This window comes from Pseudomonas sp. GW821-FHT07G10, from assembly GCF_059418545.1.
The window spans coordinates 1-111,361 of record NZ_JBWKQB010000004.1 but is presented as its reverse complement, the minus strand read 5'-3'; the positions used below and the strand labels follow the sequence as shown (position 1 = coordinate 111,361).

Below are 111,361 nucleotides of genomic sequence, written 5' to 3'. Positions count from 1 at the left end.
CCTTGGCGTTCTGGCCGAAGACCGCGTCTACGGCGTGAAAACCTCACCCTATATCGTGCGCAGCGAAGGCGCACTGGTGACGGCCTGGACGCTGCTGATGTCGATGGACAATGGTCAACCGCTGCTGCTCTGCGACGCAGGCGAACTGACGGTCGCCCGCACCGCCGCCGCGACCGCTGTGGCCATCGACGCCCTGGCTGAGCCGCACGCCAGGCATCTTGCGATTATTGGCAGCGGCCCGGTGGCCCTGGCTCACCTGCGCTATGTGAAGACGCTGCGCGACTGGCAGAGCATCAGCCTCTACTCGCCAGCCCTGGCCGGCAAAAGCCCTGAAGAGCTGGCGCCAATCAGCACCCTTGACCCGCGCTTGCAAATCGTTGCCAGCCGCGAGCAGGCGCTTCAGGACGCCGACGTGATCATGCTCTGCACCTCCTCCGCAGGCCCGGTGATCGACCCGCGTACCCTCAGTAAACCGGCACTGATCACCTCGATCAGCACCAACGCGCCACGGGCTCACGAAGTGCCGCCGCAAACCCTGAATGAAATGCAGGTCTATTGCGACTATCGTCAGACCACCCCAGGCTCGGCCGGAGAAATGCTGATCGCCAGCGAGCAGCATGGCTGGGACAGGAGCGCCATTCTAGGCGACCTGCCAGAGCTGCTTGCCGATAAGGCGCCGCCCCCGGCCTACGACCGCCACGTATTCTTCCGCTCCATTGGCCTGGGCCTGGAAGACATCGCGCTGGCCAATGCTATCTATCATTTGCAGCACAACGCATAAGCCCCTGCAGGAGCGAGCTTGCTCGCGATAATCCCGAAGGCGCCGCGCTAGCCGGGCCTGATCGGCCCTATCGCGAGCAAGCTCGCTCCTACAGATCCTCATCGAAATCCACATTTTCGGAGGCTTGAATGAGCCAGGCAGATTTCATCATCATCGGCGGCGGTATCGCCGGTGCGTCCACCGGTTACTGGCTATCGCGTCAGGCTCGGGTGATTGTGCTGGAGCGTGAATCGCATCCGGCCTATCACTCGACCGGGCGTTCCGCCGCCTTATACACCGCCGCTTATGGCACCGCCCAGGTCCGTGCATTGACCCTCGCCAGCCGGGAATTCTTCGACGCGCCGCCGGCCGGTTTCTGCGAGCACCCGTTGCTGACCCCGCGTGGTGAAATGACTGTGGACTTCACCGGCGACCCGACAGAGTTGAACAGCCAATACCTGAGCGCCAAGGCCAGCGTGCCGGAGATGCAATTGCTCAGCGCCGAGCAAGCCTGCGAACGCCTGCCGATCCTGCGCCGGGAGAAAGTTCACGGAGCGATTTATGACCCGAGCGCCAGCGATATCGACACCGACGCCCTGCACCAAGGCTACCTGCGCGGTATCCGGCGCAATCAGGGTGAAGTGCATACCGACAGTGAAGTCCAGAGCCTGACCCGTGATGCCCAAGGTAATTGGCAGGTCAAGACCGCCAAACAGACCTTCAGCGCTGCGGTGGTGATCAACGCGGCAGGCGCCTGGGCCGATAAAATCGGTGAGATGGCCGGGGCCAGGCCGCTCGGTCTGCAGCCCAAGCGTCGTGCGGCATTTATCTTCGCCGGCCCTGAAGGGGTGGATATCCATGACTGGCCGATGCTGGTCAGCCTCGACGAGTCGTTCTACATGAAACCGGATGCCGGGATGTTCCTCGGCTCACCGGCCAACGCCGACCCGGTCGAACCTCACGACGTACAACCTGAAGAGCTGGACATCGCCATGGGCATTTACCAGATTGAAGAAGCCACCACGCTGACCATCCGCCGCCCGACCCGAACCTGGGCCGGGCTGCGCAGTTTTGTCAGCGACGGTGACCTTTTATGCGGCTTTGACCAGCAGGTGCCGGGGCTGTTCTGGGTCGCGGCCCAAGGCGGTTATGGCATCCAGACCTCGCCCGCCATGGGTCAGGCCGGTGCGGCACTGGTACGCGGCGAAGCCTTGCCTGAACAGCTGACGCGCTTTGGTCTGAGCGCCGCAATGCTCTCCCCCGCTCGCCTCGGTTAACACGCCCTCAGGTGACGACCCGCCTCGATTGCGGCACACTTCCAGCGCCCTTTTCGATAGGGCGCTGACGCTGCCTGGAGCAACTCCCTATGACACCACCTCGACAAGATCCCGCCCTGGAAAACTTCCGGGCGATTGCCGACGCCATTGCCACGCTGTTTTATCCCCACGCCGAGGTGGTGCTGCACGATTTGCGCACGCAAAAGATCGACTACATCGCCAACAACCTGTCCAAACGCGAAATTGGCGACGATGCCGCGCTGGAAGACATGCTCAGCGAAGAGGTCAGCGAACGAAACATTGGCCCTTACGAGAAGCTCAACTGGGACGGTCAAAAAATCCGCAGCCTCAGCAGTGTGCTGCGCGACAGCGATGGCCAGCCTCTGGCTGTGCTGTGTATCAACCTGAATATTTCGCTGTTCGAAAACGCCAAGGCAGCGCTGGATTTGTTCCTGTCGCCGAGCAAGCTGATTGCGCAACCGGACTCACTGTTTCGTGATGACTGGCAGGAGCGAATCAACACCTTCCTCCACGCGTGGATGCAAGAACGTCAGCTGAGCCTCAACCTGCTGACCCGCGAGCATAAACGCGAGCTGGTGCTGGCCCTGCACGCTGAAGGCGCCTTCAAGGGCAAAAGCGCGTCCAATTACGTGGCAAACGTACTGAACATGGGCCGGGCGACGGTGTACAAACATTTGAAAGAATTGAAGGGCTGAAGGTCCGCGTTTGACCCGAATCAGATTTATGGTTCTTACCATCGCTTCGCGGGCAAGCCTCGCTCCTACGGATAATGGGGTCTGTAGGAGCGAGGCTTGCCCGCGATTGCAATGTATCAGGCGCTACAAATCCCCTGATCAATCCCCATAAATATCCGACTTGAAGTATTTGGCCTCGATCTTCTGGTATTCGCCGCTGGCGCGAATGCCGTCGATGGCCTTGTTCAGATCGGCCAGCAACTCGGTGTTGCCTTTACGCACGGCAATCCCGGCGCCTTCACCGACGTATTTCGGATCTTTCAACTCAGGGCCGACAAAGGCATAACCGGCACCGCGCGGCATCGACAGGAAGTCATCCAGCGGAATGGTGTCGGCGAAGATGGCGTCCAGGCGCCCGGACGCCAGGTCCATGTAGATCTCTTCGTTGTTGCTGTAGCGCACCACCTTGATGCCCTTGGGCTCGAACACTTCGGTGGCATAGCGATCGGTGGTGGTCGAGCGTTGCACGCCGATGGTCTTGCCCTTGAGGCTGGCGTACTGGTCATCCACCACGGCACCTTTCTTCATCACCAGACGCGACGAGGTGAAGTAGTACTTGTGGGTGAAATCGACGGACTTCTTGCGCTCCTCGGTGATGGTCATCGAGGACAGGGCCGCATCGATTTTCTTCACTTTCAGCGACGGGATCAGCCCATCGAACTCACCCTCGATCCATTCGCACTTGATCTTCATCTGCGCACACAACGCGTTGCCGATGTCGTAATCGAAACCGCTGATCTTGCCGTCGGAAGTCTTGGAGGCGAAGGGTGGATAAGCGGCTTCAATGCCAATACGTACGGTTTTCTCGGCAGCGAACAGGCTGCTACACGCCAACAGGCTAAGGGCCAGGCCACTGATGAGGGGGAGTTTCTTCATGTTCGTTCTCTCGCGGGTTGTTGTTGGTTTTGCAAGACAGAAGGAAAAGTTAAAACTGAAGCGTTTTTTGTACTTATAATTCCATACTGGACTTTTATGTATTGCCCGTCAATCGGCCGTCCACACTTCGCCCTTCCTTTGGTCGCGAGGATGAATTGAGGTAACGAAAGGAGATCCATTGATTGTTCCCACGCTCTGCGTGGGAATGCATCCTGTGACGCTCCGCGTCACGATTAAAAGCGGACGCAGAGCGTCCGGGGCGGCATTCCCACGCGGGAGCGTGGGAACGGATCAGGGGATTACTTTTCCCAGCGCTCTACCGCCGCATGGTCGCTGTCCTTCCCTTCCACCCAGCGAGGCCCGTCGCTGGTGTTTTCTTTTTTCCAGAACGGCGCGCGGGTTTTCAGGTAGTCCATGACAAAAGCGCAGGCGTCGAACGCTGCCTGGCGGTGGGCACTGGCGGCACCGACGAAGACAATCGGCTCACCCGGCTCCAGGGCGCCGATCCGGTGTAGCACTTCAAGCTTGAGCAGCGGCCAACGCTGCCCGGCTTCGTCGGCGATCTTGCCGAGAGCCTTTTCGGTCATGCCCGGATAGTGCTCGAGAAACATCCCGGCAACTTCACGGCCATCATTGAAGTCGCGCACGTAGCCGACAAAACTCACCACCGCGCCGACGCCGACATTCGCCGCGTGCATCGCGTTGACTTCAGCGCCAGGGTCGAACGCCGCGGATTGCACGCGAATGGCCATACTCAGCCTCCGGTCACGGTAGGGAAAAACGCCACTTCATCGCCGTCGGTCAGCGGCTCATCGAGCTGACACAGGTCTTCATTGCGGGCGCACATCAGGTTCTGTTCACTCAGTACCTCGGCACCGTCGCGCTGTGCCAAAAGCAAACGCACATCATCGACCGAGGCGAAATCGCCTTCGACGTTCAGCGAGTCCACTCCAAGCGCCTCGCGGTAGCGGGCAAAAAACTTCACCGTCACTTTCATTATTCGGACACCTGCATTATTCAGACACCTGATAGTGGCCGCTCTTGCCACCCAGCTTCTCCAGCAAGCGTACGCTCTCGATGGTCATACCACGATCCACGGCCTTGCACATGTCATAGATGGTCAGCGCGGCGATGCTGGCGGCGGTCAGCGCCTCCATCTCGACACCGGTCTGGCCGGCGAGTTTGCAGCGGGCGACGATGCGCACCGCGTCCTCGCCCTCGGCGCTGAGCTCGACCTTGACGCTGGTGAGCATCAGCGGATGGCACAACGGAATCAAATCGGAGGTTTTCTTCGCCGCCTGAATCCCGGCGATCCGCGCCACGGCAAACACATCACCCTTGGGATGACCGCCGCTGACGATCATTTGCAGGGTTTCGGGAAGCATGCGCACAAGCGCTTCGGCCGTGGCTTCACGGGACGTCACGGCTTTTTCGGTGACGTCGACCATATTGGCGCGACCTTGGGAATCGAGATGAGTCAGCACAGGGTTACTCCTGATCAGGAGCGCCGATTGTAAACCTGCAGGTCAATTTTTCGCACGTTTGATTATTGAAACCCGCGATGTAGGAGCGAGGCTTGCCCGCGATCGGCTGCGAAGCGGCCGCAATCCAGACGACTCAATTGTCCTGTGGGAATGCGCAGACCTGTTCTGCGACCGCTTCGCGCTCGATCGCGGGCAAGCCTCGCTCCTACAAGGGGGTGTTGTATCGCAACAAAAAGCCGGGCGGCTTTGGGCCGCCCGGTTCTTGAGGGTTACAGATGGGATTCGGCGTATTCGGCCAGAATCGAGCGTGGCACCCCTTGCAGGGTGATGTGCACACCATTGGGGAAGTCTTTGAAGCGTTCGGTCAGGTAGGTCAGCCCGGAACTGGTCGCGGACAGGTAAGGGGTGTCGATCTGCGCCAGGTTACCCAGGCACACCACTTTGGAACCGGCACCGGCACGGGTGATGATGGTTTTCATCTGGTGCGGGGTGAGGTTCTGGCATTCATCGATCAGGATCAGGCTCTGCTGGAAGCTGCGGCCCCGGATGTAATTGAGGGATTTGAACTGCAACGGCACTTTGCTGAGGATGTAATCCACACTGCCATGGGTATTTTCGTCATCCATGTGCAAGGCTTCGAGGTTGTCGGTAATGGCGCCTAGCCAAGGCTCCATTTTTTCCGCTTCGGTACCCGGCAGGAAGCCGATCTCCTGGTCCAGCCCCTGCACGCTACGGGTAGCGATGATGCGCCGGTAGCGTTTGCTGACCATGGTTTGCTCGATAGCGGCGGCCAGTGCCAGGATGGTTTTCCCGGAGCCGGCGGCACCGGACAGGTTGACCAGATGGATGTCCGGATCGAGCAAGGCGAACAGCGCCAGGCTTTGATAGACGTCACGCGGCTTCAGCCCCCAGGCTTCCTGGTGCATCAGCGGTTCTTGATGCAGGTCGAGGATCAGCAGGACGTCGACCCTGATCTCTTTGATCCAGCCGACAAAACCCTGCTCGTCGATGATGAACTCGTTGACATGCACGGCAGGCAGGTTGTCGATGAGTTGCACCTGATGCCAGGTGCGACCGTGGTCCTGACGGGTCTCGACCTTGCTGACGCGATCCCAGAACGAACCCGTCATGTTGTGATAACCACGCGACAGCAGCGACACGTCGTCAACCAGTTGGTCGGTGCTGTAGTCCTCGGCGGCGATCCCACAAGCTCGCGCCTTGAGGCGCATGTTGATGTCTTTGGTCACCAGCACCAGGCGCAGATCCTTGTCGCGCACGTGCAGGTCGATCAATTGGTTGATGATGATGTTGTCGTTCAGATTCTCGGGCAAAAGATTGTTGGGCTCTTTGCGCTTGTTCATCAGAATCGACAGCAAACCTTTTGGCCCGCTCTTGCCACGCTGGATCGGCACCCCCAGCTCAACGTCTTCCGGGGTTGCATCACCCAGAGTCTTGTCGATCAGACGGATCGCCTGCCGGCATTCGGACGCGACGCTGTGATGGCCACTTTTGAGCTTGTCGAGCTCTTCAAGGACGATCATCGGGATGGCAACGTGGTGTTCTTCGAAGTTCAAAAGTGCGTTTGGATCGTGAATCAATACGTTGGTATCGAGTACATAGAGGATTGGCTGGTTGGAAGAAGAGCTACGTCCGTGATCATCCATACTCGGTCACCTTTGTGGGAGCCAGTCGACGCAATACCATTACAGTGCTGCGCCTCGAAGTGGCCACCGAATTCACCCTGCAGTACTCAAAAACAGCAGGACTCAAGTGAACTGCACACGCTGGGTCTTGAAAGACGCCACCTGTGTTGCAGGTTTCGGCGGTCTGTCTTCGTAATACTCCAAAACCTGTGACAGGAAAAAGCACTTTGACGTTTTTTTGAAGTTTATTTTTCAGAGTGACCAATAGCACTTGGCGGACTGCCATCACCCCCGTTAAAGTCAAAAGTCTGCCTGTATCGAAATCTCGCTAAAAACCTTCCTTTCTTACCCTTCCCCCAATGATTGCTGGCCTTTTGCCTTTTCAACGAAAAACGTCCTGACAATCCTCCCAGCCGATACCGCTTTGCGCGGTTTGCGTGACCAGCCAGGGCATCGCCGTTTTTACCGCGTCCTGTTTGACATTGAAGTTGATCACCCCACGCCGCCATAGCAGCATCAGCGTCAACACCCGCTGGCCGCTCTCTTGAGCCTTGAGCTTGCCGCCGGCGTCCTGAGGGTCGATGTCCCACAAGGCGACCTGCAAACCCTGCGCCTTGAAAAACCCTTCGCCGTCGGCGCGTCGCTGACCATAGGGTGGGCGAAACAGCGGTTTGTAATTTTCCGGCAATTTGCTTTTCACCAGTTCCACGCTGCGCTCGATCGAGTATTGCCAGTCCTGCCAATGGCTATGGGAGCGGTATTCCCAACCCTGCACACCGACGCACTGCTTTGAGTACAACGCCTGTAAATCAGCCACCGAGCGTTGGGCCAAACGATTCTGAATATCGCTGCCCAGCACAAAAAAGGTCGCGCTCATGTTCGACTTGCGCAAGTAGTCGCTGAGCCAGGCGGTGTTATCCGGCGAGGTTGCGGCGGCGCTGTCGAAGGTCAGTAAAAACAGCCGATCGTTGAGCTCGTCACCGTTGCGCTCGTAATCGCCGAATCGATCGACTTCGCTGCTGGTTTGCGCAAACAACGCTGCCTTGCGCAGTTGTTCGTCCAGATAGTGCTCATGAAAGATCCGGCTCGGTTCGGCCCAGCGCATGTAGTAGGAATCCGCAGCAACCTGAAACTTACCGGCCTGCTCGCGCAGGGAGTCCATGTCTTCGACCAGATAACAGAAGGAGGCGTCCTGATCGCAGCTTTGCTGGGCGAAATTGTAGTTGGCGAGCAAACGCTGCCACATCCGCTGACGCAAGCTATTGATCGACTCCAGATTGATCGTCCGCAACCCCAGGCGCTGCTTTAAAGCAGTTTCGTCCAGCGCCTCGCTGGCGAGCAAGGCGCGAGCAAAGGTGAGGATTTCCGCTCGCGACGCGACGTCGAACAGAGTCGGACTGGTCAGCTGCTCTGGCCAGGTACTGCGATCCAGCGTGGCGACGTCATTGGGCACAGCCATGGCGCTGAGACTGAACAGCCAGGCCAAGAAGAGAAAAGCGATACGCAAAGGGATGTCTCCATAACAAAAGCCGCGCGGCACTATAGCTGATGCATTGCGGCTGACGCGCTCCATGTAGCAGCCTTCGCCAGCTACTACGACCCCCCCTATGACCTTGATAGCTGGAGTCAACGCCTGCAACCCCCTAGAATCCCCCGACGATTTCAGGAGACGACTTCATGCTGATGGTGATTTCCCCAGCCAAGACCCTCGATTACCAGACTCCGCCGGTGACCCAGCGCTTCACCCAGCCGCAATACCTCGATCATTCCCAGGAGCTGATCCTGCAGTTACGCGAGCTGAGCCCGGCGCAGATCAGCGAGTTGATGCACGTTTCCGACACAATCGGTGGCCTGAACGCCGCACGTTTCGGCAGCTGGACCCCGGCCTTCACCCAAGCCAACGCAAAACAGGCGCTGCTGGCGTTCAAAGGTGACGTTTATACCGGCCTGAACGCCGAAACGTTCAGTGAGGCGGATTTCGATTACACCCAGCAACACTTGCGCATGCTTTCCGGTCTGTACGGCCTGCTGCGCCCGCTGGACCTGATGCAGCCGTATCGGCTGGAGATGGGCACCAAACTGGCCAACGCCCGTGGCAAGGACCTGTACGCTTTTTGGGGCACCCGAATCAGTGAGTGGTTGAACCAGGCGTTGGCCGAACAAGGCGACGATGTGTTGCTCAACCTGGCCTCCAACGAGTACTTCTCGGCGGTCAAACGCCAGGCCCTGAACGCACGGATCATCAACACCGAGTTCAAGGACCTGAAAAACGGCCAGTACAAAATCATCAGCTTCTACGCGAAAAAGGCTCGCGGCATGATGAGCCGGTTCGTCATTCAGGAGCGCATCAACGACCCGGCCGCACTCAAGCAATTTGATGCGCAGGGTTACCGCTTCAGCGCTGAGCAGTCCAAGCCCGACACTCTGGTTTTTCTGCGCGACCACGCCCCCGAATAGAGCTCTCTTTCGGCGCACATCATGAATCGGGCACGTGCGCCGAACAGCGTTTCCCGGGATAGTGTGAAGAACCTTTTTTATTCCCGCTTTCCATGTTGTCCAATTGTGCTGGATGACAGGCCGCCATCACGAGCAAGCGAAGCGATTGGCCCCCTGAGCATTCACCACTGGTTTTCGGCCATGGTCAATCGCGCCTACGCTTGGGTAGGATGGTCCCTTCAATTCCCGAGGTCCGCGTCATGTTCATCGGCGTCTTGCTGGTCATCACCTGGATGACCCTGCTGCTGCGTTATCCGGCCAAAGCCTTGCCGGTATCGCTGGCGGCAGCGATGGGTCTGGGTCTGGTAGCGACGTGGGTGGTCTGGCTGGACAACCGCGAACTCAAGCAACTGGCGCGGCTGGAGTTGCGCATCAGCTATGCGCCCGAGCATTGCCCGGCGGATCGCCCGCTGAAACTTACAATGAACAACGGCAATGACGTGCCACTGACCGAACTGCGTTGGCGGATCGCCGCGTATGCGCCCGGCGACACGGTAAACCTTGCGGACAATCTCTACGCCGCCCCGCGCTACCGTGGCCCCGGTGAGCTACAGGCCGGCGCCTCGTGGGAAGACTGCTTGCCGCTACCACCACTGCGCCCCGGTTACCGCCCGCAAACCCTGGAGTTTCGCGCCGAGCATTTGCAGGGTAGTTTCTCTGACTGAGCCTTCACTTCTCCCCTTTTGCACAAGGACCGCTCCATGCCCCTCGCGTTAATCACCGGTTGTTCCAGCGGCATCGGCCGTGCGTTGGCCGATGCGTTCAAAACGGCCGGTTACGAGGTCTGGGCGACTGCGCGCAAGGCTGATGATGTTGCGGTATTGGCCGCCGCCGGGTTCACCGCGGTGCAACTGGACGTCAATGACGGGCCTGCGCTGGAAGCGTTGAGCGAGCGCATCAATCAGCAACACGGCGGTTTGGAAGTGCTGATCAACAATGCCGGCTATGGCGCCATGGGGCCGCTGCTCGACGGTGGTGTGGAGGCGATGCAGCGCCAGTTCGAAACCAACGTGTTCGCGGTAGTCGGGGTAACCCGTGCAATGTTCCCGGTACTGCGCCGCTGCAAAGGCCTGGTGGTGAATATCGGCAGTGTGTCTGGCATATTGGTGACACCATTTGCTGGCGCCTACTGCGCCTCGAAAGCCGCCGTACATGCCTTGAGCGATGCCCTGCGCATGGAGTTGGCACCGTTCGGTGTCCACGTCATGGAAGTCCAGCCCGGCGCCATCGCCTCCAGTTTTGCCAAGAATGCAGGGCATGAGGCCGAACAGTTGATCACCGAACAATCTCCCTGGTGGCCACTGCGCGAAGGCATCCGCGCCCGGGCCAAAGCCTCCCAGAACAACCCGACACCTGCCAGTGAGTTTGCGGCTGATTTGCTCAAGGCTGTACAGCGGAGCAAACCACCGCGCTTGCTGCGTTTGGGCAATGGCAGCCGGGCGATGCCGTTGTTGGCGGCATTGCTGCCCAAGGGCGTGTTGGAGACGGGGTTGATGAAGCGGTTCGGGTTGGCTGGGCGATTGTAAGAGGATCGCAGCTATCCGAAAGACTGCGATGGCGTCAGTACGATCAACGCAGATCCCGGTCCTTCATGAAATCAATAAACGCGCGCACCTTCATCGGCAGGTGCCGCGTGTCGGGGTACAGCGCGTAAACACCTTGGCGGGTGAAGGGGTGGTCGGGCAGCAAACGTTGCAGCGCTCCTGAATCGAGGTCTTCCTGAATCAGCCATTGCGGCAGGATCGCCACGCCGTGTCCGCAGACTGCGAGTGCGCGCAAGGTCGCCGAGTTGTCGGCGACGATAGTGATTTTCCCCGGTATCGGCAGGTACAGATGCTCTGCCCCGCCGGCATCGGTGACCGTCAGCTCCGGCACCCTCGCGTGGCCAAGTTTTGGTAACGCCGCCAGCGCTTCCAGCGTGCTGACCGGCCCATGACGAGCGACCAGCGAAGGCGCCGCTACGGCGAAAATTTCGAAGCTCGACAACTGCACCGCGCGCAGATTGGAGTCGAGTAAACGGCCCAGGCGAATCGCCAGATCGAAGCGCTCGGAAATCAGGTCAGCGTGGGTCGATGACGTCGACAGATGAATATTCAGCAACGGGTGCTGCTGACGAAACGCTTCCAGCGCCGGCACCACGCTGGCGACTGCGTATTCCACGGTAGTGGTGATGCGCAAGGTGCCGCGCAGCTTGGTATGTTCCGAACGCGCCTCTTCGATGGCCAGCCGCGCTTCGTCCAGCGTGCGCAGGCAGCGCTGGTAAAAGCGCTCGCCGGCATCGGTCAGCGCCAGTTGACGGGTGTTGCGGGTCAGCAAGGTGACGCCGAGTTCCGCCTCCAGGCGCTTGAGGTTGAAGCTCACCACCGCTCGAGTCTGACCGAGCAGATCGGCGGCGGCCGTCAGCGATCCGGCCTCGACCACGGCTTTGAAGGTGTCGAATCGATCAAGACTGACCATGAATGCGCTGACCTTTTGTCAAAATATTTTTGACAAACTAGCAGCCAAACCAGCGTTTCTCCAGCACTCAAAACGCCCTACCCTGCGCCTCTGTCTATCCGGAGGCTGCCATGACCTATCGCTCAAAAGTCATCCTTGTGTACCTGCTGGGATTTGCCCTCGACCTGTTGAACATGTTTGTCGCGAACATCGCCTACCCGCAGATTGCGCTGGAACTGCAGGCCTCGGTCACTCAGTTGGCGTGGATCAGCAATGCCTACATGCTCGGGCTGACGCTGATCATTCCATTAAGCGTATGGCTGGCCGAGCAACTGGGTGAGCGGCGTTTGATCATCGGCTCGCTCGGGCTATTCTCCGTTTTCTCCTTGCTGGTCGCGCAGGCGGGCTCTATCGATACATTGATCGGCTGGCGCTTGCTGCAAGGACTCAGCGGTGGACTGTTGATCCCGATTGGTCAGGCGTTGGCCTATCGTCATTGCCCGCCGACGGAGCGTAGTCGCTTGACCACGTGGGTAATGCTGGTGGCGTTGCTGGTGCCGGCATTGGCGCCCGCGGCGGGTGGCCTGATCGTGCAGGCATTGTCCTGGCGCTGGGTGTTTTACGCCAACCTGCCGCTGACAATGCTGGCGCTATTGCTCGCGGTACTGTGGCTGAAAGCCGAGGCAACGGCGCAGGGTCGTCCGACAGGTAAAGACCGCGCAATGCTGCTCGACCTGCAACTGCTGAAAAGCCCCTCGCTGCGATTGGCAATGCTGGTGTATCTGCTGGTTCCCGGCGTGTTCATCGGCACCAGCCTGATCGCGGTGTTGTTCCTGCATCAACTGGGCTTCGGTGCGGCGCAAACCGGTGCATTGATGTTGCCCTGGGCGGTGGGTTCGGGTATCGCCATTGCCATCGGAAAACGCGGTTTCAACCGGTTCGGGCCCAAACCATTGCTGATCATCGGCATGCTCTTACAAAGCCTTGGTCTGGTATTGCTGATGTTCATCGATAAGCCGCAAGGGCTGCTGCCGATGAGCGCTTACGCCTTGATGGGGCTGGGCGGCAGCCTGTGCAGCAGCTGCGCGCAAACCCTGGCATTCGTCGACGTACATACTGATCGCATGAGCCACGCCAGCGCCCTGTGGAACATCAATCGGCAATTGAGTTTTTGCCTCGGCGCGGCGTTTTTAAGTGCGCTGCTGGCGGCGCTGGGCGCGCAATCGCCATTGGCCTTCGAACGCTGCTTTATGGTCGCCGCACTCCTGACACTGCTACCGATACTGATCGTGCTGCGTTTTGATGCACGCAAGGTATTGGCACTTGTTACCTCGCCTTTACCGCTAAAGGAAACCGCATGACTGACTACAGCGACTATTTTGAAGAAGTGATCCAGGCGCATGTCGCCATCGAACAGTGGTTTGCCGGGACCGTATCGGATGGTGCGCTGGAGCTGCTGCTGGCGCGCTTTTCACCGAAGTTTTCGATGGTGACACCAAGCGGCAAACAGTTGGATTTCGATGCATTGAGTGCGTTGTTTCGACAGGCTGGCGGACTGCGCCCGGGCTTCAAGATAAGCCTGAGTGAATTGCGTGGGATCGACCGACACGCTCGGGGGGCAACTGTCAGCTATCGCGAACAGCAGATCGACGGGACGGGTGTGCGAACCGAGCGATTGTCTACGGTGATCTTTGAAAAGCAGGCGTCCGGCCACATGCTGTGGCGGCATTTGCATGAGACGTTTTGCGAGGTGTGACGAGATCGCTCCCACGCTCTGCGTGGTAGCGCGCCGCCCTGGACGCTCTGCGTCCGCTGCTGTGACGCGGAGCGTCACGGGATGCATTCCCACGCAGAGCGTGGGAACGATCAGATGGTCTGAGGACTATTGCTCGCCTTCCTGCTTCACCACCACCGTACAGGTAATCCCCGCCGCCAGCAGTACGCCGTCCGGCACTTCATCGATATGAATGCGCACCGGTACCCGTTGCGCCAGGCGCACCCAGTTGAAGGTCGGATTGACGTCGGCGATCAGTTCACGGCTCTCGGGATTGTCGCGGTCGTAGATGCCACGAGAAACGCTTTCCACATGTCCCTTGAGCACTTCGCCGCTCATCAGTTGCATATCGGCTTTATCGCCGACCCTTACGTGGGGCAGTTTGGTTTCTTCGAAGAAGCCGTAGACCCAGAACGAGTTCATGTCGACCACGGCCATTTTCGCTTCACCGATGCGCGCGTAGTCGCCGCGATGAACGTTGAGGTTGGTGACATAACCGTCCACCGCCGCCAGCACTTGGGTACGTTTGAGGTTCAACTGCGCCGCTTCAAGCTGTGCTTGCGCTTGTTGGTAATCTGCCAGGGCCGAGTCAGCGATATTGCTGGCGTCGTCGCGGTTTTCTTTGGAGATGACCAGGCTGTCCATGTCGGCGCGCCGATGGGCGTTGACCTTGCGCATTTCCCAGGTTGCCTTGCGTGAGGCCACCAGCGACTGCGCCTGTTTCACCGCGATCTGGTAATGCTCAGGGTCGATCTGCATCAGCAGGTCGCCCTTTTTTACCAACTGATTATCACGCACCGGGACGTCGACCACCTCACCCGTGACGTCGGCGGCAACGTTGATGATATCGGCACGCACCCGGCCGTCACGGGTCCAGGGCGTGTTCATGTAATGCACCCAAAGGGTCCGGCCGATCCATAGGGCGAGGGCCAGCACGAGCAAGGTGGCGAGCAGGCTGAAGAGTTTTTTCATCAGATCGTTCTCAACGGTAAACAGTGAGCGCCAAGGCGCCGAAAATGCAGGTGAACAGGCTCAGGCGCAGCAGCGCCGGGTGCCAGAAAAAGCGGTACAGGTCGTAACCGGAGACAAAACGATCCAGGGCCCAGGCAAGCAGAGCCGCGATGAAAAACATCAGGGTCATGGTCGGCATGTACACGCCGTGGAAGGCGATTTCACGAGGCATGTTCTAGTCCTTGCGGCTCGGCGGGGGCAGCGAACGCGGCCAGCGGTGATTGCGGGTCGAGCAATGAGGTGCGGATGAAGTGCAGGTAACTCTTGACGCGACGCAGCGCCGAGGTATCGAAGTGCGGCGCGAAGGGTTCGTCGGTGGCCTGCACCCGGCTGATAGCGTGGTCGACCGCGGTCAACGCGCGCTCGAGGTTACTTTGGCTCGGCTGGATAAACAGCCGCACCAATGAGCGCCCCATCACCCGAATCGCCTGGCGCCATGGTTGGATTTCGGCGTAAGCCGGATGCACCGGGAGGATCGCCTGTTCCTTGCGCAACTCGATGATCGCGTGGCCGACTTCCAGCACCACGAACATCCAGCGCAGCAGATCACGCTGCACCTGCGGTTGCCTCACCGCCAGGCCATAGGCCTGATGCAGCAAATCTCGAGTGCGGCTTTCGAAGCTCGAACCGAGCCCCTTAAGCTTGCCGCTGATGGCGTACACCACTTGCCCGCGCAAATCCTGCTCAAGCCGACGCCACAACCAGCGGCTGTTGGGCGGCAGAATGATCGCCCCGGCGGCGGCGCACACTAACATGCCCATGACCATGGCGATGTAGTCGTTGATGAAGGCATAGGGGTTGTAGACAGTCAGGTTGTCCGGTACGGAACCGGTGCTGAAAAAGATCAGCAAACCCAGGCCGACCCCGGCGTATTGCGGCCGTGAAGTGAGGAAAGAGCCAAGCACGATCACCGGTGCGAGCATCATGCAGAGCAATGGAAAACCGTCGATCCAGGGGAAGATGAAAAACATCTCGACGAAACCGATGAGCGCACCGAGCAAGGTCCCGCACGCCATCTGAAACGCCATGCGCTTGGGGTTGGGTGTGGCGGCTGACAGGCCGACGGTCGCCGCGGCAATCAGGGTCATGGTGGCGCCGCTGGGCCAGGCCGTTGCCACCCAATAACTGCCGAGCACCACCAGAATGAACGCCGCACGAATCCCCGAGGCCGCCGAAGCCAGCCAGTTGGTTTGCGGTGTGTAGGGTTCGTCCCAGCGCTCGCGTTCGTGACTGTGTTCGGCGAGCGAAGCGTGGGTCTGTGCATAACCGTGCAGGTCGTCGACGAAGCGATAGAGCAGCTCATACGCGGTGTGAAAATCCAGCTGCTCGGCGTCGCTCGGGTTGCTCTCCTCAAAGGTCGCTCGCAGGCTGCGCACTCGTGCCGGCAAACCTTCTTTATAGGTCGCCAGTTGTGCGGCCAGCCGTTGCGCATCGGCACTGGTCAGCGCCCGAGCGGAGAAACCGTCGAGTAATTCGGCCAGATCCTGTAAACCGGGCTTGATCGCCGCCACCACATGCTCCGTGCCGCTGCTGTGCAAACGCTCGAGCAATTGGTGCAAGGCGTTGAAGCGCGTGGTGATGCCCATGAATTCGCTGTTCAGACGGCTGAGGCGACCGTTGCGCCGACGCATGTGCGGGTCTTCGAATACAGTGACGCTGCGCAGGCCTTCAAGGCCGACCGCTTCAGCGATGAAGCGCACGTTACTGCTTTCGAACGCATCGCGCTGGCTGCGGCTGCGCAGGCCATCGGTGACGAACAGCGCAAACACTCCAAAGCGCTGGTACAGCGCGTTGCGCATGGCGGCGCTGGCGGTTTGCGGGAGGATCGCGGCACTGACCAGCGTAGAGCAGAGAATGCCCAGAGAGATTTCCAGCACCCGCCACACGGCAGCCATAAACGCACCATCGGGATGGGCCAGCGCTGGCAAACCGACCATCGCCGCGGTGTAACCGGCCAGCACAAAACCGTAGGCGCGAAAGTTGCGACAGCGCGCCGCGCCAGCCGAACAGATGCCGACCCAGATCGCCAGCGAGCCGAGGAACAGTTCAGTGTTCTGCGCGAACAGGGCGATCAACCCAACCATCACCGCAGACCCGGTCAGGGTACCGAGCAAGCGATAGAAGCTTTTGGCGAACACCTGGCCGCTCTGCGGTTGCATCACGATAAACACCGTGATCATTGCCGTACGCGGTTGCGGCAACTCCAGGCGCATGGCCAGCCACAGGGTCAGAAAAGCAGCGATCAACACCTTGAAGATGTAGACCCAGGTCACGCCATCGCTGCGTGCCCAATCGAAAAAACCGCGGCGCCATTCAAGGGAATACAGCCAGCGCAGCGGTGCAGGCAAGGGAGTCATTGCATCGTTCTCTATAGCCGAGCGTCAGTGATCGAAGGCGGCCAGCGCTGCCGGGGTCTTGCCTGGCACGGTTTTGCTGTCGTCAGGCACGTCCAGGCCTGCGCCGAGCCCGCCCCCCAATGCGGTGACCAGTTCAGCATGGGCGCTCAGGCGTGCGGCCTGGACCTGTTGCTGGATCTGCTGCTGATGGAACAACAGGCTCTGGGCATTGAGCACGTTGAGGTAGTCGGTGAGCCCACGCTGAAAAGCGATCATCGCGATGTCGTAAGTCTTCTGCGCCGAAGCCACCGACTCGGCGGCGAAGCCTTGCTGCTTGTCCATCGACTCGCGACGGATCAACTGGTCGGAGATGCTTTTCAACGCATTGACCAGGGTCTGGTTGTACTTGGCGACGGCGATGTCATAACCGGCCGAGGCTTCTCCCAGCTCCGCGCGCAGACGCCCGCCATCGAAGATCGGCAACGAAATCGCCGGTCCGACGTTGTAGTTGAGCTTTTTGCCGGTCAAAAACTCCAGCGCGCCACCGCCGGTGGCCATAAAGCCAAGGCTGCCGACCAGATCGACGTTGGGGTAAAAACCTGCGTGGGCGACATCAATGCCGCGCGCCTGAGCCGCCACTTGCCAGCGACTGGCGACCACGTCCGGACGTTGGCCGAGCAGTTCGGCGGGCAACGCCGATGGCAGTTTCAGCGCCGCAGCCAACGACAGCGTTGGCCGTTGCAGCTGCGCGCCCTCCCCCGGGCCTTTGCCTGCCAGTGCGGCGAGCTGGTTGCGACTCAGAGCGATTTCTTCGTCCAGCGCATCCAGTTGCCGATGGGTTTCCGGCAACGGGGTCTGGGCCTGACTGACTTCGAAATGTGTGCCGATGCCACCATTCAGACGCTTTTGCGCCAGGTCGAGGATTTGCTGTTGCTGCTTCAGGGTCGCCTCGACGATGTCCCGCTGAGCGTAATGCAGGGACAACTGAATATAGACACGAACCACATTGTTCTGCAGTTCCAGCTGGGCCATGCGTGCTTCGGCGACGCTCATATGGGCGATGTCCACAGCGCGTTCCGTGGCGTTGCTTTCGCGGCCCCAGAGGTCAAGGGCATAGCTGAAGCCCAACGCGGCATTGTTGTCCCAGGTGGTGGTATTGGCCAGTTCACCGGGGCCATAGAATTGGTCGGTGGGCCAGTTATGACGCTTGAGGGTCGATTCGCCTTTGATCTGTAACGACTCGGCGGATTCGGCAATCCCGGCCATCGCCCGAGCCTGACGTACTCGGGCAGCGGCCATGGCCATGCTCGGGCTACCCTGCACGGCGAGGTTTACCCAGCGGTTCAATTGCGGGTCGCCATAGGCCTGCCACCACTGGGCGATCGGCCAGTGAGCATCCTGCGCAGCGCTCTGGATCGCCTCGTCGGTGGCCAATGTGTTGGCGGTGAGTGTCTTGCCTTGCGGGGCAATTCCTCCGGTTCCGATGCAGCCGCTGATTGCTAACGATAAAGCCCAAACACTGAGAGTCCTCAGTTCTCTGCTGATGCGACGCGGCACTGCTGCAATTTCCTGACGTGGGGGATCTTCCGGGTGGTGGCGCAATTCTAGGGGGCGACAGGGATGGCGATAAGCCGGGATTCCTGTGAATCTTTGTTACCGTTAACGCGATAATCCGTTGGTCAGGTTCACAGGAGTGCCTGTAAAAATAGAAACTTCGTGTCACAATTTGCAATCTCCAAAGAGAGCACCCCATGGACACTTTGCAAAATATGCGCGCCTTCAGTTGTGTCGCCGAAGCCGGCAGCTTCACCGCCGCGGCCGTGCAACTGGACACCACCACTGCCAACATCTCGCGCGCGGTCTCCACCCTTGAGGCCCACCTGCAAACCCGTTTGCTCAACCGCACCACCCGACGTATCGCCCTGACCGAGGCCGGTAAACGCTACTTGCTGCGCTGCGAACAGATCCTGGCCTATGTCGAGGAAGCCGAAGCCGAGGCCAGTGACGCCCACGCGCGGCCGGCCGGACAGCTTAAAGTGCACACCATGACCGGGGTCGGCCAGCACTTTGTGATCGACGCCATTGCGCGTTATCGCAAAACCCACCCGGACGTGACCTTCGACCTGACCATGGCCAACCGCGTACCGGATCTGCTGGACGAGGGTTACGACGTGTCCATCGTGCTCGCCAGCGAGTTGCCGGACTCGGGTTTCGTCTCGCAACGACTGGGCATCACCTACAGCATCGTTTGCGCCTCGCCGGCGTACGTCAAAGCCAATGGCTGTGCACAGAAACCCAGCGATCTGCTCAACCACGCGTGCCTGCGCCTGGTGAGCCCGGTGATTCCACTGGAGAAGTGGCTGTTTGATGGTCCCGAAGGCCAGGAAATGGTCACCATCAACAGTTCTCCGTTTCTGGTGAATTCGGCCGACGCGATGAAGACTGCCATTACCAGTGGCATGGGGGTTGGCGTGCTGCCCGTCTACGCAGCCATCGAGGGTCTGCGCAACGGCACCCTGGTGCGGGTGATGCCCAAGTATCGCTCCCAGGAACTGAACCTGTACGCCATCTACCCGTCGCGACAGTACCTGGATGCCAAGATCAAAACCTGGGTCGAGTACCTGCGCGGTTCACTGCCGGAAATTCTCGCGGCGCATCAGGCAGAGCTGGCAGCGTATGACCTGAGCGGGAGCATGAATGGGGCAAGGCTGGCTAACTGATCTCAAGGATCCATGCGATGAGAGATCGTTCCCACGCTCCGCGTGGTAACGCCTCCATGGACGCTCTGCGCCTGCTTCTGTGACGCAGAGCGTCACGGGCTGCATTCCTTTGCTGCGCGTGGGAACGATCAAACGTGCAGGTCTCGCGCACCCCCCGCCAAAAATGATAGCTTGCTTGGCATTCTCCTCCGCCCGATGAGCTTTCCTGCGATGAAAAAGACCGTACTTGCCTTCAGCCGTGTCACGCCTGAAATGGTCGAGCGCCTGCAGCTGGACTTCAACGTGATCGTTCCGAACCCGAAACAGGGCGACATCAATGCCCAATTCAACGAAGCCCTGCCCCACGCTCACGGTTTGATTGGCGTTGGCCGCAAGCTTGGTCGCGCTCAGTTGGAAAACGCCGCAAAACTGGAAGTGGTCTCCAGCGTTTCGGTCGGCTATGACAACTACGACCTGGCCTACTTCAACGAACGCGGGATCATGCTCACCAACACCCCGGATGTGCTCACCGAAAGCACCGCCGACCTGGCGTTCGCGCTGTTGATGAGCAGCGCCCGGCGCGTCGCCGAACTGGACGCCTGGACCAAGGCCGGGCAATGGCAGGCCACCGTCGGTGCGCCGTTGTTTGGCTGCGATGTGCATGGCAAAACCCTGGGCATCGTCGGCATGGGCAACATCGGCGCGGCCATCGCCCGTCGTGGGCGTTTGGGTTTCAACATGCCGGTGATCTACAGCGGTAACAGCCGCAAGACCGAGCTGGAGCAGGAGCTAGGTGCACAATTTCGCAGCCTCGATCAGTTGCTGGCCGAAGCCGATTTCGTCTGCCTGGTAGTGCCCCTCAGCGAAAAAACCAAACACCTGATCAGCCATCGCGAACTGGCGCTGATGAAGCCGAGCGCGATTCTGGTAAATATTTCCCGGGGTCCGGTGGTCGACGAGCCGGCGCTGATCGAAGCCCTGCAAAACGGCAAGATTCGTGGTGCCGGACTGGACGTCTACGAGAAGGAGCCGTTGGCCGAGTCACCGCTGTTCCAGCTGAAAAATGCGGTGACCTTGCCGCACATCGGCTCGGCCACCTTTGAGACCCGCGAAGCCATGGCCAACCGCGCCCTGGACAACCTGCGCAGTGCATTGCTGGGTAAGCGGCCGCAGGACCTGGTCAATCCGCAGGTGTGGAAGGGTTGAGATAATCGGTGGTCTTCTGTAGGAGCGAAGCTTGCTCGCGATGCGGTCAACGCGGTTTACCTGTCACACCGTGTCATCGTTCATCGCGAGCAAGCTTCGCTCCTACAAAAACGGGTCAGGCCAGTTTGCCGGGGGCCGTCGCCGCCAGCGGCCTGGGCTTGCGAAACACCAGTACGTTGCCCAACATCACCAGCACCAACCCGGCCAGCGCCGGCGCGGTCCACTGGTAGCCCTCAGCGAACGCCGAAACGTTCAGCGCCACCACCGGGAACAACACGGTGCAATAGGCTGCCCGCTCCGGGCCCATACGCCCGACCAGCGTCAGGTAGGCGGTGAAGCCGATCACCGAGCCCGGAATCACCAGATACAGCAACGAACCGATGTAGCGCGTGCTCCATTCCACGTCGAAGGGAATGCCTTTGACCAGACAGTAAAGCGACAGCATCGCAGCCCCGTAGGTCATGCCCCAGGCGTTGGTGGTCAATGGTTTGAGACCGGCCTTTTGTTGCAGGCTCGAAAGCATGTTGCCGGCCGAGAAGCACATTGTCCCCAGCAGCGCCAGACCCAGACCGAGCAAGGTTTGCGGACTGGCCGTGTGGCCGACCAGTTCTGGCCAGAACAAAAAGCCCAAACCCAGCAGGCCCAGAGCGCCGCCCATCAACACGTTACGCGCGACTTTCTGGCCGAAGAACACCCGGGCATTCAGGGCATTCCACAACGTCGCAGTGGAAAACACCACGGCGACCAGGCCGCTGGGAATCCATTGGCTGGCGTACAGAAAGCACATGAAGTTCACACAGAACAGGCACAAGCCCTGCGCCAGGCAGATCAGGTGCCCGCGCCGATTCATGACTTGCAGGCGACGGCTGAGCAGCAGCATGACGAACAGCACCAGCGCCGCCAGACCAAAGCGATAGACGATCGATACCGGAATCGCCACTACGCCCAATTGCAGCTTCAGAGCAATCCAGGTGGTGCCCCAGATCAGGACAGTGAGCAGGTACAAGGTGATGTTCATGGCGAGGACTCCTGAGTATGGCTACCAGTCTCAAGCCGCAAGCCTGGACGCGCTTGCATAAACTTGCGCTTTTGTCAGATCGCGGGCTCACAGCGCGCAGGCTACGGAGTAGGATGCAAAGCGTTGGAGAAAACGATCATGCCCACACTGGAAAACCTGCAAGTCTTTCAAGCCTTGAACCGCTCGCCCAATGCTCGTCTGGAGCACAGCGCCGAGCTCGGTGACGGCATGGCTGCAGCCCTGTGGAACAACCATCACGACGCCCAGGACTACCAGGCGCCGAGCCACCACACCTTGTCCTGCTACATCGCCGGTGGCACCGGGACCTTTCGCCGCGAACATCCCGGCACCAAGGGTGGTCCGGACAAACTCTGCATCTTGCCCGCCGAACACCAGTCCGCCTGGGTGATCAACGGCGAAATCCGCCTGGCTCACCTGTACTTCAGCCCGGAGCAATTCGCGCTCGGTTGCGTCACGCTGCTGGACCGCGAACCCCGCGAGCTGCAATTGCAGGAAAGCACCTTCCTCGACGACCCGGCGCAGGCCCGGCGATTTCACCAGTTGATCCAGCTGAACTGGAACGAACCCGGCGAACGCCTGCTGACCAGCAGCCTGGCCCACGAGCTGCTCAGCCATACCCTGCTCAGCCAGGTCGGCATGCGTCAAGGCTTGCGCCTCAAAGGTGGGTTGGCCGCGCACCAACGACGGCAACTGGTGGAGTACGTCGACAACCAATTGGCCGAGCCGATCAGCCTTGGTCAACTGGCAGGTTTGTGTGCGCTGTCGGAATACCACTTCGCCCGCATGTTCCGTGAAAGCTTTGGCTTGCCGCCTCATCAATACGTGTTGGCGCGGCGTCTGACTCATGCGCGGCAATTGCTACGCACCACTTCGCAGCCGCTGGGCGAGATAGCTCTGGCCTGTGGTTTTGCCAGCGCCAGCCATTTCACCAACCGCTTTCGGCAAGCGGTGGGTGGAACGCCGGGGGAATATCGGCAGGCGTTTTTGCGCTAGCTTTTTGCGAACAACGAAGGACGTTCCCGCACAATAATTCCAGTGCAAAAAACTCAAGGCGCCAGCGTCATCACTGAAAAAGTATCGGCATGAAACAGCGGATCGGGCTTGGGCTCACTCTTGCCCGGCGCGGGTTGAGTAAAGTTCATCGCCGGCAGGTAGACCTTTTTGCTCAACGGATCGAAGGCCATGTTGTACGCCATCGGTTGCGTGCTGACGCTGCCTCGAAGGGCGTAATGGTCAGCGTCGAGTTGATCGACAACGCTCAGGTTGGCATCGACACCACTGGGAATCAGTAACCGGCGATTATCCGCGTCATAGGCCAAGGCATTCACATCACGGGTAATCGGCAAACTGGCCTTGATGGCGCCGCTCACCCGATCAGCAACAATCAGCTGCGGCGTGTCGCCGCGACAAGCCACAAACAAACGCTGGCGCTCAGTGTCCTGCGCCAAGGCGCTCGGGCGTGGGCAACCAGCGAATTGCCAGGTATCGAGGATCTCGAAGGTGCTGGTCGAAAACCGCGCCACTTTGCCTTCATCGCGCATGGGCAAAAAGAAACTGCCATCGCCCTTGAGCAACAGCGGATCGATCTTCTTGACGTCCAGCTCATGGGCAGCGGTGATACGTTCCTGTTTGGGATCGAACACGAACAACGTCGAGCGATTGGCACGCCGACCGCTGACGATAATCACCTGCCCGCTTTGGGGGTCGTACACCGCACTGTTGAGGTTGCTTTGCGCGACGGGAATCCTTTTCAGCAGCCGCAGTGTGGATAACTCGATCACCCCCAGACTGCCGTCGGTGTTGAGCACGAACAAGCGGTTCAATGGCGCAACGAACACCACACCGTTGGCTCCCTCGGAGCCTTCTACGGTTTTCAATAGACGCTGTTTATCCACATCGAACACGCTCAGGCCGTTCTCCCGACGCGCGAGAAACAGATACGGTCGCGCGGGATCGAGCGCGGCGAACCCCCAGCTGTCCCCCGAGCCCGGCAACATCACCTGCTGCTCGCGGTGATACAGCCGGGCATCCTGCGGCGCGGCGGCCAGTGCCGCATTGCTCAAAGCAAACACCAGCAACAACAGGCTCATGCGCTTCATCAAAACTCCAGGGTGCTGGACAACGACACCTGCCGCGAATCGCCCATCGACACAAAGAGCCGGCTGACAGCCGAGGTGTAGTAAGTGCGGTCGAAGAGGTTCTTCACGTTGAGCTGGAACTTGACCTTCTGACCTTCGACCCGGGTGTCGTAGGTGGCAAAGGCATCGGCCACGGTGTAGCCCGGCAGGTCGAAATCATTCGCCGCGTTACCGGCCCGCTCGCCGACATAACGCGCGCCTGCACCCACCCGCAACTGGTCACCGCCAACGATCGTGCCGAAGTCATAGACCGCTGACAGCGAGCCGCTGTTTTTCGCCACGTTTTGCAGACGTTTACCCTTGTAGTCCGGGTCTTCGGTGACTTCGGCATCGGTGTAGGCATAGCTGCCGATCATGCTCCAGCGATCACTCAACTGACCGCTCATGTCCAGTTCCAGACCTCGGGAGCGCACTTCCCCGGCGGTGCTGTAAATCGTCGTCAAACCTTCGGAGTTGGCCACCAGCACGTTGCGCTTCTTGATGTCGAACAGCGCGATGTTGCCGGTCACACGGCCCGCTATGTCGAGCTTGGCACCCAGCTCCCAGGACTTGGCCTCTTCTGGCGCGATGCTGCCATCGAGCACCACCGCGCTGCCGCTCAACGGTGCGATGGTCGAGTTGGGCTTGAACGACTCGGTGTAGCTGCCGTAGAACGACAACTCATCGGTGTAGCGGTACACCAGGCCTGCACGCGGCACCCATTTCTGCCCGTTGCCGTCGGTGTTGGCCTTGAATGGTCGACCTTTGCCGGCGAACTGGTCGTACTCCTGCAAGCGCGCACCGCCCACCAGAATCCACTGGTCGGTGAGGTGAATCGAGTCCTGCATGAACAACGAATCGCTGCGCAGCAAATCGGTCTGGGCACTGTCGGCCGGGCTGACGGTGCTGCCTTCGACTTCACGACCATAGACCGGGTTGACGTAGCTGAAGGTTGTCTGACTCTTCTGGCGAATCAGGTCGGAACGATAAATTTTGCGGTATTCATCGTCCAGGCCAAACACCAGGTCATGCCGCATGCCGGCCACATCGACCTTGCCATCGAGGCTGGCGGTGGCGAAGCGATCGGTACTGATGGCGCCCTGGGTGCCATCCATGCTGCGGGTCAGCGTGCCTTTTTTAGTGTCGATGGCGGTGATCCGGACCTGACTGGCGTCGTAGGTTTCACGGTTCCAGCTGTAGCCGAAGTGGGCTTTCCAGTTGTCGTTCAGGTCGTGGTCGGCTTCGAAGTGATACAGGTCCGAGCGCCCTTCCATATTGTTGAACGGTTCGTCCAGACGCCGGCCACGGGGAATGTCCAGCGGGTGATTGGTGTTGGGATCGATGGCGGTGCCACGGTCGAACGGCGAGAGGAATTCGCGGTGTTCATAGGCGAACAACAGTTTGGTGCTTTCACCGAACCAGGCCAGGGACGGCGCGATCAGGGACTCGCGGTGGGTGCCGAAATTGCGCCAGTAATCTTCGTCTTCATGGTCCAGGACCATCCGGTAAGCCAGCCCCGAATCTCCCAGCGCGCCCGTGCTGTCGAGGCTGCCACCGCTACCGTTCTTACCGGAGCCATAGGTCGAGCCGCGTAGGGTCAATGCGTTGTATTGCTCAAGCTCGGGCTTCTTGCTGACCATGTTCACCACACCGCCCGGGTCCTGAATACCATAGAGCAGCGAAGCCGGCCCTTTGAGCACTTCGACGCGATCCACCGATGCGTTCAAGCCTCGGCCCTGCACGACTGGCATACCGTCACGCATGATCGAACCGTTGCGGTTGTCGCCAAAACCGCGGGTCATCACCGAGTCTTGAGTACTGCCCAGCGTGTTGCCCTGAGTGATGCCGCTGACGTTCGCCAGCGCGTCATCCAGATTGCGTGGCGCCTGATCGCGAATGACCTGGGCCGGGATCACGTTGACGGTCTGTGGAATTTCTTGCAGCAACGCCTGGGAGCGCATCACCGAACTGGTGGGCGGCGGCTGATAGCTCATCGGTTGCTGTTCGGACGAGGTGATGGTGGTCGCGCCCAGATTCAACGTGCCTTCAGTAGGCAGCGGTTCGAGAGCCAGGGTGTGGGCGTCGGTTTGGCGGAAGGTGAACCCGGAATGGCTCAACAAGCGCTGCATGGCCTGCACGGCACTCAGCTGACCGCTGACGGCCGGCGCCTGGAGGCCATAGGGCGCTTCATCGGTGTAGACCACACTGATGCCCGTGACCCGGCTGAAGTCGCTCAGCGCCTGGGGCAGCGGTTTGGCCGCGATCGCGAAGTTGAACAGCGCGCTGTGTTGCGCACCGACGGTATCCGCGGCCAACGCCACACTCAGCGGCAACAGGGCCAAACCCGAAACAGCCAGTGCAGATGCACCGAGCCATTGTTTTACCGAACCGCTTGCCGCCGACCTTGCCCTGGACTTCATGCTCATGACCTGTGTGTAGAACGCTACGGATGCGAATGAATCGCACTTTCAAGCACTACACGGATGTCGCCCGGGTTTACCTCACGAGAAATGTGAAAATATTTTCAGATCCGAGATTGGAGATTGTGGAGATCATTCCCACGCACCGCGTGGGAACGATTTTCTGCCAGGAGGCTTCAACGCAAAATAATCAGACGCCCCAACACACTGTGCTGCTCAAAGCCCAAAACGCCTTGCAGGGAATTCAACACCAGCTGCGCATCCTTGCTGGGAAAGCTGCCACTGACCCGGCGGGCAGCCAGTTCATCATTGAGCAGAACAATCCGCCCCGGGTAATAGCGCCTCAGGTCTTTGACCACGTCGGCCAGCGGTGCCTTGTAGTAATTCAGCCAGCCCTGGCGCCAGGCAAGCTGCGCTTCGCTGTCGACCGAATGCAAACTGCTGGCAGCGCCCGAGGCATAGACCACTTGCTGACCGGCGCCGAGCACCTGTTGTGCGGCGTCTTTGCTCGCGCTGACGCCCACCCGCCCGGACAGTACCGTCACCTGCGCGCCCGTCGATTGCAGCCGCACTTCGAACTGGGTGCCGAGCACTCGCGCCTCACCACCGCTGGCTTCAACGACGAACGGTTCGCCAGTATGGGTCACGCTGAAAAAACCGGCGCCGCGACGCAGCTGGATATGCCGCTCTCCCCGGCTGAAATCAACGGCGATGGCGCTGTCGGCATCCAGGGTGACTTGCGATTGATCGGCAAGGGTGACGGTACGCACTTCGCCAGGCGCCGAGACATAATCCGCGCCCAAATCATCGATCCAGCGCGAGGGCTGCCAACCGGCGCCCAGGGAAATCATCAACAACAAACAGGCGGCCATCGCCAACGCGCCAGACCAGCGTCGCAGCGAAGTGCGCCCGGAACGGTTCATGGCGTTGAGATAACCCTGCAAGGCAAAGGCCTCTTCCTGTGCCAGCTTGCTCGCTGGCGCTTCACTCAACTCCCAGACCACCTGAGCCTGGGCATAAGCCTCGACATGGGCTGGATCGGCCTGCAACCAGCGCCTGAACGTAGCCTGATTGCCACTGCTCGGCTGGTCATGCAACAGGCTCAGCCAGGCCAGCGCGGCCTGTTCCTGGGTGGGCGTCGGGGTGACGCTTGCGGTGTTCATCACGGTGCTTTCCCTGGCGTACGTGGTGTCGAGGGCTCCCGCAGGCTTGCCTTGCAAGCATCGAGGGCGCGCATCATATGTTTTTCGACGGCGCTTTGAGACAGCCCCATGGCCTTGGCAATCTCAGCGTACTTGCGGCCGTGAATGCGGTTGAGCAGAAAGATCTGCCGCGTGCGCTCCGGCAAACTGCGTAACGCCGCTTCGACGTGGCGCAGGTCATTGCTGGCTTCCAGCGCCGCTTGCGGTTCGGTGCCTTGATTGTCCTGTTGCTCCGGCAGCCAACCTTCGTTGACCCGCCCCCGCGCACCTTCGCTGCGTAAATGATCGATGGCGATGTTGCCGGCACAGCGCAATAAATAGGTACTGAGCTCTTCAACCTGCACCAGGGGCCGACGCCAGAAACGCAGGAACAAGTCCTGCACCAGATCCGCCGCGGTCGCCCGGCAACCTACCCGGCGACTGACCAGCGCTTCCATCTGCGGGCGCTGCGATAGAAACACCTGCAGGAAATGCGCGCGGCCGCCCAACGCTTCAGCGCTGTCGGCGTCATGGGATTCGGGGGGCGTAGTGATCATTGATAGCTGGCTCAACTAGTGCTGCGCAATGGTCTCAAGCAGCCGCACTAGTTCGTGGTTCAACAAAACGCCAATATTAATGATAAATATTCTCATACGCAAAAGACATCGACGAGGCAGCCACAAATGCGCAAGCGCAGACCTGTCCGTCAGTAGAACAACCGCGGCTCCGGCGCTGCCAACAGACTGGCCAGCTTGGTCAGGGCAAAGCCCAATTCGTCGCGAGTGGGAGTCATCAGGGCAATCCGCACACCACGGGTCGACGCCGTGCGTTGCGCCAGGAACTGGCTGCCACTGACCACAGTCACGCCATTGGCCCGCGCCAGATTGGCGAACTCGTCGCTGGTCCAGGGCTCCGGCAACTCAAGCCAGATATGGAAACTGTTGGTCTGACTGCGAATGTCATAAGCGCCCAGAATTTCCAGCGCCATTTTCTGCCGCACCGCAGCTTCATCCTGCTGCACTTTCACCAGACCTGCGCCCATGCCGCTGTTGATCAGGTTGCTCGCCAGTTGCGCCATCAACGGCGACGGCATCCAGACACTGCTGCGCACCATCGAAGACAACCGCGACAAGGTCTCCGCAGGCGCATAGAGGTAACCGATACGCAGCGCCGGCAAGATGCTTTTGGACAAGCTGGTCAGGTAGATGGAGCGCTCGGGGGCGTAAGCCGATAGCGGCTTGTGGACGTTACGGGTTTCGAGAAAACCATAGATGTCGTCGTCGACGATGAACACGTCGAACTCACGGGCGATCTGCGCAATCTGCGCCCGTCGCTCATCGGGCATGATCGAGTTGGTCGGGTTCTGGTGGGTCGTTACGCAGATCAACAAGGCCGGCCGGTGCTCGGCACACAGGGCGCGAAACGACTCCGGCACCAGTCCGAATTCGTCAACCCGAACGCCTTTCAAACGACGGCCAAGGCTATGGGCCAGGGAGATGATGCCGGGATAGCAATACTCTTCGCAGAGAATGACGTCATCACTGGTCGACAGGCTGCTGATGGCGACCAACAAACCATGTTGCGCGCCAGCGGTCAGCACGATCTGCTGCCAGTTGGCGTCCGGCAAGCTGCGTTGCACCCAGGCGGCACCGGCCTCTTTGTGAACGGCATGACCACCATCAGTGGTGTAATCGAGGATGCGCCCCAGGTCCGGCGACTGCGCCAGTTCGACGATCGAGCCGCGTAACCAGTCGGTCATTCCGGCATCGTTGGGTTTGATGATCGAAAGATCGATCTGCCCGGTCACGGCCTTGCTCCCGGGACTCTTCAGCACGCGCGGCTCTGCACTCGAGACTTTCTTGTGCAGCACGAACGTGCCGCGCCCCACCTCGCCAATCACCAACCCGCGCTTGCCCGCTTCATCGTAGGCGCGGCCGATGGTGCCCGGCGTGACTTTCAGGATTTCAGCCAGTTCTTTGAGGGTTGGGAGCCGATCGCCTGGCTCGAGTCTGGAGGCGACGATGTCGCGCTCGATGGCGTCGGCGATCATCAGATAGACCGGTTGTGCTTGGCCGCTGTATTGAGGAACCCACATAGGGACAACACCAGAAATTGCATGAACGCGAAAGCCTAACATGAAAAATTCAATAATAGTAATCGCACCACAATCGAATCAATATTCACCTATTAATACGATTACACCCCTAGAAAAACATCTGTTGAAAAATGCCTGAAAGCGCGCGCGCCCATGAGTGGACTCACTGCTACTGATCCCGCATCACGGCCTGATATTCAGGCGCAAGTCGTTTAGCAACGCCCAATAAAATCTTCGCCTGACCGCTCAGAGCGCTGGAATTCAAAAATAAAATTCTGTTGGAAAAATCCCTTTTTAATCATCACGTTAAACATCATTTTGCGATGCTGTGGTAGATCGCCCCAAAGAAATAAATTGAATCGATTTAATTTTTGTAATTACAATTATTACATCGACTCAATCAAGAGGCGCATTCCATGCACCCCGTGAGTCGATACGAACACCCGGCCGCGCTCCGACAGACGCCACCGGCAAAATCATAATGTCGTGCACGCCTGCCAGCGTCGCACGAAATCTAACGGCACCAAGCATCGGAACATGGGGTTTCACTGGAAATGGAAAGCGCAAAATTAAAGCTCGCCGCCGAGGCTGTCACCAAGCTGGAAATCAGATTGCCATGGGTCATTTCCAGCGCATGGCAGGCCGTACTGAACCACACGCCGCTCGACTTCGAAGCCAACAAGGACATCTACTTTCAGCTCAAGGAACAGGCCCAGGATGTTCTCGGCTCATCACTGACCCAGCAAATCCGCTCATTCGTCGAAGACCAACAGCTGACCTCGCTGATCATCAGGAACTGCCCTCGAGACCGCGATATTCCGCCGACGCCTTACTCAGGCGTGCTCAGCCCGAAAAGCACACCAGTGGCTTGCCTGGTGAGCCTGTCCATGCACAGTCTGCTGGGCATCAACCCGGTGGTGTACGAAGGCGAGAACGATGGACGACTGTTCCGTCACGTAATTCCGGCACGCGCCTCGGGCACCCAGAAAAGCTCCCATGGTTCGAAGCTGCGCTTCTCTTATCACGTGGACAATCCTGACCTTCCACTCTCTTCGGAAAACGTCGACGCGGTGTCTTGCTGCCCGGAATACCTGTCGTTCTTCGGCATGCGTTGCGACCCGCGGATCAACACCACACTGGTCAACGTCGACGATGTCGTTGCAGCCCTGCCGACGCAAACCGTCCACGCACTGACGTTGCCGCAGTTCGAGATCAGACGTCCCGATTCCTTCGCCAGCAATCGCCGCACCACGGCCAACTTGCCGGTGCTGGTGCGTGGCTCGTCCGGTGAATGGCTGTGCCGCTTCGACTGCGAAAACACCTATGCCATGAACACCCAGGCGCAATGCGCGCTCAATGCCCTGAAAACCCTGGTGGAATCGCGGCAATTCGACGAGCCGCATCTGCTGCTGCCGGGCGACTTCATGATCTTTAAAAATCAGCGCGTGCTGCATGCCCGCGATGGTTTCGAACCGCAGAACGACGGCGCCGATCGCTGGTTGATGCGCCTGTTCGCCGTCAACGATTTGAACCGGGTGCGCTTCACCCGCGCCGATCATCTGTACGAAGTCCTTTCTTGATTTTTCAACTCACACTCGTCAGGTATCACCATGGAATTGCTGGGATCTTTTTGGGCTGAACACTGGATATTCGCGATCCTGATGCTGGGATCGATCGCCTTTGTCGCAGGCTTTGTCGACAGCATCGCCGGCGGTGGCGGGTTGTTTCTGGTGCCGGGTTTCCTGTTGGTCGGGTTGCCGCCTCAGGTCGCGCTCGGTCAGGAAAAACTGGTCAGCACCCTGGGCACGATCGCCGCTATCAGAAACTTTCTGGCCAATAGCAAAATGGTCTGGAAAGTGGCACTGGTCGGGGTACCGTTTTCCCTGTTGGGTGCCTACCTCGGGGCGCACCTGATCATTTCAATCTCTCAGGAAACCGTGGGAAAAATCATCCTCGCGCTGATTCCGATCGGCATCCTGATTTTCCTGACCCCCAAAGATCGCCCCGTTGCAGAACACACCCTGAGCAATCGGGTGCTCTACACCGTGGTCCCGCTGACCTGCCTGGTGATCGGTTTCTACGACGGCTTCTTTGGGCCAGGCACCGGCAGCATGTTCATCATCGCCTTTCATTACCTGTTGAAGATGGATCTGGTATCGAGCTCCGCCAATTCCAAAACCTTCAACTTCGCCTCGAACATTGGTGCATTGGTGGCCTTCGTCATGGCCGGCAAAGTCGTCTATCTGCTGGCACTGCCACTGGTGCTGTGCAACATCCTGGGTAATCACGTGGGCAGCGCCCTGGCGATCCGCAAGGGTAACGAGGTGGTGCGCCAAGTGCTGGTGCTGTCGATGCTCTGTCTGTTCGCCAGTCTTGGCGTGAAGTACCTGGCCTGATTTTTTTCAACGGGAGAACACCATGAAAACCGCATTTGTAACCGGCGCATCCGCCGGGTTCGGCAAAGCCATCTGCCGTAAACTGATTGCTGACGGTTATTGCGTCATTGGTGGCGCACGCCGCACTGACAAGCTGGCGGAACTTGAGCAGGAATTGGGAGAGAACTTCATTCCCCTGACCCTGGATGTCACGGATCCGGCATCGCTGGATGCAGCTATCGAAACCATTCGCGATTCGTCTTTGCAGATTGATGTATTGGTGAACAATGCCGGTCTGGCTCTGGGCATCGAACGGGCACAAAACGCCGACGCACAGAACTGGGAGCGGATGATCGCAACCAACATCACCGGGTTGACGATGGTCACGCACAAGATTCTACCCGCCATGGTCGAAGCCAATACCGGCCTGATCATCAACATCGGCTCAATTGCCGGTACTTACCCCTACCCCGGCGGCAACGTATATGGCGCCAGCAAAGCCTTCGTCAAGCAGTTCAGCCTGAACCTGCGGGCAGACCTTGCGGGGACAAAAGTGCGCGTGACCAATATCGAACCGGGGCTTTGCTCGGGGACGGATTTCTCCGTGGTGCGCCTGGATGGCAACCTGGAAGCGGTCGCGGCACTGTACAAGGACGTCGACGCCATCCTGCCGCAGGATTTGGCCAATACCGTGGCATGGATTGCCCAGCAACCGGAACACATGAACATCAACTCCATCGAAATCATGCCCGTCGCCCAGACCTATTCGGCCTTGAGCATCGCACGCAATCTTTGAGGTTTTTGCATCGGCGTTGATCGTCCCCACGCTCTGCGTGGGAATGCCTCACTGGACGCTCTGCGTCCACTTTGGCTGTGACGCGGAGCGTCACGGGCTGCATTCCCACGCAGAGCGTGGGAACGATCAATGTGAGGCACCAATTGCCAAAAACAAAACGGGCCTGCGATTGCAGGCCCGTTTTCATTGGGGTGGTAAAGGTATGTCAGGCGTCAGCTATTGAGCGCGGCCTGTTCATTTTCCAGAAACTCTTCTTCAAGCAGCGCATCTGCATGAGCGCCAGTCTGGATTGGCGTCACGGTGGCGCGTTTACCGCGCAGTTTGCCGAACAGATGCTCCAGCGCGTGCTCAAGCTTGGTGGCTGCACCTTCGATCGCCTGGTCCAGCGTATCGGCTTTATGGGTGACCGAAATCGGTTGATGGCCTTTTGGCCGCGCTTCAAGCTGGCAGCGCATATCGTGGGGACCCGGTTTGTCGCCGTTCTCGTCCCGCAGGTGAACCTCGACCCGTGTCAGATCTTCTTCGTAACGTTCGAGCGTGCTCTCAATGGTAGTACGTACCCACTCCTCCAGTCGGATGCTGCTTTGAATATGGTTATCGCTATTGACTTGGATTTGCATAGTTCATCCCTTATTTCAGCTAGCTCGCGAGAGGTTCCCCGGCAACGCCTTGAGGCGTGATGACCGTGACCTCTTGCTTACAGAGTCGGGCTGCGCGCAGAACAATTCAACCCCTAAAAAAAGATAAATTTTCATTCACAAAAAAAGCCGGACAACACGCAAAAGCACTGTTAATGTCGGGAGTTGGGTCGCCTCGGCTCTCCCTCTCCAATTTTCACAATTGCCCCTCGCCCAACGGGTGCATGCTGCGAAAAATCCCCGCCTCCTCCACCAGCCAGTCATGCACCGCCCGCCGGCGCCGCCGGAATCATCCCCGCAGTGCTGCATTACTACATGAAGTTCAATCCCGAAGCCTGCGATGACGATGTCGTAGCGTTCTTCCTCGGCGCGGCAGCGGTGGGGATTCTGTGCAAGAAAAACGCCTCGATTTCCGGTGCTGGCGCGGCGATGGCAAACACTTCATTTCCCTGGAGCGGGTGATCCGCACCATGCGCGATACCGGCGCCGTCATGCATGACAAATACAAAGAAACTTCACGGGGCGGCCTGGCGGTGAGCTGGGTGGAATGCTGACGAGCACTCCTTAACCGTCCTTTTTCCGTGAGCCCCAGTAAAAACAATAATCAGGCGATACTGATGACCGATGTATGCGATTCGCCGGGTGCCGGCGCTGCGCCAGTGCTCCGGGCAGCTGTCGAACGTGTTCGTGGTCGTGATCGGTTTGGTGGCGCTTTCGGCGATCATCTTCTCGTTCATGCCCTGAAACGGGCAGTGTTTTGAAAGGCGGGCCCGTGAGCCTAATGCCAGTCAGTCAAGACATTACGCGAACCGTAGCAGCTGGCGAAGCCTGCGTCCGGCTGCGCAGCAGTCGTAAAACAGTCACTGCGGTATTCCAGACAAATCGTGGAAGCAGGATTTGCGACGGCTTCGCCGCCGGACGCAGCCTTCGGCAGCTGCTACGGGGGACAGTGCTGAACCTGAAATTCCTTAACTGACTGGCATTAGGCCCGTGAGCCCGCCTTTTTATTGCCGGTCTATTGTCTGACGATTTTCCCGGCATGCCCTTTGCTTTGTCGGTCAGGAGGAAAATGGACTTATGAAACCTCAGCGAACGGCCTGCCGATGGTCTGGAAGTACGAACCAATCCCGATCACGACCGGTCAATGACTGCAAGATCCAATCACGCGGTGACGCATTATGGACAATCCTTTTCAGATCATTACCGATGCTTTTGCCCCGCATTATCAGGTCAATCTGAGCATTCAAGGGCTCGACGGCAGCATCATGCTGACCCTTTCCAACGCTGGCCGTGTGGTGGCCAAACGCATGATCAGCATCGAGCAACGCAACGACCCGCAGCGCCTGAAACGACTGGTGCAAAGTATTCAGTTCGGCATTGCCATCGAACAGGGCCACAGCGCCATGGCAATTCTCGAGGCGATGACCGACAGCGACAACCTCAAACTTCCATCTCCTCCACGCAAGAGCTGGCCGGGCGGTCAGCCCCCTCTGGCAATGCGGAATTAACGCTCGCCCTCCTCGATTTCCGAATGCTCGCTGGAACCCGCACCGGCTTTGCGCTGCGGGTTCGCAATCTTCACCGAGGGGAACTGCGACGAGGCGTAGCGCACCACCAGAATCGAAAATGCCAGCAGCAGAATCCCGCCGCACAGATAAATAATGCCCACGTCTGGCGGATTGTGGTGGGAGACATTGGAAATCAGCAGGCGGGTCAGCGCGGTGATCGCCACATAGATCAGGAAGCGCACTGGCATGTGGTTGGTCTTGAAGTAAATCCCGACCATCGCCCCCAGTTCGAGGTAGATGAACAGCAGCAGAATGTCATCGATCTTGATGTGACCCGCCTCGATCATCTGCAAGAATTCTATCACCGCCGCCCAGGCCGTCACCGCACCAATGGCGAACAGCGCCAGGTAGTGGAACGTTTCGACGAACAGATTGCCCAGCGACTCGGCCAGCTGATGGACATTTTGGCGAAGGTTCTCGGCCCAATTGATTTTCACGATGGTATTTCCTTAGGTCGGTTCGACCAGATCATGCGGGTTTGACGTGACGGTTTCTCTGCATGCAGAAAAAAGGCCAGAGCCTGAGAAGTGAGATGGTGACGGGGTGATATGAGGCACTTTTCTGCGGCACCTGTACCGGCGCCATCGCGGGCAAGCCTCGCTCCTACATGAACGCAGTACCTGTAGGAGCGAGCGGTGCGGCGATCCGACTTGCCCGCGAATGAGGCACCTCGGTTTACCTGACAAACCCAAAATCCCGGCTACATTAAAAAGCCACTACCCAAAGCGCAGGGATTCGCTTATCCTTTTAGCTGTATAAAAATACAGTAGTCGCCAAGACAACTATCGTAAAGGCATGTGAGGTGGTGAATGGCCGTCGAAGTGGTATACCGCAGCAGCCGAGATCTGGAGCGCTTGTTCATGGATAAAGCCGAAGCTGACCGTCATGACAAAATGCTCGAACTGGCTGAGTTGCTGGCTGAAGTGTTGCAAAAAGCGGTTCCGTCGCTGACCGAACAGCAAGTGGAAGAAGCCGGGATCTACATGGCGAAAAACCGCGATGTGTTCGCCAGGGCATTCAAGAGCCAACCGGATGCACTGTCCGAGTTGCTCAACGTGCCGGCTGAAGTAGCTGAAGTAGCTGAATCGGTTGAAGTGGTTGAAGTGGTTGAAACAACTGAAGCGACTGAAGCGACTAAAGCGGCTGAACCCGTTAAGCCCGCGAAAGCCGCCAAGTCCGCCAAGTAAGCAACGCCCGAATTGAATAGGCCCTGAGTCAAATGGCTCAGGGCCTTTTTCATGGGCGAATGAAAAGTCTAATCCTCAGGCTTTTCCAGAGCCTCGACCAACGCCTTGAAGAAGCGCGCCGCTTCGCCTCCCGTGACTGCCCGGTGATCGAAGGTCAATGACAGCGGTAGCACCGGATGCACCGCCACCTTGCCGTTCACCGCCACCGGTTCGTCGCGAATCCCGCCGGCAGCGAGGATTGCCACTTGCGGCGGCACCACTACGGGGTTGGCATAACGCCCGAACAAGGTGCCGAAATTGGACAGCGTCAGGGTCGCGCCCATCATCTCCTTGGGCGGTATCGAGCGAGCCTGCACGTCAGCTCGCAAACGACTCATGCCCTCTTTCAGGTCTGCCGATTTACGATTGCCCACGTCACGCAGCACCGGCACGAACAAGCCATCCGGTGTGTCCACGGCGATCCCCAGGTCGAGTGTTTCGTGCTGCTTGATCGACAGTGACTTGCCGTCGAACGCACTGTTGAGCACTGGCTCCACCGCACAAGCGGCGGCCATGGCCTTGGCCAGACGAATCAACGGATCCCTGGCGTGCCCCCAGCGATGCAAATCGGCATCACCGAAGATTGTCACCGGCACCACTTCAGCGTGGGACCTGGCCATGTTCAACGCCATGCTGCGACGTACGCCACGCAGCTTATCGCCGCCGAATTTGTCGCGCTCGGTCTGGGACGCATTCTCGACATCGCTGCGGGTGATCAAGCCATCAGCGCCGGAACCGCTCAGCGCACTCAAGTCGACACCCAGTTGCCGTGCCAGTTGCCGCACCGCCGGGGTGGCGCGAGTAGCCATGTGTTCGCGGGTCGAGGGCGCGGCACCAACGAAAAACTGATCGTCCTGGCTATCGCCGCCGCCTTCGAGGCGCCCGACCACGGTGCCCGCATCCGCTTCGCCTTCATAGCCAAGCAAGGGCTCGCCAACATGCAGGATGTCGCCTTCGCCGCCGTAGGTTTTTGCCACCACACCGTCATAGGGCGCGGGGATATCCACCAGGGCCTTGGCGGTTTCCACCGAGACCAGCAGTTGATCGGCTTTCACCGTATCGCCGACCTTGACGTGCCACTCGACAATCTCCGCTTCCTGCAGACCCTCGCCCAGATCGGGCAGTTTGAAATATTTCATTGCTCCCTCCTCGGGCTCAAGCGAAATTCAGCGCGGTATCGCAGGCGTAAAGGATGTCCTCGACGCTGGGGATATACAGGTGTTCGAGCCGATACAGCGGTGGCGGAATATCCGGCGCGGTGACTCGCTGGATCGGTGCCTGCAATTGCAGCAATACCCGCTCGTAGAGGCTCGCAGCGATTTCCGCGCCGACGCCACAGGAGCGTGGTGCTTCATGGACGATCACGCAGCGACCGGTCTTGCGTACCGAGGCTTCAAGGGTGTCGAGATCCAAAGGTTTGACGCAGGCGACATCGATTACCTCCGCCGAAACGCCCTGCTCGGCCAGCGCGGTGGCGGCCTGCAAGGTTTCCATGACGCTGGCGCCCCAACTGATCAAGGTGATGTCGTTGCCTTCGCGCAGGGTGAAGCAGGTATCCAGCGGCAGGCGTTTGCCGTCATCGACCAGCGGTTGCGGGTTCATGCGATAGAGCCGGGTTGGCTCGAGAAACACCACCGGATCGGGATCATCGATGGCCGCCAGCAGCAAGCCATAGGCTCTTGCCGGCGACGATGGAATCACCACCCGTAGCCCCGGAATATGCGCAAGCAATGCTTCGGTACTTTCGCTGTGATGCTCCGGCGCACGAATTCCGGCGCCCATCGGCGAGCGCATTACCATCGGGCAAGTGATCCGCCCGCGCGTGCGGTTGCGCATGCGGCTGGCGTGGGACACCAAGTGCTCCATGGTGGCGTAGATAAAACCCATGAACTGGATTTCCACCACCGGTTTCAAGCCTTGAGCGGCCATGCCCACCACGAGTCCACCGAGCATGGTTTCCGCCAGTGGCGAGTCAATGACCCGTTTGAAGCCGAAGCTGTCCCGCAATCCTTGGGTGGCGCGAAACACACCGCCGTTCACGCCGACGTCTTCGCCGAGGACGATGACATTTTCGTCTTCGCTCATGGCCCGGTGCATGGCCAGGTTCACGGCTTCCAGGAGGCTGACTTTTTCGTTACTCATGAGCCGAACCTCCCGCGCGCCGCGCAATCCTTTCGAGAAACCATTCGCGCTGTTCCGCCAAGGCCGCCGGCCACTGTGCATAGACGTATCGCATCACCGCTTCCGGCGGTTGATTGCCAGCCGCATCGAAGTTATCCACAGCACGCTGCACCAGACCCTGGCATTCGGCGATCAGCGCCTGCTCGCGACCTTCATCCCAGACACCCTGCCCGGCCATGAAGGTTTGCAGGCGTTTGATCGGTTCTTCAAGCCAGGCTTGCTTGACCTCATCGGCCGGGCGGTAACGCGTGGCGTCGTCCGCGGTGGTGTGGTCGCCGAGGCGATAACTCAGGCATTCCAGCAGTACCGGGCCTTTACCGTGACGAGCCCGCTCGAGGGCGATTTGCATGCGCTCATACACCGCGAGCATGTCATTGCCGTCGACCTGCTCGCCGTGGAACCCGGCGCCAATCGCCTTCTGCGCCAGAGTCGGCGCGCCGCACTGAATCCGCCGCGGTACCGAGATCGCCCATTGGTTGTTGTTGACCACGAACACCACCGGTAACTGCCAGGCTCCGGCCACGTTGAGGGCTTCGAGGAAATCACCTTTACTGGTGGCGCCGTCGCCACAGGTGGTCACCACCACCCGATGCTCGCCACGGATCTTGAATGCACTGGCGACGCCACAGGCATGCAGCGCCTGGGTCGCGATCGGCACACAGATGGGGAAATCCTGGGCCACCGCAGGTTCGGCAAAGTCACTGCCGCGCTCGTCGCCCCCCCAATACAGGAGAATTTCTTCCATGCGTACCCCGCGCATCAATTGCACGGCGGTGTCGCGGTAATAGGGCACCAGCACATCTTCGGCTCGCATCAGGCTGCCAATCGCGACGCCGATCGCCTCTTGGCCCAGGGTCGGCGCGTAAGTCCCAATGCGCCCGGTGCGTTGCAGAGCAACGGCTTTCTGATCGAACAGGCGCGTCAACACCATCTGCCGGTAGAGGCGCGTCAGCAGGTTGAAATCATCCGCCCAGGCAGGAAGCTCACCAAGCAGTTTGCCGTCGGGAGATAAATAGCGGGTATAGGGAAGGTCGACCTTATTGGGCATGGCACCGCTCCTTGCACGCCGGATAAGCGTGATGCTGTTGAGCCCGGTGCTTGTGGCGCGGGCCTTTCGAGCAAGTCGGCCGTCGTGGGGTCTTTGCTCTCTCCTATCGGTATAGCAGGCGCTCCGCCAACTCGTCAGCCACCCGCGCCGGGGAGCGTTTTTCGGCCTGGGCGTGGGCGAAGACTTCGGTCAGCCGTGCGCCGATTTTCGAGAGGTGAGCGGTAATGGTCGTCAGCTCTTCGCCACGATGTTTCAACGCAACGTAAATCAACCCGCCGGAATTGATCACGTAATCCGGTGCATACAGAATCCCGCGATTTTCCAGTTGATCGGCGACTAGCAGGTTGGTCAGCTGATTGTGCGCGGAACCGGCTACCGCCGCGCAGCGCAATTGGGCGACGCTGTGGCTGTTGAGCACACCACCCAGACCGCAAGGCGCGAGAATGTCGCACGGGGTGCTGAGCAGCGCTTCATTGGCAATTGGATGAGCCCCCAATAGCTCCATGGCCAACTGTACTTTGCCGGGGTCAATGTCGCTGACCAGCAATTCGGCACCTGCGGCGTGCAATTGCTCGGCGAGTGCAAAGCCGACATTACCCAAACCTTGAATGGCAATGCGCAAACCTTCAAGGTTATCGCTGCCCAAACGGGCCATGGCAGTGGTGCGGATTCCGGCGAACACGCCCATGGCGGTGTGCGGCGAAGGATCGCCCGCAGCGGTGGTGCTGGTGACATGCTGGGTCTGTTGGGCAATGCAATCCATGTCGGCAACCGAGGTACCACTGTCGATGGCGGTGATGTAGCGACCGTCAAGCTGTTCGATGCAGCGGCCGAAAGATTCAAACAAGGCGGCGCGACTTTCGACATGAGGCGGGCGAACGATCACCGCTACGCCGCCGCCTTGAGGCAGACCGGCCAATGCAGCCTTGTAACTCATTCCCTGGGCCAGACGCACAGCGTCGACCACAGCGCTTTCGTCGTCGGGGTAGGCAAGGTAACGACAACCGCCCAGGGCTGGTCCCAAGCGACTGCAATGAATGGCAATCACCGCCTTCAACCCGGTCTTTGGGTCGACGCTCAGGTGCAGCGATTCAAGGCGAGTGCTTTGCATGAGAGCAAACATCATCGGGCTCCCGAATAAAGCTTATGTCGCCAGTATAGGCTTCCGGTAAAAGATTGCTGAAGCACACGGGAATAAGCCGAGGCTGTTTGAAGGCTTTCAGACATAACCTGCAACGTCATGCGCACGGCACTGGACGAAAGCCGGCGACGGGGCTAAAACGAGGCATTCACCGGAGATTTTGATGACCCCCCGCCAAGCTTTTTTCGCCTGTCTGCAACGCTCTCCACCGGCGCTCTTTGAAGCGGCACTGTGGATCGCTGTCGAGCACGATCCGGCGGTAGAGCCAGAGGTGCTGTTGCACAACTTCATAGAGCTGCAGCAACGGGTCAGCTCCGGTTTGCCGATGTTGCCGGTGTCTGAGCTCGGGCAGCCCTTGTTGCGCCGTATGAATGACCTGCACTTTGCACAGGATGATTCCACCCCGCTGCGACCCCAGGCTGCACTGCTCGATAAAGTACTGGAACGCAGACGCGGACAACCGCTGGCGCTGGGGTTGGTTGCCCTGGAGCTGGCCAGGCGTCTGGAAATCCCCCTGGTCGGCGTCAACTTCCCGGGGCATTTCCTGCTGCGAGTGCCTGGTACTGACCATCTGCTCGACCCGTGCGGCGGGCGACGGCTATATCCCAATGATTGCCGTGAGCTGCTGCAACGCCAATATGGTCCGAACATGAAGCTTGGCGCAGAGCATTTACTCACCGCCGAACCGATTCACATGTTGCAGCGCCTGTCGCGCAACCTGCGCCAGTTACATCTCGCCAACGACGACAACCTCGGCGCACTGATCGACGCCGAACGTGTGCTGGAGCTGGGTAACGCCAGCGCAGCCGATTACCTGGCCCGCGCCAGCCTGTATCAACGTCTGGATTGCCCAAATGCCGAGCGCTTCGATCTTGAGCATGCGTTGCTGCTCAGTGAAGACCCGATACAGCGGTTGCGACTGACCGAGCGGTTGGGGCATTTACCGCCTAATTCGATTGTGCATTGAGTCTGAATTGACGACGGACGCAGAGCGTCCATGGCGGCATTCCCACGCAGAGCGTGGGAACGATCATCAAACGATCATCAAACGATCATCAACCCTCACGCTACGGTGTATCGGGTTGCTGCGCCGGATGCGCCTTGAGAAACGCCGGATGCTGAGCAGCCAACGCGGCCACCCGACGAATCCGTGGATAGCCCTCAAGGGAAATGTTGAACCGTTCGGCCGCATACACCTGCGGGATCAGGTAGACATCCGCCAACCCCGGCTCGCTGCCAAAGCAGTAACCTTCGTTGCCGATCAAGTGCTCGACCGTCGCCAGCCCTTGGGTGATCCAGTGACTGATCCACTGCACCACCTGAACCTCGTCATGGCCCCATTGGCGCAGCAGGTTGAGCACGCTGACGTTGTGCAACGGATGAATGTCGCAACCGATCAACGCTGCCACCCCACGCTGGTGCGCGCGGGTGGCCAGATCTTTGGACAGCAACGGCACCTGTGGATAACGTTCCTCGAGGTACTCGATGATCGCCGGTGACTGAATCAACAAGTCGCCTTCATCGGTGCGCAAGGCCGGTACGCGGCCCTGCGGGTTGACACTCAGGTACGCCGGCTGCCGATGTTCACCACCTTGGCCGGCGATCAGGTTGATCGGCAACGCCTGGTAATCCAGCCCCTTGAGCGCCAGCGCGATGCGCACCCTATAGGACGAAGTCGAGCGATAGTAGGTATAGAGTTCCATGGCTAGAACCTCCTAACGTGCCGGCAGGATTTTGCCGCGGCATTCGCCGAAACCGATGGAGGCAACACCGTCAGCACTGCAGCGAGCACGCAGGATGATTTCGTCGCCGTCTTCGAGGAATTTACGCACTTCGCCCGACGCCAGTTCGATCGGCTTTTTGCCGCCCTCGGTGATTTCCAGCAGGCTGCCGAACTGACCATTCTCCGGCCCCGACAGGGTGCCCGAACCGAACAGATCGCCGGCCTGCAGCTGGCAGCCGTTGACGCTGTGGTGCGCAACCATCTGCGCCACGGTCCAGTACATGTGTTTAGTGTTGCTCAAAGTCAGGCGATGGGCCGGCAGGTTCTGTTCGCGCATCGACTCGGTCAGCAACAGCACTTCCAGTTCGATATCGAAGGCACCGGTGGCCTGATCACGCTTGTCGAGCAGATACAGCAGCGGCTGTGGATCGCCCTCCGGACGGGCCGGTTGGGCACGACGGAATGGCTCCAGGGCTTCGGCCGTCACCACCCACGGCGAGATGCTGGTGATGAAGCTTTTGGACAGGAATGGACCCAGCGGCTGGTACTCCCACGCCTGGATATCCCGCGCCGACCAGTCGTTGAGCAGGCAGAAACCGGCGATGTGCTCCGCAGCATCGCCAATGGCAATCGAGTCGCCCATGGCGTTGCCCTGACCGATCCAGATACCCAGTTCCAGCTCATAGTCCAGGCGCGCACAGGGGCCGAAAGTCGGCTCGGTCTGACCGGCCGGCAGGGTCTGGCCTTTCGGCCGACGCACGTCGGTGCCGGACGGGCGAATGGTCGATGCGCGGCCGTGGTAGCCGATCGGTACATATTTATAGTTCGGCAGCAGCGGGTTGTCGGGACGGAACAGTTTGCCGACATTTTGTGCGTGCTCGATGCCGACATAGAAGTCGGTGTAATCATTGATCTTCGCTGGCAAGTGCATTTGGCAGTTCGCAGCCAGTGGCAGCAACTTCGCGCCCTGGGCTTCGATCTTGCCATGCAGGGTGCTGCCTTCGGCGAACAGTTCCAGCAGACGTTCGCGCAAAGCGAGACGAGCACTGCGGCCCAGCTCGAAGAACGCGTTCAACTGGCCGCCGCGGGTAGCTTCGACCGCCGTGCGTGCTGCGCCGTCAAACAGACCGGCCTCCAGCGCCGCTTCCAGATCAAAGATGTGCTCACCGATCGCCACGCCGCTGCGGGGTGCAGAACCGTTGATGCTGAACACACCCAACGGCAGGTTTTGCAGCGGGAAATCGGCGTGGCCGTTGGCGGAGGCAACCCAGCTACGGGTGATGGTTGGCTGATTCATCGGTTATCTCCGGTTCGGATTGAAGGTAGCGGGCAACGACGCCCAGCAAGCATCGTAGTCATTCTGCAACTGCGGGCAGTCGAGGGCGAAGCGACTCGGGCGCAGCACCTGACTGGTTTCGAACATGAAAGCCATGGTGTTGTCGATCTTGCTCGGCGAAAGCTCAGCGGCGATCGCTTTGGTGCAGGTCTCGCCGTCTGGCCCGTGGGCGCTCATGCAGCTGTGCAAGGACGCACCACCCGGCAGGAAGCCTTCGGCCTTGGCGTCGTAACTGCCCTGGATCAGCCCCATGTACTCGTTCATCAAGTTGCGGTGGAACCACGGTGGACGGAAGGTGTTCTCGGCCACCATCCAGCGTGGCGGGAAGATCACAAAGTCGAGGTTGGCCAGGCCGTGGACACTGGTCGGCGACGTAAGGACGGTGAAGATCGATGGATCGGGATGGTCAAAGCTGACCGTGCCGATCGTGTTGAAACGCCGCAGGTCATATTTGTATGGCACGTTGTTACCGTGCCAGGCGACCACGTTCAGCGGCGAATGATCGAGCTCGCAACCCCAGAGTTCGCCGAGGAATTTCTGCACCAGGGTAGTGGGCTGCTTGAGGTCTTGGTAATGGGCGACCGGGGTCAGGAAGTCCCGCGGATTGGCCAGGCCGTTGCTGCCAATCGGCCCCAGGTCCGGCAGGCGCAGGGGTGCGCCATGGTTCTCGGCGATGTAGCCGCGAGCCTGGGCATCGAGCAGCTCGACACGGAATTTCAGACCGCGAGGCAGCACGGCGATTTCCAGCGGTTCCAGCTCAAGCACACCCAGTTCGGTGGCGATACGCAGACGGCCCTGCTCCGGCACCACCAGCAACTCGCCGTCGGCGTTGAAGAACACCCGCTCCATCGAGCGGTTGGCGCGGTAGTTATAGATACTGATCCCGGCCGGCTTCTGCGCCACCGAGTTGGCAGCCATGCTCACCAGACCGTCGATGAAATCGGTCGGTTCGCCGGGAATGTCCAACGGGTTCCAGCGCAGGCGATTAGGCGTGACGTCACCCAGCGGGCCACCCGCCAGTTGCCGATCCAGCTTGACGAACGCCGGGTGGTTGGCCGATGGCTGAATGCGGTACATCCAGGTGCGCCGCGCTTCGCTGCGAGCCATGGTGAACGCGGTGCCGGAGAAGAGTTCGGTGTAGAGACCGTAGGGCGCTTTTTGCGGAGAATTCTGGCCGACGGGCAATGCGCCAGGCAGCGCTTCACTGCTGAATTCGTTGCCAAAGCCTGACTGATAAGCCAAGGCTTGCGCCGAGGAATCGAGGTCCATGGAGCCTCCTGAGTGGAGTGAGCAGAGCGCTGTACCTTCCGATCCAGAAGTCTCAGCACGCCTGCATTGTTTTTATCGTAATTAGATTACGCATAACGTAATTTGATTGGTATTGAGCGTCAAGCTATAAAGACGTCCATTCGTCTCGGGATCACACCGCCTCCATGGAAAAGAACACCAGCGACAGCAACGGTAAACAGAAAGTCCGCTCGGCCGAGGTCGGTACTGACATCCTCAAGGCCTTGGCGGAACTGTCGCCGGCCACTTCTTTGTCGCGTCTGGCCGAACACGTGCAGATGCCGGCGAGCAAGGTCCATCGCTATTTGCAGGCGCTGATTGCCAGCGGTTTTGCTGAGCAAAATACCGCCACCAACCATTACGGCCTGGGCCGTGAAGCATTGCGCGTGGGTTTGGCCGCTCTTAGCAGTATGGACGTGCTGAAAGTCGCCGCGCTGCCGCTGGCCGAGTTGCGCGACGAGCTGAACGAAACGTGCTTTCTCGCGGTATGGGGTAATCAGGGTGCGACCGTGGTGCATATCGAACCGGCGGTGCGCGCAGTGACGGTGGTCACACAATTGGGCTCGGTATTGCCATTGCTCAGCTCATCGACAGGGTTGGTGTTCAGCGCTTTCCTGCCGAACCGCGAAACCATCGAGTTGCGCGAGCAGGAACTGAAAGCGAGCGCTGGTCATCTGCTGGCCGATGAGAAGGCTTACGCGGCAGTGTGCGAACAGATCCGTTTACGCGGTCTGCATCATGTCCATGGCCTGTTGATGCCGGGTGTGGACGCGTTGTCGGCACCGGTGTTCAACGCGGTCGGAAATGTGGCGGCGGTGCTGACGGTGGTCGGGCCGACGTCATTGTTTCATGCCGATGAGAATGGCCCGGCAGCGCAGCGTTTGTTGGCGGCGACGCAGGCGGTGAGTTGGAGAATGGGGTATGAGCGCTGACCGGACGGTTCAACAGAATCGTCCGGCGCAGCGTCAACATCGTTAATTCAATACATCGACGATGTTGATGAGCATGTTTTCAAACTGAATAATGTCCAACCCCTTCACCTTATGTTCAGGTGCAAACGAATACGACTCGGTAAAAATACCGACATTCCCTTGGCTATACGTGGGTCGATCGTTCTCCTGAACCTTCTCCAGCACCTCGTCGAACAGCGTTCGCGATCCAAAAATTTGCTGAGAGACAAGATTATCAACACTGGTGATGTATGTCCTCTCAGGGTGAAGCCCCAGCTTTTCAAGACGCTCACCCAAGAGTACACGCACTGCATGGGCAATATGGCCTTTGTGAAGCTCGGCAATACGCGGATCATTCTTGTGAAAATATTGGTCACTCATAACTGCTCCTTTTAACGCTCACGTGCCCAGACTCCAAGCCTGGAATATCAATACATGAGACTTCTGATAATCAAACGTTACTTACAAACCACCTCATACTGTTCGCAAGGGACAAATCGGCTCCGAAGACTCCCTTTGGTTAATTAAGGATGGACCGGCAGAGCAGATTCAAGGCACCACTTATTCTTGCCGCGAATAAATTTATAGCCGATTACAAAAGCATCGCTCAGTGAAATATGTATGATTTCGTAAAAAGAACATCATAAGCCCACACAGCCTACGTCGAGTCACGCACTTTGTTTGCTTAAGACTCGCTCACTGAGTTTAAGAACATCTAATATTAAAGGCATATACACATCACATCAGCCCCAGCTGCTTGGCCTTCGCCACCGCCTGAGTCCGGCGCTCCACCCCAAGCTTGCTGTGCCCCACTGTCCTGAGTCGCGGGCATCGCGGTTGGCGCCCCGGGGCACGATAACGCCCTCGGAACTGACATCGAAGCCCTGACCGAACGCCGCCGCCAGCGGTTCCAGCGGCCGGATTGCCGGGCTGCCGACGGCGTAACCGGTTTTACAGCGGTTCGCCACGACGTCGTTCGCGAAGAAGGTGCCGCAGTTATCGACAACGATCTGATCCCTCTCCAGTTGGTAGAAACCTTCCACCGTCAGTTGGTTGGTCAACCCTTGCGAGGCGAACAGCATGTTGACCGGAACCAGACCTTCCTTGATCTGCCCTCCGGGCCGGCGAAAAGCGGATACGTCAATCGGGTTGATGCTGTTGATCGAATTGCCGATGAAGGTACTTTCCCCCCCAACTGACCACCTGTTTACCGGCCCGCACCGTGCCGGGCAGATCGGCGATGGAATAGTTGTGATAAACGAAGGCATCGAGAGTTTGCGCACCCACAGCCTGCGCCTGGGCGCAGCAACCCAAGGCAACCATGACGGCCAGCGCCTGCGGCCTGAAGATGGCGCGCATTGTTGTTTTTGTCATGCGTCTTCCCCGGTGAGTGACAGAAGGCCTCACCCTACTGCCCCACGCGGGGAGCGATAAGCGCACCAAGGAGGTATTCGCGGTGTACCTCTAAAGGATGAATGGCCGCAGCGGGCGAGGTTTTGCACGGGGTATGGATGGGCTGGATGGAGGGTTATCAGCGCAGCGCATGGAACCAGGTGATGCCGGACGTGTGGCAGCAACCTTCGGCAGCTGCTACGGGGTAGTCGGGGGCTGTTGCCCAGACTGCAACAGTGCATGTCTGGAATCGCTATTTTTCCCTTGTGCTCAAGCCCTTATTCTTGCCGGGCTTTCACGGCAAATGGCCTGAAAGCACAAAACGATAGGGGTGATGAATCTACCCCGTTGGCGACAGAATCCAGATGATTTGAAGCTTTTTTTTCGACTCATCACCCCGTGTTCACTGACGTTGATTTGTTGCTCCTTGATCCACGTCTTGCTTTGGCCGCTGCTTTTGCAGCGGCCTTTTTATGTGGGTTTATTTCCTAGGTGAAACTTCTCGAATCCTACATCACCGTCGGATTCTCTCACCTGCCCAGCTTATACGGTGGAATTTATAGTATCTCTCGGCGCCTTGGATGGCGACGACGTTAATGATCATGCATGGCCGTAAACAAAAATATCGACATGCTCATTCGAGTATTCGAATCGAAAAGGAAATCGATATGCCGCAAGAAAAAAATATTATTGTAAATAGAGGTATACCTCGCACTCCCCCTTCATCTTCTAATTATGGACGCGACGGCACACGGGGTCGCTCGGCAGGCGAAGTTAACGCAGACATTGGAAACGCCAGCGCAACTTCACCACATTTCCCTAACAGTGGCCATTTCGGCTTCCAGCCGGCAGTCGGAAAAAATTTGCACACACTGCGGACCACCGTCAAGACATTGGCAGAGGAGTATAAAACCCTATCCAACCAACTACCGCAAACCATTGAGAATGAACTGGCCGCAACAAGGCTGGAAGGTCCAACCAACCCGCTTCCGCCCGCTGAAGCGATCATTCGCGAGTTGGGCGTGCGTAACAAACTATTGATTCGAAAGACGGCTGAGTTCCATTACAAAACGACTATCGCCAATGAATTTTATGGCTTCGACCCAATTGACAGGCCGTTGCAGGAGTTCTACCCAAAAGCCTTGACCCTGGAGAAGGTGGTCGTCCCTGATGGTATTGCGATGCAGGCGTGGGCCACGTCGTACAGGGCGGCCCACGACGCACGATTGTTGTCCCAAACCATTCAGTTGCTCAACCAGCAATCCGTCAATGTGCAGAACTTTCTCCGCGCTGTGCAGGCAGATGATCAGGCACGAATGGCTGCGGAACAGGAAGCCCAGAGGGTCGCTGCTGAATTGGCCCGCATCAACGCGCAAGCAGAGGCCCGGGCTCGAGAGCAGGCGCGGGTTGCAGCATTGGCAGAAGCTCAACGATTGGCCAACGAGCAGGCTGAGGCTGCTGCAAAAGCGGCTGCTCAGCACATCGCCGCCGAACAGGCTCGTCTTGAGGCACTGGCTGAAGTTAAACGGCAAGCCGAACGGGTACGACTGGAAGCGGAACAGCAAGCGAAGAAAGTGGCAGAGGAACATGCCCGCCAGCGAGCCATCACGTTTGCCAACGCGGGTTCATCTGCGGCATTCGGCCCGGTATTTACCATCTCCAGCGGAACGATCTCGACCAACCCGACCATCTCCTTGGCGCTAAAAGCCGCCCTGCGCACTGCGGTGTCCGCGGTTACTGCAGGTGCAACTGCTTCAGCGGGTGCAATTGTAGGTGGATTCGCTGCGCTACTCATCCCGTCAAAGTTGGGCAACAGCGATCTCTATTCCATTAGCGTCCCACTGTCAGAACTGGCTTCTGACTCTATGGCTGACTTGCATGAGGTTGCTGTTGCTCGCGGGGAAATTGAACTACCGGTGATTATCGGTTCGAGGACTTTTGGGGGAAAAGTGGAAGTCGTTGTTGCAGCAACCGACGGCCTAACGGTTCCTTCCAAAGTATCTGCCAGACTCGCCACGTTCGACTCACACAAGAATATCTACACCTCTTACAGCCCGGATTCACCGTCCAGAGTCATGACATGGACGCCAATAGTGAAACCGGAAAACGCCTCGACCGCCTTTCCTGCTACAGAGCCGGATGTACCCGTTTATGAGGGCGCCACCGTCACCCCGACCGAAGGACGAGTCGATACGTTCCCGTCAGCCGATCAGTACAGCTTTGGCGGCTTCATCACCGTTTTTCCGATTGAGTCGGGGCTCCCTCCTGTTTTTACGATGTTCAGCGACCGTCGCCGGGATCCCGGGGTTGCCAGTGGGAGCGGACAGCCGGTTTCAGGCACTTGGTTAGGCGCTGCGACTCAAGGGGAAGGTGCTCCCATTCCTTCGCAGATTGCGGATCAGTTGCGGGGAAAAATTTTCAGGAGATTCAGGGACTTTCGGGAGGCTTTATGGATAGCCGTAGCTCAAGATACTGAACTGTCTAAACAGTTCATTAGTAACAACATCCTTGAAATGAAAAATGGTCGGGCACCGTTCTCTCGTAAAAGCGATAGAGTTGGCGACCAGGTAAAATTTGAGCTACACCACATACAACATCTTTCGAAAGACGGTGCATTATATGATATCGACAACATTCATATAGTCACCCCAAAACGACATGGCGAGATACATAAAGGAGAAAAATAACATGTCCATCAAAATATTTTCTGATTATACCGAAAATGAATTCCTGCTATTTATTAAAAAAATCTGTAATTCAGAATATCCAACAGAAGCCGAACAAATACAGGCTGTGCTTGATTTTGAACGGTTGACCGAGCACCCCGACGGCTCTGATTTAATTTATTACGCACCGTCAGAGCAAGAAGCAACTCCAGAAATCATTCTCGCAAAAATTAAAGAGTGGAGAGCAGCGAACGGCAAGCCTGGCTTTAAAATCGAATAATAAAAAACCAAACAGGGTCAACATTTGTTCTTGACCCTGTTGCTTTTTCTTAAAGCGAATACTTCTGCAAGTTCTCCATCATTTCCTTCAACGCTTCGATGTTGTCCTTCGGATGAGCTGCACCTTCAAAGTCGCAGATCTGCTGCCAATGGGTGGCCACATCTTCGGGGGCGAATCCTTCACGGGGGTCGAACCCGGCCCCGAGACTACGTTCCCAGCGGACTTTGCCCATCCAGCCGCCGCCCACTTCAAACAGGCCGGAGGTTTCCTGGCAATTTTCGCTGGCCAGGTACACCACCAGCGGGCTGACCAGTTCCGGTTTGAGTTGTTCGAAGACTTGCGGCGGAATCAGACCTTCGGTCATGCGCGTGCCGCCGGTGGGGGCGATAGCGTTGACCAGGATGTTGCTCTTGCGGCCCTCGATGGCCAACGTACGGGTCAGGCCATAAAGGCCGAGTTTGGCCATCCCATAGTTGGACTGGCCAAAGTTGCCGTAAATGCCTGAGGTTGAGGCGGTGAAGATAACCCGGCCATAACGTTGCTCACGCATATGCGGCCAGGCGGCGCGAGTTACTTTGTAGGCGCCTTCGACATGCACGCGGTAAACCAGGTCCCAGTCGCTGTCGTCCATTTTGTGGAAGGTTTTGTCCCGCAGGATACCGGCGTTGTTTACGACTACGTCAACACGGCCAAATGCATCCATGGCGCTCTGAACGATTTTGTCGCCATCGGTGACCGAGTCGTGGTTGGCTTGGGCAATCCCGCCTGCATCACGAATCTCTGCCACCACACGGTCTGCCGCCGATGCGTTTGCGCCTTCACCCTGAGCCGAACCGCCGAGATCGTTGACCAGCACTTTTGCACCATGTTTAGCGAACAGCAGTGCATGAGCCCGTCCGAGGCCACCGCCTGCACCGGTGACGATCACGACTTTATCTTCGAAGCGCACAGACTCATTCATACGGAACTCCAGCAGGCCAATGGACAATACGTTGAGTGTCAGGCACAGGCTTGCTGGTCACAATGAACACGGCGCAGGCTGAATGGTGCGCGATAAGGCAGGGGGATGATTGGCGGCTGATAGTGAGAATCGTCGAACGCAAAACCTCGTAGAAACGAGTTCAGGAGCACGCCATTTTCCTGGGTGGGGAAATAAGCTGGTCACGAAAATCCAGATAATGTTTGAGCACCTGCACCGGTGCTTCGGTCTGGGGGTAATGGCCGATCTGGGCCAGTAGAATGGTGTCCGGTTCCGGGATCAACTCCCGGTAGCGCACAACCATGTGCGCACCGGAAGCCGGATCGACCTCACCATCAATGACCCGCAGCGGCACGTCACCACGCTGCATGGCGCTGACCCACCGCTCGCGCTGCACCCGGCGCTCCGGGATGTAGCTGATCAATTTGTGCAGGATCCGCGTCCCATGGTTGTTGTCGACCAGGCTCCAGAAGTCATCCAGCACACTTTCGCTGGGCCGGGTCTGAGGACCGAAGATCTGGCTGAAGCTCTTGACCAGCCTGTCACGGCTGAACGCCCGGCCGATCATCCAGCCCAAGGGGCTGAGCAAGAGTTTCTGTATCAACACCGGACGATGGGCTTCCGGGAACAGCCCACCGTTGAGAAACACGCAACTGGCAATTTGGATACTGGCTTCGTAATGACGGGCAAGCAGTTCCTGGGCAACACTATCGCCATAATCATGGGCCAGCACATGCACCGGCTGCTCGATACCCAAATGCTCCAGTAGCGCCTGTTGCAGGTCCGCTTGTTCCAGCAGACTGTACTCATGATCCCGCGGTTTGGCCGAGTCACCAAAGCCGAGCATGTCGCAGGCAATCACCCGGTAGCGCTGAGCCAGCGGCTGCCAGAGATAGTGCCAATCCCAACTGGCGGTCGGGAAGCCATGAATCAGCAACAGCGGTTCACCCTGCCCCGCCATCCAGTAGCGAATGGTCTGGCCGCGAAACACAAAGCTCTTCCCGCGCTTTCGCCAGACACAAAGAGGGATCTCGGCGAGATGCATTAGAGTTTGTATCCCGAGTCTTGTTTATCGAGTTTGCGCAGCAGCGCTGGCCAGGCCAGCATGCCACCCATGCCTTGAGCGCTTTTCGTGACCCCGGCGATCATGGCCTTGGCCCCTGCCAGAATCTGCGGCTCGATCGTAATCAGCTCCGCCCCGCCGCTCTGCGCCAGCACCTGGATTTCGCAGGCTCGCTGGAAGGTGAACATCATCAGGAAGGTATCGGCAATCGTGCCGCCACAGGTCAGCAGACCGTGGTTGTGCAGCATCAAAAAATTGTTTTCACCGAGATCGGCTTGCAGTCGCGCCTTCTCTTCGTGATTCAGCGCCACACCTTCATAGCCGTGACAGGCAAGGCTTGCGAGCACGAACAGCGATTGCTGGCTGATCGGCAACACGCCTTGCTTCTGTGCCGAAACCGCCACGCCAGCAGCCGTATGGGTATGCAGGACGCAAACCACATCGTGACGCACTTCATGCACCGCGCTATGGATGGTGTAGCCCGCGGGATTGATCTCGTAGGGACTGTCCATCAGCTTGTTGCCGGCCTGATCGACCTTCACCAGACTGGACGCGGTGATTTCGTGAAACATCAAACCAAAGGGATTGATCAGAAAATCTTCAGTGCCCGGCACCTTGGCCGAAATGTGGGTAAAGATCAGATCGTCCCAACCATGCATCGCCACCAGCCGATAGCAGGCTGCCAGATCCACACGGGTCTGCCACTCGGCGGCGCTGACCTGGTCTTTCACATTCTGTGTCGATTGAACGGGGGCTACGCTCACGGCAGTGACCTCGGCAGTTTTTCGATTTTTATTATTTTTACTAACGTCCAATCAGTCTAGTCAGCCACCGGGCCTGGGGTAGTTGCATTGGCAGCCAGCTTACTGGCCGAGCGGGTCAGAGCTGAGTTTCGTATCAATACGTTCAATTCAATATCAAAGCATCGGCGCCAGTAGAGGGGGCCGCGAACAGATTCAACAGCCCGTTCAGCCGCGCAGAGCGCTAGCGAACTGAGCAAGCCACGGCTCGGCGTCGGTTTCCGGGGTCACGCTCTCGCTGGCGTCCAGACGCAGCATTTCCTGGACTTCGCGCACGCCCAGTTCGGCGAACAGCTCTCGCATCTGCTCACCGCCGCCGCAGAAGGTATCGCCGTAACTCGAATCGCCCAAACCGATCACCCCTCCCGGCAGACCGCGCCAGGCAGCAGGCAATTGATCACGAATCATCGAATACAGCGGTTGCAGGTTATCCGGCAACTCACCCATGCCCGTGGTCGAGGTCACGGCAAGAAACGCCTCGGGGCCGAATGCCAGGACATCGGCGAGGCTCGCACGCGGGTTGTGCCAAGCCTGGAAACCTGCTGCATTTAGAAGTTTTGCGGCATGCCGGGCGACTTCTTCAGCCGTGCCGTACACCGAGCCGGAAAGGATGGCGACTTTCATCAATCTGATCCTGAAGCTGAGTAAAGACCAGAATATTAACAGCTGACGGCAAGTGGACAGCTGACGATGATGTCTTAAAATGCAGCGTCCTAGACAGGAAGCAGAGACGTCACTGTTCAGGTCAAGGCTCAGCAACGCGTAGTACAACTGGAAGCGCAATTGGCCGAGGTTCAAGCCGAACTCGAAGCGTTCAAAGCGACGAACGGCTTAAACAAGTCATCGAATTAATGGTCATTAACTACAATCACCAATGAATTTGTAATTATTTTTTTCGAGTAAATCATGCACCGCGACACCCTCCTGACCCAGGATGAGCTGGATTTCATCCAGACCATGCAGCACAACCCGCAACTCAACGTGCGGGATGCGACATCGAGCCTGTTGGTCAACGGCGGTTCACAAATCCGCGATCTGCTCACGCGCCTTGCCGCCCATGAGCAAGTCACCATCCAGGCACATTTCGAAAACCAGCAGATTACTTTTCCGCTGCACCTGGTGGAAGACGAGTTTCATGCGATGCATTTACGCCTCGGTGTACCCAGCATTTATGAAGACGGGCCTATGGTTCGACCTTGGCGATTGACGCTCGAAGAGCCGGTTGCACTGGAAAACGCAAAGGGTCAACCCGGTGCCTTGTGGGTCCACGAAGTGTCATTCAAAGGGGTACTGGTGGAAATTCGCAATCGAACCAAACCAGCGAAGCATTTCGCCCTTTGGTTCAGCCCTTCGGGTTACGAGCGCATCGCTCTGCGAGGTACCTTCGAGCGCGAAACCGAGCACGGCTACTACGCTTATCGTCTGAACCAGAGTGACAAGAACGAAACCGAACGCCTGCGCCAGTTCATCCTTCAGCAGCATCGTCTGACCCATCCCGCAATGCACGCCTGACGGCTTTTCCTTTTCAAGTATCCGGCGTACCTGCCAGCAGTTGCCGCAGCCGCTGCTGCATCAACTGGCCATCGCTACCCAGACACCCAATCGACGACCCCATAAGACTCTCCTGCGCCAAATCTGCCACATCACCCGCCAGCATTACCGGGCAATCGAGGGTCATGGTCAGACGACTCAAGCGTCGGGGTAACTCGGGAGCAGGTGCATAGTTGGAGAACAGCACCAGCCCCTGGGGTTTGATCTTTTCACAGACCAGAGCCAACTCATCGTACGGCTGCCCCACCGTCAGCACCCTGACACCAACCTCCGTGCTTCCCATGAATAAGGCAGCCACCAACAATTCGAGCTCGCAACACTGTCTGACCTTGGCAGTCAGCAGCACCCGCTGCGGTTGCGAGCCGCGTAGCAACAGCAAACGTTGCACAACCCGAGCACGTAAAAAACCATCCAGGAACAACCACTCGCTGGTCTGACCAAACAAACTCTGTTGCTGTAGTAACTGTTTCCAGAGAGGCATCAAGATGTCCTGAAACACGACGGTCTGTGCATAACCGGAAAAAATCCGCCCATACAGCCGGTCCAGTTGCAGGTCATCAAACTCGCTGACCGCCGTCTTGAGTTGCGTCTGCCAATACGCATATTCGCTTTGGGTGTCTTCACCAGGAATGGCATTGGACTGCGCCTGAGCTGCGCTGGTTTTGCTCAGGATCTTGCCGACTTTACTGACCGCGACACCACGCTCGATCCAGCCAAGGACGCTGCGTACCTTCTCGATCTCGGCCATTGAATACAACCGATGCCCACTTTCGGTGCGTGTGGGAACAATCAAACCGTAGCGACGCTCCCAGGCGCGCAGGGTCACCGGGTTGACCCCCGTCAGCCGTGCCACTTCCCGGATCGGGAACAATTCATCCTGTTCAAGGTTGTGGGAGATGAGTGAATCGCGAGCGAGTTCAGTAATGGAAATCATCGGGACGCGGAAATATCTGCTAACAAATTGGATCCTATTTTATGCTCCAAAAGTACCGTTCTTCCAAGGGCATAGTTGACAAACATCGTTGGTATATTCGCCGAAAAAAGGAATAATCCTTGCATGTACTTAAACGCAGCCCACCACCCCGGCGCTGCGTGAAGTGAGTCCCCTATCCGGGGCTGCGCTTACAATTCGGAGATACACGATGTCTACCTCCCCCGTCACTCTGATGGTGGCGCGCCGCGTCGCCAACGGTCGTTACCAGGATTTGATCGCCTGGCTTGGCGAAGGCGAACAACTGGCCACCGACTTCCCCGGCTATCTCGGCTCTGGCGTGCTTGCTCCGCCGCCCGATGATGACGAATTCCAGATCATCTTCCGCTTTGCCAATGAACAGACCCTGCATGCCTGGGAACACTCCGCCTCGCGCGGCGCCTGGCTGGCGCGGGGTAGCGACTTGTTCGCTCATCCTTCGGAACATCGGGTCAGCGGCATCGATGGCTGGTTTGGCGCAGCCGGTCACCGCCCTCCTCGCTGGAAGCAGGCCGTAGCGATCTGGCTGGCATTCTTTCCAGTCTCGCTGCTGTTCAACCTGCTGTTGGGGCCATTGTTGGGCGAGTTGGGGCTGTTGAGTCGGGTGTTCTTCAGCACCCTGGCCTTGACGCCATTGATGGTGTACTTCTTTATTCCGCTGTCGACCCATCTTTTATCCGGCTGGCTGAACAGCACGCCTGCACGATCATTGCCCGGCGCACCTTCCACGCAAACTCCATAAAAGATCGCAGCCAGCGCCGGCTCCTGCACCGATCGCGTGCATCCGTGAATTTTCGTGTGCACGCGATCGGCGCAGGAGCTGCCGATGGCTCGGGCCGCGTTCGGACGTTTTTTCTGCACTCGAGGCTGTCCCCGCCCTTCGTTTTAGGTGACCAGGTATCGTCGCTGGTATAGTTTTACCTATACCTCGACACGAGCGTTCCATGACTCTTTCCCCCGCCCCGATCCTGATCACCGGCGCCGGCCAGCGCGTTGGCCTGCATTGCGCATTGCGGCTGCTGGAGGAAGGTCATCCGGTCATCATCAGCTACCGCAGCGAGCGGCCGGGCGTGCAGACCCTGCGCGAGCGCGGTGCCATTGCATTGTTTGCCGACTTCTCCAGCGAGGCCGGCATCCTGAAGTTCATTGCCGAACTGAAAACTCACACCCCTCGCCTACGGGCGATTGTTCACAACGCTTCATCCTGGCTGGCTGAAACGCCTGGCAGCGAAACAGCCGCATTCACCCAGATGTTCAGCGTGCATATGCTTGCGCCCTATCTGATCAACCTGCATTGTGCTGACTTGCTGGAACGCTCCAGCCCGGCGGACATCGTGCATATCAGCGACGATGTCACCCGCAAGGGCAGCAGCAAGCACATTGCCTACTGCGCCAGCAAAGCCGGTCTGGACAGCCTGACCCTGTCCTTCGCAGCGAAATATGCGCCGCGAATCAAGGTCAACGGCATTGCCCCGGCCCTGCTGATGTTCAACCCGGACGACGACGCGGCGTACCGCGCCAGGGCACTGGCCAAGTCCGCGCTGGGTATCGAACCCGGCAGCGAGGTGATTTACCAGAGCCTGCGCTATTTGCTGGACAACCCTTATGTCACCGGCACGACCCTGACCGTCAACGGCGGAAGGCACGTCAAATAAGCCGCCCCTGCGAGGATGTTGTATGACGTTATCCCTGTCCCAAAATTACCGGGAAATCCTGATAGGCCTGGGTGAAGACCCGGATCGCGAGGGTTTGCTCCAGACGCCTGCCCGCGCAGCCAAGGCCATGCAGTACCTCTGTCATGGCTATGCGCAGAGCGTCGAGGAGATCGTCAACGGTGCACTGTTCGACTCTGATAACGACGAGATGGTAATCGTCGACAACATCGAACTCTACTCACTCTGCGAACATCACCTGCTGCCCTTCATCGGCAAGGCTCATGTGGCTTATATTCCGACCGGCAAGGTCCTGGGGCTGTCGAAGATCGCGCGAATTGTCGACATGTTCGCCCGCCGCGTGCAAATCCAGGAAAACCTCACCCGGGAAATCGCTGACGCCGTTCAGCAAGTGACCCAGGCCGCCGGTGTCGCGGTGGTGATCGAGGCCAAACATATGTGCATGATGATGCGCGGCGTCGAGAAACAGAATTCGACCATGAATACCTCGGTGATGCTCGGTGCCTTCCGCGACTCGAGCAACACTCGCCAGGAGTTCCTGCAATTGATTGGACGGAGCAAGTAGCAATGCCACAACTTCAGCCAGGAATGGCACGCATCCGGGTCAAGGACCTGTGTTTGCGGACCTTCATCGGAATCAATGAGGACGAAATCCTCAACAAGCAGGATGTGTTGATCAACCTGACCATCCTCTATGCCGCACAGGACGCTGTGCGCGACAACGACATCGACCACGCGCTGAATTACCGCACTATCACCAAAGCGATCATTGCCCACGTCGAGGGCAATCGTTTTGCCTTGCTCGAACGCCTGACCCAGGAGTTGCTCGATCTGGTGATGACCAACGAATCGGTGCTGTACGCCGAAGTCGAAGTCGACAAACCCCATGCCCTGCGTTTCGCCGAGTCGGTGTCGATCACCCTCGCCGCGAGCCGCTGACCGCCGTCTGGCCAATTGTCCGCCAGGCTTTTATCATCCGCGCCACGATAGATCGCACAGAGCCCATCATGACCGAGCAACAACGCCTGGAACTCGAAGCCGCCGCCTTCCGCCGCCTGGTCGCGCACCTGGACAGCCGCAAGGATGTGCAAAACATCGACCTGATGAACCTCGCCGGTTTCTGCCGTAACTGCCTGTCCAAGTGGTACAAGGCCGAGGCCGATGATCGCCAGATCGAGGTCAGCCTCGACGACGCCCGCGAAGTGGTTTACGGCATGCCGTACGCCGAGTGGAAAGCCCAATACCAGCAAGAAGCCAACGCCGAACAACAAGCGGCGTTTGCCAAAGGAAAAACCCATGACTGATCTGAACAGCTTGCGCGCCAGCCTCAAAAGCGACGAACACGCCTTTGCCGAGACCCTGGCGTTTATCGCCGCTGGCTACGATTACCAGCCACAAGCCTTCAACAACGGCGGCGTAGAAAATGCTGCCGGGCAGAACGAAGGTTCGTGCAAGACCCTGGGCCTGGCGCTGCTGGAAGGCTTGAGCGACGAGGAAGCCTTGCTGGCGTTCGGCGAGCACTACCGCTCGGTCGTAGCGACCCCGGATGGCACCGACCACGGCAATATCCGGGCGTTGATGGCTCATGGTCTGGCGGGTGTGAAGTTCTCGGCGCAGCCTCTGCAACGCCGCTAATTCAAGATGGATGATCCTTCCCACGCTCTGCGTGGGGATGTCTCATTGGACGCTCCGCAATGGACGCGGAGCGTCCGGGGCTGCATTCCCACGCGGAGCATGGGAACGATCAATGAACCGCGAACATGAAAAAACCGGCCAAGGCCGGTTTTTTTCATTTCATCAGACTCAGAACTTGGCGTTCTGCAGGTCATCCAGATAACGCTCTGCGTCCAGTGCGGCCATGCAGCCGGCACCTGCCGAAGTGATCGCCTGACGGTAAACGTGGTCAGCCACGTCACCGGCAGCAAAGATACCTTCGATGCTGGTCGCAGTGGCATTGCCTTCACGGCCGCCCTGAACCACCAGGTACCCGTCTTTCAATGTCAGCTGACCTTCGAACAACGAGGTGTTCGGGGTGTGGCCGATGGCAATGAACACGCCATCGACTTTCAGCTCGTCGAAGCTGCCATCGTTGTTCTTCAGACGCGCACCGGTCACGCCCATGTTGTCGCCCAGCACTTCGTCGAGGGTCGAATTCAGTTTGAGGACGATCTTGCCCTCGGCAACCCGCGCGTGCAGTTTGTCGATCAGGATCTTCTCGGCGCGGAAGGTTTCGCGACGGTGGATCAGCGTGACCTTGCTGGCAATGTTGGCCAGATACAGCGCTTCTTCAACGGCGGTATTGCCGCCACCGACCACAGCGACTTCACGGTTGCGATAGAAGAAACCATCGCAGGTAGCGCAGGCCGAAACGCCTTTGCCCATGAAGGTTTCTTCCGAAGGCAGACCCAGGTAACGAGCACTGGCGCCGGTGGCGATGATCAGCGCGTCGCAGGTGTAGGTGGCACTGTCACCGGTCAAGGTGTAAGGCTTGGCCGCAAAGTCGACTGCGTTGATGTGGTCGAACACGATTTCGGTTTCAAAGCGTTCAGCATGCTCACGCATACGGTCCATCAACGCCGGGCCGGTCAGGCCATGGACGTCGCCCGGCCAGTTGTCGACTTCGGTGGTGGTGGTCAGCTGACCGCCGGCCTGCATGCCGGTGATCAGTAGCGGCTTGAGGTTGGCACGAGCGGCATAGACCGCAGCGCTGTAACCGGCAGGGCCGGAACCGAGAATAATCACTCGCGAATGACGTACATCAGACATGACTCACTCCTATTGACCGGCCCTGGGCATCTGGCGCGGAACGCCGGAAAACCGGCTGGAATAAAAAAAGGACTGTGAAAGCACTTGGGAAAGCGAGACAGTCCTGAAAATAATGGGTGCAGCGTATCGAGGGGGCGAAGATTAAGGAAATACGGATTAACAATCCAGCTCATAGGCGGTCTCTATCTGCAACAGTCCTGACTGAGGGCGCCTTTGTTACAGTTAATGTCGACACAATTACTGCGCTTTCGCCTAGGGAGCAAAGCCGTTAAGGTCGGCAAGTTTTCTCATCGCAAGGAACACGCTATGCCCGCCCCCGCTCTGTCTGGCCCGCAATACCTGCGCGAAGGCCTGAAGCTGGTCTTAAGCCCCCGCCTGCGTTTGTTCGTCCTGTTACCCCTGGCGATCAACCTGGTGCTGTTCGTCGGATTGATCTACCTGGCCGGTCATCAGTTCAGCCTGTGGGTCGATGCGCTGATGCCTTCATTGCCGCACTGGTTGAGTTTTCTCAGCTACATCCTCTGGCCGCTGTTCGTGGTGCTGGTGGCGCTGATGGTGTTCTTCACATTCACCCTGCTGGCTAACGTCATCGCTGCACCCTTCAACGGTTTTCTCGCGGAGAAAGTCGAAGTGGTGGTGCGCGGCACCGACGACTTCCCGTCATTCAGCTGGCGCGAGTTGATCGCCATGGTCCCGCGCACTCTGGCCCGGGAAATGCGCAAGCTCGGCTATTTCCTGCCGCGAACCATCGGCCTGTTCATCCTCTCGTTCATTCCCGTGGTCAACGTGATCGCCGCACCGCTGTGGCTGCTGTTCGGCGTGTGGATGATGGCAATCCAGTACATCGACTACCCAGCGGACAACCACCAGCTGGGCTGGAACGAGATGCTTGCCTGGCTGCGCGAGAAGCGCTGGCAGAGCATGAGTTTTGGCGGCATCGTCTATCTGGCGTTGCTGATTCCGCTGGTGAACATCCTGATGATGCCCGCCGCCGTGGCTGGGGCGACCTTGTTCTGGGTCCGCGAGCGCGGCGCGGAAAACCTGGTGGTCAGGCAAGCCTGAGCACCGTCACAAATCCATCATCCCAGCGACACAATGACGACATGGCCTCAGCCGACACTGAGGCCATGACGACAGCTCTACGTATCACACTGATCACCGAAACCTTCCCTCCGGAAATCAACGGCGTGGCCAATACGCTTGGCCGCTTTTTCGATGGTTTGCGCGCGCGCGGGCATCAGGTCGAACTGGTCCGGCCGCGTCAGGACTGTGACCAGAGCCGGCCGAGTGACGAGCAACTGCTGCTCTGTCGCGGTTGGCCGCTGCCCGGCTACCCCGGCCTGCAATGGGGGCACTCCTCGATGCACAAATTGCTGCGTCGCTGGCAGCGCCATCGCCCCGATGTGCTGTACATCGCCACTGAAGGGCCACTGGGTTTGTCTGCACTGCGGGCCGCTCGACGCTTGGGTATCTCGGTGGTCAGTGGTTTTCACACCAATTTTCAGCAGTACTCCAACCAGTACGGCCTCAGTCTGATAACCCGGCTGCTGACTCATTATCTGCGCTGGTTCCACAACCGTTCAAAATTGACTCTGGTGCCCAGCGCCAGCCAACGCCTGGAGCTGGAACGTCGGCACTTCGAGCGTCTGGCACTGCTCTCGCGTGGCGTGGACAACCAGCTGTTCAACCCGGCCAAACGCCTGAACGCGCTGCGGGAAACCTGGGGCCTGGGTAACGACGATATTGCAGTCATTCACGTAGGACGCCTGGCGTCAGAGAAAAACCTCGGATTGCTCAAGCGTAGTTTCGATGCCTTGCAGGCCACTTATCCACAGCAGCGGATGAAACTGATCGTGATTGGTGAAGGACCACAACGCGCGACGCTGGAGAAGGAATTGCCGGAAGGGATTTTTTGCGGCTCGCAACGTGGGGAAGCATTAGCCAGCCACTACGCGTCGGGGGACCTGTTTCTGTTTCCAAGCCTGACCGAAACCTTCGGCAACGTGGTGCTCGAAGCCCTGGCGTCGGGATTGGGGGTGGTGGCTTACGATCAAGCAGCGGCGGCCCAACACATTCGACATGGTTACAACGGCGTACTCGCCATGCCCGGCGACGAAGACGCGTTCTGCGATGCTGCCATCTGGCTGCTGGAAGAGCGCGAAACCTTGCGTCGGGTACGGCTCAATGCACGCCAGCACGCCAGCCGGCAAGGTTGGGCAACGGTCATCGAACAGTTTGAAGGTCAGTTGCGCGGGGCTTGCCAGGAAGAGCACCGCGGGCAAGCCTCGCTCCTGCAAGGTCCGGCGAGATCAAAATTATTATGATCGACCCAAATCCTGTAGGAGCGAGGCTTGCCCGCGATATGGTGTCAGCCTGGTCGCCGCTTAAACCAGGCTCATCAACGCCTCACGGCTGAACGGCAAGATGTCTTGCTCGCGGCCTTCGCGAACCTTCAACGCCCAGTCCGGGTCGACCAACAGTGCACGGCCGACTGCAACCAGATCGAATTCATCGTTGTTCAGACGCTCCAGCAGTTTTCCCAGACTCGCCGGTTGAGCAACTTTGTCGGTGTTGACCATGAACTGCAGGAATTCGCCATCCAGGCCCACGCTGCCTACGGTGATGGTCGGCTTGCCGGTGAGCTTGCGAGTCCAGCCGGCCAGGTTCAGCTCGGAACCATCGAACTCCGGCTCCCAGAAACGTCGCGTCGAGCAATGGAAGATATCCACGCCGGCATCGGACAATGGCTTGAGGAACTCACCCAAGGCTTCCGGGGTTTGCACCAGGCGGGCGGTGTAGTCCTGCTGCTTCCACTGGGAGAAACGGAAGATGATCGGGAAGCCCGGGCCGACCGCAGCGCGCACGGCCTGAATCAACTCAATGGCAAAACGTGAACGTTTGGCCAGGCTGCCGCCGTATTCATCGGTGCGCTGGTTGCTGCCTTCCCAGAAGAACTGATCCACCAGATAACCGTGGGCACCGTGGATCTCCACACCGTCCATGCCGATACTCTGAGCGTCTTTGGCGGCCTGGGCGAACGCGGCGATGACGTCATCAATGTCTTGCCTGGTCATACCGTGAACGACGAGCTGACCGTCCTTGAGTTTTTCCGAAGGGCCATAGCCCGGCACGCTGGCATCCGGCTCGGTGCCGATACGTCGCACACTGCCGACGTGCCAGAGTTGTGGAACGATCTTGCCGCCCTCGGCGTGCACCGCATCGACAACCTTCTTCCAGCCGGCCAGCGCGACTTCACCATAGAAATGCGGAACGTTGGGATAACCATTGGAAGCCTTGTGACCGACCGTCGTGCCCTCAGTGATGATCAGGCCCACGCCGGCCGCGGCGCGACGACGGTAATACTCGATCACTTTTGAGTTCGGCACGCCACCCGGGGAAAACGAACGGGTCATCGGTGCCATCACCACTCGGGTCGGCAGCTGAAGCGTTCCGAGCTGAAACGGTTTGAACAAGGCTTGAACAGGCATGCGGCACTCCACAAGAAAGCAGGCTCGAATCAAAGGTCAGCGCATCGACGCGGATTAGCGGCCGATCGAACGCCTTATGATGACTATAATATTGTTCATCCAGAGAATCGCCCAGCACTATTGATCAACGTGATTAAGGTGCAAAAGCTGGCGAAAGAGTGGAAGTGCGAAACATCCGAAAGGCGGGGGGTGAAGCTGGCCGGGCGCTGATGCCCGGCACTTCTTGTTGCAACGCTCAGCTCAGGGCTTTCTCGATCGCCTGAACCACGGCTGGATCATCGGGAGCCGTACGTGGCGAAAAACGCGCCAGCACGCGACCGTCTTTACCCAGGAGGAATTTTTCGAAGTTCCAGGTGATGTCACCGGGGAATTCCGCGCCCTCGCCCGCCAACAGGCGGTACAGCTGATGACGATCATGCCCGTTCACTTCCAGCTTGCTGGACAATGGAAACGTTACGCCATAGTTGAGGCTACAGAACTCCTGGATCTCCTGTTCAGTGCCTGGTTCCTGCCCGGCAAATTGATTGCACGGCAAACCCAGCACACTGAAGCCTTGGTCCTTGTACTGCTGGTAGAGGTTTTCCAGCGCCGCGTATTGTGGCGTCAAACCACATTTGGAGGCGACGTTGACCACCAGTACGACGTGCCCCTTGAAGGGCGCGAGAGGCAGGTCCTGGCCATCCAAAGCTTTTAGATTAAGGTCGTGAAAAGCACTCATGACGGACTCCAAATTTCCCGTGTTCTTCTCGAAATAGCCACTCGACAGTACAACCGCTTTGCAGCCGCGAACAGCCGAAGACTAAAAAGGCGCCCTCGGGCGCCTCTCCAGCGATCCGAGCTTAGCGCAGAAAATCAGTGGTGATGACCACCTTCGCCATGGACGTGACCATGGGCGATTTCTTCCTGGCTGGCGTCGCGGATATCAACGATTTTGACCTGGAAGTTCAAGCGCTGACCAGCCAGCGGGTGGTTACCGTCGACGGTAACGTCGTCGCCATCCAGATCGCGGATGGTGACGATCTGCATTTGGCCGTCCGGAGCGGAAGCGTGGAACTGCATGCCCACTTCCAGTTCGTCGACGCCTTCGAACATGCTGCGGCTCAGCGTGCTGACCAGTTCGGCAGCGTATTCGCCGTAGGCATCTTCAGGTTCTACGGCAACAGTCAGTTCATCACCGACTTTCTTGCCTTCCAGAGCCTTTTCCAGGCCCGGGATGATGTTACCTGCGCCTTGCAGGTAAACCAGCGGCGCGCCGCCGGCGGAGCTGTCGATGACCTCACCAGCATCGTTGGTCAGGGTATAGTCGATAGAGACAGCCTTATTGGCAGCGATCAGCATGGGGCGAGACCTTTTGCAAAAGAATGAAGAACGGTCAAGTTTAGCGAAGCAATCGCCCGAAAGCGAACGGAACCCGGACAGACGGCCCGCTTCGAAAGGATCGACGATCGATGGCTTCCATCAAGACGAGGACGGACACTGGGTTGCCGAGCTTTCCTGCGGCCATACCCAGCACCTTCGCCACCAGCCACCGTGGCAATCCCGAGCCTGGGTAATGGATCCTGCGCGACGTCAGGAAAAAATAGGCCAACCCTTTGACTGCGGTTGGTGCGCTCAAGGCTCGGTTAGCGATAACCTTGACGTCTGAAATATCGGTAGAAGGCCAGTCATAGGCGTTCACCCTTGCCATGCACCTCCAGAGAATCCGCATGCAAACTTTTTTTATCGCGCCCACCGATTTTGGTGTGGGTCTGACCTCTATCAGCCTCGGGCTGGTGCGTACCCTTGAACGGGCCGGGCTGAAAGTCGGTTTCTTCAAGCCAATTGCCCAGCCGCACCCCGGCGACACCGGGCCTGAACGCTCCACCGAACTGGTGGCCCGCACCCACGGCCTGAAACCGCCACAGCCGTTGGGCCTGGCCCACGTCGAGCGAATGCTTGGCGATGGTCAACTCGATGAGCTACTGGAAGAAATCATCACCCTTTACCAGCAGGCCGCGATCGGCAAAGACGTGCTGATCGTCGAAGGCATGGTGCCAACCCGCAGCGCCAGCTACGCCGCCCGGGTCAACCTGCATCTGGCGAAAAGCCTGGATGCCGAAGTGATTCTGGTCTCGGCACCGGAAAACGAAGTGCTTACCGAACTGTCCGGTCGGGTCGAGTTGCAGGCGCAGCTATTCGGCGGTCCGAAAGACCCGAAAGTCCTCGGCGTGATCCTCAACAAGGTTCGCACCGATGAAAGCATGGAGGCCTTCGCCGCTCGCCTGAAAGAGCATTCGCCGTTGCTGCGCAGCGGCGATTTCCGTCTGCTTGGCTGCATCCCGTTCCAGCCTGAACTGAACGCCCCACGCACCCGCGACGTAGCGGACCTGATGGGCGCTCAAGTGCTCAACGCCGGCGACTACGAAACCCGGCGCATGACCAAGATCATCATCTGCGCTCGCACCATGCGCAATACCGTGGAACTGCTCAAGCCAGGCGTGCTGGTGGTGACCCCCGGCGATCGCGACGACATCATCCTCGCCGTCAGCCTCGCGGCAATGAACGGCGTGCCGCTGGCCGGCCTGTTGCTGACCAGCGACACCCTGCCCGACCCACGAATCATGGACCTCTGCCGAGGCGCCTTGCAGGCCGGTCTGCCGGTACTGTCGGTGAGTACCGGCTCCTACGACACCGCCAACCAGTTGAACGGCTTGAACAAGGAAATCCCGATCGACGACCGCGAACGGGCGGAGATCATCACTGACTTCGTCGCCAGCCACCTGGACGCAAACTGGTTGCATCAGCGCTGTGGCACGCCACGGGAAATGCGTCTGTCGCCGGCAGTGTTCCGCTATCAGTTGATCCAGCGCGCCCAGGCTGCCAACAAACGCATCGTCCTGCCTGAAGGCAGCGAACCCTTGACCGTGCAGGCGGCGGCGATCTGCCAGGCTCGCGGTATCGCTCGCTGCGTGTTACTGGCCAAGCCCGAGGACGTGCAGGCAGTCGCGCGCGCCCAAGGCATCGAGTTGCCTGAAGGCCTGGAGATTCTCGATCCGGACCTGATCCGTCAGCGCTATGTCGAACCAATGGTCGCACTGCGCAAAACCAAAAGCCTCAACGCCCCGATGGCCGAGCAGCAACTGGAAGACACCGTGGTGATCGGCACCATGATGCTGGCGCTCGATGAGGTCGACGGGCTGGTATCCGGGGTCATTCACTCCACCGCCAACACCATTCGTCCGGCCCTGCAACTGATCAAGACCGCGCCCGGCTGCACGCTGGTTTCGTCGGTGTTTTTCATGCTGTTCCCGGAAGAAGTGCTGGTTTACGGCGACTGCATCATGAACCCGCACCCGAGCGCCAGCGAACTGGCCGAGATTGCGCTGCAAAGCGCCGACTCCGCCGCGGCATTCGGCATCACCCCCCGGGTGGCGATGCTCAGCTATTCCAGTGGCGAGTCGGCCAGCGGTGAAGAAGTCGAGAAAGTCCGCGAAGCCACCTTGCTCGCCCATGAAACGCAGAACTCGCTACTGATCGACGGCCCGTTACAGTACGACGCCGCGGCCAACGAAGTCGTGGCTCGGCAATTGGCGCCGAACAGTCAGGTGGCCGGTCGGGCAACGGTGTTCATTTTTCCCGACCTGAATACCGGCAACACCACCCACAAAGCCGTGCAGCGCAGTGCCGATTGCGTCAGCCTCGGACCGATGCTGCAAGGCCTGCGTAAACCGGTAAACGATTTGCCGCGCGGCGCTCAGGTCGACGACATCGTCTACACCATTGCCCTGACTGCGATTCAAGCCGCCAACCGACCTCTGGACCTCTAAATGCTGGATTTTCTACCCGCACCGGTGCGCGGCGTGATCGCCTCGCTGCTGTTGGCGCTGAACACTATTGCCTGCTGCACCCCGCTGTTTATCGTGGCAATCGTCAAACTGCTGCTGCCGTTCCCGGCCGCCCAACGTTTCACCGACTGGCTGATGAGCCATATCCACGAAGCCTGGATCAGCAACAACAAAGCCTGGATGAACCTGCTGCGTCGGACTCGCTGGCACCTCAGCGGCCTTGATGGCCTGGACTATCAGCACTCGTACCTGATCACCAGCAATCATCAGAGCTGGGTCGACATCATGGTGCTGCAGTACGTGCTGAACCGGCGTATCCGTCCGCTGAAGTTCTTCCTCAAGCAGGAGTTGATCTGGGTCCCGGTGATCGGTCTGGCCTGGTGGGCGCTGGGCTTCCCGTTCATGAAGCGCTACTCCAAGGCCTACCTGGCCAAGCATCCGGAAAAGAAAGGCAAAGACCTGGAAACCACCCGCAAGACTTGCGCGAAGTTTCGCGACAATCCTGTCGGTATTTTCAACTTCGTCGAAGGCACGCGCTTCACCGAAGGCAAACACGCGCAACAAAATTCACCGTTGCGCTACCTGCTCAAGCCCAAGGCCGGCGGCATCGCCTTTGTGCTGGATGCCATGGGCGAACAGCTGGAGTCGATCGTCAACGTCACCATCCACTACCCGGCCGGGCGTCCCGGTTATTGGGACTTGCTATGCGGCAAGGTGAATGACCTTGTGGTGCATTTCGAGGAAGTATGGATTCCACCGCAATTCATCGGCAAGAACTACGACCAGGATGATGAGTACCGCCTGGAGTTTCAGCAGTGGATCAATGTGCTGTGGGAAAACAAGGATGCATTGCTGGCGCAGATGCATCTGGAGTATCCAGCCAAAATTTGAGGTGCCTGAACCATACATGATCGTTCCCACGCTCTGCGTGGGAATGCATCCCGTGACGCTCTGCGTCACAGCTGAAGAGGACGCGGAGCGTCCAAGGCGGCATTCCCACGCAGAGCGTGGGAACGATCAATCCCGGATCAACAAAAAGCCCGCAACCGATCACTCGGTTGCGGGCTTTTCAGTGCGCGTGAAGCTTAGATCGCGCCGCGGTTACGCAGCAGTTCCAGCACTTGCTTGACACACTCTTCCAGCGACAGCGACTGGGTGTCGACCACAAGGTCAGCGTCCAGCGGCACGTCATATGGGAAGGAGTCGCCAGGGATGTTGTCCCCGCCCGCCGCGTACAAGCCTTGCGGATCACGCTCGGCGCAGACCGTCGGCGAAGCCTGGACATAGACAGTCAGCAAACGATCGCCGCCGATCAGCGCCTTGGCCTGTTCGCGACCTTCGGCATCCGGTGCGACGAACGCCGCCAACGTCAGCAGGCCGGCTTCGTTGAACTGACGCGCGACGTGAGCCGCACGACGCCAGTTCTCGGTACGCCCGGAGCGATCCTGCGGCAAACCTTTGTTCAGGTCATGACGCAGGTTCTGGCCATCGAGTACGAACACCGCACGGCCCATGTCGAACAATTTGCGTTCAACCGCATAGGCCAGTGTGCTTTTGCCGGCACCGGACAGGCCGCTGAACAGCACGGTGGCCGGTTGCTGGCCGAAGCGCTGGGCACGCTCGTCGGTGGCAACATGAGCCAGTTTGCCGTGGTGAGTGACGCTGTCATGAGCCAGAGGCTGGGCGATGATCATGCCCGCCGCGACAGTGCCATTGGTCAAACGGTCGATGACGATAAACGAACCGGTGGTGCGGTTACTGTCGTAACCGTCCAGCGCAATGGCTGCATCGAGGCTGATCTTCACCCGACCGATCTCGTTCAACTGCAACGCGCTGGCAGGACCTTCGGCCAGGGTGTTCACATCGACGCGATTGACGATGCTGGTGATCGAACCCGGCACGTACGTGGTAGCGCGTTTGATGTCGTATTTCTTGCCCGGCAGCATCGGCTCTTCAGCCATCCACACCAGCATGGCGTCGAAAGCGTCGGTAACTTGCGGGACATTGTCGGCATGCACCAGCAAGTCGCCACGGGAGATATCGATCTCGTCTTCCATGGTCAGCGTCACCGCCTGACCCGGGCCTGCGTGTTCCAGCTCGCCTTCAAAGGTGACGATGGATTTGACGCGGCTGCTCTTGCCCGACGGCAGAACCACGACTTCATCGCCTTTGTGCACGATGCCGCTGGCCAGGGTACCGGCGAAACCACGGAAATTCAGGTTCGGACGATTGACGTACTGCACCGGGAAACGCAAGTCGGCGTAGTTGCGGTCACTGGCAATTTCGACGGTTTCGAGAATCTCCATCAACGATTGACCGGTGTACCAGGGCGAACGCTCGCTCTTGTTCACCACGTTGTCGCCCTTGAGCGCCGACATCGGGACAAACGCCATAGTGGTCGGCTTGAACGCGATGCCTTCGGCAAACTTCAGGTAATCGGACTTGATCGACTCGAACACGGTTTCATCGAAGCCGTTGAGGTCCATCTTGTTGATGGCGACAACGATGTGCTTGATGCCCAGCAACGAGGCGATAAAGCTGTGGCGACGGGTCTGGGTCTGCACGCCGTAACGGGCGTCTACCAGAATGATCGCCAGGTCGCAGGTCGATGCGCCGGTGGCCATGTTGCGGGTGTACTGCTCATGGCCGGGGGTGTCGGCGATGATGAATTTGCGCTTGGCGGTCGAGAAATAACGGTAGGCGACATCGATGGTGATGCCCTGCTCGCGCTCGGCCTGCAGGCCATCGACCAGCAATGCCAGATCGATATCGTCGCCCGTGGTGCCGACTTTCTTCGAATCGCGGGTGATGGCTTCCAGATGATCTTCGTAGATCATCTTGGAGTCGTGCAGCAGACGCCCGATCAGGGTGCTCTTGCCGTCGTCGACGTTGCCACAGGTGAGAAAGCGCAGCATTTCCTTGCGTTCGTGCTGGGCCAGATAGGCGAGGATGTCCTCGCTGATCAATTCAGATTGATGCGACATGTGAGACACCCTGTTTAGAAATAGCCCTGACGTTTCTTTTCTTCCATGGAACCGGCGCCATCGTGATCGATGACCCGGCCCTGGCGCTCGGAAGTTCGCGTCAGGAGCATTTCCTGAATGATGTCGGTAAGGCTGGTGGCCTCGGACTCGACCGCGCCCGTCAACGGGTAGTCGCCAAGTGTGCGGAAACGGACCTTCTTCTTGACGATGCGAGCCTTGTCTTCATCGCTCAGGTGATTGAGCAGACGCTCGTCGTCGATCATGATCCACGTGCCGTTCATCTCGATGACATCGCGTTCGGCGGCGAAGTACAGCGGCACGATCGGGATACCTTCAAGGTAGATGTACTGCCAGATGTCCAGCTCGGTCCAGTTCGACAGCGGGAATACCCGGATCGACTCGCCTTTGTTGACGTTGCCGTTGTAGACGTTCCACAACTCGGGGCGCTGGTTTTTCGGGTCCCAGCGGTGCTTGCTGTCACGGAAGGAATACACGCGCTCTTTGGCACGAGACTTCTCTTCGTCGCGACGGGCGCCACCGAAAGCGGCGTCGAAGCCGTATTTGTCCAAAGCCTGCTTGAGGCCTTCGGTCTTCATGATGTCGGTGTGCTTGGCACTACCGTGGGTCAGCGGGTTGATGCCCTGCGCTATACCCTCCGGATTGACGTGCACCAGCAGGTCCAGGCCCAGTTCTTCGACCATGCGGTCGCGGAAGCTGTACATCTCCTTGAATTTCCACTGGGTGTCGACGTGCATCACCGGGAACGGCAGCTTGCCGGGGAAGAATGCCTTGCGCGCAAGGTGCAGCATTACAGCGGAGTCTTTACCGACGGAGTACAGCATCACCGGGTTATCGAACTCGGCGGCGACCTCGCGGATGATGTGGATGCTTTCCGCCTCCAGCTGTTTCAGATGCGTCAGTTTGTCGACCATGGCTACTCACGAAAACGATCTTATGGACGGCCAGCGGGCCGTGTTCGAGCGGGGCATGCTAGCACAGCGTCCGCTTCTATTGAGGACACCAAGTAGATCGAAACGGTATATGAATATACCCGCCTGTTTGAGCGTTCAAATCGGATTCGGGCAATCGATAAAGATGTGCTCGAGCGCAAAACGCCGCGCCAGGTAATCCCCCAGCGCCTGCACACCATAGCGTTCGGTGGCGTGGTGACCGGCGGCGATAAAGCTGATGTCGTTTTCCCGGGCGCTGTGGAAGGTCTGCTCCGAAGCTTCACCACTCAGGTACAGATCGACACCGGCCAATACCGCTTGATCAATATAACCCTGGCCTCCGCCGGTGCACCAGCCGACACGCCGAATCATCTCGCTGCCCTCAATCAACAGCGGCTCGCGGCCCATCACTTCCTGCACGTGACGGGCAAAATCACGCGCGGTCACAGGCTCGGCCAACGACCCGACCATGCCGACCACCTTGAGGTTTTCCGGGTCCAGCGGGCCTTCGACCGTGATGTCCAGTTGACGCGCCAGCTGCACGTTATTGCCGACCTCGGGATGCAGGTCCAGTGGCAGGTGATACGCCAGCAGGCTGATGTCGTGCTTGAGCAAGGTCTTCAGCCGGCGCTGCTTCATCCCGGTAATGCACGGGTTCTCGCCCTTCCAGAAGTAGCCATGATGCACCAGCACCAGATCAGCCCTGGCCTCCACTGCGGCGTCCAGCAACGCCTGGCTGGCGGTGACGCCGCTGACGATGCGCATGACCTGCGGCCGGCCTTCGACCTGTAAACCGTTGGGGCAGTAATCGGCAATCCGCGAACTGCTGAGGTAACGGTCCGCTTCTTCTACCAGGGTGCTCAGGGCGACGGCCATAAAAGACTCCTAAATATCCCGTTCAGAGGCGCTCGCGCGCCTCTATAATGCGCGACATTATGGGCCGTATGCGGTCCTTCGTAACCTCTCAGGACTTGCTTAATGCTCAAGGCGCTGCGTTTTTTTGGCTGGCCGCTGTTGGCCGGCGTGCTTATCGCGTTGCTGATTATTCAGCGTTACCCGCAATGGGTCGGGCTGCCAAGCCTTGACGTCAACCTGCAGCAAGCTCCGCAAACCACCAGCACCCTGCAGGGGCCTGTGTCCTACGCCGATGCGGTGGTCACTGCCGCGCCTGCGGTGGTCAATCTGTACACCACCAAGGTGATCAACAAACCCGCTCATCCACTGTTCGAGGATCCCCAGTTCCGGCGCTTTTTCGGCGACAACGCACCCAAGCAAAAACGCATGGAGTCCAGCCTCGGCTCGGGCGTGATCATGAGCCCGGAAGGCTACCTGCTGACCAACAACCACGTTACCACCGGCGCTGACCAAATCGTGGTGGCCCTCAAGGATGGCCGCGAAACCCTGGCCCGAGTGATCGGCAGTGATCCGGAGACCGACCTTGCGGTCCTGAAAATCGATCTGAAGAATTTGCCCTCGATCACCGTCGGCCGCTCCGAAAACATCCGCGTCGGCGACGTCGCGCTGGCCATCGGCAACCCGTTCGGCGTCGGCCAGACCGTCACTATGGGCATCATCAGCGCCACCGGGCGCAATCAGCTGGGTTTGAACAACTACGAAGACTTCATCCAGACCGACGCCGCGATCAACCCAGGTAACTCGGGCGGTGCACTGGTAGACGCCAACGGCAACCTGACCGGGATCAACACGGCGATCTTCTCCAAATCCGGCGGCTCTCAGGGCATCGGGTTTGCCATCCCGATCAAACTGGCCATGGAAGTGATGAAGTCGATTATCGAGCACGGCCAGGTGATCCGTGGCTGGCTCGGCATCGAAGTACAGCCGCTGTCTCAGGAACTGGCGGAATCCTTTGGCCTATCCGGACGTCCGGGCATTGTGGTCGCCGGAATTTTCCGTGATGGCCCGGCGCAGAAAGCCGGTCTGCAACTGGGCGATGTGATCCTCAGCATCGACGGCGAACCGGCCGGTGACGGGCGCCGCTCGATGAACCAGGTGGCGCGGATCAAGCCGAGCGACAAGGTCACCATCCAGGTCATCCGCAACGGCCAGGATCTCAAGCTCACGGCGGAAATCGGTCTGCGTCCGCCGCCAGCGCCCGTCAAAGAAGAGCAGTAAGCGCCAGCCCGGCTCGCCGGGCTAAAAGCATACATTCTCATTGGTCATGTTATATTGTTTCAATACTGCTATTGGAACGATGTCATGACGTCTCGCAAAATCGCTTCCCTGGCGGGCCTGGCCCTTGGTCTGCTGGGGGATCCGGTCTTCGCCGAAGAACCACAACCGCTGGAACTCGACGCCATCAGCGTCACCGCCGACTACGAATCCCCCACCGGCCCGGTCAAGGGCTATCGCGCCACTCGTTCCTCCAGCGCGACCAAAACCGATACGGCCATTCGGGATATTGCGCAGTCCATCAGTGTGATCCCCGCCAGCGTGCTCAAGGATTTGGGCAGCACCAGCGTCGAACGCGCCCTGGAGTTTGCCGGCGGCGTCTCGAAACAAAACAACTTCGGTGGCCTGACCCTCTACGAATACAGCGTGCGCGGCTTCACCACTTCGCAGTTCTACAAGGACGGCTTTAGCGCCAACCGCGGTTTCCCAAGCACACCGGATGCCGCCAACATCGAGCGCATCGAAGTACTCAAAGGGCCGGCAGCCAGCCTGTATGGTCGTGGCAATCCCGGCGGCACGGTGAATATCGTCACCAAAAAACCGCAACCCGAAGCCTTCACGACGTTGCAAACCAGCGCCGGCAGTTGGGATCGCTACCGTAGCTCAATGGACGTCAACACACCCCTCGACGAGCAAGGCAATGTGCTGTCCCGGGTCAACCTCGCGGTAGAGGACAACCACAGCTTGCGCGATCACGTCGACAGTCGGCGGGTGTTCGTCGCGCCGTCGTTCAGTTGGCAACCCGACCCGGATACCAGCCTGCTGGTGGAAAGTGAATTCGTACGCCACAGCTCGACATTCGATCGCGGCATCGTTGCACCGAACAACACGTGGAGCGGTGTATCGCGCTCTACCTTCCTCGGCGAGCCCAACGACGGTGACATTGATAACCACAACAACATGCTCCAGGCCGCGCTCGAACATCATTTGAACGATGCCTGGAAACTGCGCCTGGCCAGTCATTACAAGCAGGGCAAACTCTGGGGGTTCGCCTCGGAAGCCCGCCCGCTGAACGCCGATCAGCACACCGTCAACCGTCGCTACCGGGAGCGCGATAGCGACTGGCACGACAGCATTACCCAGCTTGAACTACGCGGTCTGTTCGACATCGGCAATTGGCAGCACGAGCTGCTGATCGGCAGCGAATACGAGAACTACCGCAAGAACGAACGGGTCACCAGCATCGCCGGCAGCCCGTATGCCATCGATATCTACAACCCGGTTTACGGCCAGCCGAAACCCGATGGTGCGCGCTCGGGCACAGACTTCTTCGAACATGTCGAAAGCCAGGCGCTGAACCTGCAAGACCAGATCGTCTTCAGCGAACGTCTGCGAGGCATGCTCGGCGTTCGCCTGGAGCACTTCGAACAGAAGATCGACGACTTCACGAGGAACACCAGTACCCGGCAAACCCATGACGCTCTGACCCAACGCGCGGGCCTGCTCTACCAACTGACACCGCAAGTCGGCCTGTTCGCCAATGCGTCCACCTCGTTCAAACCGAACGACGGCCTGGATGTCAGCAGCAAATCCTTCGATCCAGAGGAAGGCGTCGGCTACGAAGCCGGTATCAAGAGCGAGCTGTTCGACGATCGCCTGAGCACCACCCTCGCCGCTTTCCACATCGAGAAAGAAAACATTCTGACCCTCGACCCGGCCACCGACAACTACCGCGCCATGGGCAAGGCCCGCAGCCAGGGCATTGACCTGCAAGTCACCGGGCAACCCAGTGACGCCGTGCGAGTGATCGGTGCTTTCGCCTATATCGATGCCGAGGTCACAAAAGGCGACAAAGCGATCCCCACCGGCAGCCGGATTCTCGGCGTAGCCAAACGCAGCGGCAGTCTGTTGGGCGTGTATGAATTTCAGGATGGCCTGATGCGCGGCGCCGATGTCGGCGCGGCGTTCACCTATGTGGGGGACCGCTCAGGCGAAGCCGGTGGCGATTTCGAACTGCCCGCCTACCACACCGTCGACCTGCTGGCCCATTACAAGGCCAGCGAAAACGTCACCGTGGGGCTGAATCTGAACAACCTCTTCGACGAGAAATATTACGAGCGCTCCTACAGCAATTACTGGGTCAACCCCGGCGAGCCGCGCAATTTCACCGTCAGCCTGACACTCAATCTGTAAAAGGGAACCGCCATGCAACAACCAAAAACACTGGCTCTGCTGGGTCTGCTCGGCGCGTTGTTCGCCACTCAAGTCTCGGCCCACGGCCTGTGGACCGAACAACGCCGTGGCAATGTCGAAGTCATCTACGGCCATGGCGCCGAGGACAATGCCTTCAAAGCGCAGAAAATCAGCGGCGCCTGGGCCTATGACGTCGCAGGCAAGATGATCCCGGTTACCGTACAACGCTTGGCCGATCATGCGCGCCTTCAACCACTCAAGCCGCCCGCCGTGCTGGCCGTGGCGCTGGATAACGGTATGTGGTCGCAGACCGCTGACAAGCAATGGGTCAATCAGGGACGCAGCAAAGTACCGGGAGCGATCGCCTCGACCCAGACCTTCAAGTACAGCCTGGCGATTTATCAGCCGGGGGCCAGGTTGCCGAAGCTGGATCAGATCAAACTGCTGATCCTGCCGGAAGTCGATCCGCTCACCGTCGGCCCGGGCCAGTCACTGCCGGTGCGTGTGTTGCTCGATGGCAAACCTGCGGCCGGGGTGAAGTTGATTGGCGATTACCGCAACGCGCCGAACACCCTGAGTACCGAAACGGATGCCGAAGGTCGGGCACAGGTGCTGGTGCGTAATGAAGGGCTGAATGTGATTGCAGCGCAGGTGGAAATCCCGCTGAAAGACAATGCCGATGTGGCGTCGCGGGGATTGTTCAGTTCGCTGACATTCCTTGGCGAGCCGCATCACGAGTAAGGATTGGCATCGGTGGTGACCCCAATCGCGAGCAAGCCCGCTCCCACATTAGGCCGTGCATAGCCGCAAAATTTGTGACAGACACAGATCAAATGTGGGAGCGGGCTTGCTCGCGATAGCGGTTTAAAGGTCGCCGAGACCGTCGATCAACGCCTGGTTCTGCTCTGGCGTGCCGATGGAGATGCGCAGGAACTGAGCGATTCGCTCCTGCTTGAAGTGGCGCACGATCACGCCTTGCTCACGCAACTTGGCCGCCAGGCCTGCCGCGTCGTGTTGCGGATGACGGGCGAAGATGAAGTTCGCCGCCGACGGCAGCACTTCAAAACCCTTTGCCTGCAATTGCTCAACCACGTGTTCACGACTGTCGATAACCAGCTTGCAGGTCTTGTCGAAGTGCTCACGATCCTCGAACGCGGCTGCCGCGCCGACGATCGCCAGACGATCCAGCGGGTAGGAGTTGAAGCTGTTCTTGATCCGCTCCAGCGCCTCGATCAAATCCGCATGACCGACCGCCAGACCGACTCGCAGACCCGCCAGGGAACGCGACTTGGACAGTGTCTGAGTCACCAGCAGATTCGGATAACGATCCACCAGGCTGATCGCCGTCTCGCCACCGAAGTCGATGTAGGCCTCGTCGACAACGACTACTGAGTCCGGGCTGGCCTTGAGGATTTGCTCGACCGCGTCCAGCGCCAAGAGGCAACCGGTTGGCGCATTCGGATTGGGGAAAATGATCCCGCCGTTAGGCCTGGCATAGTCCGAGACGCGAATCTGAAACTGCTCATCCAGCGCCACCGCTTCGAACGCCATACCGTACAGGCCGCAGTACACCGGATAGAAGCTGTAGCTGATGTCCGGAAACAGCAGCGGCTGATCGTGTTGGAGCAAGCCGTGGAAAACATGGGCCAGCACTTCATCGGAACCGTTGCCGAGGAACACCTGATTGCTCTGCACCCCGTAGTACTTGGCAACGGCTTGCTTGAGCAGGTCGCTGTTCGGATCCGGATACAGACGCAGGTTGTCGTTCAATTCGGTCTGCATCGCCGCCAAGGCTTTAGGCGATGGACCGTAAGGATTTTCGTTGGTGTTGAGCTTGACCAGTTTCGCCAGCTTCGGCTGCTCACCCGGCACGTAAGGCACCAGATTCTTGACGAAGGGACTCCAGAATTTACTCATGCTTGTTTCCCCTCTTCATTGGTAACGATCCGGTATTCCGCGCTGCGGGCGTGGGCAGTCAGGGACTCGCCGCGGGCCAGCACTGAAGCGGTTTTGCCCAGTTCGGAAGCGCCCGCCTGCGAACAGAAAATAATCGACGAACGCTTCTGGAAGTCATACACCCCCAGCGGCGAGGAGAAACGCGCAGTGCCGGAAGTCGGCAACACGTGGTTGGGACCGGCGCAGTAGTCGCCCAAGGCCTCGCAGGTGTGACGGCCCATGAAGATCGCACCGGCATGGCGGATCTGCGGCAACCAGGCTTGCGGATCTGCGACCGATAGCTCCAGGTGCTCCGGGGCAATGCGGTTGGCCACGTCGATGGCTTGCTGCATGTCGCGAACCTGAATCAACGCACCACGGCCGTTGATCGAGGTCTCGATGATTTCGGCGCGTTCCATGGTCGGCAGCAGTTTGGCGATACTCGCCGCCACCTTGTCGAGGAACCCGGCATCCGGGCTGATCAGAATGGCCTGGGCATCTTCGTCGTGCTCAGCCTGGGAAAACAGGTCCATGGCAATCCAGTCCGGATCGGTCTGACCGTCGCAGACCACCAGAATCTCGGACGGGCCGGCAATCATGTCGATACCGACCTGACCAAACACGTGGCGCTTGGCGGTGGCCACATAGATGTTGCCCGGGCCGACGACTTTGTCGACCTTGGGCACACTTTCGGTGCCATAAGCCAAGGCGGCAACGGCCTGGGCGCCACCGATGGTAAATACCCGGTCAACACCGGCGATGCAGGCTGCGGCCAGCACCAGTTCATTGATTTCACCGCGCGGGGTCGGTACGACCATGACCACTTCGGTCACGCCCGCGACCTTGGCCGGGATCGCGTTCATCAACACCGAAGACGGATAGGAAGCCTTGCCTCCGGGGACGTACAGACCGGCGCGGTCAAGCGGCGTGACCTTCTGGCCCAGCACCGTGCCGTCGGCCTCGGTGTAGCTCCAGGAATCCTGTTTCTGTTTTTCGTGGTAGCTGCGTACTCGCGTAGCAGCTTTTTCCAGCGCTTCACGCTGGGGCACGGTGATCCGGGTCAGGGCCAGCTCCAGACGCTCACGGGGCAGAATCAGATCGGCCATCGATGTCACTTCAAGGCCGTCGAAGCGCTGGGTGAATTCCACCAGCGCCGCGTCGCCGCGTTCGCGCACGGCTTTGATGATATCCAGCACCCGCTGATTGACCGAGTCGTCAGACACACTTTCCCAGCTCAGCAGATGATCCAGATGATGCGCGAAATCCGGGTCAGCAGCGTTGAGTCGGCGAATTGCAGTGGGAGCGGTCATGGCGAGGGCCTCAATAATTGGCGAATGCTCAAATGGGCAAAGCTTGGTTTTGCAAAGCTGGGTTTTGCAAATCTCAGGCGCCGCAAGACTACCAAGCCATCCGCGTGGGCACCTGAGAATTCTGGCTATGACACGGATAGATGGGCGCGACCGGGGTCGCGCGGGTGGGTCAGCCGCGGTGTCGCGACTCTACCGCTTTGCGCAGGGTATCGATCAGCGCCTGGATACGGGCGTGCTGCATTTTCATGGAGGCCTTGTTGACCACCAGACGGGAACTGATCATCGAGATCAACTCCTGAGGCTCCAGGCCATTGGCCCGCAGCGTGTTGCCAGTGTCGACGACGTCGATGATCTTGTCCGCCAGACCGATCAACGGAGCCAGTTCCATCGAGCCGTAAAGCTTGATGATGTCGACCTGACGGCCCTGTTCGGCGTAGTAACGCTTGGCAACGTTGACGAACTTGGTCGCCACCCGTAGCCGGCCTTTGGGCTCAACCGCGCCAATGGCACCAGCGGTCATCAGCCTGCATTGGGCAATCTGCAGGTCCAATGGCTCGTACAGGCCTTGGCCGCCGTACTCCATCAACACATCTTTACCGGCCACACCGAGATCGGCGGCACCATGCTCGACGTAGGTCGGCACATCGGTAGCGCGCACGATCAGCAAGCGCACATCGGCCTGGGTCGTGGGGATGATCAGCTTGCGGCTCTTGTCCGGATTCTCGGTCGGTACAATGCCCGCTTCAGCCAGAAGCGGCAGAGTGTCATCGAGAATGCGGCCCTTGGACAGTGCGATGGTCAACATGGGAAACGTAAGTCCTTATCAGGATACTTATGCCCGGTCACAAACGGCGCCGGACAAACATCGAACCTGAACATTACAGGCTCGACTTGAAACGAAACCAACTGTCGGGCACCTCCATGTGCCCATGACGTAAGAAACTAGCCCGGTACGCGGCGAATCTTGGCGCCGAGCATCTGCAGCTTCTCTTCGATGCACTCGTAACCACGGTCGATGTGGTAGATGCGGTCGATCAGCGTGTCGCCTTCGGCGATCAGTGCCGAGATGACCAGACTGGCCGAAGCCCGCAGGTCGGTGGCCATGACTGGCGCGCCTTTAAGCTTCTCGGTGCCGGTAACGATCGCGGTGTTGCCTTCGACCTGGATCTTGGCACCCATGCGGTGCAGTTCATACACATGCATGAAGCGGTTTTCGAAGATGGTCTCGATCACCGCACCAGTGCCTTCGGCAATGGCGTTGAGCGAGATGAACTGCGCCTGCATGTCGGTTGGGAACGCCGGGTACGGAGCAGTACGCACGTTGACGGCTTTTGGCCGCTTGCCGTGCATGTTCAGTTCGATCCAGTCTTCACCGGTGGTAATTTCGGCACCCGATTCCCTGAGTTTTTCCAGTACGGCTTCAAGGATGGTCGGATCGGTGTCCTTGACCTTCACGCGGCCGCCCGTGACAGCAGCAGCCACCAGGTAGGTACCGGTTTCGATGCGGTCAGGCATCACTTTGTAAATCGTCGGGTGCAGACGCTCCACGCCATCGATGGTGATGGTGTCAGTGCCGGCACCGGAGATCTTGGCACCCATGGCGTTCAGGAAGTTCGCCAGGTCGATGACTTCGGGCTCGCGGGCGGCGTTTTGCAGCACGCTGCGACCATTGGCCAGCGCGGCAGCCATCATTATGTTTTCGGTACCGGTCACACTGACGGTATCGAAGAAGAAGTGCGCACCGCGCAGGCCGCCTTCAGGCGCCTTGGCCTTGATGTAGCCGCCTTCGACTTCGATGGTTGCGCCCATGGCTTCGAGGCCACGGATGTGCAGGTCGACCGGACGCGAACCAATGGCGCAACCGCCAGGCAGCGCGACTTCGGCTTCACCGAAACGGGCAACCATCGGCCCCAGCACCAGAATCGAGGCACGCATGGTTTTCACCAGTTCGTACGGTGCGACCAAGGTCTTGATGGTACGCGGATCGATTTCAACGCTGAGCTTTTCGTCGATCACCGGCTCAATGCCCATGCGACCGAACAGCTCGATCATGGTGGTGATATCGTGCAGGTGCGGCAGATTGGCGACGGTTACAGGACCATCGCAGAGCAAGGTTGCAGCCAGAATCGGCAGGGCAGAGTTCTTTGCCCCGGAGATGCGAATTTCGCCATCAAGACGAATGCCGCCGGTAATAATCAATTTATCCATAAGAATCTCGACGCCCTTGGGCTCAGGTGCGCTCGGCCCAGGCCGCGCTGCTGAAAAATTTCATAGTGACCGCGTGGATGCTGCCATCGGCGATCCATGGGTTCAAATGGGCATAGATGCTCTGTTGACGCTTGACCGGGCTCAAAGCCACCAGCTCGTCACTAATCACGTTCAGCTGAAAGTTGCAGCCTTCGCCCTCAACTTCTACCTGCACTGATAAAAGAGTCTCGGACAGCTTTCCTTCAAGGAAGCTCTTCACTTCGTTGGCCTGCATGCTCAACCTCAATCGGCGCCCTGTGCGCACGGGTCGGACATCATACAAAAAAGCCCCGCGCCTGCGAACCCCGCATAGCAGGACTCTGACGGGGGGCCTCTTTATTGATGATAGTTAAGGGTGCGCCAACAGCTCGGTCAACTCGCTGACCTGAGCGATTTCACGCATGTCGTCAGGCAGGGCACGGACGCTCAGCGCCTTGCCCGCCGCTTGCGCGTCACGCATGAAACACAGCAACAACGACAAACCGACGCTGCTGGACTTTTGCACACCCGAGCAATCAAGCACCAAGGCTGACGCCTCGCTCGACTTGATCAACACCTGGCCCTGCTTGCGCAGATCCGGCCCGGTGCGGTAATCAAGTACGCCACTGAGCATTAGCTCACCGGCCTCGCCCATGCTGACAGCCGACTCACTCATTGGGCGGGCTTCTTCTGAGTCGTTTCAGCTTCGGTCTTTTCCTTGGCTTTGGCGACTTCACCGGCCCAACCATTGATGGTCGCGTCCAGGTTATTGCCATTGCGCTGCATTGCATCGCTGAACTGATCACGGAACAGCTTGCCGATGTTGATGCCGTTGATGATCACGTTACGCAGCTTCCACTCGCCATTGATCTTTTCCAGTGTGTAAGACACAGGGTAGATCGCGCCATTGCTGCCCTTGACCGTCATGCCAACGTTTGTACGATCTCCCGACTCATCCTTGGCTGGATCGACGGTGATGCCTTGATTGTTGTACTCGAGCAAGGCGTTGCCATAGAACTGGAACAGGCCCCTCTTGAAGTTATTTTCAAAGGTTTTCATTTGCTCAGGCGTGGCTTTGCCCGAGTACTTGACCGTCATGATGCTCTTGGAGATGCCCTCGGCATCCACTACAGGCCCGACGATGCTGTTCAAGGAGTCGTAAAAGCCGCTCGGATCCCGTTTGTACTTCTCTTTATTGGCCGCCAGATCGGCGAGCAATCGATTGGTGGTGTCCTGTACCAGATCGTGCGCGGAAGGCGCAGCCACGGCGTTAGCCACCAGCGGCAATGCCGCGAGTAATACCAACAGGCCACTTCGCAAGATAGAGATCATGAAAAAACTCCTCATTTGGGGTCTTTGCTAACGGTATTGAGCAGGAATTTACCGATCAGGTCTTCAAGCACCAGCGACGACTGGGTGTCATGGATGGTTCCACCATCCTTGAGCAGAGTCTGCTCCCCGCCCACGCTGAGGCCGATGTATTTCTCGCCCAACAGGCCAGAGGTCAGGATAGATGCAGTGGAGTCAGTCGGCAGGTTATCTACACGCTTTTCCAGCTGCAACGTGACCCGACCGGTGAAACTGTCGCGATCCAGATCGATAGCCGTGACCTTGCCGATGGTTACACCGGCCATGGTCACTTTGGATCTGACAGTCAAACCGGCGATATTGTCGAAATACGCATAAAGTTTATAACTGTCACTGCTCGCGCTCGGGGACAGGCCACTGACCCGCAAAGCCAGCAGCAGCAAAGCCAGGATGCCAGCCAGCAAGAAAAGGCCGACACCGATTTCCAGGGTGCGGTTTTGCATCAGAAATCTCCAAACATCAAGGCGGTCAGAATAAAGTCGAGGCCGAGAATGGCCAATGAGGCATACACCACCGTCTTGGTGGTGGCACGACTGATCCCCTCGGATGTGGGCTCACAGTCATAGCCTTGAAAAACGGCGATCCAGGTCACTACAAAAGCGAAAACGATGCTTTTAATAACACCATTGAGCACATCGCCGTTGAAACTCACGCTATTTTGCATATTCGACCAGTAGGAGCCTTCATACACTCCAAGCCAGTCGACAGCTACCCAGGAGCCACCCCAGATCCCTACCACGCTGAAAATTATCGCCAGCAGCGGTAGCGAAATGAAGCCGGCCCAGAGGCGCGGGGCAATGATGTACTTGAGCGGGTCCACGCCAATCATTTCCAGACTGGAGAGCTGCTCGGTGGATTTCATGTTGCCGATTTCGGCGGTCAGGGCCGAACCGGCACGCCCGGCAAACAGCAAGGCGGTGACCACCGGCCCCAATTCACGCAGCAACGTCAGCGCAACCATCTGCCCGACCGCCTGCTCCGAACCGTAGCTGGACAGGATATTGAAGCCTTGCAGTGCCAGTACCATGCCGATGAATATCCCGGAGACCACAATGATCACCAGGGACATCACACCCACCGAATGCAATTGTTTTACCAGCAGGCCAAACCCGCCGCCGATGCTCCCGCGACCCAGCAGTGTGTGAAACAGAAACAGCGTCGAACGTCCCAGCGACTCGACAATGTCGATGCCGGATCGACCAAAGAGGCGAATCCTCTCGATTAATGAAGTCTTGTGCATCAGCGCTTCCCCAGAAGATCTGCGCGGTAATCCTGCGCCGGGAAGTGGAACGGAACCGGGCCGTCTGGATCGCCTTTCATGAATTGGCGAATGCGCGGGTTGTCGGTGTTCATCAATTCCTCAGGAGTCCCTTGCCCCAACACTTGTCCATCGCCGACCACATACAGGTAATCGGCAATGCTCGCGGTTTCGGCCAAATCGTGGGAAACCACGATACTGGTGATCCCCAGAGCGTCATTAAGCAGACGGATCAGGCGCACCAGTACGCCCATGGCGATAGGGTCCTGCCCGACAAAGGGTTCGTCATACATGAGAATCAGCGGATCGAGGGCAATGGCTCGCGCCAACGCGACGCGACGTTTCATGCCGCCCGACAGCTCGTCAGGCATCAAATCGATGGCACCCCGCAGCCCCACCGCCTGCAATTTGAGCAGAACGATGTCGCGGATCATCTCATCCGGTAATTGGGTATGAACGCGCAACGGAAAGGCAACGTTCTCGAAAACGTCCAGATCCGTGAACAATGCGCCGCTTTGAAACAACACGCCCATTTGCTTGCGCGCGTCGAACAGGTCGCTGCGCGAGAGCTTCGGCAGGTTCTGACCGTTGACCCAGACTTCACCGGCGCCGGGCCGCAACTGCGCGCCTATCAGGCGTAACAGCGTGGTTTTACCGCAGCCGGAAGGTCCCATGATGCCGGTGACCTTGCCTCGCGGAATGCGAATATCAATGTTATTGAAGATGCTGCGCGCACCGTGCTTGAAGGACAGTCCCTTCAGCTCGACCGCGTAGGCGTTATCGGCACTCATCTAAACTCCTTGCGATGCAGCCTCTCACTAGGACGCCTGGCTCCCTAGGCAGGCCGAACTGGCGGCGAACTATATCACTGCTGATGCAGAGCGCCCAAGGCCGAAGCCGTGCCTGTTCAGGATCAAGACAGGCAAATCACGCAAAGCCCGACGAACTTATGTGAGGGAACTGATCATTACCGTTATAATCGCCGCCTTTTCATCTGGGTAAACGATTTCTGACATGAGCCAATCCAGCGACCTGATTCAATCAGCACAACGTACCATTCGCCTCGAAACTGAAGCCGTAGAAAGCTTGCTGGCTCATATCGACGCAGATTTCGTACGCGCTTGCGAGATGATTCTGGCCAGCAAAGGCCGCGTGGTTGTGGTCGGCATGGGCAAGTCAGGGCACATCGGCAATAAAATTGCCGCAACCCTGGCCAGCACCGGCACCACGGCATTTTTCGTACACCCGGCGGAAGCCAGCCACGGTGACATGGGCATGATCACCCGCGACGACATCATCCTCGCCCTGTCCAATTCCGGCTCTACCAATGAAATCGTCACCCTGTTGCCGCTGATCAAGCGCATGGGCATTCAGTTGATCAGCATGACCGGCAATCCCGAGTCGGCACTGGCCAAGGCCGCAGAGGTCAATCTCAACGTTCACGTCGAGCACGAAGCCTGCCCGCTGAACCTGGCGCCGACGTCCTCCACCACCGCAGCCCTGGTAATGGGGGACGCACTGGCGGTCGCCTTGCTTGAAGCACGGGGTTTTACCGCTGAAGACTTCGCCTTCTCCCATCCGGGCGGTGCCTTGGGTCGTCGCCTGCTACTGAAAGTGGAAAATGTCATGCACTCGGGCACGGAACTGCCTCAAGTGCCGCGCGGCACCTTGCTCAAAGACGCCTTAGTGGAAATGACCCGCAAAGGCCTTGGCATGACCATGATTCTCGAGGCCGACGGGCGTCTGGCCGGGATCTTCACTGACGGCGATTTGCGTCGAACACTGGATCGCACCATTGACATCCACAGCACCACCATCGATGAAGTGATGACCATTCATGGCAAAACCGCGCGCGCCGAAATGCTCGCGGCCCAGGCCCTGAAAATCATGGAAGACAATAAAATCAGCGCACTGGTGGTGGTCGATAGCGATGATCGCCCGGTTGGCGCCTTGAATATGCACGATTTGCTGCGCGCCGGAGTAATGTAATGAGCACAGACCTACTGCTACGCGGCAAAAACATCAAACTTGCGGTTTTCGACGTCGACGGCGTACTGACTGATGGCCGCCTGTACTTTCTTGAAGACGGCAGCGAATTCAAGACTTTCAACACTCTCGACGGCCAAGGCATCAAGATGCTGATGGCCGCGGGCGTACAGACCGCCATTATCAGCGGCCGCAAGACCCCGGTGGTCGAGCGCCGCGCGAAAAATCTCGGTATCCCTCATCTTTATCAGGGCCGCGAAGACAAACTGGTGGTACTGGACGAGCTTCTTGCTCAACTCAACCTAAGCTATGAACAAGTCGCCTACCTGGGTGACGACCTGCCCGACCTTCCCGTGATTCGTCGTGTCGGTTTGGGTATGGCGGTCGCCAACGCCGCCAGCTTCGTTCGTGAACATGCGCACGGCATCACCCAGGCCCGTGGCGGCGAAGGGGCTGCGCGCGAATTTTGCGAGTTGATCCTGCGCGCCCAAGGCAGCCTTGAAGCGGCCAACGCCGCCTACCTGTAGAGCCACCTATGCTGAGCAAAAAAACTCGCAACATTCTGATTTTCGGAGCCATCACCGCCCTGTTCGCGGCCGTTGGCTACTGGAACATCAGCCCGGAACGCTTTCTCGAGCGGCCGGCGGCAGTCGTCGACGAAAACGCTATCGACTACTACGCCATCAACGCCCACAGTGTGCAGTTTCTGCCCGATGGCAAGTTGCAGTACGAAATGACTTCCGACAAGGTCGAACACCTGAAAGCAACCGAAGTGACGATGCTGACCAAGCCCGACTTGCACATCTATCGCGGCACTACTTTCCCCTGGCACGTCCAGAGCGAACGCGGCGAAGTCAATCCGGACGGCACTGAAGTAGAACTGATTGATTCGGTACGTATTGCACGTACCGACGAGAAAGATCGTACGACCATTATTACCAGTAGCCGTATGACCGTATTCCCTCAGAAGCAATATGCGCAGACCGAGCAAGCCGTTAGAATCGACGGCGCTGGTGGCGCGACTACTGGCAAGGGAATGAAAGCGTATTTGGAAGAAGGCAGGATGCACCTGCTATCGAACGTAAGAGGACAGTATGAGGCTCGTTAAAACCCTCCCTATTTTGCTCAGCCTGAGCGCAGCACTGGGAAGCGTGAGCGCCTGGGCTCTGCCGACTGATAGCCAGCAACCCATCCGCATTCAGGCCGACGACGCCCAATTGGATGACAAGCAGGGCATTGCCACTTACAAAGGCGACGTCATCATCACCCAGGGCTCGATGAAGATCACCGGCAATACCGTGACCATCACTCGCACCCCGGCAGGTGAAATCGACGTAGTGACCTCGGTGGGCAACCTGGCTTACTTCGAACAGCTGCAAAAGGCGACTGATCCAAAGCCTGTCCAGGCTTATGGCGTGACCATTCAGTATCACGCCGCGCAAAACCGTATCGTGCTGATCGACAAGGCCAAAGTGATCAACGACGGCAACACCACCGAAGGTGAGAAAATCGTCTACGACACCGTCAAACAGGTCGCTAACGCCGGTCGCGCCACCGGCAACAAGGTCACCCAGCAACGTCCGCGGGTCGACATGGTGATCCAGCCGAAAAAGAAAACTGACGAGCAGAAGGCCCAGTAATGGCAACTCTGAAAGCTCAGCATCTGGCCAAGAGCTACAAGAGCCGCCAGGTCGTGCGTGACGTCAGTCTGTCCATCGACAGCGGCCAGATCGTCGGCTTGCTCGGTCCTAACGGTGCCGGCAAGACCACCTGTTTCTACATGATCGTCGGGCTGGTCCAGGCCGATCAGGGTCGCGTACTGATCGACGACCTGGACGTCAGCCACCAGCCGATGCACGGCCGCGCACGGGCTGGCATCGGCTATCTGCCGCAAGAAGCATCGATCTTCCGCAAGCTGTCGGTTGCCGATAACATCATGGCCATTCTTGAGACCCGCAAGGAACTCGACAAGGCCGGGCGTCGCCAGGAGCTGGAAAGCCTGCTGCAGGAATTCCACATCAACCATATCCGCGATAACCTCGGCATGAGCCTCTCCGGTGGCGAACGTCGTCGCGTGGAAATCGCCCGAGCCCTGGCCACCGCACCGAAGTTCATCCTGCTCGATGAACCGTTTGCCGGTGTGGATCCGATCTCGGTGGGAGACATCAAGCAGATCATTCATCACCTGAAGGCAAAGGGCATCGGCGTGCTGATCACAGACCACAACGTCCGTGAAACCCTGGATATCTGCGAGACCGCCTACATCGTTAACGACGGTCAACTGATCGCCGAAGGCGACTCCGCCACCATCCTGGCCAACGAGCTGGTCAAGGAAGTGTATCTGGGCCATGAGTTCCGCCTGTAAGCGCTGAGGTGTTGGGCAAGTCGTCAGAGCGCCGCTATCAATAAAACCCTATAAATTTTATTGTTACCGCGCTTTAGGCAAACACGCGCCCTCAGGTGTTCAGCCAATAGTCAGAGCGCCAGTAGCAATAAGATCCTGTAAATTTTTATTGTTACCGCGCTCTAGGCAAACACTTCAGTTTCAGGCATATAATTTGCTTATGTTTGGCGCTTCGGCGCCCTGTAGTGGATGGCGCATGTGCGCCGGCAAATAAGGTGTTAAGCCCCTGCCATGAAACCATCGCTAGTCTTGAGAATGGGCCAGCAGCTGACGATGACACCGCAGCTGCAACAGGCCATCCGCCTGCTCCAATTGTCGACCCTGGACCTGCAACAGGAAATTCAGGAGGCACTGGAGTCCAATCCGATGCTCGAACGCCAGGAAGAAGGCGACGACTTCGATAACACCGACCCTCTGGCCGACAACGTCGAGCAGAAAGCCAATACCGATGTTCAGGAACCCTCTTACCAGGAAACCGCCCCGACGGTGGATAACCTCGAGGAAGGCGACTGGAACGAGCGCATCCCCAACGAATTACCTGTCGACACCGCCTGGGAAGATGTTTACCAGACCAGTGCCAGCAGCCTGCCGAGCAACGATGACGACGAGTGGGACTTCACCACCCGCACATCGGCCGGTGAGAGCCTGCAGAGTCATTTGCTCTGGCAACTGAACCTGGCACCGATGTCCGATACTGATCGCCTGATCGCCGTTACCCTGATCGATTGCATCAACAATCAGGGCTACCTGGACGAAACTCTTGAGGAAATCCTCGAAGCCTTCGACCCGGAACTGGACGTCGAACTGGACGAGATTGAAGCCGTCCTGCACCGCATCCAGCAATTCGAACCCGCCGGTATCGGTGCGCGCAACCTCAGCGAATGCCTGTTGCTGCAGCTGCGTCAAATGCCAGCCAAAACACCTTGGCTGACCGAGGCTAAACGCCTGGTCACCGACTTCATCGACCTGCTTGGCAGCCGTGACTACAGCCAGCTGATGCGCCGTATGAAGCTCAAAGAGGACGAACTGCGGCAGATCATCGAGCTGGTGCAAAGCCTCAACCCGCGCCCAGGTTCTCAAATCGAATCCAGCGAAGCCGAGTACGTCGTCCCCGACGTCATCGTACGCAAGGACAACGAACGCTGGCTGGTGGAGTTGAATCAGGAATCCGTGCCGCGCCTGCGGGTCAACCCGCAGTACGCCGGTTTCGTGCGCCGGGCCGACACCAGCGCCGACAACACCTTCATGCGCAACCAGTTGCAGGAAGCGCGCTGGTTCATCAAAAGCCTGCAAAGCCGCAACGAAACCCTGATGAAAGTCGCCACCCAGATCGTCGAGCATCAACGGGGCTTTCTCGAGTACGGCGACGAGGCGATGAAACCACTGGTGCTGCATGACATCGCCGAAGCGGTCGGCATGCACGAATCGACAATTTCCCGGGTCACCACCCAGAAATTCATGCATACCCCGCGCGGCATCTACGAACTGAAATATTTTTTCTCCAGCCACGTAAGCACCTCTGAAGGCGGTGAATGCTCGTCTACAGCGATCCGCGCGATCATCAAAAAACTGGTTGCAGCGGAAAATCAGAAAAAGCCGTTGAGTGACAGCAAGATCGCTGGTTTACTGGAGGCACAAGGCATTCAGGTAGCCCGTCGCACCGTCGCCAAATACCGCGAATCCCTTGGGATCGCGCCTTCGAGCGAACGTAAGCGTTTGATGTAACGGGCCACGCCACAGCGTTCCAGTGGCAGGCATTTCTGCCTGCCGCTTTATGCACTGGCAACGAAGGAGAAGCTGTATGCAAGTCAACATCAGTGGACACCAACTGGAAGTGACCGAACCCCTGCGCATCTACATCGGCGAAAAACTCGAACGATTGGAAAGGCATTTCGACAAGATCACCAATGTGCAAGTCACGATGACCGTCGAAAAGCTGAAGCAGAAAATTGAAGCTACCTTGCATATCCCCGGCAATGAAGTGGTCGCCAACGCCGAGCATGACGACATGTACGCGGCAATCGACGCACTCACCGACAAGCTGGATCGCCAACTCAAAAAGCACAAGGAAAAGACCCAGAGCCTCCTCCAGGGCGCAACAGGTCGTTAACACTCCCAACCCATGATTCGACTTGAAAACATCCTGACCCCCGGCCGTTCTTTGGTGAACGTGCCGGGCGGCAGTAAAAAGCGCGCCCTCGAGCAAATTGCCAACCTGATCAGCCGCGAAGTGCCGGGTCTGGAGATGCAAGATGTCTTCGAGAGTCTGATAGCCCGTGAAAAACTTGGTTCAACCGGTTTTGGCAACGGCATCGCCATTCCCCACTGCCGCCTCAAAGGCTGCGAATCGCCCATCAGTGCCTTGATGCACCTGGACGCCCCCATAGATTTCGACGCCATCGATGGTGCTCCGGTCGACCTGCTGTTTGTCCTGCTGGTCCCGCAAGCCGCTACCGATGCGCATCTGGAACTGCTTCGGCAAATTGCCAGCATGCTTGATCGCAAGGAAGTGCGCGAAAAACTTCGCAGCGCCGCAACTAATGAAGCCCTGTACCAGGTTGTCCTGGACGAGCAGAACGGTCATTAATCATGCGCTTGATCATTGTCAGCGGCCGATCCGGCTCCGGTAAAAGCACCGCCCTCGATGTATTGGAGGACAACGGTTACTACTGCATCGACAACCTGCCGGCCGGCCTGCTTCCGGAATTGGCCGAACGTGCGTTGATTCACACTGAACTGGCGCAACCGCTGGTTGCGGTTTCCATCGACGCCCGTAACTTGCCCAGCCATCTGTCGCGCTTCCCGGAGCTTTTGGAAGAAGTGCGCAGCCGGCACATCCAATGCGACGTGCTGTATCTGGACGCCGACGAGGAAACCCTGCTCAAGCGATTCTCGGAAACCCGTCGACGCCACCCCCTGAGCACCGCCAATCGATCGCTCGCCGAAGCCATTGATGATGAAACCAACCTGCTTGGGCCGATTGCCGACCTCGCTGATCTGAAGCTCAACACCACCCATCTGAACCTGTATCAACTGCGCGATACCATCAAACTTCGCCTGCTGAACCAGCCGGAGCCGGGCACGGCGTTCCTGGTCGAATCTTTCGGCTTCAAACGCGGAATGCCGGTCGATGCTGACCTGGTATTCGATGTGCGCTGCCTACCCAATCCATACTGGAAACCGGAGTTGCGCGATCAGTCCGGGCTGGACCAGCCGGTTGCCGAGTATCTGGCTGCTCAGCCGGATGTCGAAGAAATGTTCCAGGATATCTCTGCGTATCTGCTGAAATGGCTGCCCCGCTTTGCCGCCAGCAACCGCGCCTACGTCACCATTGCCATTGGCTGCACCGGCGGGCATCACCGCTCCGTCTACCTGACCGAACGTCTGGGCCAGGCTCTACAAAAGTCCCTGAAGAACGTCCAGGTTCGCCACCGCGACCTAAGCTAAAGGATTCACACCGCGATGCCCGCTCTGGAAATTGAAATCATCAACAAGCTGGGTTTACATGCCCGAGCATCTGCCAAGTTTGTCGGCGTAGCAGGTCAATATCCCTGCCAGATAAAAGCCGGACGTACCCCTGAATCCATGGTCGATGGCAAAAGCATCATGGCCATGATGATGCTCGCTGCCGGTAAAGGCACCAAAATCCATCTGTGCACTGAAGGCGAACAAGAACAGGAAGCGCTGAATGCGCTGGTTGCGCTGATCAATAACTTCTTCGACGAAGGCGAATAAAAGCTCGGCGGCCCGAGCCTTCGGCGGCGCCTACGCAAGCGCGGTATCCATGACCATCATCAGACAGAACCCGATACACAGCCCCAGGCTGGCCAGCTTGTCGTGGCCATTGCACCGTGACTCCGGGATCACCTCGTGAGTCACCACCAGCAGCATCGCGCCTGCAGCCAACGCCAACCCCAGTGGCAAGAGCAACTCGGCCAGACTCACCAGCCAGGCACACAACAACGCGAAGACCGGCTTAACCAAACCTGAAGCCGCGCCGACCAGGAACGCCTTGACCCGCGACATCCCTGCCCCGGCTAATACCAAAGCGATCACCAAACCTTCCGGCACATCCTGTAAAGCGATGCCCATGGCCAGACTGTCGGCGTCGGGCATCCCACCGCCGGCAGACACGCCGACCGCCATGCCTTCCGGGATGTTGTGAGCAATGATGGCAAATACAAATTGCCAGATCCGCGGAGCAATCACCGGATGCTCCTACAAAAAAAGGCGCGCCTCCCATTGGGTGACGCGCCTTCGCTTGAAGCTGCGGTCGTTTAGCTACCGGCCACTGTCATCCGCTCGATCAGCACTGACCCCGTACGAATATTGCTGCGCAATTCCAGGTCATTACCAACGGCGATGATCTGCTGGAACATGTCACGCATGTTGCCGGCGATGGTCACTTCTTGCACGGCGAACTGAATCTCGCCGTTTTCCACCCAGAAACCCGAGGCACCACGGGAATAGTCGCCAGTCACCATGTTCAAGCCCTGACCCATCAATTCGGTGACCAGCAGCCCGCGCCCCATGCGCCGCAGCAACGCAGCCTGGTCTTCATCGCCATGGCTAACGAACAGGTTATGCACGCCACCAGCGTTGGCGGTGCTCGGCATGCCCAGTTTGCGACCGGAGTACGTGCCCAGCACGTAAGAAACCAAATGACCGTTCTCGACGAAAGGTTTGGCGTAAGTTGCCAGACCGTCGCCATCGAAGGCCGAACTGCCCAGGCCACGCATCAGGTGTGGCCGTTCATCCAGGGTCAGCCATTCAGGGAACAGCCGTTGGCCCAACGTACCTTCGAGGAACGACGATTTTCGGTACAGATTGCCGCCGGAGATCGCCCCGAGAAAACTGCCGAACAAACCGCCAGCCAGTTCCGCGGAAAACAGCACCGGCACTTCGCAGGTTGGAACCGGACGCGCGCCCAGACGACTGGCCGCCCGTTGCGCAGCACGCTGGCCGATGCTGACCGGATCAGCGAGCAGTTCGCCCTGGCGATTCACGTCATACCAGTAATCGCGCTGCATCTGGCCATCGGCTTCGGCAATCATCACGCAGCTCAGGCTGTGACGGGTCGACGCGTAACCGCCGATAAATCCGTGACTGTTGCCATACACACGGCAACCCTGATGGGTGCTCAGGGATGTGCCATCGGCGTTCTTGATTCGGCTGTCGGTGGCAAACGCCGCCGCTTCACAGGCCAGTGCCTGCTCAATGGCTTGCTCCGGAGTGATGTCCCAGGCGTGGAACAGGTCGAAGTCCGGCAGATCCTTGGCCATCAAGGCTGCATCGGCCAAACCTGAGCTTTCATCTTCCGAGGTGTGTTTGGCGATGGCCAGGGCGGCGGCGACGGTTTCGCGAATCGCCTCCGGACCGCTGGCCGAGGTGCTGGCCGAACCTTTGCGCTGGCCAACATACAAGGTGATGCCAAAGCCCTGGTCACGGTTGAACTCAACGGTTTCGACTTCCCGCTGGCGGACCGTGGTCGACAGACCCTGCTCCAGAGAAACCGCGACTTCACAGGCGCTGGCGCCCTGGCGCTTGGCCTCGGCGATGATCTGCTCGACTTGTTCTTGCAGTGCCGGCAAGGCTTGTGGACCGACGCTTTCAACTGCACTCATGGTTTTCTCCACTCAAATTCTGCGTTCGGCTGGGGCCTTCGAGCGACCGGGCCGGACAAGCGGCCCCCGACTGGTTATCATGGCGGCGTTTCTTTGCGGACTGCCACCATGGTTGATTCTTACGACGACTCCCTCGACGGGGGAGAAAAAAGCAAATCCCAGGTCAAACGCGAGCTGCATGCTCTGGTTGATCTTGGCGAGCGCCTTACAACACTCAAGCCTGACTTGCTGGCAAAACTGCCATTGACCGACGCCTTGCGCCGGGCTTTGGCTGAAGCGCCCAAGCACACCGCGAATATCGCGCGTAAACGGCACATTCTGTTCATCGGCAAACTGATGCGCGATCAGGACACTGACGCCATTCTGGTGTTGCTTGATCAACTCGACGCCTCCACTCGGCAGTACAACGAACGTTTCCACGGTCTGGAACGCTGGCGCGATCGCTTGATCGCGGGCGATGACGGTGTCCTGGAGAAGTTCGTCATCGACTACCCGGACGCGGATCGCCAGCAACTGCGCTCCCTGATCCGTCAGGCCCAGCATGAGCTTGCGCAAAGCAAGCCACCTGCTGCCAGCCGAAAAATCTTCAAGTACATCCGTGAGCTGGACGAGACACAACGCGGTCTGCGTTAGTCTTCGACCCCGGGTGGGTTGTACCGCTTTGCGGTTCACCCACCCAAGGCTCCCTCTCAAGCTCAAGCGCCCGTGCCACCCACGGTGATCGCGTCGATCTTCAAGGTTGGCTGGCCGACACCCACCGGCACCGACTGCCCATCCTTACCGCACGTCCCTACCCCGCTGTCCAGCGCCAGGTCGTTACCGACCATCGACACTTTGCTCATGGCTTCCGGCCCGTTACCGATCAACGTCGCACCTTTGACCGGCGCGGTGATCTTGCCGTCTTCGATCAGATAGGCCTCGCTGGTGGAGAACACGAATTTGCCGCTGGTGATGTCCACCTGACCGCCGCCGAGATTGGCGCAGTAGATACCCCTCTTCACCGAGGCGATGATTTCGGCCGGATCGCTTTCACCAGCGAGCATGTAAGTGTTGGTCATCCGCGGCATTGGCAAGTGCGCATATGACTCACGACGACCGTTGCCAGTGCGGGCCATGCCCATCAGGCGGGCATTGAGCTTGTCCTGCATATAACCTTTGAGCACACCGTTTTCGATCAGAGTAGTGCACTCGGTCGGAGTGCCTTCGTCGTCGACGCTCAAGGAACCGCGGCGACCGGCCAAAGTGCCATCGTCGACGATGGTGCAGAGCCTGGAAGCAACCATTTCGCCCATGCGGCCGCTGTAAGCCGAACTGCCTTTACGGTTGAAGTCACCTTCCAGGCCATGACCTACCGCTTCATGCAACAGCACACCCGACCAACCGGAACCGAGGACCACCGGCAACGTACCGGCCGGTGCCGCAATCGCCTCGAGATTGACCAGCGCCTGGCGCAACGCTTCACGGGCATAACCCATGGCGCGGTCCTCGCCAAGGAAGTAACGGTAATCGGTACGACCGCCACCGCCGTGACCACCGCGTTCGCGGCGACCATTCTGTTCGACGATGACGCTGACATTGAATCGCACCAAGGGACGCACGTCTGCCGCCAGACCGCCGTCGGTGGATGCGACCAGAATCCGCTCCCAGACCCCGGCCATGCTCACGGTGACTTGTTGGATGCGCGGGTCCAGCGCCCGGGTCGCGGCATCGACGCGCTTGAGCAGCTCGACCTTCTCGGCACGGCTGATGACTTCCAGAGGGTTATCCGGCGCATACAGTCGGGCGACATCCTGGGTACTGAACGCCTGCACGGTGCCATTCTGCCCGGCACGGGAAATCGAACGGGCAGCACGGGCGGCCAGGCCCAGGGCTTCGAGAGTAATGGCATTGCTGTAAGCAAAACCGGTCTTCTCGCCCGACTGCGCACGCACACCGACGCCTTGGTCAAGGTTGAAGCTACCTTCCTTGACGATGCCGTCTTCCAGCGCCCAGGACTCGGAAATCTGTCCCTGGAAATACAGGTCGGCGGCATCGATGCCCGGCCCGGCCAGATCGCCGAGCACTGCTTGCAGGCTTTCAATGGTCACGCCACCCGGCGCTAAAAGGTGTTCACTGACTGAGGACAACAACTCGCTCATATGCTTTGCGCCTTAAATTCATCGTTCTGAGGCAGGTCGCTGTGCGCCCTGCGAGAAAAAGCGCCGATGGCTGGCCACCGGCATCCGCGCCCTGATGGACGCCTGTTCGCTGCTATCGCGTTCGGCCAGCAGCACAGCCTCGCCCTGATCCTGCTCGGCCAGCACACGCCCCCAAGGGTCGATAATCGCTGCATGGCCAAAGGTTTCTCGCGGTCCCGGGTGAATCCCACCCTGGGCAGCTGCCAGCACATAACACTGGGTCTCGATTGCCCGTGCGCGGATCAGCACCTCCCAATGAGCCGCACCGGTCACTGCGGTAAATGCGGAGGGCGCGGTGATCAACTCGGCACCGGCTGCGCGTAACTCACTGTACAACTCCGGGAAACGCAAGTCGTAGCACACCGTCAGGCCCACTCGGCCGACTGGCGTGTCCGCAACCACTACCGTGTCTCCATGAGCATAGTCATCCGACTCACGATAACGACCGCGATTGTCGGCCACATCCACATCGAACAAATGCAGCTTGTCGTAACGCGCCACCGCCTCACCGTGTTCGTCGATCAACAAGGAGCAGGCATTGACCTTGCCGTCGGGTTGATCCTGGGGCGGCAACGGCAATGTGCCGGCCACTATCCATAACTTGAGGTCGCGAGCGGTCTGTTTCAACCAGGGCAGGATCGGACCGCTGCCCAAGGCTTCGGCACGACCAATGTCGGCAATATCACGGCGGCCCATGGCAGCGAAGTTTTCCGGCAGCACCGCCAGCCGGGCACCGCCAGCCGCTGCTTGCTCCAGCAAGCGCCGGGCCTGGACCAGATTGGCCAGAACATCGCTCTGGCTGACCATTTGAATCACCGCAAGAGACATGGCGTATCCTTTTTCGGTTGGTTCTGCACGCCCGGTGCAGAATCTGCAAAACCCTGTGTAGCAGCTGGCGAAGCCTGCGTCTGCGGCGTACGCGGTTAACCAGAAGAATCGCAGTGTCAGACTTTACGGCCGCTTCGCAGCCGGACGTAGCCTGGCGGCAACTGCTACAAAAACGCATGGAGTCATGCTACTCCCATAGCCCCAGGCGTGGTTTTTCAAAAGGGTTTATCGAAGGTGATTTTCGGTTCTTTCCACGGGCCTTTGACGTCGTATTTCACACTGGCGAAACGGGACACGCTATCACCGATAAGCTTGTCGATCAGGAACAATGCCCCGCCAATCGCCGGCGCACCGACGATCAACGCGGCGATCGGCAGGTTGTTGGTCACCGGCAACGTCACCAACAGCTTGGCATCGACCTGATCGGCAACCAGGTCCAGCGTGCCATTGAGTTCCAGATTGCTCGACGGTCCGGTCAGGATGATCGGTTCACGGGTAACGTACACCCCGTTACTGGCCACCAGCAGGCCTTTTACCCGGTCGTAACTCAAGCCTTTCCCGAACAGGTCAGAGAAATCCAGACGCAGACGTCGACCAATCGAGTTGAAGTTAAGCAAGCCGAACACCCGCAAGGCCTGTGCACCGCCCTCTACTTCAACGAACTGACCTTTTCGCAACGTTGCATCGAGGCTTCCGGAGAAGCGCTTGAGTCCGACCCAGGCCGGAGAGCCGGGCCAACGACCGTCCACATCCATATGAAAATCTTCACTGGTCACGGTAGGGGCAAAGCCCCAGCCCTTCAGCACATCCGCAAGATTCTTGCCGCCCAGACGCCCCTTGTACCAACTGCTGCTGGCCCCTGGCGGGCCTTCCCAGCCGCCTGTGCCCTGCAACACCATGCCCTTGAGGCCCAGATCCAGACTGTTGAGTGCAATACCTTTGGCGGTAGGGCGTACCTTGAGCGACCAGCCGCCAATCAGATCATTACCCTGGAACAACTGGACGATGGAGATATCCAGCGCCGGGATGTTCCCGGGATCGACTGACGCCAGCGGGTCCGGCGAATTTTCGTCGGCCTGAACGGTGGGATCTATGGCCGGCAAACGCACATATTGCAGATCGATTGCCACCGCAGCGGCCTTGGCGTCGGGGATGCCGACACTGCCTTTGGCCTGTTGGCTATCGATCTGCAAAGCCCAAGAGGCCTGTTTGCGATTCAACTGCAGCGAGACCTTATCGAGTGTGCTGCCAAACCCGATGAGCTTGCTCACCTGGACGTCGGCACTGCTTAACAGTTGCCTGGCGCTGTCGCCGGGGGCCTGGCCGGCATAGCGATCGACCAAGGCTTTCCAGGGCTCGATATCCAGCTCCGACAGCACACCGCGCACACGCAAGCCTTTAACATCCGGCAACACTGCATTGTCGGCGCCCAGAAACAGCTCGCCGCGCCCATCGGCAATGCCGCCGCTGGGCGCTGCGAAGGTGAAGTTGGCGAGGTCGCCGTAGTTGACCCAATAACGCCGCTCAGGCCCTTGCAGGGTCATCCGAAACACGGTGTCGCGGCCTTCACTGGCCGGCATGCCGAAAGGTGCAGGCAGATCCACCGCGACGCCCTTAAGGCTGGAGTTGACCATGAGCTGGCTGTCCGCGCCGTTGAGCGTCAGTTGCAACTGATAAGGAATGTCGCCGGAAACCGGCAACGGCTGGCTGACTTTCAGCCACTCGGTGAGTTTCTTCACCGTCACCTGACCCTTGGTAACGACGCGGGTGTTGAGGCTGCCCGCTTTGCCATCGGCAAAAATCTGCGCGGTAATCGGCCGATCGAAAGCTTGCGCTGTAATGCCCTGCCCGCTCAAACCCTTGCTGCTGTCAAAGCGGAAATCACCCTTGAGCTGGCTCAGTTCAAGTTCGGGTTCGCTCAGCTTCAGCCGAGCCTTGGCGGTCTTGAAGTCCACCAGGATTTTCGGCAACTCGCCTTTGGCCAGCGGAATATCCAGTTTCAACTTGCCCTGCAAGTCACCTTCCCCCTGCCAACCGGCAAAAATCGAGTCGGTGCCGATCGGCGCTTCCTGCAGAATCTTCAAACCGTCGCCCAGGCCACCCGCAAACTCGCCGTCGAGAAACAGGCGGCTGGTTTGTCCGGCGGGTACATGGGGAATATTGACGTAGATGTCGCGAACCTGGGTGTCGAGCAACTGGCCTTTGCTTGCCAGAATTCGTACGCCGCTGTCTTCGATAAACACATCACCGCTGACCTTGCCGACGTGCGGCCAACCCGGCTGGAACGCCAGTTCAGCGTCGTGAACCTTGAAGAACAGGCTGATACTGCGCGCGTTGTCGATGGCACCGTGGTTCAGCGAGCCTTGGTACTGGAAGAAGCCTTCATCCACCGCGCCCTTGAGAATTGCCGTACGCAACCACTCATCCAGAGCCGGACTGAGGACTGCCGGCAGATACTTGGCGGTGTAACGACCGTCGCCCTCGACAAGACCGACCCGCAGGTCCATGTAGTCTTCCTGGGTATGATCGAAATGCAGACGGATCAGGAAATCGCCGGCGATCTTGCCCTCCTCGCCCAGCACTTTCAGGTACGGCGCGATCAGGGTGAAGCCTTCTTTGTCGAGCTTCCAGGTCAGCCGCGCATTGGCCTGGATGTACTGCCATGGCTTGGCGAAGATCGGGTCCAGGTGCAGGGAAAAATCCTTGCTGTCCATACGCAGCTCGCCCTGTCCAAGGTCGCCGCTGATGCTACCGCTCACATTACGTGCCGCCGGAGCGCCGTGATAAGCGTTGAAGCCAACCCGCTCCAGGTTGGCGGCGAAACTCAAACGCTGGTCGTCGGTTGCCTGTGGGCGATAATCGACCAGCACATTGCGCAGGGCGCCAGTGACTTTGAGGTTGTCGATCACCACTTCGACATTGTCCGGCACCGGTACCAAGGCATCCAGCACAGGTGTGATCGGCGTCAGATCAAGGCGATCAGCCTGGACACGCCAGCGTTCTTCGGCTTTGTCTGTGGCGGCGAACTGCTGAAGCTGCACATGCGACTCCCAACGGGTTTCGCCGAGGTTCATGGCCAACGAATCGAGAAGTACGCTGAAGCCTTCGTCGCCACGCTGGAACCAGGCGTTGAGCGCCAGATTCTGAATCGTCAGCGGCTTTCGCCCGGTGTAGGCGCCTTTGACTTGCGGGGCATTGAGGCGGGCCACAGCGCTTTGCACAGTACCCTCAGCCCAGCTCAGCCAAAGCTCGCCACCGGCCTTGAGCTCGGAAAACTTCCATTGTTGGGTCAACCGCGCAGGCAGCCAGCGCGCCCAATCGCTTTGCGGCAGGCTCAGGTAAGCATCCGTCTCAGCATCTCGCCAGTGGCTGGCACGCACACGAGTGCGCAAGCTCAGAGCCATGGGCTGGCCGTCGGGCAGGGTCAAGCGAGCATCGAGACGCTGGCGGGTCAGACCGGTTTTAAGGTTCAGGCCGACATTCGCCAGGGTCAGTGGGGTTTCATTGAACGGCTGCAAAGTGACCTGGCTGTCCAGCACCGACAGCTGAACAACCATTTGCATGCGATTGAGCAGTTGCTCGGGATCGACGGGTTGACCCTGCTGAACCGGCAACCCTTCAAGTGCCCAATGGCCGTTCTGGTCTTCCTTCAGGCTCAGTTTCAGGCCGTTGAGTTCGAGATGGGCGATACGGACCTCGCGAGCCAGCAGACTGGCCCAGACATCCGGCACTACCCGCACATGATCCAGGCGCAACCCATTGGCACCCTTACTGACCACCACATCGCGGGCCAGCAGAATCGGCGCCAGACCGCTCCAGCTGCCTTCGAGGCTGCCAATGCTCAATGGCATATCCGTCGCTTCGCGGGCCTTGGCCTCGACATCACCTCGATACTCGGCGACCAGCGGAATGAGTTCGCGACCAAGGCTGACGTATAGCGCAGTCAACACCAACATCAAGGCGCAAAGTCCCAGCCCCCAGCGAGTCAGAGCAACAAAAAAGCGTATCAGACGCTCCATGTCAGGTGGCCCCCATGGCGGTAGTCATGCAAAACGCTCAATCCAGCCGCTTCCAATAAAAGTACAGCACGCCGATTCAGAGCAGCACCACGTCATATTGTTCCTGGGAGTACATGGTTTCGACCTGGAAACGGATAGTCCGTCCGATAAACCCTTCCAGCTCCGCAACGTTCCCCGACTCTTCGTCAAGCAACCGATCAACTACTTTTTGATTGGCCAGCACTCTATAGCCCACAGCCTCGTAAGCCCGAGCCTCGCGCAGGATCTCGCGGAAAATTTCATAGCAAACCGTTTCCGGAGTCTTCAACTTGCCGCGGCCCTGACAACTGCTGCACGGTTCGCACAGCACCTGCTCAAGACTTTCGCGGGTACGCTTGCGGGTCATCTGCACCAGGCCCAATTCGGTAATACCGATAATGTTGGTCTTGGCGTGATCACGCTCCAGCTGCTTTTCCAGCGTGCGCAACACCTGGCGCTGGTGCTCCTCGTCCTCCATGTCGATGAAGTCGATGATGATAATTCCGCCGAGATTGCGCAGGCGCAGTTGACGGGCAATCGCCGTCGCGGCCTCGAGGTTGGTCTTGAAGATTGTCTCTTCAAGGTTGCGATGGCCGACAAAAGCCCCGGTGTTGACGTCGATGGTGCTCATGGCTTCCGCCGGATCGACCACCAGATAGCCGCCGGACTTGAGCGGCACTTTGCGCTCCAGGGCCTTCTGGATCTCGTCTTCGACACCGTACAGATCAAAAATCGGCCGCTCGCCGGGATAGTGCTCAAGGCGGTCAGCGATTTCCGGCATCAGTTCGGCGACGAACTGAGTGGTTTTCTGGAAGGTTTCCCGGGAATCGATGCGAATTTTCTCAATCTTCGGGCTGACCAGATCGCGCAAGGTGCGCAAGGCCAGGCCCAGGTCTTCATAAATGACGCTCGGCGCACTGATGGTCTTGATCTGCTCCGCGATCTGGTCCCACAGTCTTCGCAGGTAGCGGATGTCCATCAGGATCTCATCGGCCCCGGCGCCTTCAGCGGCCGTACGCAGGATGAAGCCACCGGCTTCCTTGATACCTTCCTTCGCCACGCAGTCGCTGACCACCTGCTTGAGCCGCTCGCGCTCGGCTTCGTCTTCGATCTTCAGGGAAATGCCGACGTGGGCGGTGCGCGGCATGTACACCAGATAACGCGACGGAATAGACAACTGAGTGGTCAAGCGCGCGCCCTTGGAACCGATTGGATCCTTGGTGACTTGCACGACAAGGCTTTGCCCTTCATGGACCAGGGCGCCGATGCTTTCCACCGCCGGGCCTTCACGCATGGAGATTTCCGAAGCGTGAATAAATGCCGCGCGGTCCAGACCGATATCGACGAACGCCGCCTGCATACCTGGCAGAACCCGGACCACCTTGCCTTTATAGATGTTGCCGACGATCCCGCGCTTCTGGGTGCGCTCGACATGAACCTCTTGCAATACACCGTTTTCAACCACCGCCACGCGCGATTCCATCGGCGTGATGTTGATCAGAATCTCTTCACTCATGGCAGGGTCTCGCTCAAGCGTATTCACGATAATGGCCGCGTCAGTCAGGTACGGCGCTTAGCGCACTGTAAGGTTTTGCCAACAGGGTATGCCGAAATGGCCGAGTAGTTCTGCGGTTTCGCACACCGGCAGGCCAACGACCGCTGAATAACTGCCATTGAGCCCTGCGACAAACACCGCACCCAGCCCCTGAATCCCATAACCGCCGGCCTTGTCCTGCGGCTCGCCACTGGCCCAATAGGCCGCTGCTTCTTCGCCACTGATCGGCCGAAACCGCACCAGACTGCGAACCACGCGCGACTCACAACGTTGACCGTCGAGCACGGCTATCGCAGTCAGCACTTCATGTTCGCGGTCGGACAGGGCCATGAGCATGGCCAGAGCATCTGCTTCATCAACCGGCTTACCGAGAATGTGCCCGTCAAGTACCACGGCGGTATCTGCACCCAGCACACAAATCGGCGCGTCGGATTCGCTGACCGCAAGCAACCCGTGCCCGGCTTCAGCCTTGCCGCGAGCCAGACGCTCGACATAGGCCGCCGGAGATTCGTCAATCAGAGGGGTTTCATCGATGTCCGCGCTGATAGCGGTAAAAGGCACGCCGATCTGCGTCAGCAGTTCACGTCGACGTGGTGAGCCAGAGGCCAGATAAAGCGGATACATCAAGACATCTCCCTGTCGAGGTGTGGGTAGGGTCAGTTGACGCTTGGTGGCGAACCGCCACCAAGCGTCAACTGACCCTAAGCCTGACCGGATCAATTGATTTTGTAGCGCCGACTCAATCCACGCAAACCGAAGCTGACCCACGGCCAGAGTAAAGCACTGACCAATGCTGGCAATACCAGCGCCAGAGTCGGCTGGCGGTTACCGGTCAAAGCACTCAGCCACAGCTGAACCAGCTGGGCCAGGCCGAAGATCACCAGTATCACCAGACTTTGCTGCCACATCGGGAACATGCGCAAACGCTGCTGCAATGACAGCACCAGGAAAGTGATCAAGGTCAGAATCAAGGCGTTCTGCCCGAGTAACGTACCGTACAGCACGTCTTCTGCCAGACCGAGACACCAGGCAGTGACCATGCCGACCTTGTGCGGCAGCGCCAGAGTCCAGAACGCCAACAGCAACGCCAGCCACAGTGGCCGGAGAATTTCCATGAACTGCGGCAACGGCGAAACGCTGAGTAACAAGCCAATGGCAAAGGTCAGCCAGACCATCCAGCCATTGCGCGAATGAATACCTGCCATTACTGCCTCTCCCGAGTGGTGGCCGCCGGAGCCGCAGCAGGTGGCTTCGCCGCTGCCGGGGTAGCCGGTTTGACGGGATGCGCACGGGTATGGGCAACCGGTTTGGCTGGCACGGCAGCAGACGCTGGCGTTGCAACAGCCGGAGCTACAGCTGGCACTGGCGGCGTGACAGGTTTGGGAACGGTTGCCGGAATTATCGGGGCGGTACCGTTTTGCCGATCTTGCGCTTCCTGAGCCTGTGCGGCGTCGTTGGCTCGCTCTTCGGCGGTACGGTTATCGCTGAACACCAGCAACAAATAACGACTACGGTTCAGCGCTGCGGTTGGAACTGCCCGAACGATCGCGAATGGCTGGCCGGAGTCATGAATCACTTCCTTGACCGTCGCCACCGGGTAGCCCGCCGGGAATCGCTGTCCGAGGCCGGAGCTGACCAACAGGTCGCCTTCCTTGATGTCTGCGGTATCCGCCACATGGCGCAACTCCAGGCGCTCCGGATTGCCGGTACCGCTGGCGATGGCGCGCAGACCGTTACGGTTCACCTGGACCGGGATACTGTGGGTCGTGTCAGTCAACAGCAGCACACGGGAGGTATACGGCATCAACTCGACCACCTGGCCCATCAACCCACGGGCATCGAGCACCGGCTGGCCGAGGACCACACCGTCACGCTCACCTTTATTGATGATGATGCGATGGGTGAACGGATTGGGGTCCATGCCGATCAACTCGGCCACCTCGACCTTTTCGTTGACCAGCGCGGAAGAATTGAGCAACTCGCGCAGCCGAACGTTCTGCTCGGTCAAGGCCGCCAGTTTTTGCATGCGGCCCTGCAACAGCAGGTTTTCGGTCTTGAGTTTTTCGTTTTCGGCGACCAGCTCGGTACGGCTGCCAAATTGACTGGCAACACCTTGCAATAGCCGCTGTGGCAGGTCGGTGATCCAGTAAGACTGCATCAGCACCAGCGACATCTGGCTACGCACCGGCTTGAGCAGTGTGAAGCGGGCATCGACCACCATCAGCGCGACCGATAGCACGACCAGCACCAACACGCGCACGCCCAATGAGGGGCCTTTGGCGAAAAGCGGTTTAATAAGCCGCTCCTCCCAGGCAAATGTTCTCGTTATTCATACGGCATCAAACCGGCCTGGAGCAGATTGACAGAAGATGAACGCCAACAGGCAGCACTGCAAAGTGCTGCCTGAGAGCGGAACAGCATAGATGCATCCCGCGAAATTACTCGCTGGAAAGCAGATCCATCGTGTGCTTATCCATCATTTCCAATGCACGGCCACCGCCGCGAGCAACGCAAGTCAGCGGGTCTTCGGCAACGATTACCGGCAGACCGGTTTCCTGGGCCAGCAACTTGTCCAGGTCACGCAGCAAGGCGCCACCACCGGTCAGCACCAGACCACGCTCGGCGATATCGGAAGCCAGTTCCGGAGGCGATTGCTCCAGAGCGCTCTTCACGGCCTGAACGATGGTTGCCAGGGACTCTTGCAGAGCTTCCAGCACTTCATTGGAGTTCAGGGTAAATGCGCGTGGAACGCCTTCAGCCAGGTTACGACCGCGAACATCGACTTCACGGACTTCGCCGCCCGGGTAGGCCGTACCGATTTCCTGTTTGATGCGCTCAGCGGTGGACTCACCGATCAGGCTGCCGTAGTTACGACGCACATAGGTGATGATCGCTTCGTCGAAGCGGTCGCCGCCAACCCGTACGGATTCAGCGTAAACCACACCATTGAGGGAGATCAGCGCAATTTCAGTGGTACCACCACCGATATCGACGACCATCGAGCCGCGGGCTTCTTCAACTGGCAGACCGGCACCAATGGCAGCAGCCATTGGTTCTTCGATCAGGAACACTTCACGGGCACCGGCACCCAGAGCCGATTCACGGATGGCGCGACGCTCAACCTGGGTGGATTTGCATGGAACGCAGATCAGCACACGGGGGCTAGGCTGCAGAAAGCTGTTTTCGTGAACCTTGTTGATAAAGTACTGCAGCATTTTTTCGCAGACGCTGAAGTCGGCGATCACGCCGTCCTTCATCGGACGAATGGCAGCAATGTTGCCGGGTGTACGGCCGAGCATGCGCTTGGCTTCAGTGCCGACGGCAACGACACTTTTCTGATTACCGTGCGTCCGAATGGCCACAACCGATGGTTCATTCAGGACGATACCGCGCTCACGCACGTAAATAAGGGTGTTGGCAGTGCCCAGGTCAATTGAAAGATCGCTGGAAAACATGCCACGCAGTTTCTTGAACATGGGGAAGGGACCCTAGGCAACGCGTGGGTAAAAAAGTGCGGCAAACTCTAACAACGACAGGGATTTTGGGCAAGGCGCCAATATGTTAAATTGGCCGCTTTTCTGTGCACCAAGCCCCACAATCGCGGCCTTATGACCGTAGAAATGCGGTAGTGTTCCGACAATCTAACACACGGATAGCATCCGTTCTGTTTTCCACTGGAGAATCCCATGGCGCTTGAACGCTCCGACGTGGAAAAAATCGCTCATCTGGCCTGTCTTGGCCTCAATGAAGCCGATCTTCCACATATTACTTCCGCCCTGAACAGTATTCTCGGCCTGGTCGATGAAATGCAGGCTGTGAATACCGACGATATCGAGCCTCTGGCCCATCCACTGGAAGCCAGCCAACGCCTGCGCGCAGATGTCGTGACTGAGTCCAATCACCGCGAGGCCTATCAGTCCATCGCACCAGCGGTCGAAAACGGCCTGTATCTGGTTCCGAAAGTCATCGACTAAAGGGAAAGAGCCTGCAATGCATCAATTGACTCTGGCCGAGATCGCCCGCGGACTCGCCGACAAAAAGTTTTCCTCCGAAGAGCTGACCAAGGTTCTGCTGGCGCGTATCGCCCGCCTCGACCCGCAGCTCAACAGCTTCATCAGCCTCACCGAGGAGCTGGCGCTCCAGCAGGCGAAAGCCGCTGACGCACGCCGGGCCAACGGTGAGAGCGGTGCCCTGCTCGGCGCGCCGATCGCTCACAAAGACCTGTTCTGCACCCAGGGCATTCGCACCAGCTGCGGCTCGAAGATGCTCGACAACTTCAAGGCGCCGTATGACGCCACCGTGGTCGCCAAACTGGCTGCCGCCGGCGCCGTCACGCTGGGCAAGACCAACATGGACGAATTCGCCATGGGCTCGGCCAACGAATCGAGCTACTACGGCGCAGTGAAAAACCCGTGGAACCTGGAACACGTTCCAGGCGGTTCGTCCGGCGGTTCAGCGGCGGCGGTTGCCGCTCGTCTGTTGCCTGCGGCGACCGGCACCGACACCGGTGGATCGATCCGACAGCCGGCAGCACTGACCAACCTCACCGGCCTGAAACCGACCTACGGTCGTGTTTCGCGCTGGGGCATGATCGCTTACGCCTCCAGCCTCGATCAGGGCGGTCCGTTGGCGCGTACCGCTGAAGACTGCGCGATCCTGCTGCAAGGCATGGCCGGTTTCGATCCGCAGGACTCAACCAGCATCGACGAGCCCGTGCCGGATTACAGCGCCAGCCTCAACGGTTCGCTCAAGGGCCTGCGCATCGGCGTACCGAAGGAGTACTTCAGCGCCGGTCTCGATCCACGCATCGCCGAACTGATCCACAACAGCGTCAAGGAGCTGGAAAAGCTCGGCGCGGTGGTCAAGGAAATCAGCCTGCCGAACATGCAGCACGCGATCCCTGCGTACTACGTGATCGCTCCAGCAGAGGCGTCCTCCAACCTGTCGCGTTTTGACGGTGTGCGTTTCGGCTATCGCTGCGAAGACCCGAAAGACCTGACCGACCTTTACAAACGTTCGCGCGGTGAAGGTTTCGGCCCGGAAGTGCAGCGCCGGATCATGGTCGGCGCCTACGCGCTGTCGGCCGGTTATTACGACGCCTACTACCTGAAGGCGCAAAAGATTCGTCGCCTGATCAAGAACGATTTCATGGCTGCCTTTAATGAGGTCGATATCATCCTCGGCCCAACCACGCCGAACCCGGCCTGGAAACTCGGCGCCAAGAACAGCGACCCGGTCGCTGCGTACCTGGAAGACGTCTACACCATCACCGCCAACCTTGCGGGCCTGCCGGGCTTGTCCATGCCAGCCGGTTTCGTCGATGGTCTGCCGGTCGGCGTGCAATTGCTCGCCCCGTACTTCCAGGAAGGCCGTCTGTTGAACGTCGCCCACCAGTATCAGCTCAACACTGACTGGCACACCCGCACCCCGACAGGCTTCTGAGGAGAAACACATGCAATGGGAAGTCGTGATCGGGCTGGAGATTCATACCCAGCTCGCCACCCAATCGAAGATTTTCTCCGGTAGCGCCACCACGTTTGGCTCCGAGCCGAATACCCAGGCCAGCCTGGTAGACCTGGGCATGCCCGGCGTCTTGCCGGTGCTGAACCAGGAAGCGGTGCGCATGGCGGTGATGTTCGGCCTGGCGATCGATGCACACATCGGCCAGCACAACGTGTTCGCCCGCAAAAACTACTTCTACCCGGATTTGCCCAAGGGCTACCAGATCAGCCAGATGGAGTTGCCGATCGTCGGAAAAGGCCATTTGGACATCCCGCTGGAAGACGGCACGGTCAAACGCGTCGGCATCACCCGCGCGCATTTGGAAGAAGACGCCGGCAAGAGCCTGCATGAAGAGTTCAGCGGCGCCACCGGCATCGACCTGAACCGCGCTGGCACGCCGCTGCTGGAGATCGTCTCCGAGCCGGACATGCGTAGCGCCAAGGAAGCAGTGGCTTACGTCAAGGCAATCCACGCACTGGTGCGTTACCTGGGCATCTGCGACGGCAACATGGCCGAAGGCTCGCTGCGTTGCGACTGCAACGTGTCGGTCCGCCCCAAAGGCCAGGTTGAATTCGGCACGCGCTGCGAGATCAAGAACGTCAACTCGTTCCGCTTCATCGAGAAGGCGATCAACACCGAAGTGCGTCGCCAGATCGAGTTGATCGAAGATGGCGGCAAGGTCATTCAGCAGACCCGCCTGTACGATCCGAACAAAGACGAAACCCGCGCCATGCGCAGCAAAGAGGAAGCCAACGACTACCGTTACTTCCCCGATCCGGACCTGTTGCCGGTGGTCATCGAGGACTCGTTCCTCACCGACATCCGCGCCACCTTGCCGGAATTGCCACCGCAGAAACGCGAGCGCTTCCAGGAGCAGTTCGGGCTGTCGGTCTACGACGCCAGCGTGCTGGCTTCGAGCCGTGAGCAAGCGGATTACTTCGAGAAAGTCGTGAGCATCGGCGGCGACGCCAAGCTGGCAGCCAACTGGGTCATGGTCGAGCTGGGCAGCCTGTTGAACAAACAAGGTCTGGAAATCGACGAAGCGCCGGTTTCAGCCGAGCAGTTGGGTGGTATGTTGCTGCGCATCAAGGACAACACCATCTCCGGCAAGATCGCCAAGATGGTCTTTGAAGGCATGGCCAACGGCGAAGGCAGCGCTGACGAGATCATCGACAAGCGTGGTCTGAAGCAAGTGACCGACACCGGCGAAATCTCCAAAGTGCTCGACGAGATGCTCGCGGCCAACGCCGAACAGGTCGAACAATACCGCGCGGCTGATGAAGCCAAACGCGGCAAGATGTTCGGCTTCTTCGTCGGTCAGGCGATGAAAGCATCGAAAGGCAAGGCCAACCCGCAACAAGTCAACGAACTGCTGAAAAGCAAGCTCGAAGGCTGACCACAGTGATCGTTCCCACGCTCTGCGTGGAAATGCAGCCCGTGACGCTCTGCGTCACAACAGCGGACGCGGAGCGTCCAGTGAGGCATTCCCACGCAGGAGCGTGGGAACGATCGGCGAACGATCAACTTCGGGAGTCCCCTATGAAGCGTCTGTTTAGCGCTTGCGCCCTGCTCTCTCTGCTGGCCGGTTGTGCCAGCCATGACATCGATCCACGCGGTTATGACGAAACGGGCGGCGCGTCCTATTACGGTGCCAAGCATCATGGCAAACGTACCGCCAGTGGCGAACCCTTCAACCAGCACGCCCTGACCGCCGCTCATCGCCAACTGCCGTTCGGCACACGAGTGAAAGTCACCAATCTGAACAACGACAAGACCGTGGTGGTACGCATCAACGACCGCGGGCCGCATGTACGCGGCCGCTTGATCGACTTGTCACGAGATGCTGCCGCACAATTGGGGATGCTGCGCAGTGGCACCACGCGGGTTCGCGTGCAAGCCCTGAACAACTGAGCCGCGGAGCCCTGACCATATTCGGATTAGCCGATTTACCGCTGCTCAGCGTGATCCAGTTGCTCTGTGGTCTGGTACTGTTGATCGCCGGCGCCGAACTGCTGGTCCGCGCCGCCGTACGCCTGGCGACCCGGCTGAAAGTCCGCCCACTGATCATCGGCCTGACCATCGTCGCCTTCGGCAGCAGTGCCCCACAGATGGCCGTGAGCCTGCAAGCAACCTTATCGGAAAACACCGACATCGCCGTCGGCAGCGTGATCGGCAGCAACATCTTCAACGTCCTGGTCACCCTTGGCCTCTCGGCACTGATCATTCCACTGCGGGTTTCCCGGCAACTGGTGCGGCTGGACATTCCGTTGATGATCGGCGCCAGCCTGCTGGTATTCGTACTGGCCCACAACGAAGAGCTGACACCACTGGATGGGGCGGTGCTGCTGATGGCACTGATTCTGTATCTCGGGCTGTTGCTGCGCCAGTCGCGGCGTGCTGCTCGCCCTCAACACAACCACGACAATGGAACGTCCAGGATTCGCGCCCCCTGGTTCAGCAGCCTGGTGATGATGCTGGGCGGGTTGGCCCTGCTGGCGTATGCCGGCCATCTGCTGCTCGATGCGGCAGTCAAGGTCGCTACCGAGCTTGGGTTATCGGAGCGAATCATCGGGCTGACCATCATTGCAGTCAGCACCTCGCTGCCGGAGCTTGCCACCTCACTGATCGCCGCCTTGCGCGGTCAACGCGATATCGCCGTGGGCAATGTGATCGGCAGCAACCTGTTCAACCTGCTGGGGGTGTTGGGCGTCACCGCGCTGGTGGCGCCAACACCTTTATCTGTGTCGCCCAATGCGCTGGATTTCGACCTGCCGGTAATGCTCGGGGTCGCCGTGCTGTGCTTGCCGGTGTTCTATTCGGGCTACCGGATTACCCGCGCCGAGGGTGTGCTGTTTCTGAGCTTGTATCTGGCTTACGGACTACACGTGGTGTCGTTCACCACTGGCATGCCGCTGGCCGGCAAGCTGGAACACTTGATGCTGTTTTTCGTCCTGCCGGCGCTGGTGGCATTTCTGCTGTTCACGTCACTGAGCGCCTGGCGCCGCCAACACAAGAGGGAATCGCTATGACCGACAACAAGCCTACGCCTTCAAAAGCAGCAGGTGTCGAAATACGTCGCCAGGTGATGGGCGACGCCTTCGTCGACCGCGCGCTGGGCAATGCCACCGAGTTCACCCAACCGTTGCAGGACTTCGTCAATGAACATGCCTGGGGCGGTGTCTGGAACCGCGAAGGTTTGCCGCTGAAAACCCGCAGCCTGATTACCCTCGCCGCCCTCACCGCGCTCAAATGCCCGCAGGAACTCAAAGGCCACGTACGCGGCGCACTGAACAACGGCTGCACCGTAGAAGAGATTCGCGAAGCGCTGCTGCACTGTGCGGTGTATGCCGGTGTGCCGGCCGCAATCGATGCGTTTCGTGCGGCGCAGGAAGTGATTGATGAGTATCAGCAGGCCGAGTAATTAGCCGGGATTTTCGGTGGCAGATCCGACTTGCCCGCGATTGGATCTAAAGAGCTATGAAGATCCAAGGCCTAGTGGCCTGTGTGGCTAGTTCGTTAGCTCAAATTCGGATGCCGGCGGCCCAGAGCCAAGGCGCTGTGACGAGTC

109 protein-coding genes and 5 pseudogenes (1 of these 114 cut by a window edge) are annotated in these 111,361 nt (G+C 58.8%); 54 read left to right on the top strand and 60 right to left on the bottom strand.

Annotation, left to right across the window (positions count from 1 at the left end):
• From AC07O1_RS08100 to AC07O1_RS08090, 3 genes are all read left to right on the top strand, one after another.
• Positions 1-781: the 3' portion of an ornithine cyclodeaminase family protein gene (locus tag AC07O1_RS08100; protein ID WP_495088457.1), read on the top strand. Its footprint begins 173 nt before the window's first position; 781 of the gene's 954 nt are visible here — the last part of the coding sequence; its start codon lies beyond the left edge, outside the window; its stop codon occupies positions 779-781.
• A 128-nt stretch (positions 782-909) separates the two neighbouring features.
• A complete protein-coding gene (locus tag AC07O1_RS08095) occupies positions 910-2,037 on the top strand; it encodes an NAD(P)/FAD-dependent oxidoreductase (protein WP_495088456.1) in 1,128 nt (375 codons plus the stop codon).
• An 89-nt stretch (positions 2,038-2,126) separates the two neighbouring features.
• On the top strand, positions 2,127-2,753 hold the full coding sequence (locus AC07O1_RS08090) for a helix-turn-helix transcriptional regulator (RefSeq protein ID WP_494995106.1): 627 nt from the start codon (positions 2,127-2,129) through the stop codon (positions 2,751-2,753).
• 138 nt (positions 2,754-2,891) lie between these two features.
• Here the strand turns inward: AC07O1_RS08090 and AC07O1_RS08085 are convergent, their stop codons facing one another.
• From AC07O1_RS08085 to AC07O1_RS08060, 6 genes are all read right to left on the bottom strand, one after another.
• Positions 2,892-3,668 (bottom strand): ABC transporter substrate-binding protein, encoded by a 777-nt coding sequence (locus AC07O1_RS08085; RefSeq protein WP_494995107.1) that lies wholly within the window; start codon positions 3,666-3,668, stop codon positions 2,892-2,894.
• 299 nt (positions 3,669-3,967) lie between these two features.
• On the bottom strand, positions 3,968-4,420 hold the full coding sequence (gene moaE, locus AC07O1_RS08080) for a molybdopterin synthase catalytic subunit MoaE (protein WP_494995108.1): 453 nt from the start codon (positions 4,418-4,420) through the stop codon (positions 3,968-3,970).
• A 2-nt stretch (positions 4,421-4,422) separates the two neighbouring features.
• Complete coding sequence (locus tag AC07O1_RS08075; RefSeq protein ID WP_495088455.1) at positions 4,423-4,665, bottom strand: MoaD/ThiS family protein; 243 nt, start codon at positions 4,663-4,665, stop codon at positions 4,423-4,425.
• A gap of 16 nt (positions 4,666-4,681) precedes the next feature.
• On the bottom strand, positions 4,682-5,152 hold the full coding sequence (moaC, locus tag AC07O1_RS08070) for a cyclic pyranopterin monophosphate synthase MoaC (protein WP_494995110.1): 471 nt from the start codon (positions 5,150-5,152) through the stop codon (positions 4,682-4,684).
• Positions 5,153-5,421: 269 nt separating this feature from the next.
• Positions 5,422-6,816: a PhoH family protein gene (locus AC07O1_RS08065; protein WP_494995111.1), complete on the bottom strand. Its 1,395-nt coding sequence runs from the start codon at positions 6,814-6,816 to the stop codon at positions 5,422-5,424.
• Between the two features lie 361 nt (positions 6,817-7,177).
• Positions 7,178-8,302: a polysaccharide deacetylase family protein gene (locus AC07O1_RS08060; protein ID WP_495088454.1), complete on the bottom strand. Its 1,125-nt coding sequence runs from the start codon at positions 8,300-8,302 to the stop codon at positions 7,178-7,180.
• 170 nt (positions 8,303-8,472) lie between these two features.
• Here AC07O1_RS08060 and yaaA point away from each other — a divergent pair, with 170 nt between their 5' ends.
• The 3 genes from yaaA to AC07O1_RS08045 all read left to right on the top strand — a co-directional run bounded on the left by yaaA (position 8,473) and on the right by AC07O1_RS08045 (position 10,817).
• Positions 8,473-9,252, top strand: coding sequence for a peroxide stress protein YaaA (yaaA, locus tag AC07O1_RS08055; protein WP_495088453.1), 780 nt, complete (start codon positions 8,473-8,475; stop codon positions 9,250-9,252).
• Positions 9,253-9,491: 239 nt separating this feature from the next.
• Entirely contained in the window at positions 9,492-9,956 is a 465-nt protein-coding gene (locus tag AC07O1_RS08050) for a multidrug transporter (protein WP_495088452.1), read from the top strand.
• 36 nt (positions 9,957-9,992) lie between these two features.
• Positions 9,993-10,817, top strand: coding sequence for an SDR family oxidoreductase (locus AC07O1_RS08045; RefSeq protein WP_495088451.1), 825 nt, complete (start codon positions 9,993-9,995; stop codon positions 10,815-10,817).
• Between the two features lie 43 nt (positions 10,818-10,860).
• Here the strand turns inward: AC07O1_RS08045 and AC07O1_RS08040 are convergent, their stop codons facing one another.
• On the bottom strand, positions 10,861-11,748 hold the full coding sequence (locus tag AC07O1_RS08040; RefSeq protein ID WP_495088450.1) for a LysR family transcriptional regulator: 888 nt from the start codon (positions 11,746-11,748) through the stop codon (positions 10,861-10,863).
• A gap of 110 nt (positions 11,749-11,858) precedes the next feature.
• On the opposite strand from AC07O1_RS08040, the gene AC07O1_RS08035 reads away from it, so the two are divergent.
• Both AC07O1_RS08035 and AC07O1_RS08030 read left to right on the top strand, forming a co-directional pair.
• Positions 11,859-13,088: an MFS transporter gene (locus AC07O1_RS08035; RefSeq protein WP_495088449.1), complete on the top strand. Its 1,230-nt coding sequence runs from the start codon at positions 11,859-11,861 to the stop codon at positions 13,086-13,088.
• Entirely contained in the window at positions 13,085-13,483 is a 399-nt protein-coding gene (locus AC07O1_RS08030) for a DUF4440 domain-containing protein (RefSeq protein WP_495088448.1), read from the top strand. The genes AC07O1_RS08035 and AC07O1_RS08030 overlap by 4 nt, the downstream gene beginning before the upstream one ends.
• 126 nt (positions 13,484-13,609) lie before the next feature.
• Here AC07O1_RS08030 and AC07O1_RS08025 read toward each other — a convergent pair whose 3' ends face one another.
• From AC07O1_RS08025 to AC07O1_RS08010, 4 genes are read right to left on the bottom strand one after another with little or no spacing between them, the layout of a single operon-like run.
• Complete coding sequence (locus AC07O1_RS08025; RefSeq protein WP_495088447.1) at positions 13,610-14,473, bottom strand: efflux RND transporter periplasmic adaptor subunit; 864 nt, start codon at positions 14,471-14,473, stop codon at positions 13,610-13,612.
• A 10-nt stretch (positions 14,474-14,483) separates the two neighbouring features.
• The gene (locus tag AC07O1_RS08020; RefSeq protein ID WP_494995117.1) at positions 14,484-14,684 is read right to left on the bottom strand and encodes a DUF1656 domain-containing protein; all 201 of its coding nucleotides are present in this window, start codon (positions 14,682-14,684) and stop codon (positions 14,484-14,486) included.
• On the bottom strand, positions 14,674-16,869 hold the full coding sequence (locus AC07O1_RS08015) for an FUSC family protein (protein WP_495088446.1): 2,196 nt from the start codon (positions 16,867-16,869) through the stop codon (positions 14,674-14,676). Before AC07O1_RS08015 ends, AC07O1_RS08020 begins: the two co-directional genes overlap by 11 nt.
• A 24-nt stretch (positions 16,870-16,893) precedes the next feature.
• Positions 16,894-18,405, bottom strand: a complete 1,512-nt coding sequence (locus AC07O1_RS08010; RefSeq protein WP_495088445.1) for an efflux transporter outer membrane subunit — start codon at positions 18,403-18,405, stop codon at positions 16,894-16,896.
• Between the two features lie 194 nt (positions 18,406-18,599).
• On the opposite strand from AC07O1_RS08010, the gene AC07O1_RS08005 reads away from it, so the two are divergent.
• Together AC07O1_RS08005 and AC07O1_RS08000 are read left to right on the top strand one after the other, a co-directional pair.
• Entirely contained in the window at positions 18,600-19,568 is a 969-nt protein-coding gene (locus AC07O1_RS08005; RefSeq protein ID WP_494995120.1) for a LysR family transcriptional regulator, read from the top strand.
• A gap of 210 nt (positions 19,569-19,778) precedes the next feature.
• Complete coding sequence (locus AC07O1_RS08000) at positions 19,779-20,753, top strand: 2-hydroxyacid dehydrogenase (protein ID WP_494995121.1); 975 nt, start codon at positions 19,779-19,781, stop codon at positions 20,751-20,753.
• Between the two features lie 115 nt (positions 20,754-20,868).
• Here the strand turns inward: AC07O1_RS08000 and AC07O1_RS07995 are convergent, their stop codons facing one another.
• The gene (locus AC07O1_RS07995; protein ID WP_495088444.1) at positions 20,869-21,771 is read right to left on the bottom strand and encodes a DMT family transporter; all 903 of its coding nucleotides are present in this window, start codon (positions 21,769-21,771) and stop codon (positions 20,869-20,871) included.
• Between the two features lie 138 nt (positions 21,772-21,909).
• Between AC07O1_RS07995 and AC07O1_RS07990 the strand changes: the two genes are divergently transcribed.
• Entirely contained in the window at positions 21,910-22,785 is an 876-nt protein-coding gene (locus AC07O1_RS07990) for a helix-turn-helix domain-containing protein (protein WP_495088443.1), read from the top strand.
• Positions 22,786-22,838: 53 nt separating this feature from the next.
• Here AC07O1_RS07990 and AC07O1_RS07985 read toward each other — a convergent pair whose 3' ends face one another.
• The 5 genes from AC07O1_RS07985 to AC07O1_RS07965 all read right to left on the bottom strand — a co-directional run bounded on the left by AC07O1_RS07985 (position 22,839) and on the right by AC07O1_RS07965 (position 29,605).
• On the bottom strand, positions 22,839-23,891 hold the full coding sequence (locus tag AC07O1_RS07985; protein WP_495088442.1) for a YncE family protein: 1,053 nt from the start codon (positions 23,889-23,891) through the stop codon (positions 22,839-22,841).
• Positions 23,891-26,329: a TonB-dependent siderophore receptor gene (locus AC07O1_RS07980; protein ID WP_495088441.1), complete on the bottom strand. Its 2,439-nt coding sequence runs from the start codon at positions 26,327-26,329 to the stop codon at positions 23,891-23,893. The genes AC07O1_RS07985 and AC07O1_RS07980 overlap by 1 nt, the downstream gene beginning before the upstream one ends.
• A gap of 176 nt (positions 26,330-26,505) precedes the next feature.
• Positions 26,506-27,492 carry a FecR family protein gene (locus AC07O1_RS07975; protein WP_495088440.1) on the bottom strand — a complete coding sequence of 329 codons (987 nt, stop codon included), beginning with the start codon at positions 27,490-27,492 and terminating at the stop codon, positions 26,506-26,508.
• Positions 27,492-28,067, bottom strand: coding sequence for an RNA polymerase sigma factor (locus AC07O1_RS07970; RefSeq protein WP_495088439.1), 576 nt, complete (start codon positions 28,065-28,067; stop codon positions 27,492-27,494). The genes AC07O1_RS07975 and AC07O1_RS07970 overlap by 1 nt, the downstream gene beginning before the upstream one ends.
• Before the next feature lie 149 nt (positions 28,068-28,216).
• Positions 28,217-29,605, bottom strand: coding sequence for an aminotransferase-like domain-containing protein (locus AC07O1_RS07965; protein ID WP_494995129.1), 1,389 nt, complete (start codon positions 29,603-29,605; stop codon positions 28,217-28,219).
• Positions 29,606-30,159: 554 nt separating this feature from the next.
• On the opposite strand from AC07O1_RS07965, the gene AC07O1_RS07960 reads away from it, so the two are divergent.
• Genes AC07O1_RS07960 through AC07O1_RS07950 form a run of 3 tightly spaced genes read left to right on the top strand, consistent with a single transcriptional unit; the run spans position 30,160 to position 32,776 of the window.
• On the top strand, positions 30,160-31,185 hold the full coding sequence (locus tag AC07O1_RS07960; RefSeq protein ID WP_495088438.1) for a TauD/TfdA family dioxygenase: 1,026 nt from the start codon (positions 30,160-30,162) through the stop codon (positions 31,183-31,185).
• Positions 31,186-31,215: 30 nt separating this feature from the next.
• Positions 31,216-32,001 carry a sulfite exporter TauE/SafE family protein gene (locus tag AC07O1_RS07955; protein ID WP_495023311.1) on the top strand — a complete coding sequence of 262 codons (786 nt, stop codon included), beginning with the start codon at positions 31,216-31,218 and terminating at the stop codon, positions 31,999-32,001.
• Between the two features lie 22 nt (positions 32,002-32,023).
• Positions 32,024-32,776 (top strand): SDR family NAD(P)-dependent oxidoreductase, encoded by a 753-nt coding sequence (locus AC07O1_RS07950; RefSeq protein ID WP_494995132.1) that lies wholly within the window; start codon positions 32,024-32,026, stop codon positions 32,774-32,776.
• Positions 32,777-32,988: 212 nt separating this feature from the next.
• Here the strand turns inward: AC07O1_RS07950 and AC07O1_RS07945 are convergent, their stop codons facing one another.
• On the bottom strand, positions 32,989-33,396 hold the full coding sequence (locus AC07O1_RS07945) for an HPF/RaiA family ribosome-associated protein (RefSeq protein WP_494995133.1): 408 nt from the start codon (positions 33,394-33,396) through the stop codon (positions 32,989-32,991).
• Between the two features lie 282 nt (positions 33,397-33,678).
• Here AC07O1_RS07945 and AC07O1_RS07940 point away from each other — a divergent pair.
• The 3 genes and pseudogenes from AC07O1_RS07940 to AC07O1_RS07930 form a co-directional block, all read left to right on the top strand.
• Positions 33,679-33,968, top strand: a pseudogene (locus AC07O1_RS07940) (L-serine ammonia-lyase, iron-sulfur-dependent, subunit alpha); the annotation flags it as partial.
• A 67-nt stretch (positions 33,969-34,035) separates the two neighbouring features.
• A pseudogene (locus AC07O1_RS07935) lies at positions 34,036-34,158 on the top strand (HAAAP family serine/threonine permease); the annotation flags it as partial.
• A 434-nt stretch (positions 34,159-34,592) separates the two neighbouring features.
• The gene (locus AC07O1_RS07930; protein ID WP_494995134.1) at positions 34,593-34,922 is read left to right on the top strand and encodes a DUF3509 domain-containing protein; all 330 of its coding nucleotides are present in this window, start codon (positions 34,593-34,595) and stop codon (positions 34,920-34,922) included.
• On the opposite strand, the gene AC07O1_RS07925 is transcribed toward AC07O1_RS07930, so the two are convergent.
• Positions 34,919-35,419, bottom strand: a complete 501-nt coding sequence (locus tag AC07O1_RS07925; protein WP_494995135.1) for a phosphate-starvation-inducible protein PsiE — start codon at positions 35,417-35,419, stop codon at positions 34,919-34,921. The genes AC07O1_RS07930 and AC07O1_RS07925 overlap by 4 nt on opposite strands.
• 372 nt (positions 35,420-35,791) lie before the next feature.
• Between AC07O1_RS07925 and AC07O1_RS07920 the strand changes: the two are divergent.
• Positions 35,792-36,031: pseudogene (locus AC07O1_RS07920) on the top strand (YebG family protein); the annotation flags it as partial.
• A 206-nt stretch (positions 36,032-36,237) separates the two neighbouring features.
• Here the strand turns inward: AC07O1_RS07920 and AC07O1_RS07915 are convergent.
• The 4 genes from AC07O1_RS07915 to AC07O1_RS07900 form a co-directional block, all read right to left on the bottom strand.
• On the bottom strand, positions 36,238-37,347 hold the full coding sequence (locus AC07O1_RS07915) for a dihydrolipoamide acetyltransferase family protein (protein WP_495088437.1): 1,110 nt from the start codon (positions 37,345-37,347) through the stop codon (positions 36,238-36,240).
• A gap of 16 nt (positions 37,348-37,363) precedes the next feature.
• Complete coding sequence (locus tag AC07O1_RS07910) at positions 37,364-38,350, bottom strand: alpha-ketoacid dehydrogenase subunit beta (RefSeq protein WP_494995137.1); 987 nt, start codon at positions 38,348-38,350, stop codon at positions 37,364-37,366.
• The gene (gene pdhA / locus AC07O1_RS07905; RefSeq protein ID WP_495088436.1) at positions 38,343-39,437 is read right to left on the bottom strand and encodes a pyruvate dehydrogenase (acetyl-transferring) E1 component subunit alpha; all 1,095 of its coding nucleotides are present in this window, start codon (positions 39,435-39,437) and stop codon (positions 38,343-38,345) included. The genes AC07O1_RS07910 and pdhA overlap by 8 nt, the downstream gene beginning before the upstream one ends.
• Positions 39,438-39,540: 103 nt before the next feature.
• A complete protein-coding gene (locus tag AC07O1_RS07900) occupies positions 39,541-40,560 on the bottom strand; it encodes a Leu/Phe/Val dehydrogenase (protein WP_494995139.1) in 1,020 nt (339 codons plus the stop codon).
• Between the two features lie 181 nt (positions 40,561-40,741).
• Between AC07O1_RS07900 and AC07O1_RS07895 the strand changes: the two genes are divergently transcribed.
• On the top strand, positions 40,742-41,545 hold the full coding sequence (locus AC07O1_RS07895) for a SirB1 family protein (RefSeq protein ID WP_495088435.1): 804 nt from the start codon (positions 40,742-40,744) through the stop codon (positions 41,543-41,545).
• A 100-nt stretch (positions 41,546-41,645) separates the two neighbouring features.
• Here AC07O1_RS07895 and maiA read toward each other — a convergent pair whose 3' ends face one another.
• The 3 genes from maiA to hmgA are packed head-to-tail and all read right to left on the bottom strand — an operon-like array spanning position 41,646 to position 44,906.
• A complete protein-coding gene (gene maiA / locus AC07O1_RS07890) occupies positions 41,646-42,281 on the bottom strand; it encodes a maleylacetoacetate isomerase (protein ID WP_495088434.1) in 636 nt (211 codons plus the stop codon).
• A 12-nt stretch (positions 42,282-42,293) separates the two neighbouring features.
• Positions 42,294-43,598: a fumarylacetoacetase gene (fahA, locus tag AC07O1_RS07885; RefSeq protein WP_495088433.1), complete on the bottom strand. Its 1,305-nt coding sequence runs from the start codon at positions 43,596-43,598 to the stop codon at positions 42,294-42,296.
• A gap of 3 nt (positions 43,599-43,601) precedes the next feature.
• Positions 43,602-44,906, bottom strand: a complete 1,305-nt coding sequence (hmgA, locus tag AC07O1_RS07880; RefSeq protein WP_495088432.1) for a homogentisate 1,2-dioxygenase — start codon at positions 44,904-44,906, stop codon at positions 43,602-43,604.
• Between the two features lie 164 nt (positions 44,907-45,070).
• On the opposite strand from hmgA, the gene AC07O1_RS07875 reads away from it, so the two are divergent.
• A complete protein-coding gene (locus tag AC07O1_RS07875; RefSeq protein WP_495088431.1) occupies positions 45,071-45,856 on the top strand; it encodes an IclR family transcriptional regulator in 786 nt (261 codons plus the stop codon).
• A gap of 42 nt (positions 45,857-45,898) precedes the next feature.
• On the opposite strand, the gene AC07O1_RS07870 is transcribed toward AC07O1_RS07875, so the two are convergent.
• Positions 45,899-46,255 carry a hypothetical protein gene (locus AC07O1_RS07870; RefSeq protein ID WP_495088430.1) on the bottom strand — a complete coding sequence of 119 codons (357 nt, stop codon included), beginning with the start codon at positions 46,253-46,255 and terminating at the stop codon, positions 45,899-45,901.
• Positions 46,256-46,662: 407 nt separating this feature from the next.
• Positions 46,663-47,248, bottom strand: a pseudogene (locus AC07O1_RS07865) (DUF1302 domain-containing protein); the annotation flags it as partial.
• 599 nt (positions 47,249-47,847) lie between these two features.
• Between AC07O1_RS07865 and AC07O1_RS07860 the strand changes: the two are divergent.
• Positions 47,848-49,953 (top strand): pyocin-S2/colicin E7-DNase domain-containing protein, encoded by a 2,106-nt coding sequence (locus AC07O1_RS07860; protein ID WP_495088429.1) that lies wholly within the window; start codon positions 47,848-47,850, stop codon positions 49,951-49,953.
• A gap of 1 nt (position 49,954) precedes the next feature.
• The gene (locus tag AC07O1_RS07855; RefSeq protein ID WP_495088428.1) at positions 49,955-50,212 is read left to right on the top strand and encodes a bacteriocin immunity protein; all 258 of its coding nucleotides are present in this window, start codon (positions 49,955-49,957) and stop codon (positions 50,210-50,212) included.
• A 49-nt stretch (positions 50,213-50,261) separates the two neighbouring features.
• Here the strand turns inward: AC07O1_RS07855 and AC07O1_RS07850 are convergent, their stop codons facing one another.
• From AC07O1_RS07850 to AC07O1_RS07835, 4 genes are all read right to left on the bottom strand, one after another.
• Positions 50,262-51,173 carry an SDR family oxidoreductase gene (locus AC07O1_RS07850; protein WP_495088427.1) on the bottom strand — a complete coding sequence of 304 codons (912 nt, stop codon included), beginning with the start codon at positions 51,171-51,173 and terminating at the stop codon, positions 50,262-50,264.
• Positions 51,174-51,333: 160 nt separating this feature from the next.
• Positions 51,334-52,236 (bottom strand): alpha/beta fold hydrolase, encoded by a 903-nt coding sequence (locus tag AC07O1_RS07845; protein ID WP_495088426.1) that lies wholly within the window; start codon positions 52,234-52,236, stop codon positions 51,334-51,336.
• The gene (locus AC07O1_RS07840; RefSeq protein WP_495088425.1) at positions 52,236-53,018 is read right to left on the bottom strand and encodes a class II aldolase/adducin family protein; all 783 of its coding nucleotides are present in this window, start codon (positions 53,016-53,018) and stop codon (positions 52,236-52,238) included. Before AC07O1_RS07840 ends, AC07O1_RS07845 begins: the two co-directional genes overlap by 1 nt.
• A 204-nt stretch (positions 53,019-53,222) precedes the next feature.
• Positions 53,223-53,678, bottom strand: a complete 456-nt coding sequence (locus AC07O1_RS07835; RefSeq protein ID WP_495010251.1) for a flavodoxin — start codon at positions 53,676-53,678, stop codon at positions 53,223-53,225.
• A 282-nt stretch (positions 53,679-53,960) separates the two neighbouring features.
• Here AC07O1_RS07835 and AC07O1_RS07830 point away from each other — a divergent pair, with 282 nt between their 5' ends.
• Positions 53,961-54,566: a hypothetical protein gene (locus tag AC07O1_RS07830; RefSeq protein WP_495088424.1), complete on the top strand. Its 606-nt coding sequence runs from the start codon at positions 53,961-53,963 to the stop codon at positions 54,564-54,566.
• 13 nt (positions 54,567-54,579) lie between these two features.
• Here the strand turns inward: AC07O1_RS07830 and AC07O1_RS07825 are convergent, their stop codons facing one another.
• Entirely contained in the window at positions 54,580-55,539 is a 960-nt protein-coding gene (locus AC07O1_RS07825) for a MerR family transcriptional regulator (protein ID WP_495088423.1), read from the bottom strand.
• 208 nt (positions 55,540-55,747) lie between these two features.
• Here AC07O1_RS07825 and AC07O1_RS07820 point away from each other — a divergent pair, with 208 nt between their 5' ends.
• The 6 genes from AC07O1_RS07820 to AC07O1_RS07795 all read left to right on the top strand — a co-directional run bounded on the left by AC07O1_RS07820 (position 55,748) and on the right by AC07O1_RS07795 (position 58,883).
• Positions 55,748-56,317 carry an antibiotic biosynthesis monooxygenase gene (locus tag AC07O1_RS07820; protein WP_495010249.1) on the top strand — a complete coding sequence of 190 codons (570 nt, stop codon included), beginning with the start codon at positions 55,748-55,750 and terminating at the stop codon, positions 56,315-56,317.
• Positions 56,318-56,519: 202 nt separating this feature from the next.
• On the top strand, positions 56,520-57,230 hold the full coding sequence (gene folM, locus AC07O1_RS07815; protein WP_495088422.1) for a dihydromonapterin reductase: 711 nt from the start codon (positions 56,520-56,522) through the stop codon (positions 57,228-57,230).
• Between the two features lie 22 nt (positions 57,231-57,252).
• Complete coding sequence (gene folE / locus AC07O1_RS07810) at positions 57,253-57,813, top strand: GTP cyclohydrolase I FolE (RefSeq protein ID WP_494995156.1); 561 nt, start codon at positions 57,253-57,255, stop codon at positions 57,811-57,813.
• 2 nt (positions 57,814-57,815) lie between these two features.
• Positions 57,816-58,187 (top strand): dihydroneopterin triphosphate 2'-epimerase, encoded by a 372-nt coding sequence (gene folX, locus AC07O1_RS07805; protein WP_494995157.1) that lies wholly within the window; start codon positions 57,816-57,818, stop codon positions 58,185-58,187.
• 68 nt (positions 58,188-58,255) lie between these two features.
• Complete coding sequence (locus AC07O1_RS07800) at positions 58,256-58,552, top strand: DUF1244 domain-containing protein (RefSeq protein WP_494995158.1); 297 nt, start codon at positions 58,256-58,258, stop codon at positions 58,550-58,552.
• Positions 58,545-58,883 carry a HopJ type III effector protein gene (locus AC07O1_RS07795; protein WP_495088421.1) on the top strand — a complete coding sequence of 113 codons (339 nt, stop codon included), beginning with the start codon at positions 58,545-58,547 and terminating at the stop codon, positions 58,881-58,883. The genes AC07O1_RS07800 and AC07O1_RS07795 overlap by 8 nt, the downstream gene beginning before the upstream one ends.
• A 168-nt stretch (positions 58,884-59,051) precedes the next feature.
• Here the strand turns inward: AC07O1_RS07795 and trxB are convergent, their stop codons facing one another.
• The gene (trxB, locus tag AC07O1_RS07790; RefSeq protein ID WP_494995160.1) at positions 59,052-60,014 is read right to left on the bottom strand and encodes a thioredoxin-disulfide reductase; all 963 of its coding nucleotides are present in this window, start codon (positions 60,012-60,014) and stop codon (positions 59,052-59,054) included.
• 306 nt (positions 60,015-60,320) lie between these two features.
• Between trxB and cysZ the strand changes: the two genes are divergently transcribed.
• Entirely contained in the window at positions 60,321-61,076 is a 756-nt protein-coding gene (gene cysZ, locus AC07O1_RS07785) for a sulfate transporter CysZ (protein WP_495088420.1), read from the top strand.
• Between the two features lie 41 nt (positions 61,077-61,117).
• Entirely contained in the window at positions 61,118-62,338 is a 1,221-nt protein-coding gene (locus AC07O1_RS07780) for a glycosyltransferase family 4 protein (RefSeq protein ID WP_494995162.1), read from the top strand.
• A gap of 60 nt (positions 62,339-62,398) precedes the next feature.
• Here AC07O1_RS07780 and AC07O1_RS07775 read toward each other — a convergent pair whose 3' ends face one another.
• The 3 genes from AC07O1_RS07775 to AC07O1_RS07765 form a co-directional block, all read right to left on the bottom strand.
• A complete protein-coding gene (locus AC07O1_RS07775) occupies positions 62,399-63,502 on the bottom strand; it encodes an NADH:flavin oxidoreductase (protein ID WP_495088419.1) in 1,104 nt (367 codons plus the stop codon).
• A 235-nt stretch (positions 63,503-63,737) separates the two neighbouring features.
• Positions 63,738-64,220 carry a glutathione peroxidase gene (locus AC07O1_RS07770; protein WP_495010244.1) on the bottom strand — a complete coding sequence of 161 codons (483 nt, stop codon included), beginning with the start codon at positions 64,218-64,220 and terminating at the stop codon, positions 63,738-63,740.
• A gap of 134 nt (positions 64,221-64,354) precedes the next feature.
• The gene (locus AC07O1_RS07765; RefSeq protein ID WP_020297166.1) at positions 64,355-64,840 is read right to left on the bottom strand and encodes an FKBP-type peptidyl-prolyl cis-trans isomerase; all 486 of its coding nucleotides are present in this window, start codon (positions 64,838-64,840) and stop codon (positions 64,355-64,357) included.
• On the opposite strand from AC07O1_RS07765, the gene AC07O1_RS07760 reads away from it, so the two are divergent.
• From AC07O1_RS07760 to yihG, 3 genes are all read left to right on the top strand, one after another.
• Positions 64,839-65,147, top strand: a complete 309-nt coding sequence (locus AC07O1_RS07760) for a DUF3565 domain-containing protein (RefSeq protein WP_494995215.1) — start codon at positions 64,839-64,841, stop codon at positions 65,145-65,147. The two genes, AC07O1_RS07765 and AC07O1_RS07760, sit on opposite strands and share 2 nt — an antisense overlap.
• A 61-nt stretch (positions 65,148-65,208) precedes the next feature.
• Positions 65,209-67,308 (top strand): phosphate acetyltransferase, encoded by a 2,100-nt coding sequence (gene pta / locus AC07O1_RS07755; RefSeq protein WP_494995165.1) that lies wholly within the window; start codon positions 65,209-65,211, stop codon positions 67,306-67,308.
• Positions 67,309-68,217, top strand: a complete 909-nt coding sequence (yihG, locus tag AC07O1_RS07750; RefSeq protein ID WP_495088418.1) for a 1-acylglycerol-3-phosphate O-acyltransferase, YihG family — start codon at positions 67,309-67,311, stop codon at positions 68,215-68,217.
• Between the two features lie 194 nt (positions 68,218-68,411).
• Here yihG and cysN read toward each other — a convergent pair whose 3' ends face one another.
• The 3 genes from cysN to AC07O1_RS07735 all read right to left on the bottom strand — a co-directional run bounded on the left by cysN (position 68,412) and on the right by AC07O1_RS07735 (position 72,136).
• A complete protein-coding gene (gene cysN / locus AC07O1_RS07745; protein ID WP_495088417.1) occupies positions 68,412-70,310 on the bottom strand; it encodes a sulfate adenylyltransferase subunit CysN in 1,899 nt (632 codons plus the stop codon).
• 14 nt (positions 70,311-70,324) lie between these two features.
• A complete protein-coding gene (gene cysD, locus AC07O1_RS07740) occupies positions 70,325-71,242 on the bottom strand; it encodes a sulfate adenylyltransferase subunit CysD (protein ID WP_494995168.1) in 918 nt (305 codons plus the stop codon).
• Positions 71,243-71,377: 135 nt separating this feature from the next.
• Complete coding sequence (locus AC07O1_RS07735; protein ID WP_494995169.1) at positions 71,378-72,136, bottom strand: Nif3-like dinuclear metal center hexameric protein; 759 nt, start codon at positions 72,134-72,136, stop codon at positions 71,378-71,380.
• 102 nt (positions 72,137-72,238) lie between these two features.
• Here AC07O1_RS07735 and algW point away from each other — a divergent pair, with 102 nt between their 5' ends.
• The 3 genes from algW (at position 72,239) to AC07O1_RS07720 (ending at position 76,324) form a co-directional block, all read left to right on the top strand.
• Positions 72,239-73,393, top strand: a complete 1,155-nt coding sequence (gene algW, locus AC07O1_RS07730) for a Do family serine endopeptidase AlgW (RefSeq protein WP_494995170.1) — start codon at positions 72,239-72,241, stop codon at positions 73,391-73,393.
• Between the two features lie 84 nt (positions 73,394-73,477).
• On the top strand, positions 73,478-75,583 hold the full coding sequence (locus AC07O1_RS07725; RefSeq protein WP_495088416.1) for a TonB-dependent siderophore receptor: 2,106 nt from the start codon (positions 73,478-73,480) through the stop codon (positions 75,581-75,583).
• 12 nt (positions 75,584-75,595) lie between these two features.
• Positions 75,596-76,324: a DUF4198 domain-containing protein gene (locus AC07O1_RS07720; protein WP_495088415.1), complete on the top strand. Its 729-nt coding sequence runs from the start codon at positions 75,596-75,598 to the stop codon at positions 76,322-76,324.
• A gap of 123 nt (positions 76,325-76,447) precedes the next feature.
• Here the strand turns inward: AC07O1_RS07720 and hisC are convergent, their stop codons facing one another.
• The 10 genes from hisC to AC07O1_RS07670 form a co-directional block, all read right to left on the bottom strand.
• The gene (hisC, locus tag AC07O1_RS07715) at positions 76,448-77,500 is read right to left on the bottom strand and encodes a histidinol-phosphate transaminase (RefSeq protein ID WP_495088414.1); all 1,053 of its coding nucleotides are present in this window, start codon (positions 77,498-77,500) and stop codon (positions 76,448-76,450) included.
• Positions 77,497-78,828, bottom strand: a complete 1,332-nt coding sequence (gene hisD, locus AC07O1_RS07710) for a histidinol dehydrogenase (RefSeq protein WP_494995174.1) — start codon at positions 78,826-78,828, stop codon at positions 77,497-77,499. The genes hisC and hisD overlap by 4 nt, the downstream gene beginning before the upstream one ends.
• 169 nt (positions 78,829-78,997) lie before the next feature.
• Positions 78,998-79,633, bottom strand: coding sequence for an ATP phosphoribosyltransferase (gene hisG, locus AC07O1_RS07705; protein ID WP_494995175.1), 636 nt, complete (start codon positions 79,631-79,633; stop codon positions 78,998-79,000).
• 137 nt (positions 79,634-79,770) lie between these two features.
• Complete coding sequence (murA, locus tag AC07O1_RS07700) at positions 79,771-81,036, bottom strand: UDP-N-acetylglucosamine 1-carboxyvinyltransferase (protein ID WP_494995176.1); 1,266 nt, start codon at positions 81,034-81,036, stop codon at positions 79,771-79,773.
• 22 nt (positions 81,037-81,058) lie between these two features.
• Positions 81,059-81,310, bottom strand: a complete 252-nt coding sequence (locus tag AC07O1_RS07695) for a BolA family protein (RefSeq protein ID WP_095077854.1) — start codon at positions 81,308-81,310, stop codon at positions 81,059-81,061.
• Between the two features lie 114 nt (positions 81,311-81,424).
• The gene (locus tag AC07O1_RS07690) at positions 81,425-81,730 is read right to left on the bottom strand and encodes an STAS domain-containing protein (RefSeq protein ID WP_495088413.1); all 306 of its coding nucleotides are present in this window, start codon (positions 81,728-81,730) and stop codon (positions 81,425-81,427) included.
• Positions 81,727-82,386, bottom strand: a complete 660-nt coding sequence (locus AC07O1_RS07685; protein WP_495088412.1) for an MlaC/ttg2D family ABC transporter substrate-binding protein — start codon at positions 82,384-82,386, stop codon at positions 81,727-81,729. Before AC07O1_RS07685 ends, AC07O1_RS07690 begins: the two co-directional genes overlap by 4 nt.
• 11 nt (positions 82,387-82,397) lie before the next feature.
• Positions 82,398-82,865: an outer membrane lipid asymmetry maintenance protein MlaD gene (mlaD, locus tag AC07O1_RS07680; protein ID WP_494995179.1), complete on the bottom strand. Its 468-nt coding sequence runs from the start codon at positions 82,863-82,865 to the stop codon at positions 82,398-82,400.
• On the bottom strand, positions 82,865-83,662 hold the full coding sequence (gene mlaE, locus AC07O1_RS07675) for a lipid asymmetry maintenance ABC transporter permease subunit MlaE (RefSeq protein WP_494995180.1): 798 nt from the start codon (positions 83,660-83,662) through the stop codon (positions 82,865-82,867). The genes mlaD and mlaE overlap by 1 nt, the downstream gene beginning before the upstream one ends.
• A complete protein-coding gene (locus tag AC07O1_RS07670) occupies positions 83,662-84,471 on the bottom strand; it encodes an ATP-binding cassette domain-containing protein (protein ID WP_495088411.1) in 810 nt (269 codons plus the stop codon). The genes mlaE and AC07O1_RS07670 overlap by 1 nt, the downstream gene beginning before the upstream one ends.
• Before the next feature lie 223 nt (positions 84,472-84,694).
• Between AC07O1_RS07670 and AC07O1_RS07665 the strand changes: the two genes are divergently transcribed.
• From AC07O1_RS07665 to AC07O1_RS07620, 10 genes are all read left to right on the top strand, one after another.
• On the top strand, positions 84,695-85,669 hold the full coding sequence (locus tag AC07O1_RS07665) for a KpsF/GutQ family sugar-phosphate isomerase (RefSeq protein ID WP_495088410.1): 975 nt from the start codon (positions 84,695-84,697) through the stop codon (positions 85,667-85,669).
• A complete protein-coding gene (locus tag AC07O1_RS07660; protein ID WP_494995183.1) occupies positions 85,669-86,193 on the top strand; it encodes a KdsC family phosphatase in 525 nt (174 codons plus the stop codon). Before AC07O1_RS07665 ends, AC07O1_RS07660 begins: the two co-directional genes overlap by 1 nt.
• Positions 86,194-86,201: 8 nt before the next feature.
• On the top strand, positions 86,202-86,774 hold the full coding sequence (gene lptC, locus AC07O1_RS07655) for an LPS export ABC transporter periplasmic protein LptC (RefSeq protein ID WP_495088409.1): 573 nt from the start codon (positions 86,202-86,204) through the stop codon (positions 86,772-86,774).
• The gene (gene lptA / locus AC07O1_RS07650) at positions 86,761-87,306 is read left to right on the top strand and encodes a lipopolysaccharide transport periplasmic protein LptA (RefSeq protein WP_495088408.1); all 546 of its coding nucleotides are present in this window, start codon (positions 86,761-86,763) and stop codon (positions 87,304-87,306) included. Before lptC ends, lptA begins: the two co-directional genes overlap by 14 nt.
• The gene (gene lptB / locus AC07O1_RS07645) at positions 87,306-88,031 is read left to right on the top strand and encodes an LPS export ABC transporter ATP-binding protein (protein ID WP_058436531.1); all 726 of its coding nucleotides are present in this window, start codon (positions 87,306-87,308) and stop codon (positions 88,029-88,031) included. The genes lptA and lptB overlap by 1 nt, the downstream gene beginning before the upstream one ends.
• Before the next feature lie 270 nt (positions 88,032-88,301).
• The gene (locus AC07O1_RS07640; RefSeq protein WP_495088407.1) at positions 88,302-89,795 is read left to right on the top strand and encodes an RNA polymerase factor sigma-54; all 1,494 of its coding nucleotides are present in this window, start codon (positions 88,302-88,304) and stop codon (positions 89,793-89,795) included.
• Positions 89,796-89,871: 76 nt separating this feature from the next.
• A complete protein-coding gene (gene hpf, locus AC07O1_RS07635) occupies positions 89,872-90,180 on the top strand; it encodes a ribosome hibernation-promoting factor, HPF/YfiA family (protein ID WP_494995187.1) in 309 nt (102 codons plus the stop codon).
• 12 nt (positions 90,181-90,192) lie between these two features.
• Positions 90,193-90,657, top strand: coding sequence for a PTS IIA-like nitrogen regulatory protein PtsN (ptsN, locus tag AC07O1_RS07630; RefSeq protein WP_495088406.1), 465 nt, complete (start codon positions 90,193-90,195; stop codon positions 90,655-90,657).
• Between the two features lie 2 nt (positions 90,658-90,659).
• The gene (rapZ, locus tag AC07O1_RS07625) at positions 90,660-91,517 is read left to right on the top strand and encodes an RNase adapter RapZ (RefSeq protein WP_494995189.1); all 858 of its coding nucleotides are present in this window, start codon (positions 90,660-90,662) and stop codon (positions 91,515-91,517) included.
• A 15-nt stretch (positions 91,518-91,532) separates the two neighbouring features.
• Entirely contained in the window at positions 91,533-91,805 is a 273-nt protein-coding gene (locus AC07O1_RS07620; RefSeq protein WP_494995190.1) for an HPr family phosphocarrier protein, read from the top strand.
• 30 nt (positions 91,806-91,835) lie between these two features.
• Here the strand turns inward: AC07O1_RS07620 and AC07O1_RS07615 are convergent.
• Positions 91,836-92,288, bottom strand: a pseudogene (locus tag AC07O1_RS07615) (ZIP family metal transporter); the annotation flags it as partial.
• Between the two features lie 59 nt (positions 92,289-92,347).
• Positions 92,348-93,694: a metalloprotease PmbA gene (gene pmbA / locus AC07O1_RS07610; RefSeq protein WP_495010237.1), complete on the bottom strand. Its 1,347-nt coding sequence runs from the start codon at positions 93,692-93,694 to the stop codon at positions 92,348-92,350.
• Between the two features lie 108 nt (positions 93,695-93,802).
• Between pmbA and yjgA the strand changes: the two genes are divergently transcribed.
• Positions 93,803-94,327 carry a ribosome biogenesis factor YjgA gene (gene yjgA / locus AC07O1_RS07605; RefSeq protein WP_494995192.1) on the top strand — a complete coding sequence of 175 codons (525 nt, stop codon included), beginning with the start codon at positions 93,803-93,805 and terminating at the stop codon, positions 94,325-94,327.
• A 62-nt stretch (positions 94,328-94,389) separates the two neighbouring features.
• Here the strand turns inward: yjgA and tldD are convergent, their stop codons facing one another.
• The 8 genes from tldD to mreB form a co-directional block, all read right to left on the bottom strand.
• Positions 94,390-95,832 (bottom strand): metalloprotease TldD, encoded by a 1,443-nt coding sequence (gene tldD, locus AC07O1_RS07600; RefSeq protein WP_494995193.1) that lies wholly within the window; start codon positions 95,830-95,832, stop codon positions 94,390-94,392.
• An 18-nt stretch (positions 95,833-95,850) separates the two neighbouring features.
• Positions 95,851-96,699 (bottom strand): carbon-nitrogen hydrolase family protein, encoded by an 849-nt coding sequence (locus AC07O1_RS07595; RefSeq protein ID WP_495088405.1) that lies wholly within the window; start codon positions 96,697-96,699, stop codon positions 95,851-95,853.
• Positions 96,700-96,914: 215 nt separating this feature from the next.
• Positions 96,915-100,718 carry a YhdP family protein gene (locus AC07O1_RS07590; protein WP_495088404.1) on the bottom strand — a complete coding sequence of 1,268 codons (3,804 nt, stop codon included), beginning with the start codon at positions 100,716-100,718 and terminating at the stop codon, positions 96,915-96,917.
• Between the two features lie 76 nt (positions 100,719-100,794).
• Positions 100,795-102,252, bottom strand: a complete 1,458-nt coding sequence (gene rng / locus AC07O1_RS07585) for a ribonuclease G (RefSeq protein WP_494995196.1) — start codon at positions 102,250-102,252, stop codon at positions 100,795-100,797.
• 57 nt (positions 102,253-102,309) lie between these two features.
• The gene (locus tag AC07O1_RS07580) at positions 102,310-102,915 is read right to left on the bottom strand and encodes a Maf family protein (protein ID WP_495088403.1); all 606 of its coding nucleotides are present in this window, start codon (positions 102,913-102,915) and stop codon (positions 102,310-102,312) included.
• Between the two features lie 92 nt (positions 102,916-103,007).
• Positions 103,008-103,496 (bottom strand): rod shape-determining protein MreD, encoded by a 489-nt coding sequence (gene mreD, locus AC07O1_RS07575; protein WP_494995198.1) that lies wholly within the window; start codon positions 103,494-103,496, stop codon positions 103,008-103,010.
• Positions 103,496-104,587: a rod shape-determining protein MreC gene (gene mreC / locus AC07O1_RS07570; protein WP_494995216.1), complete on the bottom strand. Its 1,092-nt coding sequence runs from the start codon at positions 104,585-104,587 to the stop codon at positions 103,496-103,498. The genes mreD and mreC overlap by 1 nt, the downstream gene beginning before the upstream one ends.
• A gap of 142 nt (positions 104,588-104,729) precedes the next feature.
• Positions 104,730-105,767, bottom strand: a complete 1,038-nt coding sequence (gene mreB / locus AC07O1_RS07565; protein WP_002555108.1) for a rod shape-determining protein MreB — start codon at positions 105,765-105,767, stop codon at positions 104,730-104,732.
• Positions 105,768-105,977: 210 nt separating this feature from the next.
• Here mreB and gatC point away from each other — a divergent pair, with 210 nt between their 5' ends.
• The 6 genes from gatC (at position 105,978) to AC07O1_RS07535 (ending at position 111,214) form a co-directional block, all read left to right on the top strand.
• Positions 105,978-106,265, top strand: a complete 288-nt coding sequence (gatC, locus tag AC07O1_RS07560) for an Asp-tRNA(Asn)/Glu-tRNA(Gln) amidotransferase subunit GatC (RefSeq protein ID WP_495088402.1) — start codon at positions 105,978-105,980, stop codon at positions 106,263-106,265.
• Between the two features lie 16 nt (positions 106,266-106,281).
• On the top strand, positions 106,282-107,733 hold the full coding sequence (gene gatA / locus AC07O1_RS07555; RefSeq protein WP_495088401.1) for an Asp-tRNA(Asn)/Glu-tRNA(Gln) amidotransferase subunit GatA: 1,452 nt from the start codon (positions 106,282-106,284) through the stop codon (positions 107,731-107,733).
• A gap of 10 nt (positions 107,734-107,743) precedes the next feature.
• The gene (gatB, locus tag AC07O1_RS07550; RefSeq protein ID WP_494995200.1) at positions 107,744-109,189 is read left to right on the top strand and encodes an Asp-tRNA(Asn)/Glu-tRNA(Gln) amidotransferase subunit GatB; all 1,446 of its coding nucleotides are present in this window, start codon (positions 107,744-107,746) and stop codon (positions 109,187-109,189) included.
• Between the two features lie 143 nt (positions 109,190-109,332).
• Positions 109,333-109,704: a septal ring lytic transglycosylase RlpA family protein gene (locus AC07O1_RS07545; protein ID WP_494995201.1), complete on the top strand. Its 372-nt coding sequence runs from the start codon at positions 109,333-109,335 to the stop codon at positions 109,702-109,704.
• Positions 109,705-109,754: 50 nt separating this feature from the next.
• Positions 109,755-110,822 (top strand): calcium/sodium antiporter, encoded by a 1,068-nt coding sequence (locus tag AC07O1_RS07540; protein WP_495088400.1) that lies wholly within the window; start codon positions 109,755-109,757, stop codon positions 110,820-110,822.
• Positions 110,819-111,214: a carboxymuconolactone decarboxylase family protein gene (locus tag AC07O1_RS07535; protein ID WP_495088399.1), complete on the top strand. Its 396-nt coding sequence runs from the start codon at positions 110,819-110,821 to the stop codon at positions 111,212-111,214. The genes AC07O1_RS07540 and AC07O1_RS07535 overlap by 4 nt, the downstream gene beginning before the upstream one ends.
• Positions 111,215-111,361: the final 147 nt, after the last annotated feature.

What these genes read in the sequence shown, in the direction of transcription:
- AC07O1_RS07770 (WP_495010244.1), bottom strand. Translation starts at nt 64,220, where the DNA reads ATGAGTGCTTTTCACGACCTTAATCTAAAAGCTTTGGATGGCCAGGAC.
- tldD (WP_494995193.1), bottom strand. Translation starts at nt 95,832, where the DNA reads ATGAGCGAGTTGTTGTCCTCAGTCAGTGAACACCTTTTAGCGCCGGGT.
- AC07O1_RS07765 (WP_020297166.1), bottom strand. Translation starts at nt 64,840, where the DNA reads ATGCTGATCGCTGCCAATAAGGCTGTCTCTATCGACTATACCCTGACC.
- moaE (WP_494995108.1), bottom strand. Translation starts at nt 4,420, where the DNA reads ATGGCCATTCGCGTGCAATCCGCGGCGTTCGACCCTGGCGCTGAAGTC.
- gatB (WP_494995200.1), top strand. Translation starts at nt 107,744, where the DNA reads ATGCAATGGGAAGTCGTGATCGGGCTGGAGATTCATACCCAGCTCGCC.
- AC07O1_RS07795 (WP_495088421.1), top strand. Translation starts at nt 58,545, where the DNA reads ATGACTGATCTGAACAGCTTGCGCGCCAGCCTCAAAAGCGACGAACAC.
- AC07O1_RS07930 (WP_494995134.1), top strand. Translation starts at nt 34,593, where the DNA reads ATGGACAATCCTTTTCAGATCATTACCGATGCTTTTGCCCCGCATTAT.
- AC07O1_RS07835 (WP_495010251.1), bottom strand. Translation starts at nt 53,678, where the DNA reads ATGAAAGTCGCCATCCTTTCCGGCTCGGTGTACGGCACGGCTGAAGAA.
- AC07O1_RS08085 (WP_494995107.1), bottom strand. Translation starts at nt 3,668, where the DNA reads ATGAAGAAACTCCCCCTCATCAGTGGCCTGGCCCTTAGCCTGTTGGCG.
- AC07O1_RS08025 (WP_495088447.1), bottom strand. Translation starts at nt 14,473, where the DNA reads ATGAAAAAACTCTTCAGCCTGCTCGCCACCTTGCTCGTGCTGGCCCTC.
- AC07O1_RS08015 (WP_495088446.1), bottom strand. Translation starts at nt 16,869, where the DNA reads ATGACTCCCTTGCCTGCACCGCTGCGCTGGCTGTATTCCCTTGAATGG.
- AC07O1_RS07580 (WP_495088403.1), bottom strand. Translation starts at nt 102,915, where the DNA reads ATGTATCCGCTTTATCTGGCCTCTGGCTCACCACGTCGACGTGAACTG.
- cysD (WP_494995168.1), bottom strand. Translation starts at nt 71,242, where the DNA reads ATGGTCGACAAACTGACGCATCTGAAACAGCTGGAGGCGGAAAGCATC.
- AC07O1_RS07850 (WP_495088427.1), bottom strand. Translation starts at nt 51,173, where the DNA reads ATGAATGAGTCTGTGCGCTTCGAAGATAAAGTCGTGATCGTCACCGGT.
- AC07O1_RS07860 (WP_495088429.1), top strand. Translation starts at nt 47,848, where the DNA reads ATGGCGACGACGTTAATGATCATGCATGGCCGTAAACAAAAATATCGA.
- gatC (WP_495088402.1), top strand. Translation starts at nt 105,978, where the DNA reads ATGGCGCTTGAACGCTCCGACGTGGAAAAAATCGCTCATCTGGCCTGT.
- AC07O1_RS08020 (WP_494995117.1), bottom strand. Translation starts at nt 14,684, where the DNA reads ATGCCTCGTGAAATCGCCTTCCACGGCGTGTACATGCCGACCATGACC.
- AC07O1_RS07800 (WP_494995158.1), top strand. Translation starts at nt 58,256, where the DNA reads ATGACCGAGCAACAACGCCTGGAACTCGAAGCCGCCGCCTTCCGCCGC.
- AC07O1_RS07955 (WP_495023311.1), top strand. Translation starts at nt 31,216, where the DNA reads ATGGAATTGCTGGGATCTTTTTGGGCTGAACACTGGATATTCGCGATC.
- pmbA (WP_495010237.1), bottom strand. Translation starts at nt 93,694, where the DNA reads ATGAGTGCAGTTGAAAGCGTCGGTCCACAAGCCTTGCCGGCACTGCAA.
- trxB (WP_494995160.1), bottom strand. Translation starts at nt 60,014, where the DNA reads ATGTCTGATGTACGTCATTCGCGAGTGATTATTCTCGGTTCCGGCCCT.
- AC07O1_RS07820 (WP_495010249.1), top strand. Translation starts at nt 55,748, where the DNA reads ATGTCTACCTCCCCCGTCACTCTGATGGTGGCGCGCCGCGTCGCCAAC.
- AC07O1_RS07960 (WP_495088438.1), top strand. Translation starts at nt 30,160, where the DNA reads ATGGAAAGCGCAAAATTAAAGCTCGCCGCCGAGGCTGTCACCAAGCTG.
- fahA (WP_495088433.1), bottom strand. Translation starts at nt 43,598, where the DNA reads ATGAATCAGCCAACCATCACCCGTAGCTGGGTTGCCTCCGCCAACGGC.
- AC07O1_RS07855 (WP_495088428.1), top strand. Translation starts at nt 49,955, where the DNA reads ATGTCCATCAAAATATTTTCTGATTATACCGAAAATGAATTCCTGCTA.
- AC07O1_RS07780 (WP_494995162.1), top strand. Translation starts at nt 61,118, where the DNA reads ATGGCCTCAGCCGACACTGAGGCCATGACGACAGCTCTACGTATCACA.
- yihG (WP_495088418.1), top strand. Translation starts at nt 67,309, where the DNA reads ATGCTGGATTTTCTACCCGCACCGGTGCGCGGCGTGATCGCCTCGCTG.
- AC07O1_RS07695 (WP_095077854.1), bottom strand. Translation starts at nt 81,310, where the DNA reads ATGCAGGCCAACGAAGTGAAGAGCTTCCTTGAAGGAAAGCTGTCCGAG.
- AC07O1_RS07760 (WP_494995215.1), top strand. Translation starts at nt 64,839, where the DNA reads ATGGGGCGAGACCTTTTGCAAAAGAATGAAGAACGGTCAAGTTTAGCG.
- AC07O1_RS07590 (WP_495088404.1), bottom strand. Translation starts at nt 100,718, where the DNA reads ATGGAGCGTCTGATACGCTTTTTTGTTGCTCTGACTCGCTGGGGGCTG.
- mlaE (WP_494995180.1), bottom strand. Translation starts at nt 83,662, where the DNA reads ATGCACAAGACTTCATTAATCGAGAGGATTCGCCTCTTTGGTCGATCC.
- hisC (WP_495088414.1), bottom strand. Translation starts at nt 77,500, where the DNA reads ATGAGTAAATTCTGGAGTCCCTTCGTCAAGAATCTGGTGCCTTACGTG.
- AC07O1_RS07900 (WP_494995139.1), bottom strand. Translation starts at nt 40,560, where the DNA reads ATGTTTGCTCTCATGCAAAGCACTCGCCTTGAATCGCTGCACCTGAGC.
- yaaA (WP_495088453.1), top strand. Translation starts at nt 8,473, where the DNA reads ATGCTGATGGTGATTTCCCCAGCCAAGACCCTCGATTACCAGACTCCG.
- AC07O1_RS08065 (WP_494995111.1), bottom strand. Translation starts at nt 6,816, where the DNA reads ATGGATGATCACGGACGTAGCTCTTCTTCCAACCAGCCAATCCTCTAT.
- hmgA (WP_495088432.1), bottom strand. Translation starts at nt 44,906, where the DNA reads ATGGACCTCGATTCCTCGGCGCAAGCCTTGGCTTATCAGTCAGGCTTT.
- AC07O1_RS07965 (WP_494995129.1), bottom strand. Translation starts at nt 29,605, where the DNA reads ATGTGGGTTCCTCAATACAGCGGCCAAGCACAACCGGTCTATCTGATG.
- cysZ (WP_495088420.1), top strand. Translation starts at nt 60,321, where the DNA reads ATGCCCGCCCCCGCTCTGTCTGGCCCGCAATACCTGCGCGAAGGCCTG.
- AC07O1_RS07725 (WP_495088416.1), top strand. Translation starts at nt 73,478, where the DNA reads ATGACGTCTCGCAAAATCGCTTCCCTGGCGGGCCTGGCCCTTGGTCTG.
- AC07O1_RS07845 (WP_495088426.1), bottom strand. Translation starts at nt 52,236, where the DNA reads ATGCATCTCGCCGAGATCCCTCTTTGTGTCTGGCGAAAGCGCGGGAAG.
- AC07O1_RS08005 (WP_494995120.1), top strand. Translation starts at nt 18,600, where the DNA reads ATGGACACTTTGCAAAATATGCGCGCCTTCAGTTGTGTCGCCGAAGCC.
- lptA (WP_495088408.1), top strand. Translation starts at nt 86,761, where the DNA reads ATGAGGCTCGTTAAAACCCTCCCTATTTTGCTCAGCCTGAGCGCAGCA.
- AC07O1_RS07775 (WP_495088419.1), bottom strand. Translation starts at nt 63,502, where the DNA reads ATGCCTGTTCAAGCCTTGTTCAAACCGTTTCAGCTCGGAACGCTTCAG.
- hpf (WP_494995187.1), top strand. Translation starts at nt 89,872, where the DNA reads ATGCAAGTCAACATCAGTGGACACCAACTGGAAGTGACCGAACCCCTG.
- AC07O1_RS08030 (WP_495088448.1), top strand. Translation starts at nt 13,085, where the DNA reads ATGACTGACTACAGCGACTATTTTGAAGAAGTGATCCAGGCGCATGTC.
- AC07O1_RS07915 (WP_495088437.1), bottom strand. Translation starts at nt 37,347, where the DNA reads ATGAAATATTTCAAACTGCCCGATCTGGGCGAGGGTCTGCAGGAAGCG.
- AC07O1_RS07945 (WP_494995133.1), bottom strand. Translation starts at nt 33,396, where the DNA reads ATGCAAATCCAAGTCAATAGCGATAACCATATTCAAAGCAGCATCCGA.
- AC07O1_RS08045 (WP_495088451.1), top strand. Translation starts at nt 9,993, where the DNA reads ATGCCCCTCGCGTTAATCACCGGTTGTTCCAGCGGCATCGGCCGTGCG.
- pta (WP_494995165.1), top strand. Translation starts at nt 65,209, where the DNA reads ATGCAAACTTTTTTTATCGCGCCCACCGATTTTGGTGTGGGTCTGACC.
- lptB (WP_058436531.1), top strand. Translation starts at nt 87,306, where the DNA reads ATGGCAACTCTGAAAGCTCAGCATCTGGCCAAGAGCTACAAGAGCCGC.
- AC07O1_RS07665 (WP_495088410.1), top strand. Translation starts at nt 84,695, where the DNA reads ATGAGCCAATCCAGCGACCTGATTCAATCAGCACAACGTACCATTCGC.
- mreB (WP_002555108.1), bottom strand. Translation starts at nt 105,767, where the DNA reads ATGTTCAAGAAACTGCGTGGCATGTTTTCCAGCGATCTTTCAATTGAC.
- AC07O1_RS07660 (WP_494995183.1), top strand. Translation starts at nt 85,669, where the DNA reads ATGAGCACAGACCTACTGCTACGCGGCAAAAACATCAAACTTGCGGTT.
- murA (WP_494995176.1), bottom strand. Translation starts at nt 81,036, where the DNA reads ATGGATAAATTGATTATTACCGGCGGCATTCGTCTTGATGGCGAAATT.
- AC07O1_RS07990 (WP_495088443.1), top strand. Translation starts at nt 21,910, where the DNA reads ATGCCCACACTGGAAAACCTGCAAGTCTTTCAAGCCTTGAACCGCTCG.
- rapZ (WP_494995189.1), top strand. Translation starts at nt 90,660, where the DNA reads ATGCGCTTGATCATTGTCAGCGGCCGATCCGGCTCCGGTAAAAGCACC.
- rng (WP_494995196.1), bottom strand. Translation starts at nt 102,252, where the DNA reads ATGAGTGAAGAGATTCTGATCAACATCACGCCGATGGAATCGCGCGTG.
- AC07O1_RS08040 (WP_495088450.1), bottom strand. Translation starts at nt 11,748, where the DNA reads ATGGTCAGTCTTGATCGATTCGACACCTTCAAAGCCGTGGTCGAGGCC.
- lptC (WP_495088409.1), top strand. Translation starts at nt 86,202, where the DNA reads ATGCTGAGCAAAAAAACTCGCAACATTCTGATTTTCGGAGCCATCACC.
- mreD (WP_494995198.1), bottom strand. Translation starts at nt 103,496, where the DNA reads ATGGCAGGTATTCATTCGCGCAATGGCTGGATGGTCTGGCTGACCTTT.
- AC07O1_RS07545 (WP_494995201.1), top strand. Translation starts at nt 109,333, where the DNA reads ATGAAGCGTCTGTTTAGCGCTTGCGCCCTGCTCTCTCTGCTGGCCGGT.
- AC07O1_RS07980 (WP_495088441.1), bottom strand. Translation starts at nt 26,329, where the DNA reads ATGAAGTCCAGGGCAAGGTCGGCGGCAAGCGGTTCGGTAAAACAATGG.
- gatA (WP_495088401.1), top strand. Translation starts at nt 106,282, where the DNA reads ATGCATCAATTGACTCTGGCCGAGATCGCCCGCGGACTCGCCGACAAA.
- algW (WP_494995170.1), top strand. Translation starts at nt 72,239, where the DNA reads ATGCTCAAGGCGCTGCGTTTTTTTGGCTGGCCGCTGTTGGCCGGCGTG.
- AC07O1_RS08095 (WP_495088456.1), top strand. Translation starts at nt 910, where the DNA reads ATGAGCCAGGCAGATTTCATCATCATCGGCGGCGGTATCGCCGGTGCG.
- AC07O1_RS07620 (WP_494995190.1), top strand. Translation starts at nt 91,533, where the DNA reads ATGCCCGCTCTGGAAATTGAAATCATCAACAAGCTGGGTTTACATGCC.
- AC07O1_RS08090 (WP_494995106.1), top strand. Translation starts at nt 2,127, where the DNA reads ATGACACCACCTCGACAAGATCCCGCCCTGGAAAACTTCCGGGCGATT.
- yjgA (WP_494995192.1), top strand. Translation starts at nt 93,803, where the DNA reads ATGGTTGATTCTTACGACGACTCCCTCGACGGGGGAGAAAAAAGCAAA.
- AC07O1_RS07735 (WP_494995169.1), bottom strand. Translation starts at nt 72,136, where the DNA reads ATGGCCGTCGCCCTGAGCACCCTGGTAGAAGAAGCGGACCGTTACCTC.
- AC07O1_RS07910 (WP_494995137.1), bottom strand. Translation starts at nt 38,350, where the DNA reads ATGAGTAACGAAAAAGTCAGCCTCCTGGAAGCCGTGAACCTGGCCATG.
- AC07O1_RS07535 (WP_495088399.1), top strand. Translation starts at nt 110,819, where the DNA reads ATGACCGACAACAAGCCTACGCCTTCAAAAGCAGCAGGTGTCGAAATA.
- AC07O1_RS08050 (WP_495088452.1), top strand. Translation starts at nt 9,492, where the DNA reads ATGTTCATCGGCGTCTTGCTGGTCATCACCTGGATGACCCTGCTGCTG.
- ptsN (WP_495088406.1), top strand. Translation starts at nt 90,193, where the DNA reads ATGATTCGACTTGAAAACATCCTGACCCCCGGCCGTTCTTTGGTGAAC.
- AC07O1_RS07895 (WP_495088435.1), top strand. Translation starts at nt 40,742, where the DNA reads ATGACCCCCCGCCAAGCTTTTTTCGCCTGTCTGCAACGCTCTCCACCG.
- AC07O1_RS07685 (WP_495088412.1), bottom strand. Translation starts at nt 82,386, where the DNA reads ATGATCTCTATCTTGCGAAGTGGCCTGTTGGTATTACTCGCGGCATTG.
- folM (WP_495088422.1), top strand. Translation starts at nt 56,520, where the DNA reads ATGACTCTTTCCCCCGCCCCGATCCTGATCACCGGCGCCGGCCAGCGC.
- AC07O1_RS08000 (WP_494995121.1), top strand. Translation starts at nt 19,779, where the DNA reads ATGAAAAAGACCGTACTTGCCTTCAGCCGTGTCACGCCTGAAATGGTC.
- cysN (WP_495088417.1), bottom strand. Translation starts at nt 70,310, where the DNA reads ATGTCGCATCAATCTGAATTGATCAGCGAGGACATCCTCGCCTATCTG.
- mlaD (WP_494995179.1), bottom strand. Translation starts at nt 82,865, where the DNA reads ATGCAAAACCGCACCCTGGAAATCGGTGTCGGCCTTTTCTTGCTGGCT.
- AC07O1_RS07950 (WP_494995132.1), top strand. Translation starts at nt 32,024, where the DNA reads ATGAAAACCGCATTTGTAACCGGCGCATCCGCCGGGTTCGGCAAAGCC.
- hisG (WP_494995175.1), bottom strand. Translation starts at nt 79,633, where the DNA reads ATGTTGACCATCGCACTGTCCAAGGGCCGCATTCTCGATGACACTCTG.
- pdhA (WP_495088436.1), bottom strand. Translation starts at nt 39,437, where the DNA reads ATGCCCAATAAGGTCGACCTTCCCTATACCCGCTATTTATCTCCCGAC.
- AC07O1_RS07720 (WP_495088415.1), top strand. Translation starts at nt 75,596, where the DNA reads ATGCAACAACCAAAAACACTGGCTCTGCTGGGTCTGCTCGGCGCGTTG.
- AC07O1_RS07595 (WP_495088405.1), bottom strand. Translation starts at nt 96,699, where the DNA reads ATGTCTCTTGCGGTGATTCAAATGGTCAGCCAGAGCGATGTTCTGGCC.
- AC07O1_RS07970 (WP_495088439.1), bottom strand. Translation starts at nt 28,067, where the DNA reads ATGATCACTACGCCCCCCGAATCCCATGACGCCGACAGCGCTGAAGCG.
- hisD (WP_494995174.1), bottom strand. Translation starts at nt 78,828, where the DNA reads ATGACCGCTCCCACTGCAATTCGCCGACTCAACGCTGCTGACCCGGAT.
- AC07O1_RS07690 (WP_495088413.1), bottom strand. Translation starts at nt 81,730, where the DNA reads ATGAGTGAGTCGGCTGTCAGCATGGGCGAGGCCGGTGAGCTAATGCTC.
- AC07O1_RS07975 (WP_495088440.1), bottom strand. Translation starts at nt 27,492, where the DNA reads ATGAACACCGCAAGCGTCACCCCGACGCCCACCCAGGAACAGGCCGCG.
- AC07O1_RS08075 (WP_495088455.1), bottom strand. Translation starts at nt 4,665, where the DNA reads ATGAAAGTGACGGTGAAGTTTTTTGCCCGCTACCGCGAGGCGCTTGGA.
- AC07O1_RS07830 (WP_495088424.1), top strand. Translation starts at nt 53,961, where the DNA reads ATGCACCGCGACACCCTCCTGACCCAGGATGAGCTGGATTTCATCCAG.
- AC07O1_RS07825 (WP_495088423.1), bottom strand. Translation starts at nt 55,539, where the DNA reads ATGATTTCCATTACTGAACTCGCTCGCGATTCACTCATCTCCCACAAC.
- AC07O1_RS08035 (WP_495088449.1), top strand. Translation starts at nt 11,859, where the DNA reads ATGACCTATCGCTCAAAAGTCATCCTTGTGTACCTGCTGGGATTTGCC.
- AC07O1_RS07985 (WP_495088442.1), bottom strand. Translation starts at nt 23,891, where the DNA reads ATGAAGCGCATGAGCCTGTTGTTGCTGGTGTTTGCTTTGAGCAATGCG.
- AC07O1_RS07640 (WP_495088407.1), top strand. Translation starts at nt 88,302, where the DNA reads ATGAAACCATCGCTAGTCTTGAGAATGGGCCAGCAGCTGACGATGACA.
- AC07O1_RS07875 (WP_495088431.1), top strand. Translation starts at nt 45,071, where the DNA reads ATGGAAAAGAACACCAGCGACAGCAACGGTAAACAGAAAGTCCGCTCG.
- AC07O1_RS07670 (WP_495088411.1), bottom strand. Translation starts at nt 84,471, where the DNA reads ATGAGTGCCGATAACGCCTACGCGGTCGAGCTGAAGGGACTGTCCTTC.
- folE (WP_494995156.1), top strand. Translation starts at nt 57,253, where the DNA reads ATGACGTTATCCCTGTCCCAAAATTACCGGGAAATCCTGATAGGCCTG.
- AC07O1_RS07995 (WP_495088444.1), bottom strand. Translation starts at nt 21,771, where the DNA reads ATGAACATCACCTTGTACCTGCTCACTGTCCTGATCTGGGGCACCACC.
- AC07O1_RS07870 (WP_495088430.1), bottom strand. Translation starts at nt 46,255, where the DNA reads ATGAGTGACCAATATTTTCACAAGAATGATCCGCGTATTGCCGAGCTT.
- maiA (WP_495088434.1), bottom strand. Translation starts at nt 42,281, where the DNA reads ATGGAACTCTATACCTACTATCGCTCGACTTCGTCCTATAGGGTGCGC.
- folX (WP_494995157.1), top strand. Translation starts at nt 57,816, where the DNA reads ATGCCACAACTTCAGCCAGGAATGGCACGCATCCGGGTCAAGGACCTG.